Source organism: Halorubrum ruber, assembly GCF_018228765.1.
In the GTDB taxonomy this organism is placed as follows: Archaea; Halobacteriota; Halobacteria; order Halobacteriales; family Haloferacaceae; genus Halorubrum; species Halorubrum ruber.
Window position 1 is genome coordinate 114,329 of record NZ_CP073695.1, and the last position, 113,056, is coordinate 227,384.

General features: G+C 68.8%; 96 protein-coding genes, 5 tRNA genes and 8 pseudogenes (2 of these 109 cut by a window edge). 53 read left to right on the forward strand and 56 right to left on the reverse strand.

Features of this window, described 5'->3' with window-relative positions:
* The 4 genes from J7656_RS00525 to rnz form a co-directional block, all read right to left on the reverse strand.
* Positions 1 to 217, reverse strand: the 5' portion of a protein-coding gene (locus tag J7656_RS00525; RefSeq protein WP_017341905.1) for a DUF8146 domain-containing protein. The gene continues 188 nt to the left of window position 1, outside the view; the window shows 217 of its 405 coding nt (coding positions 1-217); the start codon lies at positions 215 to 217; its stop codon lies off the left edge, out of view.
* Positions 218 to 406: 189 nt separating this feature from the next.
* Positions 407 to 1,066 (reverse strand): RPA family protein, encoded by a 660-nt coding sequence (locus tag J7656_RS00530; RefSeq protein WP_211553768.1) that lies wholly within the window; start codon positions 1,064 to 1,066, stop codon positions 407 to 409.
* A complete protein-coding gene (locus J7656_RS00535; protein ID WP_211553769.1) occupies positions 1,067 to 1,993 on the reverse strand; it encodes a replication factor A in 927 nt (308 codons plus the stop codon).
* Positions 1,994 to 2,629: 636 nt separating this feature from the next.
* Positions 2,630 to 3,559 (reverse strand): ribonuclease Z, encoded by a 930-nt coding sequence (gene rnz / locus J7656_RS00540; RefSeq protein WP_211553770.1) that lies wholly within the window; start codon positions 3,557 to 3,559, stop codon positions 2,630 to 2,632.
* Positions 3,560 to 3,675: 116 nt separating this feature from the next.
* Between rnz and J7656_RS00545 the strand changes: the two genes are divergently transcribed.
* Both J7656_RS00545 and J7656_RS00550 read left to right on the forward strand, forming a co-directional pair.
* Positions 3,676 to 3,954 (forward strand): DUF7538 family protein, encoded by a 279-nt coding sequence (locus tag J7656_RS00545; RefSeq protein ID WP_017341903.1) that lies wholly within the window; start codon positions 3,676 to 3,678, stop codon positions 3,952 to 3,954.
* A 246-nt stretch (positions 3,955 to 4,200) separates the two neighbouring features.
* Positions 4,201 to 6,144 carry an ABC transporter ATP-binding protein gene (locus tag J7656_RS00550; RefSeq protein WP_211553771.1) on the forward strand — a complete coding sequence of 648 codons (1,944 nt, stop codon included), beginning with the start codon at positions 4,201 to 4,203 and terminating at the stop codon, positions 6,142 to 6,144.
* 47 nt (positions 6,145 to 6,191) lie between these two features.
* On the opposite strand, the gene J7656_RS00555 is transcribed toward J7656_RS00550, so the two are convergent.
* Entirely contained in the window at positions 6,192 to 6,503 is a 312-nt protein-coding gene (locus J7656_RS00555) for a DUF5789 family protein (protein ID WP_017341901.1), read from the reverse strand.
* Positions 6,504 to 6,636: 133 nt separating this feature from the next.
* On the opposite strand from J7656_RS00555, the gene J7656_RS00560 reads away from it, so the two are divergent.
* Positions 6,637 to 7,395: a creatininase family protein gene (locus J7656_RS00560; RefSeq protein ID WP_017341900.1), complete on the forward strand. Its 759-nt coding sequence runs from the start codon at positions 6,637 to 6,639 to the stop codon at positions 7,393 to 7,395.
* 20 nt (positions 7,396 to 7,415) lie between these two features.
* Here the strand turns inward: J7656_RS00560 and J7656_RS00565 are convergent, their stop codons facing one another.
* The 5 genes and pseudogenes from J7656_RS00565 to J7656_RS00585 all read right to left on the reverse strand — a co-directional run.
* Positions 7,416 to 7,835, reverse strand: coding sequence for a DUF5790 family protein (locus J7656_RS00565; RefSeq protein ID WP_017341899.1), 420 nt, complete (start codon positions 7,833 to 7,835; stop codon positions 7,416 to 7,418).
* 158 nt (positions 7,836 to 7,993) lie between these two features.
* A complete protein-coding gene (locus J7656_RS00570) occupies positions 7,994 to 8,191 on the reverse strand; it encodes a hypothetical protein (RefSeq protein WP_017341898.1) in 198 nt (65 codons plus the stop codon).
* Between the two features lie 73 nt (positions 8,192 to 8,264).
* Positions 8,265 to 8,797, reverse strand: a pseudogene (locus J7656_RS00575) (aldo/keto reductase); the annotation flags it as partial.
* Positions 8,784 to 10,040 (reverse strand): RNA-guided endonuclease InsQ/TnpB family protein, encoded by a 1,257-nt coding sequence (locus J7656_RS00580; RefSeq protein ID WP_017341896.1) that lies wholly within the window; start codon positions 10,038 to 10,040, stop codon positions 8,784 to 8,786. The pseudogene J7656_RS00575 and the gene J7656_RS00580, both read right to left, overlap by 14 nt.
* A 126-nt stretch (positions 10,041 to 10,166) precedes the next feature.
* Positions 10,167 to 10,478, reverse strand: a pseudogene (locus J7656_RS00585) (aldo/keto reductase); the annotation flags it as partial.
* 207 nt (positions 10,479 to 10,685) lie between these two features.
* On the opposite strand from J7656_RS00585, the gene J7656_RS00590 reads away from it, so the two are divergent.
* Entirely contained in the window at positions 10,686 to 12,380 is a 1,695-nt protein-coding gene (locus tag J7656_RS00590; protein WP_211553772.1) for a methyl-accepting chemotaxis protein, read from the forward strand.
* A gap of 1 nt (position 12,381) precedes the next feature.
* The gene (locus J7656_RS00595) at positions 12,382 to 13,152 is read left to right on the forward strand and encodes a bacteriorhodopsin (protein ID WP_211553773.1); all 771 of its coding nucleotides are present in this window, start codon (positions 12,382 to 12,384) and stop codon (positions 13,150 to 13,152) included.
* A gap of 47 nt (positions 13,153 to 13,199) precedes the next feature.
* Here the strand turns inward: J7656_RS00595 and ahbB are convergent.
* A pseudogene (gene ahbB / locus J7656_RS00600) lies at positions 13,200 to 14,278 on the reverse strand (siroheme decarboxylase subunit beta).
* A gap of 89 nt (positions 14,279 to 14,367) precedes the next feature.
* Positions 14,368 to 14,526, reverse strand: coding sequence for a DUF7317 family protein (locus J7656_RS00605; protein WP_017341892.1), 159 nt, complete (start codon positions 14,524 to 14,526; stop codon positions 14,368 to 14,370).
* A 315-nt stretch (positions 14,527 to 14,841) separates the two neighbouring features.
* On the opposite strand from J7656_RS00605, the gene J7656_RS00610 reads away from it, so the two are divergent.
* Positions 14,842 to 15,963, forward strand: coding sequence for an anthranilate phosphoribosyltransferase (locus tag J7656_RS00610; protein WP_017341891.1), 1,122 nt, complete (start codon positions 14,842 to 14,844; stop codon positions 15,961 to 15,963).
* 476 nt (positions 15,964 to 16,439) lie between these two features.
* On the opposite strand, the gene J7656_RS00615 is transcribed toward J7656_RS00610, so the two are convergent.
* The 3 genes from J7656_RS00615 to J7656_RS00625 form a co-directional block, all read right to left on the reverse strand.
* On the reverse strand, positions 16,440 to 17,279 hold the full coding sequence (locus J7656_RS00615) for an NAD+ synthase (RefSeq protein ID WP_211553774.1): 840 nt from the start codon (positions 17,277 to 17,279) through the stop codon (positions 16,440 to 16,442).
* A 69-nt stretch (positions 17,280 to 17,348) separates the two neighbouring features.
* Complete coding sequence (locus J7656_RS00620) at positions 17,349 to 18,011, reverse strand: NUDIX hydrolase (protein ID WP_211553775.1); 663 nt, start codon at positions 18,009 to 18,011, stop codon at positions 17,349 to 17,351.
* Positions 18,008 to 18,391 carry a hypothetical protein gene (locus J7656_RS00625; RefSeq protein WP_211553776.1) on the reverse strand — a complete coding sequence of 128 codons (384 nt, stop codon included), beginning with the start codon at positions 18,389 to 18,391 and terminating at the stop codon, positions 18,008 to 18,010. The genes J7656_RS00620 and J7656_RS00625 overlap by 4 nt, the downstream gene beginning before the upstream one ends.
* A gap of 123 nt (positions 18,392 to 18,514) precedes the next feature.
* On the opposite strand from J7656_RS00625, the gene J7656_RS00630 reads away from it, so the two are divergent.
* The 3 genes from J7656_RS00630 to J7656_RS00640 all read left to right on the forward strand — a co-directional run bounded on the left by J7656_RS00630 (position 18,515) and on the right by J7656_RS00640 (position 21,401).
* Positions 18,515 to 19,471, forward strand: a complete 957-nt coding sequence (locus J7656_RS00630) for a DUF5787 family protein (RefSeq protein WP_211553777.1) — start codon at positions 18,515 to 18,517, stop codon at positions 19,469 to 19,471.
* Positions 19,472 to 19,506: 35 nt separating this feature from the next.
* Entirely contained in the window at positions 19,507 to 19,914 is a 408-nt protein-coding gene (locus tag J7656_RS00635; protein WP_017341886.1) for a CBS domain-containing protein, read from the forward strand.
* Positions 19,915 to 20,036: 122 nt separating this feature from the next.
* A complete protein-coding gene (locus J7656_RS00640; protein WP_211553778.1) occupies positions 20,037 to 21,401 on the forward strand; it encodes an LLM class flavin-dependent oxidoreductase in 1,365 nt (454 codons plus the stop codon).
* A gap of 371 nt (positions 21,402 to 21,772) precedes the next feature.
* Here J7656_RS00640 and J7656_RS00645 read toward each other — a convergent pair whose 3' ends face one another.
* Positions 21,773 to 22,246: a deoxyuridine 5'-triphosphate nucleotidohydrolase gene (locus tag J7656_RS00645; RefSeq protein ID WP_017341884.1), complete on the reverse strand. Its 474-nt coding sequence runs from the start codon at positions 22,244 to 22,246 to the stop codon at positions 21,773 to 21,775.
* Between the two features lie 275 nt (positions 22,247 to 22,521).
* Here J7656_RS00645 and J7656_RS00650 point away from each other — a divergent pair, with 275 nt between their 5' ends.
* Positions 22,522 to 24,507, forward strand: coding sequence for an aconitate hydratase (locus tag J7656_RS00650; RefSeq protein ID WP_017341883.1), 1,986 nt, complete (start codon positions 22,522 to 22,524; stop codon positions 24,505 to 24,507).
* Between the two features lie 709 nt (positions 24,508 to 25,216).
* Here the strand turns inward: J7656_RS00650 and J7656_RS00655 are convergent.
* The 9 genes and pseudogenes from J7656_RS00655 to J7656_RS00695 all read right to left on the reverse strand — a co-directional run bounded on the left by J7656_RS00655 (position 25,217) and on the right by J7656_RS00695 (position 37,011).
* Positions 25,217 to 25,870 carry a 30S ribosomal protein S7 gene (locus J7656_RS00655; protein ID WP_017341882.1) on the reverse strand — a complete coding sequence of 218 codons (654 nt, stop codon included), beginning with the start codon at positions 25,868 to 25,870 and terminating at the stop codon, positions 25,217 to 25,219.
* On the reverse strand, positions 25,867 to 26,295 hold the full coding sequence (locus J7656_RS00660) for a 30S ribosomal protein S12 (RefSeq protein ID WP_004599087.1): 429 nt from the start codon (positions 26,293 to 26,295) through the stop codon (positions 25,867 to 25,869). Before J7656_RS00660 ends, J7656_RS00655 begins: the two co-directional genes overlap by 4 nt.
* Positions 26,296 to 26,500: 205 nt before the next feature.
* A complete protein-coding gene (locus J7656_RS00665) occupies positions 26,501 to 27,313 on the reverse strand; it encodes a DUF7537 family lipoprotein (RefSeq protein WP_211553779.1) in 813 nt (270 codons plus the stop codon).
* A gap of 45 nt (positions 27,314 to 27,358) precedes the next feature.
* Positions 27,359 to 27,778, reverse strand: coding sequence for a NusA-like transcription termination signal-binding factor (locus J7656_RS00670; RefSeq protein ID WP_211553780.1), 420 nt, complete (start codon positions 27,776 to 27,778; stop codon positions 27,359 to 27,361).
* Positions 27,778 to 30,462, reverse strand: coding sequence for a DNA-directed RNA polymerase subunit A'' (locus tag J7656_RS00675; RefSeq protein ID WP_211553781.1), 2,685 nt, complete (start codon positions 30,460 to 30,462; stop codon positions 27,778 to 27,780). Before J7656_RS00675 ends, J7656_RS00670 begins: the two co-directional genes overlap by 1 nt.
* Positions 30,455 to 33,388 carry a DNA-directed RNA polymerase subunit A' gene (locus J7656_RS00680; protein ID WP_192812418.1) on the reverse strand — a complete coding sequence of 978 codons (2,934 nt, stop codon included), beginning with the start codon at positions 33,386 to 33,388 and terminating at the stop codon, positions 30,455 to 30,457. The genes J7656_RS00675 and J7656_RS00680 overlap by 8 nt, the downstream gene beginning before the upstream one ends.
* A pseudogene (gene rpoB, locus J7656_RS00685) lies at positions 33,389 to 35,217 on the reverse strand (DNA-directed RNA polymerase subunit B). It lies immediately after the preceding gene.
* Positions 35,218 to 35,219: 2 nt separating this feature from the next.
* A pseudogene (locus tag J7656_RS00690) lies at positions 35,220 to 36,784 on the reverse strand (DNA-directed RNA polymerase subunit B'').
* Positions 36,781 to 37,011 (reverse strand): DNA-directed RNA polymerase subunit H, encoded by a 231-nt coding sequence (locus J7656_RS00695; protein WP_004599097.1) that lies wholly within the window; start codon positions 37,009 to 37,011, stop codon positions 36,781 to 36,783. The pseudogene J7656_RS00690 and the gene J7656_RS00695 overlap by 4 nt, the downstream one beginning before the upstream one ends.
* A 276-nt stretch (positions 37,012 to 37,287) precedes the next feature.
* On the opposite strand from J7656_RS00695, the gene J7656_RS00700 reads away from it, so the two are divergent.
* Positions 37,288 to 37,360, forward strand: a tRNA-Asp gene (locus J7656_RS00700).
* Between the two features lie 29 nt (positions 37,361 to 37,389).
* A tRNA-Asp gene (locus J7656_RS00705) sits at positions 37,390 to 37,462 on the forward strand.
* 464 nt (positions 37,463 to 37,926) lie between these two features.
* On the opposite strand, the gene J7656_RS00710 is transcribed toward J7656_RS00705, so the two are convergent.
* The 3 genes from J7656_RS00710 to J7656_RS00720 form a co-directional block, all read right to left on the reverse strand.
* Entirely contained in the window at positions 37,927 to 38,931 is a 1,005-nt protein-coding gene (locus J7656_RS00710) for a histone deacetylase family protein (protein ID WP_017341875.1), read from the reverse strand.
* Complete coding sequence (locus tag J7656_RS00715) at positions 38,932 to 39,363, reverse strand: histone family protein (protein WP_004599099.1); 432 nt, start codon at positions 39,361 to 39,363, stop codon at positions 38,932 to 38,934. It lies immediately after the preceding gene.
* Positions 39,364 to 39,460: 97 nt separating this feature from the next.
* Entirely contained in the window at positions 39,461 to 40,963 is a 1,503-nt protein-coding gene (locus tag J7656_RS00720; RefSeq protein WP_211553782.1) for a single-stranded DNA binding protein, read from the reverse strand.
* A 286-nt stretch (positions 40,964 to 41,249) separates the two neighbouring features.
* Between J7656_RS00720 and J7656_RS00725 the strand changes: the two genes are divergently transcribed.
* Positions 41,250 to 41,322, forward strand: a tRNA-Arg gene (locus J7656_RS00725).
* An 841-nt stretch (positions 41,323 to 42,163) separates the two neighbouring features.
* On the opposite strand, the gene J7656_RS00730 is transcribed toward J7656_RS00725, so the two are convergent.
* Positions 42,164 to 43,999 (reverse strand): cation:proton antiporter domain-containing protein, encoded by a 1,836-nt coding sequence (locus J7656_RS00730; RefSeq protein WP_211554532.1) that lies wholly within the window; start codon positions 43,997 to 43,999, stop codon positions 42,164 to 42,166.
* A 461-nt stretch (positions 44,000 to 44,460) separates the two neighbouring features.
* Here J7656_RS00730 and J7656_RS14880 point away from each other — a divergent pair, with 461 nt between their 5' ends.
* Both J7656_RS14880 and J7656_RS00740 read left to right on the forward strand, forming a co-directional pair.
* Positions 44,461 to 44,748 carry a hypothetical protein gene (locus tag J7656_RS14880; RefSeq protein WP_249191485.1) on the forward strand — a complete coding sequence of 96 codons (288 nt, stop codon included), beginning with the start codon at positions 44,461 to 44,463 and terminating at the stop codon, positions 44,746 to 44,748.
* 144 nt (positions 44,749 to 44,892) lie between these two features.
* Positions 44,893 to 45,588, forward strand: a complete 696-nt coding sequence (locus J7656_RS00740) for a DUF309 domain-containing protein (protein ID WP_211553783.1) — start codon at positions 44,893 to 44,895, stop codon at positions 45,586 to 45,588.
* 41 nt (positions 45,589 to 45,629) lie between these two features.
* On the opposite strand, the gene azf is transcribed toward J7656_RS00740, so the two are convergent.
* From azf to J7656_RS00760, 4 genes and pseudogenes are all read right to left on the reverse strand, one after another.
* Positions 45,630 to 46,532: an NAD-dependent glucose-6-phosphate dehydrogenase Azf gene (gene azf / locus J7656_RS00745; protein ID WP_211553784.1), complete on the reverse strand. Its 903-nt coding sequence runs from the start codon at positions 46,530 to 46,532 to the stop codon at positions 45,630 to 45,632.
* A 121-nt stretch (positions 46,533 to 46,653) separates the two neighbouring features.
* Positions 46,654 to 47,004 carry a cell division protein SepF gene (locus J7656_RS00750; protein WP_017341869.1) on the reverse strand — a complete coding sequence of 117 codons (351 nt, stop codon included), beginning with the start codon at positions 47,002 to 47,004 and terminating at the stop codon, positions 46,654 to 46,656.
* A gap of 75 nt (positions 47,005 to 47,079) precedes the next feature.
* Positions 47,080 to 49,871 (reverse strand): annotated as a pseudogene (gene mutS / locus J7656_RS00755) (DNA mismatch repair protein MutS).
* Between the two features lie 58 nt (positions 49,872 to 49,929).
* On the reverse strand, positions 49,930 to 50,484 hold the full coding sequence (locus tag J7656_RS00760) for a DUF7344 domain-containing protein (RefSeq protein WP_211553785.1): 555 nt from the start codon (positions 50,482 to 50,484) through the stop codon (positions 49,930 to 49,932).
* 313 nt (positions 50,485 to 50,797) lie between these two features.
* On the opposite strand from J7656_RS00760, the gene J7656_RS00765 reads away from it, so the two are divergent.
* Positions 50,798 to 51,694, forward strand: coding sequence for a DUF8054 domain-containing protein (locus tag J7656_RS00765; protein WP_211553786.1), 897 nt, complete (start codon positions 50,798 to 50,800; stop codon positions 51,692 to 51,694).
* 64 nt (positions 51,695 to 51,758) lie between these two features.
* Here the strand turns inward: J7656_RS00765 and J7656_RS00770 are convergent, their stop codons facing one another.
* The gene (locus J7656_RS00770; protein WP_211553787.1) at positions 51,759 to 52,289 is read right to left on the reverse strand and encodes a DUF7344 domain-containing protein; all 531 of its coding nucleotides are present in this window, start codon (positions 52,287 to 52,289) and stop codon (positions 51,759 to 51,761) included.
* A 394-nt stretch (positions 52,290 to 52,683) separates the two neighbouring features.
* Between J7656_RS00770 and J7656_RS00775 the strand changes: the two genes are divergently transcribed.
* From J7656_RS00775 to J7656_RS00815, 9 genes are all read left to right on the forward strand, one after another.
* Complete coding sequence (locus J7656_RS00775; protein ID WP_026046101.1) at positions 52,684 to 54,201, forward strand: vWA domain-containing protein; 1,518 nt, start codon at positions 52,684 to 52,686, stop codon at positions 54,199 to 54,201.
* A 120-nt stretch (positions 54,202 to 54,321) separates the two neighbouring features.
* Positions 54,322 to 55,647 carry a choice-of-anchor W domain-containing protein gene (locus J7656_RS00780; protein WP_211553788.1) on the forward strand — a complete coding sequence of 442 codons (1,326 nt, stop codon included), beginning with the start codon at positions 54,322 to 54,324 and terminating at the stop codon, positions 55,645 to 55,647.
* 148 nt (positions 55,648 to 55,795) lie between these two features.
* On the forward strand, positions 55,796 to 57,499 hold the full coding sequence (locus J7656_RS00785; RefSeq protein ID WP_211553790.1) for a SipW-dependent-type signal peptide-containing protein: 1,704 nt from the start codon (positions 55,796 to 55,798) through the stop codon (positions 57,497 to 57,499).
* Positions 57,500 to 57,715: 216 nt separating this feature from the next.
* Positions 57,716 to 58,504 (forward strand): hypothetical protein, encoded by a 789-nt coding sequence (locus tag J7656_RS00790; protein ID WP_211553792.1) that lies wholly within the window; start codon positions 57,716 to 57,718, stop codon positions 58,502 to 58,504.
* The gene (locus J7656_RS00795) at positions 58,501 to 59,748 is read left to right on the forward strand and encodes a hypothetical protein (protein ID WP_017341860.1); all 1,248 of its coding nucleotides are present in this window, start codon (positions 58,501 to 58,503) and stop codon (positions 59,746 to 59,748) included. Before J7656_RS00790 ends, J7656_RS00795 begins: the two co-directional genes overlap by 4 nt.
* A complete protein-coding gene (locus J7656_RS00800; RefSeq protein WP_211553793.1) occupies positions 59,748 to 60,788 on the forward strand; it encodes a signal peptidase I in 1,041 nt (346 codons plus the stop codon). Before J7656_RS00795 ends, J7656_RS00800 begins: the two co-directional genes overlap by 1 nt.
* Positions 60,788 to 61,606 carry a hypothetical protein gene (locus J7656_RS00805; protein WP_211553794.1) on the forward strand — a complete coding sequence of 273 codons (819 nt, stop codon included), beginning with the start codon at positions 60,788 to 60,790 and terminating at the stop codon, positions 61,604 to 61,606. Before J7656_RS00800 ends, J7656_RS00805 begins: the two co-directional genes overlap by 1 nt.
* Entirely contained in the window at positions 61,603 to 61,761 is a 159-nt protein-coding gene (locus J7656_RS00810; protein WP_211553795.1) for a hypothetical protein, read from the forward strand. Before J7656_RS00805 ends, J7656_RS00810 begins: the two co-directional genes overlap by 4 nt.
* A 91-nt stretch (positions 61,762 to 61,852) precedes the next feature.
* On the forward strand, positions 61,853 to 62,650 hold the full coding sequence (locus J7656_RS00815; protein WP_211553796.1) for a ZIP family metal transporter: 798 nt from the start codon (positions 61,853 to 61,855) through the stop codon (positions 62,648 to 62,650).
* A gap of 438 nt (positions 62,651 to 63,088) precedes the next feature.
* Here J7656_RS00815 and thiD read toward each other — a convergent pair whose 3' ends face one another.
* On the reverse strand, positions 63,089 to 63,937 hold the full coding sequence (thiD, locus tag J7656_RS00820) for a bifunctional hydroxymethylpyrimidine kinase/phosphomethylpyrimidine kinase (RefSeq protein ID WP_211553797.1): 849 nt from the start codon (positions 63,935 to 63,937) through the stop codon (positions 63,089 to 63,091).
* A gap of 123 nt (positions 63,938 to 64,060) precedes the next feature.
* Here thiD and J7656_RS00825 point away from each other — a divergent pair, with 123 nt between their 5' ends.
* Positions 64,061 to 64,720 carry a DsbA family oxidoreductase gene (locus J7656_RS00825; RefSeq protein ID WP_017341854.1) on the forward strand — a complete coding sequence of 220 codons (660 nt, stop codon included), beginning with the start codon at positions 64,061 to 64,063 and terminating at the stop codon, positions 64,718 to 64,720.
* Between the two features lie 24 nt (positions 64,721 to 64,744).
* Here J7656_RS00825 and J7656_RS00830 read toward each other — a convergent pair whose 3' ends face one another.
* From J7656_RS00830 to J7656_RS00845, 4 genes and pseudogenes are all read right to left on the reverse strand, one after another.
* Complete coding sequence (locus tag J7656_RS00830; protein ID WP_017341853.1) at positions 64,745 to 65,611, reverse strand: phosphatase PAP2 family protein; 867 nt, start codon at positions 65,609 to 65,611, stop codon at positions 64,745 to 64,747.
* A pseudogene (locus J7656_RS00835) lies at positions 65,608 to 67,517 on the reverse strand (ABC transporter substrate-binding protein). The gene J7656_RS00830 and the pseudogene J7656_RS00835 overlap by 4 nt, the downstream one beginning before the upstream one ends.
* A 111-nt stretch (positions 67,518 to 67,628) precedes the next feature.
* Positions 67,629 to 68,819: a hypothetical protein gene (locus J7656_RS00840; RefSeq protein ID WP_017341851.1), complete on the reverse strand. Its 1,191-nt coding sequence runs from the start codon at positions 68,817 to 68,819 to the stop codon at positions 67,629 to 67,631.
* Between the two features lie 82 nt (positions 68,820 to 68,901).
* Positions 68,902 to 69,204 carry a DUF7091 family protein gene (locus tag J7656_RS00845; RefSeq protein WP_017341850.1) on the reverse strand — a complete coding sequence of 101 codons (303 nt, stop codon included), beginning with the start codon at positions 69,202 to 69,204 and terminating at the stop codon, positions 68,902 to 68,904.
* 140 nt (positions 69,205 to 69,344) lie between these two features.
* Between J7656_RS00845 and J7656_RS00850 the strand changes: the two genes are divergently transcribed.
* Together J7656_RS00850 and J7656_RS00855 are read left to right on the forward strand one after the other, a co-directional pair.
* A complete protein-coding gene (locus tag J7656_RS00850; RefSeq protein WP_004599124.1) occupies positions 69,345 to 69,776 on the forward strand; it encodes an HIT domain-containing protein in 432 nt (143 codons plus the stop codon).
* A gap of 77 nt (positions 69,777 to 69,853) precedes the next feature.
* Positions 69,854 to 70,689: pseudogene (locus J7656_RS00855) on the forward strand (P-loop NTPase family protein).
* A 23-nt stretch (positions 70,690 to 70,712) separates the two neighbouring features.
* Here J7656_RS00855 and J7656_RS00860 read toward each other — a convergent pair.
* Positions 70,713 to 71,234, reverse strand: a complete 522-nt coding sequence (locus J7656_RS00860; RefSeq protein WP_017341846.1) for a DUF7858 family protein — start codon at positions 71,232 to 71,234, stop codon at positions 70,713 to 70,715.
* A 163-nt stretch (positions 71,235 to 71,397) separates the two neighbouring features.
* On the opposite strand from J7656_RS00860, the gene J7656_RS00865 reads away from it, so the two are divergent.
* Complete coding sequence (locus J7656_RS00865) at positions 71,398 to 72,423, forward strand: transcription initiation factor IIB (protein ID WP_017341845.1); 1,026 nt, start codon at positions 71,398 to 71,400, stop codon at positions 72,421 to 72,423.
* Here the strand turns inward: J7656_RS00865 and J7656_RS00870 are convergent.
* Both J7656_RS00870 and J7656_RS00875 read right to left on the reverse strand, forming a co-directional pair.
* Complete coding sequence (locus J7656_RS00870) at positions 72,406 to 73,710, reverse strand: RNA-guided endonuclease InsQ/TnpB family protein (protein ID WP_017341844.1); 1,305 nt, start codon at positions 73,708 to 73,710, stop codon at positions 72,406 to 72,408. The genes J7656_RS00865 and J7656_RS00870 overlap by 18 nt on opposite strands.
* Positions 73,711 to 74,227: 517 nt before the next feature.
* Positions 74,228 to 75,073: an HFX_2341 family transcriptional regulator domain-containing protein gene (locus J7656_RS00875; RefSeq protein ID WP_017341843.1), complete on the reverse strand. Its 846-nt coding sequence runs from the start codon at positions 75,071 to 75,073 to the stop codon at positions 74,228 to 74,230.
* Positions 75,074 to 75,201: 128 nt separating this feature from the next.
* On the opposite strand from J7656_RS00875, the gene J7656_RS00880 reads away from it, so the two are divergent.
* The 6 genes from J7656_RS00880 (at position 75,202) to J7656_RS00905 (ending at position 83,462) form a co-directional block, all read left to right on the forward strand.
* Positions 75,202 to 76,857, forward strand: a complete 1,656-nt coding sequence (locus tag J7656_RS00880; RefSeq protein ID WP_017341842.1) for a GTPBP1 family GTP-binding protein — start codon at positions 75,202 to 75,204, stop codon at positions 76,855 to 76,857.
* Positions 76,858 to 77,148: 291 nt separating this feature from the next.
* Positions 77,149 to 78,786: an ABC transporter substrate-binding protein gene (locus J7656_RS00885; protein ID WP_211553799.1), complete on the forward strand. Its 1,638-nt coding sequence runs from the start codon at positions 77,149 to 77,151 to the stop codon at positions 78,784 to 78,786.
* 207 nt (positions 78,787 to 78,993) lie between these two features.
* Positions 78,994 to 79,989, forward strand: a complete 996-nt coding sequence (locus tag J7656_RS00890) for an ABC transporter permease (RefSeq protein WP_283091178.1) — start codon at positions 78,994 to 78,996, stop codon at positions 79,987 to 79,989.
* Positions 79,989 to 80,978: an ABC transporter permease gene (locus tag J7656_RS00895; protein WP_211553801.1), complete on the forward strand. Its 990-nt coding sequence runs from the start codon at positions 79,989 to 79,991 to the stop codon at positions 80,976 to 80,978. Before J7656_RS00890 ends, J7656_RS00895 begins: the two co-directional genes overlap by 1 nt.
* Before the next feature lies 1 nt (position 80,979).
* On the forward strand, positions 80,980 to 82,101 hold the full coding sequence (locus J7656_RS00900; RefSeq protein ID WP_211553802.1) for an ABC transporter ATP-binding protein: 1,122 nt from the start codon (positions 80,980 to 80,982) through the stop codon (positions 82,099 to 82,101).
* The gene (locus J7656_RS00905; RefSeq protein ID WP_211553803.1) at positions 82,098 to 83,462 is read left to right on the forward strand and encodes an oligopeptide/dipeptide ABC transporter ATP-binding protein; all 1,365 of its coding nucleotides are present in this window, start codon (positions 82,098 to 82,100) and stop codon (positions 83,460 to 83,462) included. The genes J7656_RS00900 and J7656_RS00905 overlap by 4 nt, the downstream gene beginning before the upstream one ends.
* 62 nt (positions 83,463 to 83,524) lie before the next feature.
* Here J7656_RS00905 and J7656_RS00910 read toward each other — a convergent pair whose 3' ends face one another.
* From J7656_RS00910 to J7656_RS00920, 3 genes are all read right to left on the reverse strand, one after another.
* Positions 83,525 to 84,022, reverse strand: coding sequence for a DUF7974 family protein (locus J7656_RS00910; RefSeq protein WP_017341836.1), 498 nt, complete (start codon positions 84,020 to 84,022; stop codon positions 83,525 to 83,527).
* Positions 84,023 to 84,091: 69 nt separating this feature from the next.
* Positions 84,092 to 84,508 (reverse strand): dihydroneopterin aldolase family protein, encoded by a 417-nt coding sequence (locus J7656_RS00915; RefSeq protein ID WP_211553804.1) that lies wholly within the window; start codon positions 84,506 to 84,508, stop codon positions 84,092 to 84,094.
* Positions 84,509 to 84,587: 79 nt separating this feature from the next.
* Positions 84,588 to 85,805, reverse strand: a complete 1,218-nt coding sequence (locus J7656_RS00920; RefSeq protein ID WP_211553805.1) for an LEA/WHy family protein — start codon at positions 85,803 to 85,805, stop codon at positions 84,588 to 84,590.
* Between the two features lie 178 nt (positions 85,806 to 85,983).
* Between J7656_RS00920 and J7656_RS00925 the strand changes: the two genes are divergently transcribed.
* The 3 genes from J7656_RS00925 to J7656_RS00935 all read left to right on the forward strand — a co-directional run bounded on the left by J7656_RS00925 (position 85,984) and on the right by J7656_RS00935 (position 90,783).
* On the forward strand, positions 85,984 to 87,303 hold the full coding sequence (locus J7656_RS00925) for an amidohydrolase (RefSeq protein WP_211553806.1): 1,320 nt from the start codon (positions 85,984 to 85,986) through the stop codon (positions 87,301 to 87,303).
* Between the two features lie 672 nt (positions 87,304 to 87,975).
* Complete coding sequence (locus J7656_RS00930; RefSeq protein WP_211553807.1) at positions 87,976 to 89,370, forward strand: DNA primase; 1,395 nt, start codon at positions 87,976 to 87,978, stop codon at positions 89,368 to 89,370.
* Positions 89,371 to 89,493: 123 nt separating this feature from the next.
* A complete protein-coding gene (locus J7656_RS00935; RefSeq protein WP_017341831.1) occupies positions 89,494 to 90,783 on the forward strand; it encodes an adenosylhomocysteinase in 1,290 nt (429 codons plus the stop codon).
* A 1-nt stretch (position 90,784) separates the two neighbouring features.
* Here the strand turns inward: J7656_RS00935 and J7656_RS00940 are convergent, their stop codons facing one another.
* Positions 90,785 to 92,047, reverse strand: coding sequence for an RNA-guided endonuclease InsQ/TnpB family protein (locus J7656_RS00940; protein WP_017341830.1), 1,263 nt, complete (start codon positions 92,045 to 92,047; stop codon positions 90,785 to 90,787).
* 3 nt (positions 92,048 to 92,050) lie between these two features.
* Positions 92,051 to 92,191: a DUF2080 family transposase-associated protein gene (locus J7656_RS00945; protein WP_121596018.1), complete on the reverse strand. Its 141-nt coding sequence runs from the start codon at positions 92,189 to 92,191 to the stop codon at positions 92,051 to 92,053.
* A gap of 465 nt (positions 92,192 to 92,656) precedes the next feature.
* Here J7656_RS00945 and J7656_RS00950 point away from each other — a divergent pair, with 465 nt between their 5' ends.
* The 6 genes from J7656_RS00950 (at position 92,657) to J7656_RS00975 (ending at position 96,879) form a co-directional block, all read left to right on the forward strand.
* Positions 92,657 to 92,866 (forward strand): antitoxin VapB family protein, encoded by a 210-nt coding sequence (locus tag J7656_RS00950; protein WP_211553808.1) that lies wholly within the window; start codon positions 92,657 to 92,659, stop codon positions 92,864 to 92,866.
* Positions 92,867 to 92,922: 56 nt separating this feature from the next.
* Positions 92,923 to 93,072, forward strand: coding sequence for a hypothetical protein (locus J7656_RS00955; RefSeq protein ID WP_017341828.1), 150 nt, complete (start codon positions 92,923 to 92,925; stop codon positions 93,070 to 93,072).
* A 54-nt stretch (positions 93,073 to 93,126) separates the two neighbouring features.
* Positions 93,127 to 93,891, forward strand: coding sequence for an endonuclease NucS (gene nucS, locus J7656_RS00960; RefSeq protein ID WP_017341827.1), 765 nt, complete (start codon positions 93,127 to 93,129; stop codon positions 93,889 to 93,891).
* 130 nt (positions 93,892 to 94,021) lie between these two features.
* Positions 94,022 to 94,552, forward strand: a complete 531-nt coding sequence (locus J7656_RS00965) for a 50S ribosomal protein L16 (protein WP_211553809.1) — start codon at positions 94,022 to 94,024, stop codon at positions 94,550 to 94,552.
* A gap of 139 nt (positions 94,553 to 94,691) precedes the next feature.
* Positions 94,692 to 96,746 (forward strand): DEAD/DEAH box helicase, encoded by a 2,055-nt coding sequence (locus J7656_RS00970; protein ID WP_211553810.1) that lies wholly within the window; start codon positions 94,692 to 94,694, stop codon positions 96,744 to 96,746.
* A gap of 62 nt (positions 96,747 to 96,808) precedes the next feature.
* A tRNA-Pro gene (locus J7656_RS00975) sits at positions 96,809 to 96,879 on the forward strand.
* Between the two features lie 533 nt (positions 96,880 to 97,412).
* Here J7656_RS00975 and J7656_RS00980 read toward each other — a convergent pair.
* Together J7656_RS00980 and J7656_RS00985 are read right to left on the reverse strand one after the other, a co-directional pair.
* Positions 97,413 to 98,609 carry a DNA cytosine methyltransferase gene (locus J7656_RS00980; RefSeq protein ID WP_211553811.1) on the reverse strand — a complete coding sequence of 399 codons (1,197 nt, stop codon included), beginning with the start codon at positions 98,607 to 98,609 and terminating at the stop codon, positions 97,413 to 97,415.
* Positions 98,610 to 98,732: 123 nt separating this feature from the next.
* Positions 98,733 to 99,344, reverse strand: a complete 612-nt coding sequence (locus J7656_RS00985; protein WP_211553812.1) for a beta-class carbonic anhydrase — start codon at positions 99,342 to 99,344, stop codon at positions 98,733 to 98,735.
* A gap of 199 nt (positions 99,345 to 99,543) precedes the next feature.
* Here J7656_RS00985 and J7656_RS00990 point away from each other — a divergent pair.
* Positions 99,544 to 99,617: transfer RNA gene (locus tag J7656_RS00990), tRNA-Phe, on the forward strand.
* Between the two features lie 531 nt (positions 99,618 to 100,148).
* On the opposite strand, the gene J7656_RS00995 is transcribed toward J7656_RS00990, so the two are convergent.
* The 5 genes from J7656_RS00995 to J7656_RS01015 all read right to left on the reverse strand — a co-directional run bounded on the left by J7656_RS00995 (position 100,149) and on the right by J7656_RS01015 (position 102,450).
* Positions 100,149 to 100,655: a hypothetical protein gene (locus tag J7656_RS00995; protein WP_211553813.1), complete on the reverse strand. Its 507-nt coding sequence runs from the start codon at positions 100,653 to 100,655 to the stop codon at positions 100,149 to 100,151.
* A complete protein-coding gene (locus tag J7656_RS01000) occupies positions 100,655 to 101,194 on the reverse strand; it encodes a winged helix-turn-helix domain-containing protein (protein ID WP_211553815.1) in 540 nt (179 codons plus the stop codon). Before J7656_RS01000 ends, J7656_RS00995 begins: the two co-directional genes overlap by 1 nt.
* A 95-nt stretch (positions 101,195 to 101,289) precedes the next feature.
* On the reverse strand, positions 101,290 to 101,580 hold the full coding sequence (locus J7656_RS01005) for a zinc ribbon domain-containing protein (protein ID WP_017341820.1): 291 nt from the start codon (positions 101,578 to 101,580) through the stop codon (positions 101,290 to 101,292).
* Positions 101,581 to 101,689: 109 nt separating this feature from the next.
* Positions 101,690 to 101,857, reverse strand: a complete 168-nt coding sequence (locus J7656_RS01010; protein WP_017341819.1) for a hypothetical protein — start codon at positions 101,855 to 101,857, stop codon at positions 101,690 to 101,692.
* Positions 101,854 to 102,450: a hypothetical protein gene (locus J7656_RS01015; RefSeq protein WP_026046096.1), complete on the reverse strand. Its 597-nt coding sequence runs from the start codon at positions 102,448 to 102,450 to the stop codon at positions 101,854 to 101,856. The genes J7656_RS01010 and J7656_RS01015 overlap by 4 nt, the downstream gene beginning before the upstream one ends.
* Positions 102,451 to 102,635: 185 nt before the next feature.
* Here J7656_RS01015 and J7656_RS01020 point away from each other — a divergent pair, with 185 nt between their 5' ends.
* The gene (locus J7656_RS01020) at positions 102,636 to 102,830 is read left to right on the forward strand and encodes a cold-shock protein (RefSeq protein WP_004599158.1); all 195 of its coding nucleotides are present in this window, start codon (positions 102,636 to 102,638) and stop codon (positions 102,828 to 102,830) included.
* A gap of 184 nt (positions 102,831 to 103,014) precedes the next feature.
* On the opposite strand, the gene J7656_RS01025 is transcribed toward J7656_RS01020, so the two are convergent.
* On the reverse strand, positions 103,015 to 103,329 hold the full coding sequence (locus J7656_RS01025) for a 2Fe-2S iron-sulfur cluster-binding protein (protein ID WP_017341817.1): 315 nt from the start codon (positions 103,327 to 103,329) through the stop codon (positions 103,015 to 103,017).
* Positions 103,330 to 103,488: 159 nt separating this feature from the next.
* On the opposite strand from J7656_RS01025, the gene J7656_RS01030 reads away from it, so the two are divergent.
* The 4 genes from J7656_RS01030 to J7656_RS01045 all read left to right on the forward strand — a co-directional run bounded on the left by J7656_RS01030 (position 103,489) and on the right by J7656_RS01045 (position 106,801).
* On the forward strand, positions 103,489 to 104,619 hold the full coding sequence (locus J7656_RS01030) for a DUF7093 family protein (RefSeq protein ID WP_017341816.1): 1,131 nt from the start codon (positions 103,489 to 103,491) through the stop codon (positions 104,617 to 104,619).
* Positions 104,620 to 104,708: 89 nt separating this feature from the next.
* Positions 104,709 to 105,092, forward strand: a complete 384-nt coding sequence (locus J7656_RS01035) for a DUF5611 family protein (protein ID WP_017341815.1) — start codon at positions 104,709 to 104,711, stop codon at positions 105,090 to 105,092.
* Between the two features lie 182 nt (positions 105,093 to 105,274).
* Complete coding sequence (locus tag J7656_RS01040) at positions 105,275 to 105,733, forward strand: universal stress protein (protein ID WP_017341814.1); 459 nt, start codon at positions 105,275 to 105,277, stop codon at positions 105,731 to 105,733.
* 90 nt (positions 105,734 to 105,823) lie between these two features.
* Entirely contained in the window at positions 105,824 to 106,801 is a 978-nt protein-coding gene (locus tag J7656_RS01045) for an ROK family protein (RefSeq protein ID WP_017341813.1), read from the forward strand.
* A gap of 33 nt (positions 106,802 to 106,834) precedes the next feature.
* Here the strand turns inward: J7656_RS01045 and J7656_RS01050 are convergent, their stop codons facing one another.
* Positions 106,835 to 107,845: a PrsW family intramembrane metalloprotease gene (locus J7656_RS01050; protein WP_017341812.1), complete on the reverse strand. Its 1,011-nt coding sequence runs from the start codon at positions 107,843 to 107,845 to the stop codon at positions 106,835 to 106,837.
* A 120-nt stretch (positions 107,846 to 107,965) separates the two neighbouring features.
* Between J7656_RS01050 and J7656_RS01055 the strand changes: the two genes are divergently transcribed.
* The 3 genes from J7656_RS01055 to J7656_RS01065 form a co-directional block, all read left to right on the forward strand.
* Positions 107,966 to 108,358, forward strand: coding sequence for a DUF7532 family protein (locus J7656_RS01055; protein ID WP_017341811.1), 393 nt, complete (start codon positions 107,966 to 107,968; stop codon positions 108,356 to 108,358).
* Between the two features lie 2 nt (positions 108,359 to 108,360).
* Positions 108,361 to 109,815 (forward strand): ribonuclease FAU-1 family protein, encoded by a 1,455-nt coding sequence (locus J7656_RS01060; RefSeq protein WP_211553816.1) that lies wholly within the window; start codon positions 108,361 to 108,363, stop codon positions 109,813 to 109,815.
* Positions 109,816 to 109,998: 183 nt separating this feature from the next.
* A protein-coding gene (locus tag J7656_RS01065; RefSeq protein WP_211554537.1) for a glucodextranase DOMON-like domain-containing protein crosses the window boundary here: on the forward strand, positions 109,999 to 113,056 show its 5' portion. It continues 761 nt past the right edge of the window; 3,058 of the gene's 3,819 nt are visible here — the first part of the coding sequence; the start codon lies at positions 109,999 to 110,001; its stop codon lies beyond the right edge, outside the window.

Below are 113,056 nucleotides of genomic sequence, written 5' to 3' on the forward strand. Positions count from 1 at the left end.
CCTCGATCTTCGGGGGGAACGACTCCCCGCTCTCGCCCATGCTGTCCAGTTCGGCCTCCGGGATGACCCGGACCTGACCGTCGTGGGCAACGAGCGTATCCACGTAGTCCCGGAAGACCGCAGACAGCGAGATGTCTCGCTCCTCGGCGATGTCGCGGAGGGTCTCGAACGCGTCCTCGTTGACGCGGAACGAGATCGTCTTGTTCTTGTTGCCCATTATCGGACCGATCGTTCCGCGGATCACTTAAGCGTTTGTCAGACGATCGTAAGAACGAGAACCGCGTTCGGGGCAGAACCGCGCCGAACGCCGCGAAAATCCGGTGTCGGGGCGTCAGTGTTCCGGCGCGCCGACCGCGTCAGAACGCCGAGATGCCGGCCGCGTCAGAACGCCGAGATGCCGGCCGCGTCAGGGTTCGGGCGTGCCGGCCGGGTCGGTCCCGTCCGGGGCGTCGTCAAGCGCGGCGTCGCCGTCGGCGTCGCCCGCGAGCTCGTCGTCGCTCTCGTCGAGGTCCTCCAGCGCCGACAGCGCGGCGGCCTTGTACGTCTGGGGATCCAGGTCGTACTCCTCGCGGGCCATCCGCGCGTACTCGTTGCCCTCGTCGTCGAACGCGGCGACGCGCTCGACGGTGCGGCGGGCGGTCTCCGCGACCCAGCGGTCGCGGGTGGCGGCGTCGACCTCGGTGATCGACTCGGGGCGGACGGAGACCCGGACCGTGCCGTCGTCGGTCTCGTAGGTCCGGGGCTTCCCCACGACTGCGACGTAGGCCGGGGGCTCTAAGTCCCGGAGTTTGGAAGCGGCTTCCGGCTGGTACTGGCCGGCGTACACGAAGAACGTGCCCGTCGGGTCGACGATGCGGCCGCGCCAGTACTCGCTGTCCTCGCCGACGTCCTCCTTCTCCGTGAGGGTGCCGACGAAGAACACGCGGTTCGATGACTCGCCCGTCGGTAACAGCGCGTAGACGGGGGCGCGCTCGTCGTCGGACTCGGTGAACGTGTAGCCGGCGTCGTTGAACTCGGTGGCGAACACGCGCCGGGCGACCTCTCGGGTGGGGGCTGACTGGCTCATTTAAATCGACCTCGCTTCGATCAGCGCGCTTTCAACGTCGACGGTGCCGGGGTCCTCCATCTCGTCGACCAAGACGTACCGGCCGAAGGTGGGGCCGGTGACGCGGTAGTAGCGCCCGAGCACGTCCTCGCCCATCTCCTCGGCGACGACGGTGGTGTCGAGCGCGTCCATCGCCATGTCCTTGGCCTCTTCGAGAGTCATGCCGGTGAGCTCCTCAGTGGCCTCGCGGTCGAAGATGACCTCGGTGACGGTCTCGCCGTCGTCGAGGACGCCTTTGATCCGCAGGTCGAACTCGCCCTCGACCTGACCGTGCTCCGAGCAGCGCCCGTTCTGGAGGACGCGCGTACAGTCCTCCTCGGGGCAGCGCTTGATCAGCCCGGAGCCGGACTGGATGTCCACGAGGGCGCCCTCGACGGTGTCGGCGTTGTCGCCGACCTCGATCTCCTCGTCGATCTCGGTGATGCCGGTCGTCCGGTTGAGCTTCACCGAGTAGCTCCCCTCGTACTCGTCGGTGACGACGTTCGAGAGCTCGTACGCCTGCCCCTCGGTCAGCTCCGGGAGGTCGGAGGTCTCGAAGGCGACGAACTTGATCGTGCCCGACTCGTCGCCGAGCAGGCCGACCTGTGAGATGGAGTCGCTCCGGGGCTCCCAGAGGTCGACCAACTTCACGCGTAAGTCGACCCACTGCTCGTCCTCGTCGATGTCGTTGACGAGGACCTCTTCGCTGCCGCCGCGGCCGAGCTCGTCGCGCTCCATCCCGGCGTCTTCGAGGTAGCTGTTGGTGACGCTCCGACTCGCCTCGTCGAGCGGCACGCGGTACTCGTCGACGAGCGTCGTCAGCCGCTCCTCGACGTCGTCGGGGTCGACGTCGGTGTGGTCCGAGAACTGTTCCGCTATCGCTTCCGCTTCCTGTCGCAGTTCGCTCATGGGGTGTCTCCGCCTCCGGTCTTGTTTTCAGTGGGAGGCGTACGACGGTTGGTTCCAGATGGTATTAAAATGTACGTGACCGCGGTGAAAGTGGAACGAAACGCCCGCTTGAGGGGCGCTACGCGGGGTTCTTTCGATCCGTGGAGATCGGCCGACGGGAGGACCTCGCTCGCGTCAGACGCCCGTCAGCCGTGCGCGGGCTTCGTTTCAAGTGGAACGATCACACGGATCGCAGCCGTATGGGATGGGGACTCGACGAGGGGGGCGAGACGGGGCGGCGGCGCGTGCCTGCGAGGCCGCTCCGCGGCCGAGCAGCACGCGCGAGGGAGTCAGTCGCCGGAGCGAAGCGACGGCGACTGACGAGGCTGGGGAGGCGTGAGGTGCTGTGCGGAGCGGTGCGGGGTGGGACTCAAAGGGGCAGTCGCGAGGACGGCGCAGACGACGTAAGCACCGCAGCGAGCAGCGCGAGCGAGGAGCGCAACGAGTGTGCGCCGTCCTCGCGACTGGGGCTTTGGCGGTGTCGCCCGTCGATCGGTAGTCGATTATTTATAAGAGAACGGATGAGGATTTAGCGGCGGTCTCCGTGCCGGTCACAAAGTCATCCGATTAGTACTGATCGCTCGAACCGTCAACGTCTCAGTCCGAGTCGGGGAACGGCACCTCGATCAGGTCGCCGTCGTCGGGGAGGAGACACTCGCCGTCGAACGCCTCGCGGGCGTCGCTGCGGATCGGGCGCGCGTCCGCGGCGTAGCGCGAGGAGATATGGACTAAGGCGAGCCGCTTCGCGTCCGCCCGGTCGGCGATCGACCCCGCCTCGCGGCCGGTGGAGTGGGCGGTGTCGCGGGCGCGGTCGGCCATGTCGTCGGCGAAGGTGGCGTCGTGGATGAGCAGGTCGGCGTCCTCGGCCGCCTCGACGGTGGTCTCTCGCGGGCGCGTGTCCGCGGTGTACACCAGCTTGCGGCCCGGGCGGGGCGGGCCGACGACCTGCTCGGGCTCGACGACCGTCCCGTCCTCGGCCTCGACCGACTCGCCCTCGTGGAGGCGGCCGAACTTCGGCCCGACGGGGACACCCAGATCCTCCGCCTTCGGGCGGTCGAACCGGCCGGGGCGGTCGTCCTCCTCCAAGACGTACCCCTGCGATATCGTGCGGTGTTCCGTTTCGAACGCGCGAACCGCGTACTCGTCGGTCTCGTAGGCGACCTCGCCGGGGGCGACCGGCTCGATCCGGACCGGGAACGCCGGGTCGTGGCCGACCGCGTGGACGAGGTCGTGAAGGTGGTCGTCGGTCCCCGGCGGGCAGTGGACCGTCAGCGGGTCGGTGCGGTCGTTGAACCCGAGCGTCTGGACGAGGCCGGGGATGCCGAGGACGTGGTCGCCGTGGAGGTGGGAGACGAACACGCGGTCGACGGCGAACCCGGTGCCGGCGCGCATCATCTCGCGCTGGGTGCCCTCGCCGCAGTCGAAGAGGAAGCGGTCGCCCTCGCGGTTGACGAAGACGGCGCTCGCCGCGCGCTCGACGGTCGGGACGGCGCCGCCCGTCCCGAGGAACGTGACGCGAAGAGACATGCCCGCTCGTCGGAGCGCCGTTTGTAAACCGGTGTCGATGCGGGAGAGCGGCGGTCGTCTCGGCCTCGCGGAGAGTCGGTCGACACCCACATGAGTCCGGCCGCCCGAGGGCGACCATGCGAGATCCGATCGCCGCCTTGGTCAAACAGGAGGGGTGGCGCGCGGAGGGCGCGGCCGCCCGCGTCCACTACGAGGGGGGTAACGACCGATACGCGGTGGAGTTCTACGCCGAAACGGCCCGCGTCCTCTACTGGGCGGTCCCGACCGACGACGACGAGGGCGGAACGGCCGCGCCGGTCCCGCGCGACGGCGTTCCGGATCCGCTCCGGCGGCGCGTCCGGGAGGACCTCGACGAGGCCGGGATCGATACCGACGTGGAACGACGCGAACTCTGAGCCCGTCGCGCGGTCGTCGGGTCCGCGGCCGGCGGGCAGCCGTCGGTGTCGAGGCCGCTACACAGCGACCGTGATCGACGCCGCCGCGCGCGCCGATCCGACCCGGCACGACCGGAGGGTTCTCGACCGTCGACCGCGCTCCGGAAGGCGATATCGCCCGATCGACCGCCCGTTAGCGGCGTTTTCTGCCGATGTATTTCGGTTCGAAGGAAACCTATTTGCCGCCTTACCTGATACGACTTTGTGATGAGTGGTGTCGAATGGGAGGAAGACGATCCCTTCGAGGAGCAGCGGGACAAGATCGAGAATCCGATGAAGCGGCTGTTCGTCGAGTACGGCCGCGACTACGTCCCGCAGGTGACGGTGGGCGTCCTCGCCAGCGTCTTCGCCCGCCTGCTCGATCTGCTTCCCCCGCTAATGTTAGGGATCGCCCTCGACGCGATCTTCCGCGGCGAGGCCGCGTTCGACGAGCAGATCCCGCTCGTGTTGCTCCCGGACGCGTGGCTCCCGACGGAGCAGGCGGCGCAGTTCTGGTTCACGATCGCGGTGCTGGCCGGTGCGTTCGCCTTCGGCGCCGGCTTCCACTGGGTCCGGAACTGGGGGTTCAACGCCTTCGCGCAGAACATCCAGCACGACGTCCGGACCGACACGTACGACCAGATGCAGCGGCTCAACATGGACTTCTTCTCGGACAAGCAGACCGGGGAGATGATGTCCATCCTCTCGAACGACGTGAACCGCTTGGAGCGGTTCCTCAACGACGGGATGAACTCCGTGTTCCGCCTGTCGGTGATGGTAATCGGGATCGGCGTCCTCCTCTTCTGGATCAACTGGCAGCTCGCCTTGGTCGCGCTGCTGCCCGTCCCCGTCATCGCCGGGTTCACCTACCTGTTCATCAAGATCATTCAGCCGAAGTACGCCGAGGTGCGGTCGACGGTCGGCAAGATGAACTCCCGGCTTGAGAACAACCTCGGCGGCATCCAGGTGATCAAGGCGGCCAACACCGAGTCCTACGAGTCCGACCGCGTCGACGACGTCTCCTTCGACTACTTCGACGCGAACTGGGACGCCATCGAGACGCGGATCAAGTTCTTCCCCGCGCTCCGCGTGCTCGCGGGCATCGGCTTCGTGCTCACGTTCATCGTCGGCGGGCTCTGGGTGTTCCAGGGGCCGCCCGGCCCGTTCACCGGCGAGCTCTCCGAGGGGATGTTCGTCGTGTTCATCCTCTACACGCAGCGGTTCATCTGGCCGATGGCGCAGTTCGGGCAGATCATCAACATGTACCAGCGCGCACGCGCCTCCTCCGCGCGGATCTTCGGGCTGATGGACGAGCCCTCGAAGTTAGAGGAGGACCGCGACGCCGAGGAGCTCGTCGTCGAGGACGGCGACGTCGTGTACGACGACGTCTCCTTCGGCTACGACGACGAGACCATCGTCGAGGATATCGACTTCGAGGTCGAGGGCGGCGAGACGCTCGCCTTAGTCGGCCCCACCGGGGCCGGCAAGTCGACCGTGCTCAAGCTCCTCCTCCGAATGTACGACGTCGACGACGGGGAGATCCGGATCGACGACCAGAATGTCGGCGACGTGACGCTGCAGTCGCTGCGCCGGTCGATCGGCTACGTCGGGCAGTCGTCGTACCTGTTCTACGGCACCGTCCGCGAGAACATCACCTACGGCACGTTCGACGCGACGGACGAGGAGGTCCGCGAGGCCGCCGAGGCCGCCGAGGCCCACGACTTCATCCAGAACCTCCCCGACGGCTACGACACGATGGTCGGGGAGCGCGGCGTGAAGCTCTCCGGCGGCCAGCGCCAGCGGATCACCATCGCCCGCGCCGTGCTGACCGACCCGGACATCCTCATCTTAGACGAGGCGACCTCCGACGTCGACACCGAGACGGAGATGCTGATCCAGCGCTCGCTCGACCGTCTCACCGAGGAACGGACGACGTTCGCGATCGCCCACCGGCTCTCGACGATCAAGGACGCGGACACGATCCTCGTGCTGGAGGGCGGGAAGATCGCCGAGCGCGGCACCCACGACGAGCTGCTCGACAACGACGGGCTGTACGCGCACCTCTGGGGCGTTCAGGCCGGCGAGATCGACGAGCTCCCGCAGGAGTTCATCGACCGGGCGCAGGAGCGCACCGCCCGGATCGTCGAGGACGCCGAGAGCGACGACGACTGACCGCGACCGCGGTCGACCGGGCCGGACGATTCAGGAGCGCCCGAGCGTCACCGTGGGAGTTCGGTCCACTCGTCCGCGGACGCCTCCGGAGACGCGTCGGCGTGACCGAGCGCGTCGAGGACCGCCTCCCTGACCTCCGACGGGTCCCGGAACTGCCTCTCCTCGCTCCCTTCGAGCAGGCCGTCGAGCCGCGCCGTCCCCGTCGGAGTCTCCAGTGTCGCGGCGCCGTACTGCTCTATCAGCTCCGCCGCCGTCACCGGGTAGCGGTGTTCGCGGAGCGCCCGCTTCAGCGGGCCGAACGTCACGGCGGGAGCCGAACCGTGCGCCTCCGGGTCGTGTTCCGCGTTGTCACCGCTCATGCGGTCGCGATCCGCGGGGAGGGGTATAATACCTCGGGAGCGTTCGCTCGACGGTGACCGCCGTCCGGGGTCGACCGGCCGCATCGTCGACGGTGACCGCCGCCTATACGACGCCGGCCGCCGAGGTTCCGGTATGCGCCTCAGCGAGGTCACGTGGACCGACGTGCGCGACGCCGACGTCGACGTCGCGTTCCTCCCGGTCGGGAGCACGGAACAGCACGGACCGCACGCCCCGCTCGGCACCGACGCGCTGAACGCCGTCGCGGTCGCGGAGGCGGCCGCCGACGCCTACGAAGAGTCGAGTGGCGGGCCGGGAGCGGACCGCGGGGAAGTCGCCGTCGCGCCGCCGATACCGGTCGGCGTCGCCGAGGAACACCGCGCGTTCGACGGGACGATGTGGGTCTCGCCGGAGACGTTCCGGGCGTACGTCCGGGAGGCCGCCGAGTCGCTGGTCGCGCACGGAATCGACCGCGTCGTGTTCGTCAACGGCCACGGCGGGAACGTCGAGGCGCTCGCGGAGGTCGCCCGGCGGTTCTCGCGCGACCCGGACCACGACGGGTACGGCGTCGCGTTCACCTGGTTCGAAGCGGTCGGCGACCACGCGAGCGACATGGGTCACGCCGGCCCGCTGGAGACGGCGCTGCTTCGCGCGACGAACCCGGAGCTGGTCCGCGAGGAGCGGGTCAACGAAGCGAGCGCGGGCGCCGCCGACCGGTGGGGCGAGTGGGTGTCCGGAGTGAACCTCGCGCACGACTCCGACGAGTTCACCGACAACGGCGTCGTCGGCGACCCGCGGGAGGGCGACGCCGAGCGCGGCGCGGAGCTGCTCGACCGCGCGAGCGCGGCGCTCGCGGAGCTGGCGGTGGCGGTCGTCGACCGCGACGCCGTTTAAAAAGGAGCGCGGCGCGGGAGCTACTCCTCGTCTTCTTCCGCTTCGTCGTCGTCCGCCGCGTCCTGGAGCGCCCCGCGGATCGCGGGGACGGTGCCGGTGAGGGATGCCACCTCCTCGGCGGCGTCCTCGATGTCGCCGACGAGCGACTCCAGCTCCTCGATCTCTTCTTTTAAATCGTCGGCGTCCTCGAAGGCGTCGGCGCGCTCGCCGAGGACGTACGCCTTCTTCGCCGAGCGCACGCTGTCGACTGCGTCGCCCGCGTCGAGAGCGGACTTCAGCCCGTTGAGCGCGCCGAGGACGTTGTCCGCGTCCGTCTCCCACACCGCGTCGGGGTCGGGGAGCTGGTCGCGCGCCGCCGCGAGGTGCTCTTCGACCTCCGCGCGGGTCTCCTCGGCCGCCTCGCCGAACAGGTCGTCGTCGTCGAACGTGGACTGGGCCATGTCCGGACCGTCGTGCCCGCACCTTTTAAAAACGCGCCCGAAAGCGGAAGTGAAACCGACGGCGAGGGCGGATCCGTCGCCGGATCGGGCGGGTTTCGCGTTCAGTTTCGGTTCGGCGGGGCGGCCGGCGGACCGGGGACCCGCGGTCACTCGGCGGCTCAGATCCGGACGAGCAGCTCCACCGCGATCAGCGTCACGAGGAGGGCGAGGAACCCCGCGAGGACGGAGAGCGTCCTGAGCCGGTCGAACACCGTGTCCGCGTCGGGGGTCGCCGCGAGGAGGGCCGGGCGGTCGCGGGGGGCGGACTCGCTCTCGGGATCGGGACGCACGTCTGTCTGAGGGTTCGGGTCCGGCATGGTCAACCTCTCGACCGGAAGTCCCGTTAAATCGACTATGAGGCCCCAATACAGATATTGAGCGCTCCGGATATCACCCTTGGTTCCACGACGCCTCCTCGAAGTCGACGATCCGCTCGTCGCGGTCGAGGGTGTCGATCCGGGCGATCTGGTCGTCGGTCAGGTCGAGTTCGCGGGCGGCCCAGTTCTCCTCGACGTGCCCGAAGTCGGCCGCCTTCGGGATCGGCGCGACGCGCTCCTTCGAGAGCAGCCACGCGAGGCTCACCTGCGCGGGGTGGCGTCGTGGCTCGCCGCGATCTCTCGGAGGACGTCGACGTCGGCGACGCGGTTGCGCGCGATCGGCGAGTAGGCGACGAGCCAGTGGTCGTCCGCGACCGCGTACTCGCGGAGCCGCTCCTGTTGGAGCAGGGGGTGACACTCCACCTGGTGAGCGAACACGTCGTGGTCCAGTCGGTCGATCGCCTCGTCGAGCTGGTCGGGCCGGAAGTTCGAGAGCCCGATCCGGTCTATCACGCCGTCGTCGACGAGGTCGTCGAGCGCGGGCAGCGTCTCCTCCGGGTCGTAGCTAGTCAACAACCCCACCCTACTTCGATCACCCTGACGGGTTCGCTCGTTGAGGGAGGGGCTTGTCCGTGAGCTCAGCCTCGAACCCGTCCGGGTGGGCGGTGAACCCGCCACTTGGCGTCACCGTTCCAGACTTCAGGGCGAGTTGACTGTCGCCCGTCCGCCGAGACGACTGTTGGCCTCGACGGACATACCGCATCCCGATGTTCTTCGCCGCGTTGTAATCCGCGTTCGCTCCCGACTCACACTTCACGCACCGGAACTCCGTGCGAGTTCGGCGGTTCTCGTCTGCCGTGAATCCACACTCGGCGCACCGTTGCGATGTGTACGCCGAACCAACTTGCTTCACGGAGATGCCGACTGCTCCGGCTTTGTACGCCACTTGCTCGTACAGCGTTCGGAACGCCCACTTGTGCCCCCACGACGCACCCGTTCGCTCGCGGATGTCAGTCAAGTCCTCGAACGCGATCACGTCGCACTCGTATCGGAGTGCTTCGTCTACGATGGCGTTCGACGCTTGGTGAACCACGTCACGAACGTATCGTCGTTCGCGTCCACTTGATTGTTCGAGCGTTCTGTGGGCGCTTCGCGTGCCTGTCTGTTGGAGTCCCGCACGGACTTTCTCGAACTCGCGGAGGTTGTGTGAGAGTTCGCGCCCACTGATGAATCGTGCTGTGCTGGTGACGGCGAGGTTTTCAATACCGAGGTCGACCCCGAGAACCGTTCCGTCCTCGGCGGTGTCTCGCTCAATATCGGTCTTGGGTCGGCGGAAGCCGATGTGTAAAAAGTAATCGCCGTCACGAGCGGTGAGTGTGCTTTCCGTGACGCTCCACTCGTCGGCGTCGAGGTACTGCCGTTGGTAGCCATCCTCGGCTTCAGGGAGCGCAAGTTCACATCGGACGCGACTCTCCGTCGTGGAGAGTGACACTGTATCGTCATTGAACAGCGTCATCGTTCGAGTGTCGTATGTTACCGTGGGTGCGGTGAATGTGGGTTTACTGACCTGCCTGCCGTTCGAGCGGCGTTCGAGACAGCCGGTGATGGCTTGGGCGGCTTGGTGGGTGGCGAGGATCGCGTGCTGACTCCCGAGGTCGGTTTCCTCGCGCACGTTGTCGTAGGCGAGGGGTTGGACGTCGCTCTTGGCGTTACACTTCCCCCACGCCATGTCCGTGGCGAGTTGGCACCCACGCTTCCACTCGGAGATGGTTTCCTCAAGCAACTCGCGTTGCTCATCGTCTACCGAGAGACGAGTGATTGCCGTCCGACGCACGTAATCGTCTGCCACAGTTTCAATGTGTGTGAGCGGCTATTTATAAGCTGGTGTTTGTTACAGATACGAACCCGCTCCTCTCCTCCCTACTCACTCCCTTCGGTCGCTCCTTGAGGAGGGGGACTCCGCGCTACCGCTTCAGTTGATCGGCCAGTGGACGTACAGCAGGTCGATCGAGTCGACGCCGAGCCGGTCGCGGCTGGCGCGCGCGGTCTCGACGGCGTCGTCGTACGAGAGGTTGTCCGTCGAGAGCTTCGTCGCGACGAACAGGTCCTCGCGGTCGACGTCGCTGCGGTCGATCCCGTCGCCGACCGAGGCCTCGTTGTCGTACCCCTGCGCGGTGTCGACGTGGCGGTAGCCGGTCTCGATCGCGTGCGCGACGCCGGCCGCGCACTCCTCGCCGTCGGCCAGTTTGTACGTCCCGTACCCGAGTCGGTCGAAGGTGCTCGCCATGTGGTCTCGTGCGGACGGCGACGCCCTCAACGTACCGGTCCCCGAACCGCGAGACCGCGGGGCACCTCCTCGGGTGAGGCGGGGTCGGTCTCCCTGACCGATTCGGCCGCCAACCGCGCTAAACGGACGCCGCGCCGAGTACAGTTATCACTGCTAATATTCGGGGAGCAGTTATTATCCCGATACGATCCCTGTCGATCGGTACACATGCAAGCGGGATCGTCCTCCGGCATCCGGTCGAGTTACGGCGCGAAGCTCGCGCTGTCTTTGATCGGGGTCATGGGGGTTTCAGTTTCATACGGTGTCATCGTCTACCTCCGCGCGGAGGAGGCCGGCGCCGCGGGCGCAGCGGTGCGCTCGGGGCTCGTCGGGATGACGCTGTTGACGGTGATCGGGCTCGCGCTCATCGGCGTCACGGTCGGATCGAACACGGTCATCTCCCTGCGGCAGCTCACGGCCAAGGCCGAGCGGATGGCCGAGGGGGACCTCGACGTGCGACTGGAGACGGGCCGAGCAGACGAGATCGGGCGGCTGTTCCGGGCGTTCGACGAGATGCGCGGCTCGCTGCGCTCGGAGATATCCGACGCGGAAGCGGCTCGCGAGGAGGCGGAGCGGGCGCGACGGGAGGCCGACGCGCGCGCAGAGACGGTCGAGCGGAAGGCGACCGAGTACGAGTCGGCGATGCGGGCGCTCGCCGACGGCGACCTGACCCAGCGGGTCGACTCCGACGTCGACAACGAGGCGATGGCGCGCGTCGGCGTCGCGTTCAACGAGATGGCCGACGAGTTAGAGGAGACCGTCGCGTCCGTCGCGACCGTCGCCGAGGACACCGCCGACGTGGCCGGGACCGTCGACGACCGCACGGAGGACCTGCGGGCGACGACCGGGACCGTGAGCGAGGCGGTCGAAGAGATCGCCGAGGGCGCGCGCACCCAGCGCGACGACCTGCAGGCGGCGACCGACGAAGCCGAGAACCTCGCGTCGTCGGCCGAGGAGGTCGCCTCCACCGTCACCGACGTGGCGGAGACGGCGGAACACGCCGCCGAGGTGGGCGAGGAGGGCCGCGAGGCGGCCGAGGAGGCGCTCGCGGAGATGGACGCGGTCGAGGAGACGACGGCGGAGACGACCGCGGAGGTCGAGGCGCTCGCGGAGGAGGTCGAGGAGATCGGCGAGGTCGTCGACACCATCTCGGAGATCGCGGAGCAGACGAACCTGCTCGCGCTGAACGCCTCCATCGAGGCGGCCCGCTCCGGCGCAGAGGGCGCCGGCTTCGCGGTCGTCGCCGAGGAGGTGAAGGCGCTGGCCGAGGAGACGCAGGAGTCCGCGAGCGAGATCGAAGCCCGGATCCGCTCCGTCCAAGAGCGGGCGGAGACGGGCGCCGACGCGATGGCGCGCACCGAACAGCGGATCTCCGCCGGCGTCGACACGGTCGAGACGTCGATCGACGCCCTCGAACGCCTCGCGGAGGCTTCCGAGCGCACCGACACGAGCATGACCGAGATCACCCGCGCGACCGAGACGCAGGCCGACTCCGTCGACGCGGTCGTCGGCCACGTCGAGGACGTCTCCGCGATCAGCGCGCAGACGGCCAGCGCGGCCGGCGACGTCACCGGCGCGGTCGACGAACAGGAGCAGACCCTCGGGGCGGTCGAAAACGCGGCCGGGTCGCTCTCCGACCGCGCGCTCGCGCTGCGCGACGCGGTCGACGACTTCGAGTTCGCGGCCGAGGACGGCCTCGGCGCCGCGAGCGGCGGAACTGGCCGGGGGACCGCGGGCGACGGCGTCACCGGCGACGGGGCCGCGGTCTCCGACGGAGGGACGACGAGCGGCGAGGAGACCGACTTCGACTTCTCAGGCGGCGGGAGGCGCGACGACGCAGCCGCCGGGGAGGAGGTGAACTGAGATGCTCGTCGACACCGCCGTCTGGGCGTGGATCGGCGCCCTCGCGATGGGCGCCGGGACGATTCCGCCGCTGCGGGCGTGGGTCTCCCGGTCTTCGGAGGCCGACGAGTCGCACGCGGTCTACTACGGCACCCTCGCCGGGGTCACCGGTATCGCGGCGATCGCGTACCTCCTGATGGCGCTCGGCTTCGGCACCGTCTCGCTGTCGGCCGGGGAGCTCGACGTCGCCCGGTACGTCGACTGGCTCCTGACGACGCCGCTGCTGCTCTTCTACCTCGGCCTGCTCGCGCGGCCGTCGCGGCGCGTGCTCGCCGGGCTGATCGGCGTCGACGTGGTGATCATCGCCGGCGGTATCGCGGCCGCCGCGACGACCGGGACGGTCTCGTGGGTCGCCTTCGGCGTCGCCGGGGCCGCGTACGTCGCGCTCGTCTACGGGCTCCTCGTCTCGCTCCCCCGGTCGGCCTCGGCGGAGGGCGACCGGGTCCGCGCCGTCTTCGGCACGCTTCGGAACATCACGGTGGTGCTGTGGACGCTGTACCCGGTCGTGTGGCTGCTCGCGCCGACCGGCTTCGGCCTGCTGACGCCCGCGACGGAGATGCTCGTGTTCGTCTACCTCGACGTCGTCTCGAAGGTCGGCTTCGTCGTCGTCGCGGTCGCGGGCGCCGACGCGCTCGACCGCCTCGGCGCCGACAGCGGACTGGATGGCGGAGACGAGTTCATCGCCGCCGACTCCGGGAGCGAAGAACAGACGACCGTCCTCGGCGACGACTGAGCCGCGGGCCGTTTCTCCCCCTCCGCCTCTTCCTTCCGCCTTTCCTTCTACTCCCCGTCCGCGACGAGGTCCTCGTAGCGCGCGCCGGTCTGTTTCAGCGTCTCGGTCGAGTAGAGCCGTTCGTGGGCGAAGGGGAGGTGCTCGGCCGCCAGCTCGTCGATCTTCTCGTCGACCGCCTCCGCCTCGCGGCCGTGGATCATCGTGAACAGGTTGTACTCCCACTCCTGCTCGGGGCGGCGCGGCCGGTGGTAACAGAGGGTGACGTACGGGAGGCTCCCGACCGCCTCGCCGCGCTCGTCGAGCTCGTCGTCAGGCACGTCCCAGACCACCATACAGTTGTTCGTGAACCCGGTGACGACGTGGTTGACGACGCAGCCGATCCGCTTGATACAGCCGTCCGCGAGCAGGCGCTCGACCGCCGCGAGCACCTCGTCGACGGTCGGGTCGACGCCGGACCCGCTCGCGCCGATCTCGCTCGCCACGTCGGCGTAGGGGGTCGCGGACAGCGGGAAGCCGTCCTGGATCGCCAAGAGGAGGTCGGCCTCCAAGTCGCTCAGGTCCCCGCGGGCGTCCTCGGAGATGCGGGTGGCTGAGACCGCGGTCTCGTCGAGCGATTCTCTCGCAAATCGGTCCGCGTTGACCACGGGAAACTCTAAGTCGATGTAGTAGTCCGTCAGCATCGGGAGCGCGAGCACCTCGCAGCCGGTGCGCGCCTCGATCTCCGCGAGGATCTCGTCGCGCTTCTCGCGGGAGCCGGCGGTGACGACGAACCACTGGTTCCACTCGTGGTCGCGGCGGTAGTTGTGGTTCACCTGCCGGTAGCCGTTGATCACCTCGGCGACCTCATCGAAGCGGTCCTCGGGGGCGCGCACGGCCGCCAGCGTCGAGGAGCCGATGACCGGGGGTTGAGCACCGCGCCGAACCGCCGGAAGACGCCGCGCTCGCGGAGGTCGCGGACGCGGTCGAGGACCGTTTCGGCGTCGACGTCGATTCCCGTCTCGGCGCTGATCTCGCGGGCGACCCGCTCGAAGGGGCGCTCCTCGACGGGGAAGCCGCTCTGGTACTCGTCGATGAGGGCCGCGTCGACCGCGTCGAGGTCGGCCCGCCAGTCGGCGTCCAGACTCATTACGCGAGTTAGGGGGCGCGCGTACGTACCGGTTTCGGAGGGTCGTCGAGCGTCAGCGGGACGCGTGTCGTCGGAGACGAGCGCGCGTCTCAGTCGTCCGCGGGAGCGTCGCCCGGCGTCGGGGCGAACGCCCGGGCGCTCTCTTCCAGCTGCGTCGTCGAGCAGCCGCCGACGGTCGCGGCCTGTTCGAGCGTCAAGGTGCGGGAGCGGTACAGCGTGAGCGCGGTGGCGACGGATTTGGACGTCATCGGGTACAACCAGTTAGTAGATGGACGAACATATAACTCTGACGCTATTTAGACCCCGATACAAACTGTAATTCGGATAGAACCGTTTGAACGTATATATAATCCTCTCTATATCGTACATTCGTCCTGTTATAGTATGCGAACCAGTACCACGGATCCGGCGGGATCGACCTCGCCGTCCCGGCTCGTCGCTCGCGCGCGACGGGTCGGCAGGTCGGTTCGGGTCCAAGTCGGCGGGGCGGAGCCGGTCCGTTCCGTTCCCGGCGCGCGGGAGTCGAACGGGGGACTTTTCGTCGGAGAACCCGAACGGCACGTATGGCTCAGGCGACTCAGGAGTTCGGCGACTGGCCCCTCAAGCGGCTGATGACCGAGGTCTGCGGCTCCGGCCACAAGTCGGCCGACGACCTGACGCGCGCGCAGGCGACCGAGGCGTTCGAGCGGATCCTCGCGGGCGAGCCGGACCCGACGACGCTCGGGGCGTTCTGGCTCTCCAACCGCTGGAAGCGAAACACGCCCGAAGAACTCGGTGCGTACGTCGACGTGATGTGCGACCGCGTCGAGTACGCGGAGCCCGACGTCGACCCCGTCGACTGCGGCGCCAACTACGACGGCAAGGGCCGGACCGCGATCCTCGGCGTCGCCGCGGGCGCGGTCGCGGCCGCGGCCGGGACCCCTGTCGTCGTCCACTCCGGCGACCGCGTGCCGACCCAGAAGCAGGACTCGTACAAGCACGTCCTCGACGAGCTCGGCGTCCACACCGAGCTGACGCCGTCGGACTCCGCCGACATGGTCGACGAGACCGGCTTCGGCTTCTACTACCAGCCCGCGTTCAACCCCGCCATCGACGACCTGTTCGACCGGCGCGACCAGATGGGCGTCCGGACGTTCGTCAACACGGTCGAGACGCTGGCGAACCCCGCGGGCGCCTCGACGCACCTCGGCTCCTTCTACCACCTCGCGTTCGCGAAGAAGGTGGTCGATACGTTCGTGGAAAGCGAGTTCCACGACCTCGACCGCGTCTTGATGTTCCAGGGAATGGAGGGGTACGACGACGTGCGCCCCGGCTACACGAAGGTCGCCGAGTGGGACGCGGCGGGCGACGCGGGCGGCGACGCGAGCGAGGGCAACGCCGAGGCGGCCGGCAGCGAGGGTGCGAGCTTCACCGACTTCGAGATCGAAACCGCCGAGTACGGGATGGACCTCGAAGAGGACGACCTCGCGGTCGACGATGTCGCGGCCGAGTCGGCCGCGATCACCGAGGCGGTGCTGGCCGGCGAGCGTGACGGCGCCTTCGCGGACGCGGTCGCGGTCAACGCCGCGCTCCGGATCTACGCGGGCGAGGACGCGGACTCCATCGAGGAGGGCCTCGACGCGGCTCGCGAAGTCATCGACGACGGCTCCGCGTACGAGGTTCTAGAGGAACTGCGGGAGTTCTGAGAACCGTCGCGTCCTCGGGATTCAGTTTGTGATCGAGCGATATTGCTGTCGGACATTTATAAATAATCGAGGCTCTACGACAAATTCCTCCAAAGCCCCAGCCGCTCGCCTATAAATAGATAATAGCAGATCGGTGGCGAACACCTCCAAAGCCCCAGCCGCGAGGCGGTACGTGATCGATAACTCTCCGGTGGACGCCTCCAAAGCCCCAGCCGCGAGGCTGACGCACGCTCGCTGCGGTCCTCGTCACTCACTTCGTTCGTTCCTGCGGTCCTTACGTCGCCTGCGTCAGCCTCGCGGCTGCCCCTTTGAGTCCCACCCCGCCCCGCACAGCACCTCACGCCTCCCCAGCCTCGTCGGCCTCCCTACGGTCGGCCGACTCCCTCGCGCGTGCTGCTTCGCGGCCAAGGGCCGCTCGCAGGCACGCGCCACCGCGTCAGTTCTTTATAAGTATTCGTCGAGGCGCGGTCAACTACTTATAAGTCGCGATCGGGCGCGGGCGGCATCGCCCGCTTGTGGGCGCTGCGCTCGTAGAGGTCGACCACGCGGTCGACGGCTTCTGCCGGGACGTCGAGTTCGCGGACCGTCGCCGCGCGCGAGAGGCCGCCGTCGACGTGGACCGCGAGGATGGCGTCGACGGTGTCGTAGTCGAGCCCCATCTCCTCGGCGTCAGTCTGGCCCTCCCACATACCCGCCGTCGGCTCCTGCATCACGAGGTCGCGGTCGACGCCGACGTGCGCGGCCAGCTGGCGGACCTGCTGTTTGTAGAGGTTCCCGATGGGGTTACAGTCGACCGCCTGGTCGCCGTATTTCGTGTAGTAGCCGGTCATCGCCTCGGCGCGGTTTCCGGTGCCGAGGACGACCCGATTTTCGGCGTTGGCGACGAAGTAGTTCAGCACGGCGCGGGTGCGGACGTAGACGTTGCCCGCGGCCGTGCGGTCCTCCGCCGCCTCCGGGACGGCGTCGAAGAAGGTCTCCGCGATCGGCTGGATCTCGATCACGTCGTACTCGACCCCGAGGTCGTGAGCGACGCGCTCCGCGTCGCTCATCACGTCCGCGTCGTTCACGGCCGAGGGCATCGTGAGCCCGTGGAGGCCGTCCTCGCCGAGCGCCTCGACCGCGAGGTGCGCGGTGAGCGTCGAGTCGATACCACCCGAGAGGCCGAGGACAGCGCCCTCGGCGCCCGCGTCGTCGACGACGTCGCGGATGAACGAGACGATGCGCTCGCGGGTCGCTTCCAGCTCCTCCTCCGAGAGGCGGAGATCGAGCGGGGGGTCGTCCGACAGCAACACCGACTGCTCCGAGGTCTGACTCATGAGCGAGTAGAGGTGCCGAGGCGACTAATACCTCCCCGTCGGCGCCGGGAACTGGACGCGCGTCGGGTTCTACAGCAGTCCTTCCTCTTCGGCCAACAGCAGCCCCTCCAGCGTCGCGTCGTTCGTCGGCGGCTCCCGGGCGATTTCGAGCGCCTCGTCGACCGGGACCGACCGCGGGGCGAGAAACTCGTTGCTGTCGTGGTCGACGTCGACCGGCTCTAACCCCTCCGCGAACACGTAGCCGCGCGTGTGACGCAACACGCCCGTCGAACACCACACCTCCTGGAGCAGCGACGTCGACGAGGGCTCGAAGCCGGTCTCCTCGGCGAGCTCGCGCGCGCCCGCCTCGGTGTACGACTCGCCGGACTCGACGATTCCGGCGGGGAGTTCCAGTTGGGTGTTCCGCACGGTGGGCCGGTACTGCTCGACGAACAGCACCCGGTCGTCCGCGACCGCGACGATCACCGTCGCGGGCGACAGCTCCGCCCAGTAGTAGTTCTTCTCCGTCCCGTCGGGCTGCTCGACGCGGTCGTAGCCGCCGACGAACCACCCCTCGTCGTACTCGACGACGACCTCCTTCACCGGCCACTCGGGCTCGCCCGGCAGCGAGTGGTTGCGGCCGTCGGCGAACGCGGGGAGGTCGCGGAGGTCGGCCGCCGGGGCGTCGGGGTCGGGGGCGGCGGGGTCGTCGGAGGCGTCGCCCGCGTCGGAGTCAGCGTTCTCGCGCGTCACGGGCGGACCACCTCCGCGTGGTACACCTGGCCGTCGCGGCGCACCCGCACGCCGGTCTCCGTCGAGGCGTTCGGCACCTGCCGGGTGAGCGCGTCCACCTCGTCGAACGGCGTGTGCGTGAACCACTCCTTCATCCCGTACGGACCGGTCTGGTACCCCGCCGACCGACCGTCGTCGCTCTCTATCGCGCCGATCAGGTACGGGTACCGCCTGTCGGAGACGTTGTTCACGTCGGCGGCGGTGCCGTTCGTCTCGATCGGTTCGACCGTGAGGTAGTAGGGATCGCCGCTCCCGAGGTAGCTGGGGAGGGCACCGAGCGCGAGCAGCGCGACGACGACCAGAGCGATGGCGATGAAGACGTTCCGGGTGACCCGGCGCATGGTCGCCGTAGGGGGCGGCGGGGAATACCGGTTTCGACCGACGAGATGCCGGTCGGCGAGGTGAGCGCCGAACCGGGCGCCGCGCGGCGACGCGTTTTATACCGCGGCGCCCCTGCCGACGGTATGGAGTATCGGTTCGAGCTGGCGCTTTGCGCCGCGCTCGAATCCCCGGACCGAGTCGTCGCCCGCCAGCTCGGCGCGGGCGTCGAGACGCCGGGCACGCGGATCGTCGACGTCTGCCTGCTGTCGCCGGGCCCCGACTTCGACGACCGCGCCGCCGTCAGCGCCGAGCGGATCCCGGACCCCGCCATCGAGGCCGCGGTCGGCCCCGGCGAGGCCGTCCCCGTCCGCGACGCGTTCGACCTCCCGCCGGATCGGGCCGCCGCCGTCGTCGAGCGCGCGGTCGAGGTCGGCTACCTCGAACGCGAGCGGCGGAACGGGCGGCCGGTCGTGCGCGCGACCGCGCGCTACCCGGACGACTGGGTCGGGGAGCTCGTCGCCGTCGAGAACAAGCCCGACCTCGGGACGCCCGGCGACCTCGAGGCGCAGCTGCGCTACGACGCCGCGCTCGGCCTGTTCGACGAGGTCGTCCTCGCGACCGCCTCCTACGTCACCCGCGCGCACCTCAACCGGATCCCCGACGCGGTCGGCGTCTGGCGGTTCGATCCGGAGACGGGGGAGCGCGAGGTCGTCCGCGAGCCGACGCCGCTCGACCCAGACGCGCCCGGCGTTGAGATCCGCGCGGAGCGTCCCTCCCGCACGGAGGTCGCCTTAGTCGACCCCGAGGCCAAGGCGCGCAAGCGGCGCCGGATCGCCGAGCGCGCGTACGGGAAGGGGTGGCGCCCCGACCCGCCGGCGTGCGCGCACGGCGAGGCGACCGCTGACGGCCGGCCGCGCTGCGCGCACTTCGACCGCGTGGTCGACCCCGGCCGCGAGTGCGGGAGCGGGTGTCCGGCCTTCGAGCCCGCCGACCCGCCGGCGGCGGACCGAGAGGGGCTTCGAGACGAGCGGACGGCGTGGGTCGCGGACCCCGACGGGGGCGGCCCGCGCCGCCAGTCCGGGCTCTCGCGGTACCTGTGAGAACGCTTATACGGCGAGGGCGGGTGTTTCCGGATATGGACGAGATCGAAGACGTCTTTGTGGCGCGGCTGATGTCGACGGGCCTCCACACGGTGACGCCGGACACGCTTGTCGAGGACGCGGCCGCGGTGCTGCTCGAGAACGACATCAGCTCGGTGCTGGTCGTCGACGACGACGGCGACCTCGTCGGAATCTTAACCTCGACGGACTTCGTCGACATCGTCGCGAAGAGCCAGCCGAAGGCCGAGACGACCGTCGAGCGGTACATGACGCCCGACCCGATCACCGCGGGCGCACAGGACGACGTCGCGGCCGTCGCCGCGACGATGCTCGAACACGGGTTCCACCACGTGCCGGTCGTCGACGGGAAGACCCCCATCGGCATCATCACCACCTCCGACTTCGCGGCGTACGTCTCCTCGCCGGAGTCCGTCTCGGCGTAGCGCCGCCTCGGAGCTGTCGGCCGGCTCGGTGCGTCGAGGCGGTCGCATCCGAGGCGTCCGCGACGGCGACAAGTGCCGCCACTTCCTGTGTCCGTATTACCCCGGAGCGCGTACCGAGGTCCGTGTCCGATCACCTACACCTCAACCTCTTCACCATGTCCTCGGTCGAGCACGTCTCGCCCGGGTCGTGGCGGTACCCCGGCGACCGGTCGGCGGACTACGCCGACCGCGAGTACTGGACCGAGGTCGCGCGCACCGCCGAGCGCGGCGGCTTCGACGCCGTGTTCTTCGCGGACGTGCGCGGGATCTACGACGTGTACGGCGATGATCGAGAGGTCGCCGTCGAGAAGGCGGTTCAGACCCCCGCGAACGACCCGCAGCTCGTCGTGCCCGCGATGGCGGAGGTCACGGACGACCTCGGCTTCGCGGTGACGCGCTCGACGACGTACACCCACCCCTACCAGCTCGCGCGGGAGTTCTCGACGCTCGATCACCTCACCGATGGGCGAATCGCGATCAACGTCGTCACCTCCTACTTAGAGTCGGCCGCCGAGAACCTCGGCCTCTCGGAGCGGATGGACAAGGAGACGCGCTACGACCGCGCCGACGAGTTCCTCGACGTCTGTTACAAGCTGTGGGAGGAGTCGTGGGACGACGACGCCGTCGAGGTCGACCGCGAGGCCGGGCGGTATTCGGACCCCGAGAAGGTCCACGCCATCGACCACGAGGGCGACCACTTCTCGGTGCCGGGCCCGCACGGCTGCGAGCCGTCCCCCCAGCGCACTCCGGTCATTTACCAGGCCGGCTCCTCCGACCACGGCCGGTCGTTCGCCGCGCGCAACGCCGAGGCCGTCTTCGCCAGCCAGCCGACCGAGGAGGGCGTCGTCGAGTACATGGACGACGTGAAATCGCGCGCGGCCGACGCCGGCCGCGACCCCGAGAGCCTCCGCTTCTTCATCGGCGTGGTGCCGGTCGTCGGCGAGACGCAGGCGCTCGCGGAGGCGAAGCACGCGGAGTACAAGCGCCACGTCGACGTCGAGGCGACGCTCGCGCTCCTCTCCGGCTTCCTCGATATGGACCTCTCGGAGCTCGACCCCGACCAGAAGGTCGAGCACATCGAGACGGACGCGATCCAGGGGACGATGAACGCGTTCACGAAGGCCCAGCCCGACCGGGAGTGGACAGTCCGCGAGGTCGCGGAGTTCTGCGGGCTCGGCACCACCTCGCCGACGATCGTCGGGACCCCGGAGGTGATCGCGGACGAGCTCCAGCGCTGGCACGAGGAGGTCGGCGTCCACGGGTTCAACGTCAAGGAGGTCGTCCGTCCGGACTCGCTCGTCGACTTCGTCGACCTGGTCGTCCCGGAGCTGCGCGAGCGCGGACTGGTCCCCCCAGCCGACGCGGAGCCACCGGGCGAGACGCTCCGCGAGCGGCTCCTCGGCGAGGGGCAGACGGAACTCCGCGCGGACCACCCCGCCCGGCAGTAGCGCGCGGAGACCGCTCGGACCTGACTCGACCGAACGCCGTCGCGTGGTTTCGCGGCTCGTATTAGCGAGCTGTTGTGAACGAATTGCCGCTAACTAATACGACAACGCTGCCGCCCCCGGCACGCTTAAGTGTCTACCACCGCTTGTCTCAGGTGACGCTTCGCTTGGAGGGCCGAAGCGTCAGCGGGGACCTACAGAACGACACGCCCGTGCCACCTTTTCCCGGCACGGGCGTGCCGTTCGTTCCTTTACTCACCGAGCGAGCCGCTCGCACAGCCGCGGGCAACGACCGTTCCGCGCCGACTGGGACTCAACGACCGTTCCGCGCCGACCGAGACTGTACGTAGCCGGCCCGCAGAAGACGCCGTTCTTCAGAGGTTCTCCCGCTGGTACGCGCCGTCGTACGTCCCCTCGTGGTCGGCCTCGGCGAGGACGAGCTGCGCGATCCGCGCGCCCGGCTCGATCTCGATCGGGTGGCCGATGTCGAGTCGCCCCTCGCCGACCCCCTCGTAGCCGGCGTCCCACACCGCGGTGTCGAGGGTACAGGCGTTACGCAGCAGCGTCGAGCGCGGGAGGACGAACCCGATCCGCTCTTCCGGGATCCGCACCGGCTCGCCGTAGCGGACGACGTAGCTCCCGCGTTCGAGCCGGTAGCAGTCGCCACGGGGCTCCAGCTCCCGTCGCTCGGCCACGCGCTTTCCGTCGCGCCCGAGCCGGCCCGGTTCGGTCTGTGCGAACACCGCGTCGAGGGTGAGGTCGACGCCGTTCGGCTGTCGCTGCGCGTCGTCGAGGTCGGCGCCGGCCGCCTCCAGCGCCGCCGCGACCGCGGCTCCCGAGTCGAACATGCGCGTCCGGAACCGCGGGCGAGGCAAAACGGTGTCGCCCGCGGCGCGCGACGAGGAGGGACGAATCAGCCGTTTTTGCCGCGACCGTTGAAACCCTCGATTTCGTCCGTTTCAGGCGATTAATGACCTAAAATACACTGGACGGCTACGTATTTCACGGTGCGTGGTATCACGCGGAGATCACAGCGAGAGTTGCCGCATCGAGGGATCTAACACGGTCGATCTTCGGGAAACTCGCGGGTTTTATATCCACGGGACGGCCATCTTGGCGTGATATGGGACAAACGATTACGGAGAAGATCCTCGATGACCATCTCGTCGAGGGCGAGCTGACGCCCGGCGAGGAGATCGGCATCGAGATCGACCAGGTGCTGACGCAGGACACGACGGGGACGATGGTGTGGCTGCAGTTCGAGGCGCTCGACTTAGACGAGGTCCAGACGGAGCTGGCCGCGCAGTACTGCGACCACCAGACGTACCAGTTCGACTTCAAGAACACCGACGACCACCGCTTCCTCCGCTCGGCGGCCGGCACGTACGGCGCGTACTTCTCCCGGCCCGGGAACGGCATCTGCCACCAGGTCCACAAGGAGAACTTCGCGGCGCCCGGCAAGACGCTGCTCGGCTCCGACTCGCACACGCCGACCCCCGGCGGGCTCGGCCAGCTCGCGATCGGCGCCGGCGGGCTCGACATCGCCGTCGCGATGGGCGGCGGCCCCTACTACGTCGAGATGCCCGAGGTCGTCAACGTCCACCTCGAAGGCGAGCTCCCCGAGTGGGCGACCGCGAAGGACATCGCGCTCCACCTGCTCGGCGAGCTGACCGTCAAGGGCGGCGTCGGCAAGATCTTCGAGTACACCGGCCCCGGCGCCGAGCAGCTCACGATCCCCGAGCGCACCACGATCACGAACCTCGGCACCGAGCTCGGCGCCACCTCCTCGATCTTCGCGACCGACGAGAAGACGAAAGACTGGCTCGCGCGCCAGGACCGCGAGGAGGAGTACGTCGACCTCCAGCCCGACGACGACGCCGAGTACGCGGAGACGATCGAGGTCGACTTAAACGAGCTCGAGCCGCTCGTGGCCGCGCCGTCGATGCCCGACAACGTCGCCCCCGTCAGCGAGTACGAGGGCACCGACGTCGAGCAGGTCATCGTCGGCTCCTGTACCAACGGCGCCTACGAGGACATCCTCCCCAGCGCGAAGATGCTGGAGGACCGCGAGGTCGCCAAGCAGACCGAGATGATCGTCGCGCCCGGCTCGAAGCAGGCCTCCGAGATGCTGGCCCGCGAGGGCTGGACCGCGGAGATGATGGCGGCCGGCGTCAACTTCTCCGAGGCGACCTGCGGCGCGTGCATCGGCATCGGCCACGTGCCCGCCTCCGACTCCGTCTCGCTGCGCACCTTCAACCGCAACTTCGAGGGTCGCTCCGGCATCGAGGACGACTCCGTCTTCCTCTGCTCGCCCGAGGTCGCCACCGCGGCGGCCATCACCGGCGAGATCGTCGACCCGCGCGACCTCGCGGACGAGCTCGGCGACCTCGAGGCGCCCGGCCTCGAGATGGGGACGAAGTACGGCCCCGGCATGGGAGAGTCCGACTCGGATATCATCTCGCCCGACGAGGCGATCGACGACGGGCTCGTTAAGGGCCCGAACATCGGCGACGTGCCGCTGAAGGACGACATCGACGTGGACGGCGGTGAGGCCCTCCTCAAGATGGAGGACAACATCACCACCGACCACATCATCCCGGCGACCGCGGACATCCTCAAGTTCCGCTCGAACATCGAGAAGCTCTCCGAGTTCACGCTCTCGCGCGTGGACGACACGTTCGCCGACCGCGCGCTCGCCGCCGACGGCGGCGTTCTCGTGGCCGGCGAGAACTACGGCCAGGGCTCCTCGCGCGAACACGCCGCGCTCTGTCCGATGTATCTCGGCATCGAGGCCGTCTTCGCCCAGAGCTTCGCCCGCATCCACAAGGCGAACCTCTTCAACTTCGGGATCGTCCCGCTGGCGATCGACGAGGAGACGTACGAGAAGATCGAGCAGGGAGACGACCTCGCGATCGTCGACGACGTGCCCGCGGGCGTCCGCTCCGGGCAGGAGGAGTTCACCGTGAGCGTCAACGGCGAGTGGGAGTTCACCGCCGACCTCGACGCCTCCGAGCGCGAGCGCGATATCCTCGCGGCCGGCGGCAAGCTCTCGTGGGTCAAACAGCAGCACGCCGACGGCGGCTCCGGCGCGGCGCCGGCCGACGACTGAGCGCGCTGTCCACCGAGCGAAGCCAGTTCAGACCTCCGAATTCGCTTTTTTTCGCCGGACCCACCTCGTAGCGGCGGCTACCGACTTGCGAATTGGCGACGCTTTCGGCTGTGATCGATTCCGGGAGTGAGTATCGCAGATCGGTAGCGGCGATTCAGTATTTAAATAATCGCCAGCGGCGCCAACGGTCGTTTATAAATGCCGGTGCGGTGGCGCGCGCCTCCGAGTGGCCGCCGAAGGCGGCCGCGAGGAGCGCGTGCGAGGGAGTCGGGCGCAACGAGGGCGACCGAAGGGAGCCCGAAGGCGCGCCCGACGAGGCTGGGGAGGCGTGAGGTGCGGGTGCTGTGCGGTGCGGGGCGGGACTCAAAGGGGCAGTCGCGAGGGCGAAGCACGCCGTAGCAAGCACCGCAGCGAGGGAGCGAAAGCGACCGAGTGAGGAGCGCAGCAAGGCGCGCGAGCCGTCGCGACTGGGGCTTTAGAGGTCGTCAGCGCAACGCGGTTGACTGTTTATAAACGGCCGATAGCAACACCGCGCTCCGCTTTATAAACGACCACACTCACGACGTACTACACCCACTCCAGCTGTCGATTACAGTTCTTCCGATCACGACACGCGTCTCGTCGCCGACGTAGCGCCGCCGCTCTATACGTGGGATCGAAACGAAAAACCGCGAGACGCGTCCCGTCGGTCCGAACGCTGAAACCGGCGTTAGCGGGCCGCGGCGGCGACGCGCTCGCGCTCTTCCTTCTGCGAGATGGAGTAGGAGCCCTCGACGTCGTAGTCGGCGGCGGCGACGAGCTCGTTGGCGAGCGCCTCGGCAGCCGCGGTCGTCGACTTGTACGTCGCGCTGGCGACGGCGTCGGAGATGAACAGCAGCGCCTGATCGACGCGGCGCTGGGGCGCGACGTCGACCGCCTTCGGGACGGAGATGCCGCCGTACTTCAGGCGGACGGTCTCCTCGCGAGGCGCGGCGTTCTCGACGGCCCGGACGAGCACCTGGACCGGGTTCTCCTCGGTCCGCTCGTGGACGATGTCGAAGGCGTCGCGGACGATCCGCGTCGCCTGCTGCTTCTTGCCCGTGTTCTCGTCGGTCTGCATCAGGCGGTTGATCAGCCGCTCGACGAGAGAGATCTCGGACTTCTTGAACTGTTTCGACGCGTGGCGACCCATCGTGTGCGCGATGGGCGTCACGGTCATGTAGCGCTTCGTCGAGGGGTCCTCGTAGGCGATCTCGGTGACGTCCCAGACGCCGAACAGCTTGGCGTTCTCGTTGGCGGCCTCGCTGGAGGCGGGCGCGTCCGGGTCCGGCTCGTCGGCGGCGACGTCCTCCTCGGACGGCGCCTCGGTCTCCTCGCCGCTCATCTGACCGGCTTCTCCGCGTTGCCGCGAACCAGTTCGATCATCGACACGCCGTTGACCTTCTCGACCTTGTAGTTGACGCCGGAGAGGTCGCCCATCGCGCGGCCCTTCGCGCCGCCGATGCCGGCGATGGTGACCTCGTCGTGCTCGTCGATGAAGGAGATCGCGCCGTCACCGGGACAGAACGCGGTGACCTGCTTCCCGTTTTTGATGAGCTGAACCCGGACGCACTTTCGGATCGCCGAGTTCGGCTGCTTTGCCTCGATGCCGACCTTCTCGAGGACGATGCCGCGCGCCTGCGGGGCACCTTCCAGCGGGTCGGACTTCTTTTTGAGCCCGCGCTCGCGCCGAGCGTACTCGGAGTCGGACCAGCGGCGCTTCTGCCGGTCCTTTTTGAGCTTACGGGCCGCGTACTTGCCGTTCGCCATCGTACGCCTACTTCCGAACGGAGCTACTTAAGCGTCGTCTTTCTCCGTCGCGAAACGGCCTCAGATCCCCCGAGCGGTACCTCTCGACGGATCTGAGAGTGTTTCACGCAGATCCGTGATCGAAAACGACGGACGCTCGCTCCCGCTGAGCCGATAAGCCGGCGAGAGCGCCTGTCGTTCGATCGCGATCGAGCGCGTCCGAGCGTCAGCCGCTCGTCTCCTCGCGCGCCGTCTCGACCCACCCCGGCTCCGACACCGTCGCGCCGAGGTCCCGGTAGTCGATGTCGACGTCGACGGTCGCCTCCTGCCCGTCGTGCTCGCCCGCCCACGACTGGACGAGCCGCGGCACCACGCCGGACTCGTACACGTGAACGGTCGCTGACGCCGTCTCGACGGTCTCGGGGATGTTCCGGTCGCCCTCGAAGGCGTCGGCCGCGAACCGCGCGGTCGGCTCGCCGCGCACCTCGCCGCCGCCGTCGCTCGTCGGGTTCCACAGGTTCAGCCCCTCGTACTCCGTCTCGCCGCCCTCGGTCTGCCCCTCGACGCGGATTCCTGTCACCACCTCGGAGCGCATCGCCGACTCGAACTCCGCCGCCGACCGGTCCGTCGACTGGCGGGCGTACCGCGTCCCGTCGGCGGTCCGCCGGCGGATGAACGCCGTCCCGTCGGCGACGTACAGCTCCGAGACGTCCGGCTCGTCGGTCTCGGTCACCTCCTGTCGCACGTACTGGCGCCCGTTTTCGAGGTCGTACCGCGACTCGTACTCCTGTGAGGGGAGCCACGGGCTCGGCTCCGCGTCGCCCTCGTGGCTCGTCGCCGCCGTCGACGAGAGTGTGGCGCCCCCGGCGTCGACGAGCGCGTCGGCGTGTCGCTCCGCGAGCGTCGCGACGTCGAGGCCGTCCTCCGCCCGCCAGTCGGCGTCGGGGAAGGGTCGCTCCGCCGAGTCGCCGCCGAGACAACCGGCGGCGCCGACCGCGGCTCCGGCGCCGACCCCGGCGAGGAAGCGTCTCCGGTTCATACGACGAGAAACGGGCGGGGCGGCAAAAGGGCGCGGGTTCCCGGCTCAGGTCAGCTGGACGTCGTCGATGTCGTAGTGCCGCTCCGCGAGCTGGCGGGCAGTCTCGATGTTCGCGCCCTCCGCGCCGATGGCGACGCCCCGGTCCGCTTCGTCGACCTCGACGTACGCCACGCGGTCGTTCTGCTCGGAGATGGTGACGGCGTTGACGGCCGCCGGCGCGAGCGCGCTCGCGACGAACGCCTCGGCGGTGTCGGCGTCCTCGACCAGTTCGATCGACTTGTCGAGCCGCCGCTCGGCCTCCGCGACGGTCTCGCCGCCCTGGCCGATCGCGCTCGCCATCTCGCCGGCCGGGACCACGAACACGAGCCGGTCGCCCTCCACGAGGCAGTCCGTCGGCGTGACCCCGGTCAGCTCGTCGAACCGACCGATGTACTGCCGCGCCTCGTCGGAGAGCTCGACGTACATTAGTCGTCGCTCACGACGCGCGACCCCATCCGGAGGTCGACGTCGCCGGTCCCCATCGAGATGGGCTTGCCGGCGATGACGTTCTCGATGACGCCGTCGAGGTCGTCGTACTCGCCGTGGATCGCGGCGTCGAGCAGGTGGTTGACCGTCACCTCGAACGCCGCGCGCGCGAGCACCGAGTCCTTGTTGCCGGAGATGCCGTGCCGGCCGATCGATTCGATCTCGCCGTTGTTCGTCATGATGTCGGCGACGAGCATGAGGTGGCGGACGTTCACGTCGTCGAGCCCCTGCTCTTCGAGCGTGTTCTTCGTCTCGTCGATGATCGTCTCGCGGGCGGCCTCGACCCCGAGGTTGCGGTAGATCTCGTGGATGTTGTTACACGTCGTCCGCGAGGCGTCGACGCCCTCGATGTCGAGGGTGTCGCCGAACGCCGACCCCTCGGTGTAGAGGACGAACTCCTCGTCGCCGTCGATCTCCTCTTTGCGGATGACGACGCGCTCGATCTCCTCGATCCCCTTGAACACGATCTCCCGGAGCTTCTCGACGAGCTGGAGCAGCTCGCGGTAGCTCGGCTCGTTGGGACCGAACTCGATGACCGTGCCGGCCTGCCGGGCGTCGACGCCCAGCGAGTCCTCGATCGTCTCGGCGATGATCTCCGCGACCTCCGTCGCGTCGGAGTGGGTTGGCCACCGCTCCAAGAGCGTGTCGTCGTTTAAGTCGATCCGGACCAGCATGTCTGCGACGTTCGTCGACACGTCGCCGAGCGCGAGGATGCGCGTGGCCTCGATCGACCAGACGACCTCGTGAGCCTTCTCGCGGTCGGTCGCGTACTCGCCGTCGAGGTGGACCGTCATCATCGGCGTGTCCGGCGTCTTCCGGGCGTCCACCAGCTCGATGAGCCGGGGGAGCCCCTGCGTGACGTCGATTTCTGCGACGCCAGCGTAGTGGAACGTGTTCATCGTGTTGTGCGTCACGACGCCTTCTGCCGTGGTGAACGTCTCCAGTCCCTCGACGGAGAAGTCGTACACGTGGTCGTGTTCCGTCGGTACGGCTTCGATCGACTCGATGCGGTCCCACACAACGTCGCCATCGACCGCCTGACGGAGTTCGTCGAGCGCCTCCGAGTCGACGCCGGCCTCCTCCGCTTCGTCAACGAGCCGTCGGAGCCGGGAGCGGCCGATCCGCTGGCGGTTCGACGCCGCGTTTACCTGTCGGCTCGGAATGCCGGCGTCGGACGCGACCTCGCGGAGCGCGTCACCGAAGTTCGGAACCTGATCGGTGGCGTCCGGCCCCGTCTCATCGATTTCGGCGGCCGCGGCGTCGAGTTCGTCCCCCCGCTCGCCGACCATCCCGATCCGGTCGGCGAAGCGCTGGACGTGTTTCTTCGGCACGCGGAGCGTCCGCGACGCGTCCTGTTCGCCGAGTGTCGCGTACACGTCGAAGCGAGCGAGCAGCAGCGCGATTCCCGCGGTGAGCCGGTCGCTCGTCGAACTGGAACGGACCGCGCTTTCCGCGACGTTGCCGTCGCCGCTGAAGTACCCACGGAGCAGCCCCCGGACGAACTCGTCGTTCGCGCCGAACGCGAAGCCCGGAACGATCTTCCGCTCGTCTTCCGTACACGCAGCGCGCAGGAAGTCGGCGAGGATCGTCCCGTTCACGCGAACGTCGTAACCGCGGGCGAACCCGCTGTCGTTCTCGTACTCGTTCACCGAGAGGTCGAACCGGTCGGCGAACGTTCGAATCCCGTCTTGGAACGTCTCGTCGACGTTCGAGACGGAGACGTAGTGGTCCGTCAGCGACCCTTCCGCGAGCCACGCGCCGACGAAGAACCCGGTATCCGCGTCGAGCGGGAAGCGTTCCGGGAGACCGACCGTCCCGCCGGTCGGATAGACGGTCTCTTCGTCGAGGTCTCCCGCGTCGAGCGCGTCGCGCTTGTTGCGGAGCTGATCCGCTCCGACCGGAGCGGTGTCGACGCCGCCGTCAGCGAGCGTCGAGGTGTACCAGTAATCGGTTGCTGGGAGGTACTCCCGGAGGTCGACCTCGTCGTCGCCGTCGCTCTCGTACGATCCGACGACCGGGAGCCAGTCGCCCGTTTCGAGCTCGTTGCCGGTGACCGGGACGACCTCGTTGTCGCGTCGGGTGACGAACGAGTGGGCCTTCGTCGCCCGGATCGTCCGACCGGACTCGAGTTCGAACCGAAGCAGCTCGTCCGGCGCGTCGTGGCGACTGACCTCTTCGACGGGCTTCCAGCGCACACCCTCGTCGCCGTCGAGGCTGAGCGTCTCCAGCCCGTCGGGCGCGAGCCCGACCTCGTGGTCGTCTACTGACCGGGACTCGCGGGACGTGAGTACCTCGTCGACGAGCGGACCGATCTCGACGATGTCGGTCGTTCCGTTCCGCCGAACCACGACGCGCTCGTCGTGCGGGACGCTCATCTGCGTCCCGGGCTCGCCGATCGACTGCGCCGAGACCGTCCCGACCGGGTCGAGCGGGTCGACCCGCGTCTGCTCGTAGCGGTTCACGACGCCCTCGACGATATCGGTCGCCTGTTCGATGGTAACTTCGCCGGCCTCCTCGGCCTTCCGGTCGATGGCGTCGTACACCTTCGTCTTGAGTCGGCGGGGGAGCTCGGTCGCCTCCACGACCGCCTCCATGTCGTCGGTGACGCCGTCGTACTCAGTCATCGGACTCCACCCCCGGCCCGCCGGCCTTGTTGAGCCCTGGCCCGGCGTGCTCCGAGAGGTTCGTCGGCGGCTCGCGCTCGCCGAGGAACCGCTCCTTCTCCTCGTCGGAGGCGAACTCGGCGTCGACGACGCGGTCGACGATGCCGTCGACGTCGATGCCGTCCTCCTCGCCGGAGGAGACCTTCACCGGCGAGGTGCCGTCCTCGCCGAACTCGAACTGGACGATCCGGCCCGAGGTGTCCCGAACCGTGCCGTCGTACTGCGCCTCCAACTCGGAGAGCGCGTTGATGAGCCGCCGCTGGAGGTAGCCGGACTTGGAAGTCCGGACCGCCGTGTCGACGAGCCCCTCGCGGCCGCCCATCGCGTGGAAGAAGAACTCCTGGGGCGTGAGCCCGCCGCGGTAGGAGTTCTCCACGAAGCCGTGCGCCTCCGAGGAGAGGTCGTTCGGCCGGTAATGCGAGAGCGTCCGGTCCTCGTAGCCGCGGTTGATCCGCTCGCCGCGGACCGCCTGCTGGCCGACCGAGCCGGCCATCTGCGTCAGGTTCAGCATCGAGCCGCGGGCGCCCGAGCGGGCCATCACGACCGCCGGGTTGTCGTCGCCGAAGTGCTGGTCGGCGATCTCCCCGGCCGAGTCGCGGGCCTTCCCGAGCGTCTGCATGATCTTCATCTCGAGCGTCTCGTCGACGCCGCGGCCCGGGAGCGACTCAAGCTCGCCGGCCTCGTACGTCTCGATGAGCTCCTGAACGCGGTCGTAGGCGCTCTCGATCGCCTCGTCGACCTGCTCTTCGGCCTCCGGCGGGATCGACTCGTCGTCGATCCCGATCGAGAACCCGAAGTTCATGATCGCGCGCATCGCCAGCGACGCGATCTCGTTGATGAACACGCGGGCGCGGGTCTCCCCGTACTCCTTGGTGAGCGTGTCGACGACCTCGCCGCCGAACGCGCCGACCGCGTCCTCGTCGATGGTCCCCTCGATCAGCTGGCCGTCCTCGATGACGACGCTGTCGCCGGCCGAGGAGGTAAAGGAGAGATCCAGATCGTCTGGGAGCAGCTCCGAGAACAGCGTCCGGCCGGTCCAGAACTCGCGGCCGTCGTCGTCGACGCCGTCCGCCTCGGGCAGCTCGTCCACGCGCGTGGCGCGCAGCAGGTCCAGCGCCTGCGTCTCCGTGAACTCGGGGTTCGAGTGGGTGAGGAGGTAGGTGCCGGAGATGTGGTCCTGGATCGCGCCGATGATGTTCCCGCCGAAGCGGGGCGAGAGGATCTGCTCTTGGACGCGCATAAGGACGCGGGCCTCGGCGCGGGCCTCCTCGTTCTGGAGCGCGTGCATGTTCATCTCGTCGCCGTCGAAGTCGGCGTTGTACGGCGGACAGACGACGGTGTTGAGCCGGAACGTCTTGTACGGCATCACCACGACCTCGTGGGCCATGATGGACATCCGGTGCAGCGAGGGCTGGCGGTTGAAGATCACGATGTCGCCGTCGACGAGGTGGCGGTTTACCTCCCAGTCGGCCTCGACTTTTTCGGCCAGCTCCTCGCAGTTCTTCTCGGTCACCTTCAGCCGGCGACCGTCGGGGCGGCGCACGTAGTTGGCGCCGGGGTGGGCCTCGGGGCCGTTCCGGACGTACTGGCGCGCCTCCTCGACGTTGCGCTCGGTGACGTTGAGCGTCTGGGTCATCTCCTTCGCCACGCGGTCGGGCACGCCGACCTCGTTCAGCGAGAGCGTCGGGTCCGGCGAGATAACGGTACGAGCGGAGAAGTTGACGCGCTTCCCGGAGAGCGATCCGCGGAAGCGGCCCTCCTTCCCCTTCAGCCGCTGGCTGAGGGTCTTGAGGGGGCGGCCGGAGCGGTGTCGCGCCGGCGGCGTCCCGCTGATCTCGTTGTCGACGAACGTGGTGACGTGGTACTGTAAGAGCTCCCAGAGGTCCTCGATGATCAGCTGCGGGGCGCCCGCCTCGCGGTTCTCCATGAACCGCTGGTTGATCCGGATGATGTCGACCAGCTTGTGCGTGAGGTCGTCCTCGGAGCGCTGGCCGTTGTCCAGCGTGATGGAGGGACGGGTGGTCACCGGCGGCACCGGCAGCACCGTCAGGATCATCCACTCCGGGCGGGAGTGCTCGGAGTCGATGCCGAGGACCTCGAGGTCCTCGTCCGGAATGTCCTCGAACCAGTCGCGGATGTCCGAGGGCATCAGCTTGTTCATGTCCTCCTCGGTGAGGTCGACGTCTAACGCCTTCTCGATGGCGCGGCGGTCCTCCTTGCGCGGGCGGAACTCGCCGGCCATGATCTCGTTGATCCGGTCGACGGCGATGTCGGTCTCGTCGGCGAGCTCCTGCGGCGAGGTGCCCGGGTCGTCCGCCTCCTCGTCGGGCTGCATCGCGGCCGCGATGCGCTCGGAGTAGTCGCCCGAGAGCACGTCCTGGACCTCGTAGTACGTGGTCGGCTTCTCGTGTTTGATGTCCGCCTGCGGCTCGCCGCAGAACGGACAGGTGGACGCCTTCCGGGCCTGCCGGACGGCGGCCTTCAGCACGTCGTGCTCGTCGTCGCCCAGCTCCTTCGCCCGCTCGTAGCGGTCGCGGAACTCGTCGCGCTGCGCCTCGTCCAAGGCGAGCTTCCCGCACTCGCGGCACGTCGAGCGGAGCAGCCGCCGGATGAGCTTGGTGAAGCCCACGTGGATGACCGGGGCGGCCAGCTCGATGTGGCCGAAGTGGCCGTTACAGGAGCCGGAGTGGGAGCCGCAGGTTCGACACTCTAAGCCGGGGTCGATGACGCCCAGTCGCGGGTCCATCAGCCCCATGTCGATCGGATAGCCGTCGTCGTCGTACGTGTCGGCCGTGATCACCTTCGTCGCGGACATGTCCCGGTACGTCTCCGGGTCCATGAGGCCGAAGTCGATCCCGCCGAGCACTTTCGGTGTTTGCGTTGACATCTAAATCGCGTCCTCCAGTTCGAGTTTCGGTCGGATGCCGAGGGCGATCATCTCGTCGAGCAGGAGCTTGAACGCGTAGCTAACCTCCAGCTCGTGGATGTCGTCCTCGTCGCCCGTCACCGGGTCGTACACGCGGCGCTGCTCGCGGTCCTCGACGGCGACGAGCCCGGTTTCCGCGGAGACGTGGACCGTCTCGGCGTCCGAGGACTCTAACAGTCGCTCGTTGAGCACCATCGACGCGCCGTGGCCGATGATCGTGTCGCGCTCCATCTCCCCGACGCGCAGCCCGCCCTCGCGGGCCCGCCCCTCGGTCGGCTGGCGCGTGAGCACCTGGACCGGCCCGCGCGAGCGGGCGTGGAGCTTGTTCGACACCATGTGGTACAGCTTGTGGTAGAAGATCGTCCCGACGAAGATCTCGGCGTCGATCTTCTCGCCGGTGACGCCGGAGTACATGACCTCCTTGCCGGAGGATTCGAAGCCGTGTTCCTCTAACTGGTCACGGAGCTCCTCCTCGTCTTCGCCCTGGAACGGCGTGCCGTCGACCCGCGAGCCGCGCAGCGAGCCGACCTTGCCGCCGAGCATCTCCAGCACGTGGCCGACCGTCATCCGCGACGGCAGCGCGTGCGGGTTCATCACGAGGTCGGGGACGACCCCTCTTCGGTAAACGGCATGTCCTCCTGGGGCGCGAGGTGGCCCACGACGCCCTTCTGGCCGTGTCGGGACGCGAACTTGTCGCCCAGCTCGGGGACGCGCTGGTCGCGCACCTTCACCTTCGAGAGCTTGGAGCCGTCCTCGCCCTCCATCAGCGTCACGGTGTCGACGACGCCCGACTCGCCCGAGCGCATCGTCACCGAGGTCTCGCGGCGCTTCTGCGGGGAGAGCCCGCCCATGTCGTCGGGCTCCTCAAGGAAGCGCGGCGGGCTGGTCTTGCCGAGCAGCACCGAGGACTCGTCGACCTTCGTCTCGGGGTTGACGAGGCCGTCCTCGTCGAGGTGCGTGTAGGCGTCCTCGCCGCGGGCGCCGCGCACGTCCTGTTCGGGGATCTCGAAGCGGTCCTCCTGACCGCCGGGGTAGCGGCGCTCCTCGCCCTCGTAGGTCCGGAAGAAGTGCGAGCGGGTGAGCGCGCGGTCGACGGAGCCCTGATTCATCACGAGGGCGTCCTCGATGTTGAAGCCCTCGTAGGACATCACGGCGACGACGAAGTTCTGCGCCGCCGGCCGCTTGTCGAAGCTGATCTGGTCGGACGTCTGCGTCTTCACCATCGCCAGCTGCGGGTAGTGGAGGAGGTGCTGACGCGTGTCGGGCCGGATCCGGTAGTTCGCGGAGGGGAGCCCGAGCGACTGCTTCATCATCCCCGCGCCCATCGTAATCCGGGGCGAGGCGTTGTGCTCGGGGTACGGGATCATCCCCGCGCCGATGCCGAAGACGAGCTGCGGGTCGATCTCGAGGTGCGTGTGGTCCTCGGTCACGTCCTCCTCGTCGACGGCGACGAGGATGTCCTCCTCCTCCTCGGCGTCGATGAACTCGACGTAGCCGCGCTCGACGAGGTCCTCGAACTCCACGTCGCCGCGTTCGAGCGCCTCGATCTCCTCGTCGCCGAGGAGCGGCTCGCCGTTCTCGACGACGATGAGCGGGCGCCGCGCCCGCCCCGCGTCGGCGTTGACGATGACCTCGCGGGTCCGGTCTTTCACCGAGACGTTCACCATCTCCGAGACGTCGCCGCGGCGGCGCGCCTCGCGGATCTGTTCGGCGAGCTCGTCCGGGTTCTCGTGGGTGCCCACGAGGCTCCCGTTGACGTACACCTTCGCTTCGCGTTCTGCTTGTGCCATGATCAGTCGTCCGCCGTCTGTCGTTCGACGCCCTCGATGCCGGGGATCCCCTCGACACCCATCGACGCCAGTTCTCGTTTCAGCCCCTGTTCGTCCTCGACCGTCTGTGACAGCTCCATCGCCTGCGCGAAATTCTTCACGAGCCCGCAGTTCGGTCCCTCCGGCGTCTCGGAGGGACAGATGCGACCCCACTGGGTCGCGTGGAGGTCCCGCGCCTCGAAGTGCGGCTGCGACCGCGACAGCGGCGAGCGCAGGCGCCGGAGGTGCGAGAGCACGCCCATGTAGTCCGTCCGGTCGACGAGCTGGGAGACGCCCGAGCGGCCGCCGACCCAGTTCCCGGTCGCGATCGGGTGTTCGAGCCGCTCGGTCAACACGTCGGAGCGCACGACGGTGTTGACGGTGAGCTGCCGGTTCCGCATGTTGGCGCGTTCGAGCTGGTACTTCACGTCGCGCGCCAGCTTGTTCAGGGCGGTGCGGAACAGGTCGCGCATCAGGTCACCGGAGACCTTCAGGCGCTTGTTCGCGTAGTGGTCCTTATCGTCGGCCTCCCGGCGGTCGAGGGCGAGCTCGAAGCACGCCTCGGCCATCCGGCAGAGGTAGTACGCCTTGTTGATCCGCACGTCCTCCTCGTCGACGCCCTCCTCGTGGAGGTGCGGCAGGAGGTAGCGGTCGATGACGTAGTTCGCCCGCTTGAGCTGGTAGTTCTTCCCCTGACCGGAGGCGACGCGCTCGCCGAGGGTCTCGATCGCCCCTCGGTCGTCTGGACGTCGGCCTCCTCTAAGTTCTCCAGCATGAACTTCACGATCTCGGGGTCGTCAGAGACGCGGTGGACAATCTCCTCGTCGGACTCGAGTCCGAGCGCCCGGACGAGGGTCACGAAGTCGATGGAGCCGGAGACGGAGGGGAACGACACTTCGAGCAGCCCCTCGCGGTTGCGCTCACAGAGTACCAAGGCGCGGTACCCGCGGCGCTGGGAGAACGTCTTCGCGACCTGAATCTCGTCGCCGTACTTCGAGTCGTACTCCGCGAGGATCTTGTTCGGCGCCAGGTCCTCCGAGGTCATCAGCACGCGCTCGGAGCCGTTGACGATGAAGTAGCCGCCGGGGTCGACGGGGTCCTCGCCGATGTCGATGAGCTCCTCGTCGGAGAAGCCCGCCATGTTACACTTGTTCGAGCCGACCATGATCGGCATCCGGCCGACCTTGGTCTCGGTCGTGTCGACGACCTCCTCGGGCTCGTCCTCGCCGCCGCGCACGATGGACATCTCCATGAACACGGGCGCCGAGTAGGTGATGTTTCGGAGCCGCGCCTCCTGTGGGTACAGCAGCTCCTCGGAGCCGTCGGCCTCGCGGACGCGCGGGGTGACCATCCGCACGTCGCCGAGCTCGACGTACACCGGCTCCTGACCCTCCTTGTCGCCGATGTCCGTCTCGATGGTCTCCTTCTCGTCGACGACTTCCTGCATGCCGCGGTCCAGGAAGTTGTTGAACGAGCGGAAGTGGTGTTCGGCGAGCCGTTCGTCCGAGAAGTACTCGCGTGAAACCACGCGTCGGTCTTGCCTGTTCATGAGACGACTAATCGGTACACGACCGCCTCGTCGGTCGTTCGGGAGTCGCGAACGATCTTCACCACGTCGCCGACCTCGGCCTCGTCGGGGAGCGCGGGATCCGTGCGTTTGATCTTCGGTAAGTTCGTTTTCTTCACGTCGTACTCCGCCAGGACCTCCTCGACCTCTTCGGGGTCGTCGAGGAGAACGTGGTCCGGGACGAGTTCGTGTTGGCTTACGTCTACCATGGGTGCTGGTGGTGGGGAGAAGCTATCACGAGATACTACAGATACGTATATACGCCAGCGGCATAAGAGTTACCAAGCGCTGCCGCGCGCGGCTCACGGGCCGGGGCGTTCGACACTCCCACACACGCGAGGTCGACACAAAAGCATACCGGCCGCGACCGCGATTGCCCCCTCGGCGTCGCGGCTCGGACGCCCCAATTCCCTGTCACCGACCCGCACTCCCGTCAGGGATGACAAGCCTTATTTGCCAGACAGGGGTACGAACTGATGCGACAAGCCCGGATGGTGTAGTGGCCCATCATACGACCCTGTCACGGTCGTGACGCGGGTTCAAATCCCGCTCCGGGCGTCCCCCGTTTCGGGGCGCTGTCGCTGTTTGCCCGGATGGTGTAGTGGCCCATCATACGACCCTGTCACGGTCGTGACGCGGGTTCAAATCCCGCTCCGGGCGTTTTCGACGAACAACACGGCGAGCGTAGCGAGCCGTTCGTCGAAAACGGTCGCAAAAGGGATTTGAATCTGAGGACGAGCGAACGCAGTGAGCGAAGTCCTCCGGGTTCAAATCCCGCTCCGGGCGTCTTTCGCTGCCGCAAAACGAACGAGGAGCGGCAGCGACGAGTGAGTACTGCGGCAGCGAAGCGTCGAGGGATTTGAACCCTATCAGTCGCGCGCAGCGAACGGAGTGAGCGAGCACGTCTGATTTCGGTTCAAATCCCGCTCCGGGCGTTCTGTCGACGCCGACTACGAGCGAGGAGCGGTAGCGACGAGCGAGTCCGGCGTCGACGAATACAGACGAAGGGATTTGAACCAGAGAGTGAAGCGAGCGAAGCGAGCGGAACGACCGAGGTTCAAATCCCGCTCCGGGCGTCTTTCGCTGCCGCAAAACGAACGAGGAGCGGTAGCGACGAGCGCGCCCTACAGGTCCAGTTCAGCCAGCAGGTCGTCGACGAGCGACTCCGTTTTCGCGTCCGGGTCCTCGTCGGTGGCGACGGGCGTCCGGCCGTCGTACGTCTCGTGGACCATGGAGACGCCCTCGGCGAGCGTGTCGAGGCCGTAGCCGCCCTCCAGCACGTACGCGTCGGCGGCGCCGACGTCGTCGGCGAGCGTCCGGATCCGATCGGTCAACAGCGCGTACCCCTCGGAGGAGACGCGCATCCGCGAGATGGGGTCGTGGCGGTGCGCGTCGAACCCCGCCGAGACGATCAGCAGGTCGGGGTCGAACCGGTCGACCGCGGGCGCGATCCCCTCGTCGACGGCGTACAGGTAGTCGGCGTCTCCGGCGCCGGCCGCCAGCGGGAGGTTCGCGGTGGTCCCCTCGCCGTCCCCCTCGCCGGTCTCGTCGAGGTCGCCCGTGTCCGGGTACAGCCCATCCTCGTGGATCGACGCGTAGAACACGTCGCCACGGTCGTAGAAGATGTCCTGCGTGCCGTTCCCGTGGTGGACGTCCCAGTCGAAGATCGCGACGCGGTCGGCGAGGTCCTCGTCGAGCGCGGTCTGGGCCGCGACGGCGGCGTTGTTGAAAAAGCAGAACCCCATCGCGTCGTCGGTGACGGCGTGGTGGCCCGGCGGGCGGCCGATGGCGAACGGCGTCCGTCGACCGGTCGAGCCGTCGAGCGCCTCGCGGGCGGCCCACTGGGCGAGCCCGGCGGAGGTGAGCGCAGCGTCCCACGTCCCGTCGCTGGCGACGGTGTCGGGGTCCCAGCTCCCGCCGCCGTCCGCCACGAACGACTCCAGCTCGTCGACGTAGTCGGCGTCGTGGACCGCCGTGACCGCCGCCTTCTCCGCGGGGTCCGCCTCGACGTACTCGACGCCGTGTCGCTTCGTGAGGCCGCGGCGGATCGCGCGGAGCCGGTCCGGGTTCTCCGGGTGTCGCTCGCCGGTGTCGTGGTCGAGACACCGCTCGCTGTAGCCGAACCGCATCTACTCGAAGAGGGCGAAGTACGTCTCGATGTCCTCGGCCTGTACCGTTCGTCGGTCCGCGTGGCGGGCCAGCGTCGCGGCCGCGCTCGCGACGTTGTCGGCGTAGTCCTCTAAGATGTCGGCCAGCGCGACCCGCGCGTCGACGCCGACCCGGTACCGGTCGTCGATCCGGAGCCGAGCGATCCGGTCGATGGGCGCGACCGGCAGCGTGAGGTCTTCCCGGCTGACGACCTGCTCGACGCCGAAATCCGCGGCCATCAGCGTCTTTCGACCGTCGGCGGTCGCCCGCTCGGCCGCGTCGACGGCCAGCTCCGCGCCGTGCGACTGGATCCGTCGCGCGAGCTCCTCGGCGGCGTCCGCGCTGACGCGGAGTTCCCCCGCGTTCCGCCGGATGATCCCGTCGACCGGCGCGAACGGCAACTCGACACTCATACACACAGACGCGTCCGTGTATCGTATAACGCTTTCCGTTAGCCGCATCCCCGCCGGATCCGGACGGGGACCGCCGGGGCCAGAAGACGCGTCCGCCTCAGAACACGTCGTCCGCGTCGATGGTGCCGTCTCGCTCCGGCCCGCGGACCGTTACCTCCTCGCCGAGCCGGAGGCTCGCGTCGGTGTCGACCGTCCTCGTCCGCTGGCCGTCGTCGAGGACGACCGGGTCGCCGGTCTGGACGACCGTCCCGGTGAACTCGACGTCCTCGCCCGACGCCTCCGCCGTCGCGGCCGCGGCGCCGCCGCTCGCGCTCCCCGCTTCGCCCTCGCCGCTCTCGCCGGCGACGGCCTCGGCGGCCGCCTTCCGTCCGTCCTCGGCGAAGGCGCCGAGACCGGTCTCGTCCGCGTCGCGGTCGTCGCTCCCGCCGGCCTCGTTGCCTCCAGCGGCGCTCGCGGCCGACGCCCCGTCCGCGACGCCGGCCGCCGCGTCGCTCCCCTCGTCGAGGACGGTGACGGTCGAGCGCCAGTTCGCGGACGCCTCGAGGTCGTCCTGCCAGCCGTCCTGGATCTCGACGTCGGTGAAGACGACGCGGTCGGCGAGGTCGATCTCGCGGTCGGCCTTGTCGCCCCACAGCGCGACGCGGATCTCGCCCGTCTCGTCTTTGATCCGGACGTTGCGCACCTGCCCCTCGCTGCCGTCGTCGCGGTCGAAGGTGCGCACCGGGTCCGTCTCGATGACGCCGCCGCCGACGTCGACGGTTTCGCCGATCTCCAGGTCGGCGATGTCCGTCGTCTCCGGGACGTACTCGACGTCCTCGTCGACGCGCTCGACGGTGCCGCGGTCGCCGACGTGGAGCTCCAAGTCCCCGTCGCGCTCGCGGACGTAGCCGTCGCCGACCTCGACGACCTCGCCGGCCTCGAACTCCTCGGCGAGGTCGGCCTTGCCGTCCCACAGCGTTACGCGCACGCGCCCCGTCTCGTCGCCGACGGTGAGGTTCGCTACGCGCCCCTCGCTGCCGTCGTCGCGGTCGAACGTCCGGATCGAGTCAGTGTCGAGCACCTGTCCGACGAGGTTGACGTCGGAGGCGCCGAGCGTGAGGTCCTCGACGCGGTAGGTGTCGAGTACCTGCACGTCGACCTCGGCGTCCTCGTCGGGTTCGACCTTGTCCGCGCTCACTTCGAGCCCGCTGTACCCCTCCTTCGGGCGGCCCATGACGCGGAGCACCTGTCCGACCTCCAACTGCTCCTCGGCGGCGGCAGCCATCTCGTCCCACAGCGCGACCCGGACAGAGCCCGAGGCGTCCGCGACGTCGATGTTACACACGCGGCCCTCCTCGGCCTCCTCGTCGTCGCGCTCGAAGGTTTTGACCTCGCCGATGGCGGTCACCTTGCCGAGGAACTTCACGTCGTTCATCCCCGGCTCGATGTCGGCGATGGTGTCGGCCTCCTCGTCGCGCAGCTCGTGCGCGATGAGCATCGCGGCGGTCTCCTCGTCGGCGAGCCCGCCCATCTGCTCGACTTTGTCCTCGACAGCGGCCTCGAACTCCTCGAACTCGACATCCGTGTCGAGGTCCTCGTACACCTCCTCTATGGCTCCCATACGCGTACCTCCGTACTCTGTGAGTTCGTAGATAAGCGTTGCCGTCGGTCCGGGCTCGCGCCGGAGTCCGCCCGACCTGCGGAGCGACCGGTTCGGGTCGCGGTCGCGGCTCGAAGGCGTCTCATAGAGGCGCATGGGGCCCGTTGGTACAAAAGGTGTTCATCCCGCGCCGCGAGTGCGCGTTCGTCTACTCCACCCTTCGTCCCGCGCCGCGTGCGTGCGGACCGCAGGCACGCGGCCGCCGGACCGTAACCGTCTTAAGTTCTACCGCGGTACGTGGAGATGAGTCCTGGTAGGGTAGTGGACTATCCTCTTGGCTTGCGGAGCCAGGGACCGGAGTTCAAATCTCCGTCAGGACGCTCACTTTGCGGCTGCCTCGCTTCGCTCGGCAGCCGCTGCGTTCGGTCCTGACTTGCCTCACGCTCGCTTCGCTCGCGTGAGACTCCGTCAGGACGTTTCTTTTAACACAACGCTGCGAGCGTAGCGAGCAGCACGTGCTGAAAGAAACTCCGCGGAGATTTGAGCAGGAAAGTCGCAGCGGCCGAGCGAAGCGAGGCCGACCGTCTTTCCGAGTTCAAATCTCCGTCAGGACGTTCTTTAGTCATAATCTCACGACGATTGCGAGCAGTGTGTCGGTCCTACGCGACACGTTAGGTGATGTTGGTTGTGCGGTGGCGCGCGCCTCCGAGCGGCCGTTTTTAAACGGCCGCGAGGAGCGCGTGCGAGGGAGTCGGTGGTTCGGAGCAACGCGGAGGACCACCGACGAGGCTGGGGAGGTGTGAGGTGCTGTGCGGAGCGGTGCGGGGTGGGACTCAAAGGGGCAGCCGGGAGGTGGGCGCAGGCGACGTAAGCACTGGCGGGAGTGAGCGAAGCGAACGACCGAAGCGCGCAACGAGCGTGCGCCCACCTCCCGGCTGGGGCTTTGGCGGTGTCCGCCGCCGATCCGTAGTTGATTATTTATACGCGAGTGACTGATGATTTGGCTGTGTAGGCCGTCGATTTGTGGTCAACTATTTATAAGTGTCCGGCTGGAGGTTAGGCGGCCGTCATCGCCGCTCCTCGGTCCGTTATTTATAAGCGAGGTGTCGGAGATTGAGCGGAAGTCACCGAACCGATATCAACTATTTATAAATGACCGACCGCCAGTGCGACGCACCGTACCCTCGCTTAGTAGCCGACCCGAACCACCCACTCTACGTCTTAATCGTGCGGGTGGAAGCGGTCCATCGCTTGGCGGACCGCGTCGGTGTCGCCGATGAACGTCACGTGGTCGCCGATTTCGAGGACGGTGTCCGCGGAGGGGACGTGGTTCTCGCCGTCGCGGCTGACGACGGCGACGAAGGTGCCGTCGGGGATCTGCGCGTTGAGGTCGCGGATCGTCTTGCCCGCGAACTCCTTCGAGGTCACCTCGACCTCTTGGACGTCGTGGCTGTCGCCGAGCTCATTCATCCAGTGGGTGAGCGCGGGTCGCTCGATCTCGTCGTCGATGGCGACCGCGGTCGCCGTCGAGGCGTCGATGCCGGTGACGCCGATGCTGTCGAAGGCGTCGACGTTGTCCGGGTCGTTCACCCGCGAGTACACCGAGGCGACGTCGAACTTGGTGATCGCGAGCTGGCACGCGAGGAGGTTGATGTCGTCGTCGCTCGTCGTCGTGATGAACCGCTTGGCGTCCTCGATGTGGGCGCCGCGCAGCGTCTCCGTGTCACTGCCGTCCCCCTCGTAGACGGTGTACCCCTCCGAGCGCGCGCGCTCGGCGACGTCCGGGTCCGACTCGACGACCACGACGTACTCGCCCCTGTTCTCCAGTCGCGTGGCGAGCGCCTGACCGACCCGACCCCCGCCGATGATTATCGTACGCATTGGTGACACTCCGAGGAACTCTCCGATCTGCCGCGCGAGCCCCGCCTCGACGAGGACCGTCGCGAAGATGACCGCGAACACCGTGCCGACGAGCAGTTCGCCGGCGGCGATACTGCCCGCGAGCTCCAACTCGATGGCGAACAGCGTCGCCACGCTCGCCGGGATGATCCCCCGCGGTCCGACGCTCGCGATGAACAGCCGCTCCGGCCGGGTGAACCGCTCGACGCCAACGGTCGCGAGGAACGCCCCCAGCGGCCGGAGAACGAGCATGATGACGGCGACGAGCGCGACCACGCCGAGGCCGAGCCCCGCGATCGCCTCGACGTCGATCAGCGCCGCGAGCGAGATGAACACGAACGAGAGGACGATCGAAGTGGTGTTCTCCGCGAACTTCTCTATCTCCTCGCGGTTGTCGATCCCGAGGTTCCCGAGGAGGATCCCGCTCGTCGCCGCCGCCGCGATGCCAGCCTCCGCGGCGACGGCCTCCGCGGCCGCGAACGACCCGATCGCGGCCGACAACACGAGGAACTGCGACGCCTGCACGTCGCGTTCGGGGACGAGGTCGCTCTCCAGCAACACGTAGATGATGACGGTGGCGAGCAGCCCCGCGGCGACGCCGACGCCGAACCGCTGGAGGAAGGATAGCACCGTCGCGGGGACGCCGAGGTCGTCGAGCAGCAGCGTCTCGAAGATGACGACCGCGACGATCGCGGCCGTCACGTCGTTGACGATCCCCTCCGTCTCCAGCGCGGTCGCGACGTGGTCCCGGACCCGGACCACGTTGAGGATCGGCGTGATGACGGTCGGCCCGGTCGCCACCAGCAGCGCGCCGATCAGCAGTGCGATTTCCCACGTGCCGTCGGTGAACGCGCGGACCGCCGCCGCGGTGCCGAGGAACATCACGACCGCGCTGATCGTCACCAGCCGGAGCGACACCGTCGACGCGCGCCGGATCCGGTCGAACTGAAGCGCGAACGCCCCCTCGAAGACGATGATCGCGACGCTGAGCCCGACGATGATCTCCAGTCCGTCGCCGAACGTCTCCAGCGTGACCAGCCCCAGCAGCTCGGGTCCCAACACCACCCCGATCGCGAGGTAGAAGATGACGCTCGGCACCCGGAGCCGGTGAGCGAGGAGCTGGACCGCGAGCCCCGACACGAGTACCACCGCGATCACCGGCAGCAGGCTACTGGACACGTCTACCGGATATACGCGCCCCGTCTCCCTTAGTGTACTGGTGGGCGTGCCGGTCGGCCGGACCGGGGCGACAGGGAAAGCACGGTATTGTATCACACACACAAACAACTATTAATTCGGTTCCGTTACTCGGTGGTACCACGCCCGGCTGGTCCCCCACCGCCGGGTCGAACCCATGACCGTCCGCGACCCCATCCCCACGTTCGCCCCCCGCCGGAGCGTCCGGAAACGGGCCCGCGGACCGGTCGCCGCTCTCCTCGGCGCCGTCGCCGCGTGACCCCCGACGCGGGGACGGCCGACTCGTCCGCCGTGACGAGCGCCGTCTTCTCCCGACGCCCCGAGACCCCGCTCCGCCGTCAGTGTCCCGCTGCGCGCGGGCAGAGGCGGCCGAACCGACACCCTGCGAGGCGTCCGCCTCGCACCGCACCCACGATCCGACGATGAACGCAGACCGATCCCCCTCCAGACGCACCGACCACCCCGACTACCCCGACCCGAACGCGGGCCCGCACCCGGCCGAACCGCTCCCGTCGCGCGGCGCGATGATCGCCTTCGCGGCGCTGCCGGTAATGACGATCGCGGTCCTCTCGTTCCCGGTCGCCGCCGCGGTCGCGCTGGCGGCCCTCTGCGGCGCCGTCGCCGGCGCGGCGCTTCACCGACGGCACCCGAGCGCGGTCGACCGGACGTTCCGCCTGCCGGACGACGACGGCACCGTCCGAGAGGCCTGACGTATCCGGCGCGGGCGAGTGCCTCCGCCTCCTCTCCGCTGACCTTCCCCTCCACTTCCCCGCTGACCTTCCCCTCCACTTCCCCCACCGCTTTCCCGACCCCAGAACTCGCCATTTATCACTCGCCGCCGCCGACCGCGAGGCGTGACCGACCGCGACTCCGCTCCGGACCGAGGCGCGCGCGACGCCCTCTCCGCGTCAGTCGCGATCACCGCCGGCGCCGCGCTGTTCAACGAGGGGCAGTTCCTCGCGGCCCGCGACGTCTGGGAAGGTGAACGACAGCCATCGGACGGCGACGATAGCGACGCCGACAGTGACACTCCCGACGACGTCGAGCGACTGCTCCGGGGGCTGGCCGCGACCGCGGCGGCGACGCACCGCGCGAGCGACGGCGACCGCTCCGGGGCGGCGGAGCGCGCGGACAACGCCGTCGCGGCGCTGGCGAATATCTCCGATCCGCGCGGAGTCGAGCTGGGGCCCGTCCGGGAGTGGGCGGAGCGGCTCGCTGCGACCCCGGGAGACACGGGAGACACGGACGCGGCGACCGCGCCGCGGATCCGGATCGACGACGAGACGCCGACGTTCGACGACCTGTCGCTCGCCGCGGCCGGGGTCGCGGCGCCGGCGCTGGCGAGGGGGGGCGAGCCGGGCGACGCAGCGGTACTCGCGACCGCGGCGGAGTTCGCTCGCGAGGAGCGGGGGACTGGACGGACCGAGTTCGCGGAACTGCTGTTCGCGTACCTCCGGGCGCCGGATGCGCGGCCGCAGGTGGCCGCGCGGCTGGGCGATCACGTCGAGCGCGAGGCGCGGAAGCGGCGCGACGTCGACGGCCTGTTTTAGCCGATTCGGCCCGAGAAGCGGGCAACGGCCCGTCGAGCCGGTCAGGCGTCGTCCGGGTCGGCGGGGAAGTTGGGTTCGGCGGGCGACTCGGGTGCGGGCCGATCGGCGTCCGACGCGAACGAGTCGTCGTCGTAGCGATCGCCGTTCGTCTCGGTGTCGCTGTCGGACTTGGGTTTGCCCTCGAAGGTGTAATCGGCGGAGTTGTCGGCGGGGTCGTAGCCGAGCGCCTCGCGGGCGCGCTCGATGGAGTAGTAGCGACGGTCGTTGTTCGAGATGCCGTACACGATCTCGTAGCCGTACTCGGCTCGGAGACAGCGGTCGAACAGGTGCGCGCAGTCGCGGTGCGAGAGCCACATCGCCTGCCCCCGCTCGTACTCTCGGGGCGGGTGGTCCTTGGTGAGGTTGCCGATGCGGACGCAGACGACGCTCATGTCGAACTCGTCGTGGTAGAAGCGCCCGAGCGACTCGCCGGCCGCCTTCGAGACGCCGTAGAGGTTGCCGGGGCGGGGGAGCTCGCTGCCGTCGAGCCGGTAGTCGTCCTCGGGGCGGTAGAGGTCGGGGGTCCGCTCGTCCGTCTCGTAGCCGCCGACGGCGTGGTTCGAGGAGGCGAACGCGAACCGCTCGACGCCCGCCTCGGCGGCCGCGCGCATCACGACCTGCGTCCCGTCGATGTTGTTCCGGAGGACAGAGTCCCACGGCGCGGTCTTCCGTGGGTCGCCGGCGAGGTGGATCACCGCGCCGACGTCGGCGACCGCCTCGCGGACGGCGCGCTCGTCGGTGATGTCGGCGACGTACCGGTCGGCGTCGGTGACCCCGTCGGGCACCTTCGCGGCCGGGAGCGGCTCGCGGTCGAGGAGCCGCCAGTCGTACTCGTCGCCGAGACCGCGGAGGATGGCCTGTCCCACCCGTCCGCCGGCGCCCGTCAGCAGGACCGGCTCGTCCATTCGACTCTACGTGGGCGGGAGAACGGCATATATGACACGGTTCGACCGGTGGGACCGAATCGGGTGCGGAAAAGCGGGACGGCAGACAGAGGAGCGGTGCGAGACCGCCGGAACGCGGCGGTTACAGCTTCTGCCGTGAGACCTTGACGCCGGTCGGAGTGACGATGATCTGGTCGTCGCCCTTCTGGACGATGTCGCCGTCGACCTCCTCGACCACCTGACGGAGCTCGTCGTAGACGTGTTCTATCGTCCGGTCCGACGTGGAGTGGCGGGTGATGTCAGCGATGACGAAGTCGCCGTCGTACACCGCGTCCTTGATCGGGATGACGTCGCTCTGGTCGCCGATCTCGGCGAAGTGTACCTGCGTGCCCGTCTCCGCGTGCGCGTCGGCGAAGTCGTCCGCGTCGAGCTCGACGTAATCGTCGACGGAGCGGCTCCCACCCCCGCCGAGGATCTTGCTCATGATGCCCATACACACCACACGACGAGGTTAGACATTAGTTCTTACGTCAGACGCACCCGAATCGGGCGCTCGGATCCCGGGGGGTCAGTCCAGCCGGTCCTGCCACTCCTGGACCCGCGAGAGCAGCTCCACCGGGGGGGTCTCCGCGACGTCGACGTCGCTCAGCTCCTCGATCACGGCGCGGGTCTCGGGGTCGAGTCGGTCGGCGGCCGCGGGCGCCGCAGACTCTGCGGTCTCCGCGCGCTCGCCGGAACCGGCCGCCATCGACCCGCTGTCCGCTCCGTTTCGGCTCCCGCCGGAGTCCGAGGCGTCGGCCGTTGTCGCCCCGTCCGCCGCCGCCCCCTCATCGCCCCCGAGAACGACCCCGACGAGAGATCGAAGACGACCTGCTGCGTGTCCCCTGTGCCGTCGGCGCCCGAGCCCGCACCGTCGCCGGTCCCCCCGCTCCGCGAGCCGCGGGCCTCGATCGCCTTCTCCTCCCGGAGCCGGTCGAGGACCTCGTCCGCGCGCGAGACGACGGGGTCGGGGACGCCCGCGAGGTCGGCGACGTGGACCCCGTACGAGCGGTTCGTCGGGCCGTCGCGGACGGTGCGGAGGAAGGTCACTTCGCCGTCACGCTCGTCGACGGCGACGTGGACGTTCGCGACGCGCGGGAGGTGGTCGGCCAGCGTCGTCAACTCGTGATAGTGGGTGGCGAAGAGGGTCCGCGCCCGGACCTCGTTGTGGAGGTACTCGGTCGCGGCCCACGCGATGGAGATGCCGTCGTAGGTGGCCGTGCCGCGGCCGACCTCGTCCAAGATCACGAGGGAGTCCTCGGTCGCCGAGTGGAGGATGTTCGACAGCTCCTGCATCTCGACCATGAACGTCGAGCGGCCCTGCGCCAGCTCGTCGAGCGCGCCCACGCGGGTGTAGATGCCGTCGACGAGCCCCACCTCGGCGGCGCGGGCGGGGACGAACGACCCGGCCTGCGCGAGCAGCTGGATCAGCGCGGCCTGGCGCATGTACGTCGACTTCCCGCTCATGTTCGGGCCGGTGACGATCAGGAAGCCGCGCTCGGCGTCGAGCCGGAGGTCGTTCGGGACGAAGTCGGTCGTCCCCTCGACGACGGGGTGGCGCCCGGCCTCGACGTCGAGCCGGCGCTCGTCGGTGAGCTCCGGGCGCGTCCAATCCCGCTTGGCGGCGTGGGTCGCGAGCGAGGCGAGCGCGTCGAGCTCCGCGATCGCCCGCCCGGCGTCCTGGAGCAGCTCGGCGCGCTCGGCGACGCGCTCGCGCAGCGCCTCGAACAGTTCGTACTCCAGCTCGCCGCGGGCCTCCTCCAGGCGGAGGACCTCCCGCTCCTTCTCGTCGAGCTCGTCGGTGACGAACCGCTTCGAGTTCTTCAGCGTCTTGATCTCCCGGTAGTGTTCCGGGACCTGATCCGCGACCGACTTCCCGACCTGAATGTAGTAGCCGTCCGTCTTGTTGCGGTCGACGGTGACGTGGCTGAGCCCGTGCTCTCGCTTCTCGCGCTCCGCGAGCCCGTCGAGCCACGACTTCGCGGACTCGTGGCGCTCGATCAGCTCGTCGAGCTCCTCGTCGTACCCCTCCTTCAGCAGTCCGCCGCCCGTCTTCGCCTTCGGCGGGTCCTCCGCGAGCGCCTCGGCGAGCTCATCGCGCAGGTCGGCCGCGGCGTCGCGGTCGACGCGGTCGAGGACGGCGGCCGCGGGCGAGTCGGCGAGCGCGGTCCCCCCTATCGCGTCGGCGAGGTCCGGGAGCAGCGCGAGCGTGTCGCGGACCGAGAGCAGTTCGCGCGCGCCCGCGCTCCCGCTCGTCGTGCGCGCCGCGAGCCGTTCGAGGTCGTACGCGTCGCCGAGCACCTCGCGGAGCCGGTCGCGGGCGAGCGCCGCAGACGCCAGCGCCTCGACCGCGTCGAGGCGGTCGGCGAGCGTCTCGCGGTCGCGCCGCGGGCGGGTGAGCCACTCGCGGAGCAGGCGCCCGCCGGCGGCCGTGACGGTGTGGTCGACGGTGTCGAACAGCGATCCGTCGGCGTCGCCCCGCATCGTCTCCGTGATTTCGAGGTTGCGCTGCGTGGTCGCGTCGACGTCAACGCGGTCGTCGGCGCCGTAGGCGGTGAGGCGCGTCATCGAGGCCAGCACGCCTGCACCCGTCTCCTCGACGTACGAGAGGACCGCGCCCGCGGCCCGGACCGCGAGCTCGGAGTCGAGCCCGACGCTGTCGGTCGTCTCGCGGCCGAACTGCTCGCGCACGGCGTGCTGCGCGCGGCCGGTCGCGAACGCCTCGCCGTCGAAGGCGGTCACGCGCCCCGAGAGGTCCTCGCGGACCGCCCCGAGGAGGTCGTCGTCGTTGCGGACCTGCGGCCCGGGAAGCACCTCCGCAGGGTCGAACCGGTACAGCTCGGCGCGCAGGTCGCCGCCGTCGTCGACCGTCGTCGCGAGGAACCGCCCCGTGGTCACGTCCGCGAACGCGAGCCCGTAGGGGCCGTCGGCGTCGGAATCGGTCCCCTCGTACCGCACCACCGCCGCGAGGTAGCGCGCGTCGTCGTCGCTCGTCTCGAGGACGGTGCCGGGCGTGACGACCCGGACGATTTCGCGGGCGTGGTCGCCGCCGTCGGTCTCGTACTGGTCGGCGACCGCGACGCGGTAGCCGCGCTCGACGAGGGCGTTCACGTACGGCGTCAGCTCCGACAGCGGCACGCCCGCCATCGGGTACGACGAGCCGTGGGAGGACTTCTGCGAGATGCTCAGGTCGAGCTCGTCCGCGACGAGCTCCGCGTCGTCCGCGAAGAACTCGTAGAAGTCGCCGCACTGCATCGCGAGGACGTCCGCGTCCGTCTCCGCCTTGAGATCGAGGAACTCCCCGACGATCCCCGTTGCCATATGTCCGTACTCCCGCCGTGTGAGCGTAAAACCCTGCGGGTGTCGGGCCGAGCTGGAACTATCCGATCCGGTTGCGGCGCGTCACCGTTCGGTGGACCAGACCGGAGACGCCGAACACGAGCGCGAAAAGCGTCGCGTACGCGTACCCCGAGACCGCGCCGAACGGGACGGTACCGACCCACGCCGCCGTCGCCAGCAGCCCGCACACGACCGCGAGCCCGACGTAGTACTCGCTCCAGAGGATCTCGTTGTCCGAGACGATCTCCAGGTACACCTCCAGCTGGCGGCTCTCCTCGGTGAGCGACACCAACCCCCGGTCGGACTCGTAGTCGATGAAGCCGCTGGCGGCCAGCTTCGGGAGGTGCGACTGGTGAAGCGCCGTGTACACTCGCTTGCGCTGCTTGTACGTCACTTCGGGGATCTCGAGGTCGTTCTCCCACGCCGCCAGCTGCTCGGCGATGTCGCGGACGCGCGCCTCGGCGCCGTTAGTTTTCAGATACTTGATCACGTTCCGACGCCGCGCGTTGCTCAGCGCCGTGAACACCTCGTCGCGCGACGGACCGTCCGCGTCAGCGAGCGAGCGCTCTTCCGACCCAATGAGTTGCGGTGTCATGGCTCACCCATTTGTATTGTAAGTAGATTAAGCCGACATTACATATCACTTTCTGTTAGTGTGGCAGCGAGTGCGATCGCAATAAATCCGGTTCGAAGAAGACTCAGAAAACAGTTTGAAAGCCGATATAATGGTGATTTTGAAATAAAGGCGCTATTTAGCGAGCTGATTTTGCCCGATATCATAATTATTCTGTAACGATCGGATCGGGGATGAGGCCCGCGGCGGCAGTAGCGGCGTACGCGGCGGCAGTAGGCGGCGCACGCGGTGGTAGGCGGCGCATACATAGGCGGGTAGGCGCCGTTCGAGCGGTATGAACGCGTCACGAGACACGGCCGCAGGTCGCCTTCGAGAGCCCGCGCGCGTCGCCGTCGATCGACTCCGACAGCCCGAGTACACCGGGGAGAACCGCTGTCTCCCCTGTACGATCGTCAACGTCGGGATCGCGGCGGTCGGGGCGACCGCGGTGGCCGCGGTCGGTGCCCCGCTCCTCGGCACGGCCGGGTTCGGCGCCGCGCTCGCGGCGATCTGGCTGCGCGGCTACCTCGTGCCGGGTACGCCCGAACTCACGAAGCGGTACCTCCCCGAGCGCGTCCTCGCGCTGTTCGGGAAAACGCCCGGTTCGAGGGGGATAACCGCCCGTCCGTCGGGCGAGGTCGATCCGGAGACGTACCTGCTCGACGCCGACATCCTCGTCGAGACGCCCGCCGGCGACGACTTCGCGTTCGCGCCCGAGTTCGCGTCGGCGTGGCGGGCGGCGGCGACGGGCGAGCCGAGGGACACTGGCGTCGACGGGGACCGAAGCGACCGCGATGACGTGGCGGCGCTCGCGACGCTTACCGGGATCGACGCCGACGAGCTGGCGATCGACTGGTACGAGGGCGTCGGGTTCGCGTACGCGGGCGACGAGAAGATCGGTCACTGGGAGTCGCGCGCGGCGTTCCGGGCGGACGTCGCGGCCGACCGAGTGCTGACGGCGACCCGCGGCGACTGGACGACGCTGGCGCTCGCGGACCGCAGCGCGGTGCTCGGCGCGCTCAGGCTGTTCGTCGATGAGTGTCCGAGCTGCGCCGGCGAAGTCGGGCTCGAAGAGCGCGTCGTCGAGTCCTGCTGTTCGAGCTACGACGTGGTCGCCGGACGATGCGCCGGCTGCGACGCGCGGCTGTTCGAACTACGCCTCCCCGAGTCGGTCGCGGCCGCCGCCGAGTAGGGGAGACCGACGGTTCGGATACGAGAGCGGAGTACGACGGAGAAGGAGTCCTTTTTCGAGCCCGTCACCGGAGCCGAAGCTGCCGGAGCACCGAGAAGCGGTTGACCCACAGCTGGACCGCGCTGGCGGCGGCGAAGGCGCCGAGTCCGAGGCTGGTCCAGAGGATCGGGTCGACGGCCGACACGAGCGGGACGTCGAGGAGCGCCGCGAGCACGACGAGCAGCGAGCCCACGGCGAGCGCGCGGTAGAGTTCCGACCACGTCGCGCCGCCGGGCGCGAGGATCTCCGTGTAGAGCCGCACGTCGCGCGCGCGTCGCGAGAGCTCGATGGTCTGCGTCTCGCGGTCGTACGTTATCACGCCCGCGGCCGCCAGCTTCGGGAGATGCGTCTGGACCAGCGACGTGTACACGCTCTCGCGAGCGCGCTTCGGCGGCGGGCTCTCGCCGGTCTCGCGGCCCGCGACGAGCGTCGACAGCTCGTTGACCGAGACGGGCCCGCCGACGGAGCTGAGCTGTTCGATCGCGCGCCGTCGGCGCTCGTTCGCGAGGATGGAATACACTTGTTCGGCCGGTAACACGTCGTTTCGGAGTTTCATGAGGTAGGGGTCCGAAGGCCGCGCTCGGCGGCGTCCGGGTTCTGTCACTCAGTGCGACTGATGAGGGTATATGTATGCGCTCGATACCCGTGGGAGCCGCCGATCGAGGGGGGAAAGTACGGCGTCCCTGTCGGATCCGACCCAACAAGTACGGTCTCCGTGCCGCGTTCGGCGGCAGCGGTACGGCGCACCTACCGGCAATAACCACCGGAGTAGGGACGCCGGACCGTCGGTCGAACGGACTCTTTGACCTGCGGCGTGAGACGTTCTATCGGTTGGAATCGGGCGTTCGACGGTGACGTGGATGTTCGTAACTACGTGGGTACCCCCCGGAGGAGAGAGTAACCGATTCGGTCAGCCCAGCGCGGACGGGGGGCGAGTCGGGAGAGAAACCATGAGCCAAGACACAAACGACACAATCGGACTCTCGCGGCGCAAGGTGCTCGCGGGCCTCGGCGCCGTCGGCGTCGCGTCCGCGGGCGCGGGACTCGGTACTACGGCGTACTTCAACGACACCGAGTCGTTCACTAACAACACGCTCACCGCGGGCGAGCTCGACCTGAAGCTGGATTACAAGTCGACGTACCTCGGCGGTCCCGGCCGTTTGGACGACATTCGGGCGATGGGGTACGCCGGCGGCGACGAAGAGTTCTTAGCGCAGGATCTCGGCGACGGACAGTACCTGATCGGCCAAGCGCCCAGCCCCGGGGACATGCAAGAATGGGAAAACTACGTGCAGGACGACGAGATGTTCGACTTCTGTTCGCCCGAGGCGGACGAGTTCCTCGTCAACGGCGACGGGATCCCGATCTTCACGCTCGACGACGTGAAGCCCGGCGACTCCGGCGAGGTCACGATCAGCATTCACATCTGTGACAACCCCGCGTACCTCTACCTCGCGGGCGAGCTGACCGAGAACGCGGAGAACGGTCAGTCCGAGCCCGAACTGGAAGACGAGGGCGAAGACACCGACGGAGTCGGCGAACTCGCCGACGCCATCGAGGTCTGCGTCTGGTACGACGAGGACTGCGACAACGTGTACGAGCCCACCGGCACGGGCCAGCAGCAGGAGCTGGAGGTCGCCTTAGTCAGCGACGTTTCCGGCTCGATGGGCGGATCCGCGCTCTCCTCGCTGAAGACGGCCGCGACCAGCTTCGTCGGGAACCTCTCGTCGCCCGACGAGGCCGCGGCGATCTCGTTCAATTCCGGCGCGTTGACCGACCAGGAGCTGACGACCAACTACCAGGCTGTTCAGAACGCGATCAACAACTACACCGCGGGCGGCGGCACCTCGATCGCCGCCGGTATCATCGAGGGCGAAGACGAGCTCCTCAACGGCACCATCGCCACGCCGGGCGCGTCGAAGGTGATGATCCTGCTGAGCGACGGGCAGTCTAACGAGACCGCCGCGACCGACGCCGCGACCGACGCCAAAAACAACGGGATCCGCATCTTCACCATCGCGCTCGGGAACGCCGACACCGGTCTGTTGGAGAGCGTCGCCAGCTCTTCCGACGACGCCTTCGTCGCGCCCGACCCGTCCGACCTCGACACCGTCTACGCCGAGATCGCGCAGATCGTCCTCGCGGGCGAACAGAAGATCCTCTCCGGCACGATGAGCGAGGTCTTCGCGGAACTGGCCGACGGCGAGGCGCTCGACGGCAACCGCCAGGAGGAGGGTCGGCAGCCGTACCCCGGCGCGACCACGCAGTGCATCGGCTTCGAGTGGACGCTCCCGGCGGAGGTCGGCAACGAGATCCAGACCGACTCCGTGAGCTTCGATCTGGCCGTCTACGCCGAGCAGTCGCGGCACAACGACAACCCGCAGGTGGCGTTCAACGGGACCGACGTGAACAGCACCAGCCCCGGTCCCGCCCCCAACGGCACCGGCAACGTGAGCGATCCGAACTAGCTCCTCGGAGCGACGCGGCCCCGGACGACACCTTCGTCCGGTTCCCGGCTCGGCGCCTTCGGGCGGCCGACGCGGCGGTTCGCGACCGCCGCCGGGAGTTCCCTTCGGGGATGATACACAATGAACGACGACAAAATCGGACTATCGCGGCGCAAGATGCTGGTCGGACTCGGTGCGGTCGGCGTGGCCTCCGCGGGCGCGGGCCTCGGCACCACGGCGTACTTCAACGACACGGAGACGTTCGAGAACAACACCCTGACTGCGGGCTCGCTCGACTTGTTCGTCAACTACGACGCCTCGTACGACAGCGACGGGACGGTAGTGAACCAGGCCGAAACGGCGGCCGGTGAGCAGGACGGCACCCCCGCGGGAATGTTCTACGACCTTGAAGACGTGAAGCCCGGCGACTCCGGCGAGGTGAAGTTCTGCTTCGAGATCGTCGACAACCCCTCGTACATGTGGGCGTGCGGTGACCTCTCGCAGGCGGAGAACGGCATCAACGAACCCGAGTCGGCCGTCGACGACACGCCCGACCTCGGCGAGCTCGGCGACTCGATCGTTGCGAGTCTCGCCTACTGTGACGAGGACGGCGAACCGCTCGCAGACGGAGAGATCGTCTCCGGCTCGCTCGTCGACGTCATCGCGGCGATCTCCAGCGGCGCGGCCCTCGACGGCGACGGGATGGCCGGCCTCGTTCCCGGCGAGCAGGCGGAGTACGCCGACGTGGTCGAGCCCGACGAGGGCGAGGCGTTCATCACCGGCCCGTGCGTGTGCCTCTCGTGGGAGATCCCGACGACGGTCGGCAACGAGATCCAGTCGGACTCGCTGACGATGAACTTCGAGTTCCACGCGGTCCAGTCGCGCCACAACGACGGCACGGCGAACCCGTGTGAACCCTCTATCACGACTACGACCGGCGAGGGCTTCGCCAAGCAGGAGGAGTTCGACACCGAACAGGAGACCTCCTTCGCCCGCGGCCGCTTCGGTGGTCAGAACACGTGGGAGGTCGCGGTCGGCCCCGACGTCGGCAGCGCCGACACGGCCAACTACGTCTGGACGCCCGGGAACCCCGTCCCGTTCAGCTACACCTACGACGGCAGCGGTAACGCCTCGTTCACCCTTGACGGCGTGAACGTGGCTAGCACGATTCCCGCCCCCAGCGGGAAGCTCGGCATCACGACGAAGGCCGACGAGGCGACCGTCTCCGTGACGGACCTCGCACTGGACCTGGACGGCACCCCCGTGTCGCTCAGCGGTCCCGACGCGATCTCCGCGTCGAATGACGACGACGGTTCCGACCGCGATGTCACCTACCTCGTGTTCGACACCGACGCCGCGGACGTCGCGAACGCGTTCACCATCAGCGGCAACGTGGAGGTCAACCTTCAGGGAGACTACGACATGACCGCAGAGGAGGGCGTCGCCTTCGACATCAGCGTCGAATAAGCGTCGCCGAACGCGCAACGTCCGCCCGATCGCGGGCGGGACTGCGCGCTCGCGACGAATTCCGACCACCACCCATTCCGGACCCGCGCGGGCGGCCGGGACGACGGTTCGACTCCGTCGGTGGGACTCCCCTCGGGGATTCACAATCATGACAGACAACAAGAAATTCGACACGATCGGACTGTCGCGGCGCAAGATGCTGGCGGGCCTCGGCGCGGTCGGCGTGGCCTCCGCGGGCGCCGGCCTCGGCACCACGGCGTACTTCAACGACACCGAGTCGTTCGACGGGAACACCCTCACCGCGGGCCAGCTCGACCTGCTCGTCGACTGGCAGCAGACGTACGACTTCGGCGAGGGGCACCAGTTCGTCAGCGCGCACCCGGACCACGACGGCGACGGCGAGCAGTCCGTCGAGATCGACGGCGAGGTGTTCAGCTACAGCGACTTCCCGGACGAGGACGACACGGACAGCAACGGGGCGAACCTCCCGGTGCTGACCTGCGACAACATCCCGCCGCTCTCGGAGGCGGACTTCGGCACGGACCCCGTCACGGGCGAGGAGATGGAGACGCTGGTCCAGCTCACCGACGTGAAGCCCGGCGACTCCGGCGAGATCACCTTCTCGCTCCACCTCTGTGACAACCCCGGTTACATCTGGATGCAGGCGGGCAACGTCAGCGAGGACGGCGGCGCCGGCACCGAACCGGAAATGCTCGTCGACCCCGATAACCTCGGCGACCTCGGCGACGCGATCCAGGCGACGCTCTGGTACGATGAGGACTGCGACAACGTGTACGACGGCGCGGAGCCGGTCGACATCATGCTGACGCTCGACTTCTCGGGCTCGATGCTGTACGACGGGTTCGGGGGTTTGGTCAACACGGACGACATCGCGATCAACGGGACCACCTACAATGAGACGACGAAGATCGACCTCGTCGAGCTCGGCACCCGGCAGTTCATCGACTTCCTCCAGAACGCGAACGCTGACGTTGAGGTCGGCGTCGCGTACTTCGACGGCGAGAAGTCCGGCGACAACGAACCCCGGACCGGGATCTTACAGCCCCTGACCGACGATCTGTCCGTGGTCGACGGCGCGCTGTCGGGCCTGCGGCAGAAGCTCGCGAACGTCGTGAGCGGCGGCGCCGGCTCGACCCCGTTCGACGGCGACGGTGACCCGAACCCGTTCGCGGGCGGCGGTATCGCGACGGGCACGTACATCGGCGAGGGCGTCGACGACGCGCAGAGCGAGCTCGCGAACGGGCGCCCCGGCGTGGCGAAGCAGAATATCGTCCTCTCGGACGGCGAGTCGTTCAACGGGACGGGCTCGACGACGTTCTCTTCGCCCACCGCGGCGGCCGACGACGCCCGCGCGGCGTCGCCCAGCCCCGCGACCGACGTCTACACGATCAACGTCAACGGCAGCGCCAGCACCCTGCTGGCGATGGCCGGCCCCGCCGGCGGGGCGGGCGGCGATCCGCTGTTCTTCAACGACCTCGACGACCCGCTGAACATCCCGACGGTGTTCGGTAACCTCGCGGCGCAGGCCACGCAGGAGAAGGTCATCATGGAGGACACGCTCGCGAGCGTCCTCGCCGAGCTCGCCGACGGGGACGGGATCCCGCTCGACGGCAACCGTGCGACGCTGTACGACGAGCTCACGGACCCGGCCGACGACCCGGACCGCGACGCGTTCCGCGGCGACGGCGTGATGCACTGCGTCGCGCTCGAGTGGGAGCTGCCCCTCGAAGTGGGCAACGAGATCCAGGGCGACACGCTCGCCTTCGATCTGGGCTTCTACACCGAGCAGGCGCGTCACAACGACGGCGCCGGGCCGTCGCAGGCGGCCTGATCGGGGGTTTCGGACCCATCGCGACGTGACGGTCGAAGCCGATCGACGGTGGATCCGATCGGGCGACCGCGGTGGGGTACGACGCCCGTACCGCCGGGTACGGTCACCGGACCGGTCGGGTATGACGCGTATACATACGACTACGGCGACGGTAGAGAGGGCAGAGACGGGGTATCACATCGACGACACGGCCGTTCGGAGCCGCAACGACACACAATGACACAGAAGGAATCAGGACTTACGCGGCGGGAGGCACTCGCGGGCGTCGGAGCCGTCGGCTTCGCGGCCCTCGGGGCCGCCTCCGGACGGCCGACGGGAACGGACAGGTGGGGTGAGTACACGGACTACACCTACGCGCAGACCGACCGGCCGTGGGACCTGCTCGTCGGCTGGCGGCAGACCGAGAACGGGACGGTCGTCGATTCGAGCCCGACGGACGCCGAAGACGACGTTGAGGCGGCCGGAATCCGTCTCGTCGACGTCGACAACGCCCTGCCCCACGACACCGGGACCGCGAGCGTGGGCCTCCGCTTGGAGGACCCCGCGGGCGTAGCGCCCGACGGCGTCCGGGTGTGGCTGAAGATCGGCCCGGCCCTCGACGGCCCCGACGTGAGCGCGGTCGACCGCGCGCTCGCCGACCGCATCCGGCTGGAGGTCCGGTACGACACCGGCCTCCTCGGGGTCGGCGCGTGCGCGGGCGCCGAGAGCGACTTCGCCGGCTACGGCGAGCTGATCGCCGCCGGCACGCTCGCGGAACTCAACGCCGACCCGGTGGCGACGGGGATCGAACTCGATCCCACGCTGCTCGGGAACGGCTGTCTCACGACCGAGGAGCGCCGCTGTCTGACCTTCACCTGGGAGTTCGACGGGGAGGGCGGTAACGCCGGACAGGGCGGCGCCGTCGACTTCGACGTGCGGTTCGCCGCGGACGACTGCTCGGCCGAGGGGAACCCCTTCGCGATGAGCGCCTCGACCGGCGGCGACACCACCGAGGTGGGACAATGACCCCCGGAGACGATTCGGGACGGCGCCCGAGCGGGCTGAGCCGCCGCCGGCTGCTCGCCGGGATCGGCGGCGTCGGCGCGGTCGGGATGGCGAGCGGCATCGGCACGGGCGCGTACCTCGCGGACCGGGAGACGTTCGCGAACAACGTCTTCGGCGCCGGCGAGGTCGGGCTGACGGTGGACGGCGAACCCACGGACGGGACCGTCACCGTCGGTCCGTTCGCGGTCGACCGGACGACGTTCGACGGGCGCCCAGACCCTGAGGGGTTCGAAATCGGTGCGTCGGCGAACCCGGTCCGGGTGTGGCTCGCGACGGAGTGCCCGGACGGCGACCGGCTCGGGAACGCCCTCGAAGTCGAGGTCGTCGTCGACGGCGAGTCGCTGACGGGCGGCTACCGGCCGCTCGTCGAGGTCGAGCGCCTCCTCGCGACCGGGGTGCGGATCGACGACGGGTGCCTCGCGGCCGGCCCCGACGGCGGTTCGATCGCCGTCGAGGTCGCCCCGTACCTCCCGGCGGGCTCGCCCGACGTGGGCGGGGAGACGACCGAGCTGACGGTCCGGCTGTACGCCGAGCAGTGTCGCCACGTCACGGAGGAGCAGGCGAACGCGCCGGGAGCGAACCCCTTCGCGGATGTCGTCTGCGACGAGACGGAGACGGAGTGCCCCGAGTGCGTCCCGTTCGGCAAGGCCGACTTCGGCGGGTCGACCGCGCCGGGCGACGTCCTGTCGCTGGAGATGATCCTCGACGGCGCGGGGCCACACGAGATCGAGATCACCGAGGTCGAGACGAAGGACGACGGCGAGGTCGTCGGCGTCGCGTTCCGGGTTCAGGACGCCGACGGGAACCCGGGGCCGGACATGTGCTCCGTGGCGGTCAAGGGCGGACCGGACCGCGACCCCGAGGGCGTCGATATCGATCCGGTGGCTCCGGAGACGGGGGCAGTCGTGTTCGCGCCGCAAAAACCCGGAGAGGATAAGCGGTACGGGGTCAGCAACGTCACGATCAGCGTCTGCGCCAGCGACGGTAACGGTGAAGAGGAGCACGGCGACGACCGCACCGATGACGGCGGCAGTAGCGGGACCGGTAACAGCGGCGAAAACGGCAACAGCGGCAAAAACGGCAACAGCGGCAAAAACGGCCGAAAAGACAGCGGAACGTCCGGGAACCCCGACGGCAAATCCGCGAACGCCGGCGGCGACGGTCGAAGCGACGGCGGCGGAATCGACGGCACGGAGGCGAACTGATGACAACTATACTCACATCACCACGGACGAAGCGCGCGGCGAACGTACTCGGGATCGTCCTGCTGATCGCGCTCGTCGCGCCGTTCGCGGCCTACGCGGCCCCCGAGGTCGTCGGCGCCGACGAGAGCTTCGTCGTGCTCACGGCGAGCATGACGCCCGCCATCGCGCCGGGCGACGTGGTTATCGTCGCCGACCGCGACCCGGCCGCGATCGCCGAGGGGGACGTGATCACGTTCATGCGGGGCACCAGCGAGGTGCCGGTGACGCACCGCGTGATCGACGTTGTCGACGAGGGCGGGGCGCTCGCCTTCGAGACGATGGGCGACGCCAACGAGGGGCCGGACCCCGGGCTCGTCTCGGCCGGGAGCCTCGTCGGTGTCGTGACGTTGACGATCCCGTACATCGGGTACGTGATCCAGTTCGCGGGCACCCGGGTCGGGTTCGTGGCGCTGGTGCTGCTCCCGTTCGGCCTGCTCGCGGTCACCGAGGTCTGGTCGATCGTCCGTGGCCGCGACGGCGCGGAGTCGCCGGCCACCGCGACCGCCGATCCGGACGGAGAGCCGGTCGGCGGAGGGGACGCCGAGACGGCGGCGTTCGAGTTCGCAGCCGAGCCCGATCCCACCCCGACGGCCGCAGCGACCGCCGCGAGCGGTTCCGGTGGCGTCTCGGTCGACGCGGTCGGCGGCGCGGCGGCGGTACTCGCCGTCTTCGCTCCGTACGCGGCGTACGTCGCGTTCGAGCTCCGGAGCGCCGCCGCGATCGCGGTTGCTGTGGCGACCGCGACGCTCCTGTTCGGCGCGCTCGCGATGTGGGTGCCGGCGAGCGGCGTGCTCGACCGGAGCGTTCAGAGCGCCGCGTCGGAGTCGGACGGCGACGCGTCGGAAACGGCCGCCGACGGCGGGGTCTCCGAGAGCGACGCGGATTCCGACGAGACGGACTCGGCGGCGGTCGCGACTGGCGAAGAGCGCGTGGAACCGGACGAGTCGGCACCGGCACGGACGCCGACAGCACGCCCCGACGCCGCCGGAGAGGTGGACTGATGCCCGCGAACCGCGGGCTCGTCGCGCTCGTCGCGCTGGCCGTGTTGGTGTGGAGCGTCGCGTTCGCCGGCGGGGCCACGGTGGCGGTCCTCTCGGCGAGCGTCGACGTGACGACGACGTTCGAGACGCCGGAGGAACTGAGCGAGGTCAACGAGTCGAGCGGAAGCGGATTCACCGTGGCGACCGTGCCGGTCGAGAACGGGACGACCGCCGTGGGAGGGAACGGGACGTCGGCGGCGGCGAACGGCACGGAGACCGCCGGGAACACCACGGTCCCGACCACTGAACAGAACACCACGGTCCCGCCCACTGAACAGAACGCCACGGCCCCACCCACTGAACAGAACACCACGGTCCCGCCGACGGACCAAAACGACTCGGCGACGACGGCGAACGAAACTAAACCGGACGAAAACGACTCGGCGACGACAACGAACGAAACCGAGACGGACGAAAACGACTCGGCGACGACAACGAACGAAACCGAGACGGACGAAAACAACTCGGCGCCAAAGACGAACGAAACCGAGACGGACCAAAACGACTCGGCGCCAAAGACGAACGAAACCGAGACGGACCAAAACGACTCGGCGCCAAAGACGAACGAAACCGAGACGGACCAAAACGACTCGGCGCCGGCCGATCCGACGGGAGACCAGTCGAGCCGGCCGAGTGAGGAGACGGTGACGAACGAGTCGGCTCCGGCGGGGAACGCGACCGTCGAGGGGTCGACCACGCCCGACGCGAACGACGTCGATGCGGTCGCGGTTCGTCACCCCACGGATCCGTCGCGGTCCGGCCAGGGAGCGCGAACGTGACCGTACCGAGCCGGCAGCGGGAGCGTCTCGGGAAGGGCGACGCACGGTCCGACGGGCGCTGCTCCGGCCCCGGGGCGAAACTCACCGCGCTGTTGCTGCTCGTCGCGTTGCTTCTCCTCGTGTTCCTCGCCAGCGTCGTTCGGATGTTCGGGTGAACTCGCAAACGGCGCGGCCGGGAGGCGGTTCTCAGCCGGTGGCCGCGCCCGCCGGAGTTATGGGCGGTACCGGCGTACGATCAGCCGACGAATGATTGCCCTCGACGCCTACGCGTTCGTCTTCGTCGCCGGGCTGATCACGGCGCTGGCGACCGGGATCGGTGCGCTCCCCTTCTTTTTCTTCGAGACGATCAGCGACCGCGGGAACGTGGCGCTGTGGGGGTTCGCGTCGGGGATCATGCTCTCCGCGTCGCTGTTCGGACTGGTCCAAGAGGGGCTCGCGGAGGGGACGCCAGTCGAGATCGGGGTCGGGATGCTCGCGGGCGTCGCGCTCGTCGTCCTCGCGCACGAGGTGCTGATGGACGCCGAGATCGATCCCAGAGAGTACGAGGAGGCCGACTTCAAGAAGCTGATTCTGATCCTCGGCGTGCTGACGGTCCACAGCTTCCCGGAGGGGATCGCGGTCGGCGTCTCCTTCGCGGACCTCGGGCTGTCGGGCGGCACCGCGCTGTTCGGCTTCACGGTCCCGCTGCTCGCCGTGTTCATGACGGTCGCCATCTCGATCCACAACGTCCCCGAGGGGACGGCCATCTCGATCCCGCTGCGGGCGATGGGCGTCTCGAAGTGGAAGATGGTGTGGTGGTCGATCTTCTCCAGCCTCCCGCAGCCGATCGGCGCCGTGATCGCCTTCGCGTTCGTGCGGTACGCCCGCGATTTCCTCCCGTACGGCTTCGGCTTCGCGGCGGGCGCGATGATCTACCTCGTCCTCTCGGAGTTCATCCCCGAGGCGCTCGAAACGGGCGCCGACCTCCCGCACGGCGGCAAGCGGGTCCTCGTCGGCGGGATCGCGCTTGGCGTCGCGCTGATGATCCCGCTCGCGTATTTATAAGCGGCCGAGGGGGCGACGACGCGGTAGTTTAAATGAGCGTCACCGGCTGCGACGATCATTTATAAATGAACGGTGCGGTGGCGCGTGCCGACGAGCGCCCGGTAGGGCGCGAGTCGCACGCGCGAGGGAGTCAGTCGCCGGAGCGAAGCGGAGGCGACTGACGAGGCTGGGGAGGCGTGAGGCGCTGTGCGGTTGCGGGCGGGTGGGACTCAAAGGGGCAGCCGTGAGGCGGGCGCAGGCGACGTAAGCACCGCAAGGAGCGAGCAGCGCGAGCGACTGAGGCGCGCAGCAAGCGTGCGCCCGCCTCACGGCTGGGGCTTTGGAGGTGTTCTCCGTCGATCCGCAATCAATTATTTATAAACAAGAGACTGGGGCTTTAGCGGTGTCATCCACCGATTCGCAGGCGATTATTTATAAACAATCACCCGATTCGACGGCTCACTCCTCGCCCAGCACGGTCGGGTTGACCGCGCCCGGGCCCTCGCCCACGTCGTAGCCGCGCCGGACCGCCTCGGTCATCTCCTCGACCGCGGCACCGACCGCTCCACGAACCGACTCCCCACGCGCCAGCCGCGCCGCGATCGCGCTCGATAACGCGCAGCCGGAGCCGTGCGTCGCGTCGGTGTCGATCCGGGGCGTCTCGAAGCGGTCGACGGTCGGCTCGCTCTCACCCCCACCCGCACCCGCTGCGCGAACGAGCGTGTCGACGACGACGCCCTCCTCGACCGCCTCGCCGTCGAGGTGCCCGCCCTTCACCAATGCCGCGTCCGCGCCGAGCCCGACGAGCTCCCGCCCGGCCGCCTCGGCATCGACCGAGGTCTCGACCGGCTCGCCGGTCAGCACCGCGGCCTCATCGGCGTTCGGCGTGACGAGCGTCGCGGCCGCGATCAGGTCCTCGTAGGCGTCCTCCGCGGCGGGCGAGAGCAGTCGGTCGCCGGTCGCAGCGACCATCACGGGGTCGACGACGAGGGGCGCATCGGCGTCCGCGACTGCCTCGGTCACCGTCTCGACGATTTCGGCGGTCGCCAGCATCCCCGTCTTGATCGCGCCGACGTCGAAGTCGTCGGCGACCGCCGCGTACTGGCTCGCGACGTGGTCGGCCGGGAGCGGGTGAACGTCCTCGACGCCGCGCGTGTGCTGGGCAGTCGTCGCCGTCACGACCGACGCGCCGAAGACGTCGTGCGCGCGCATCGCCGTCAGGTCCGCCTGAATCCCCGCCCCGCCGCCGCTGTCGCTGCCGGCGACCGTCAGCGCGACCGGCGGGTCGACCGGATCGTACTCGGGCATACGCGGTGATACAACCTAATAATATTAATTGGTGGTGGCCCGGCGATTCGGCCGCGCGGATCGTCCCGCCAACCGCCTGCCGTCGCCGAACAACCTTTTCGGCTCCGCGGCGTAGCGGGCGGCATGGCAACCGACTCCGACGCCGCGTCCGGCGCCGACGAGCCCGAGGCGATCACCGTCTACTCCGACTACGTCTGTCCGTTCTGCTTCCTCGGACGGCGGTCGCTCGCGAACTACCAAGAGACGCGCGAGGAACCGCTCGACATCGACTGGCACCCGTTCGACCTCCGCGCCGGCCAGCGCGGTCCCGACGGGGAGATAGATCACGACGCCGACACCGGGAAAGACGAGGAGTACTACGAGCAGGCGCGCGAGAACGTCCGCCGGCTTCAGGAGGAGTACGGCGCCGACGAGATGCAGCTCGAGCTCGCGACCGACGTCGACTCGCTGCCCGCGCAGGTCGTCTCGGTCCGCGTGCGCGAGACCGCGCCGGACGCGTGGCTCGCGTTCGACGAGGGCGTCTTCGACGCGCTGTGGCTGGAGGGGCGCGACATCGGCGACCGCGACGTGTTGGCCGACATCGCGGCCGACATCGACGGACTCGACGCCGCCGTGGTCGACGAGGCGCTCGGCGACGACGACCTCCGCGAGCGCGTGACCGACATGTTCGACGCAGCGCGGCGACAGGGCGTCACGGGCGTCCCGACGTTCGCGTACGACGGCCACGCCGCCCGAGGCGCGGTCCCGCCGGAGCAGCTCGAACGCCTCGTCGAAGGGGTCTGAGGTCGGGGAAAACGGGCGCACCGCTCAGTCGTCCGCGCCGGTCCCCGACCCGGGACGCTCTCCCCCCGCGTCGTCGCTCACTTCTGCGGCGTCGCCCCGCGGGTCCACGACGCGGTACGCGAGCGCGACGCAGCCGAACGCGAGCGCGAAGCCGGCGACGACGTCGGTGAGCCAGTGGATGCCGAGGTACATCGTCGCGATCACGACCGACAGCGAGAGCGGGACCGCGACCGCCGTCCACCGCGGGTACTCCTCGCGAGTCAGCACCGCGAACGTCCCCACGGTGACCGAAAGCGAGGTGTGGAGCGACGGGAAGACGTTCGAGTTCTCGTTCACCTCGCTCGCGAGCAGTATCACGTCCGGCTGGTTGGTGAACAGCAGCGGCGTCACCATGTCGGGCATCACGTTCCGCGGGCCGTGCGCGAACACCAGCGTGTAGAGGACCAGTCCGATCCCGTAGTTGAGCGCGTACGCGACGAGCAGCCGCCTGAGATCCGCGGTTCGAGGCAGCGCGAGGTACGCGATCGCCGGGAACGCGACGAGGAACGCGTACCCGTACACGTACACCCGCGAGAAGTACGCGGTCAGCGCGGGCGACGCGAACGTCGCCTGGATCCACGCGACGAACCCGCCCTCCAGCCCGTAGATGAACGCCGTCGCCTGAATGCCGAACAGCCTGGAGACGTTCAAAAGCGCCGGGCGGCCGACCGCGCTGGCGAGAAGCACCACGCAGACGAGCGCGACGGCCCGACGCGCGTCCCAGAGCCGGTCGCGGAGCCCGCTCCACGTCTCGCGGAGCCGGGCGGGCCCGACAATCGCGACCGACGCGACGGCGAGCATCACCGCGACCCACCCCACGACCGACGAGAGGACGGAGAGGAACGGACTCATTGCCCCCGCGAGAGCAGCCGCCCTTCGCTGTCGAAGCGATACCCGATGTCCCGCAGCGCCGCCCGAGCGGCCTCGACGTCCAGCGACCCCTCGTCGTCGAAGAACGGGTGAACGGGGTCGGTTCCGTCAGTCCACGCCAGCGAGTCGGGGACCGCGTCCGGCGACGCCGCGAGCGGAGAGGCCGCCGCCCGCGCGTACCCGTCGAACGCCTCGTCGACGACCGCGGACTTGTCGATCAGCCGCGCGATGACCGCCCGGAATCGCGGGTTCGACAGCGGGCTCCGCCGCGCGTTGTAGCCGACGTGGTAGAACGCCGCCGACCGGCCGCTCACGAGCCGCGCGTCGTCCGAGCGGCCGATCCGCGGGACCGACTGGGGGCCGAGGTTCGAGACGGTCGCGTCCGCGAGCCCCTGGGCGACCGCCTCCACGGCAGAGATGTCCGACGGGGACACCTCGATTCGGAGCCGGTCGAACGCCGGCTTGCCGTGGTACCGGGGTGGAATCCCCGCTCGCGGGTCCGTCGTCTCCTCCGAGGCCTCCGCGTCGGCGTCGGCCGCCGAGCGGACGAGGAAGTGGTCGGGGTTGCGCTCGAAGACGACCGACTCCCCGGCGGTCGCCTCAACGAACCGCAGCGGGCCGCTCCCGACCGGGTCGGGGTTGTTCGTGACGACCGCCTCCGTCGTCTCGAAGTCGAACTCGAACCCCCGATCGTCGCCGCGTCGGTCCGCTCGGACCAGACGTGTTCCGGGAGGATCGGCACCCGGAGCGCCCGCGCGGCGACCGTCTCGTTGACGTCGGAGACGGTGAGTCGGACCGTCGCGTCGTCGAGGACCCGCTCGTCCTCGACGAGGGAGCTCCGCCCGCGGAACCGCGGCGTCGGCACCGACGTCTCGACGCTCCCCAGCGAGGTGTCTCGGAGGAACCGGTAGGTGAACGCGACGTCGCTCGCCGTCACGGGCTCGCCGTCGTGCCACCGGGCGTCGCGGAGCGCGACGTCGACGGTGTTCGCCCCGGGACGCTCCCAGTCGGCCGCCAGCCACGGGACGGTCGACTCGCCGTCCGTGCGGACGAGCGGGTCGTACAACAGGCCGGTGAACGTGCCGTACTTCCGGTACTCGGCGGCGATCGGGTTCCAGTTCTCCGTGATTCGGTCGTCGGTCGTCACCAGTCGGAGGGTGGCCCCGCCCTCGGCGTCCGCGCCGTCCGCCGTCGCCGACGAGGTCGTGTTGCCGCCGTCCGCCGTCGCGTTGCCGCCGTCCGACCCCCCGTCTCCCGCCGAGTCGGCGTCGGGGACGGCGTCGAGGCCGAGGAGCCCGGTGACCGACACCGGCTGCCGGTCCTGGGTCCACCCCTCGAACCGGGCCCCCTGGACGGCGGTGAGCGCGTCGGGGAACGCGACGACGGAGAAGGGCTGGAGGTCACACACCGTCTCCTGAAGCGCGTCGACGGCGTCGGACCGGTCGCTCCCGGCCGCCCGGCGCTGTTCCTCCAGCAGGTCGTCGACCGCGATCTCCGTGAGCCCGAAGGGGTTCTGCCACCCCGGCTCCGCGACGAACTGCGAGTGCGTCAGCCCGTACAGCGCGTCCGAATCGAACGGCTCCGTCTCCACGAACTGGCCGACGTAGAGGTCGAAGTTCTGGTTCACGAGCACCTTCCGCCACAGGTCGGTCTGTCCGACCGTGTTGAGTCGGACGTCGATGCCGACCGCGGTCAGGTGCTCTTCGAGCTGTCTCGCGATCCGGATCCCGTTGGGGTCGCCGTCGGCCGGCGTGGTGTTGATCTCCAGGGTCAGCTGCGAGTGCGGGTTCCGTCCGGCGATGTTCTCCGTACGACCGAGGCAGCCGGCGCTGGCGGCCGCGAGGCCGAGCCCTGCGAGCGCCGCTCGTCGACTGATCGGTCGCGTCATTCTTCGTTTCTCCCTGTTTTCCGTCACCGTGTATATCTCTTCTGTGCTGTCGCCGCGCCGAGAGGTCGCGTCGGCGCGTCGGATCCCCCGCATGCGGCCGCCTCGGCCCCGTCAGATCACGTCCGCCAGCGGGAGCGCGAGCCCGATCGCCCACGCCAGCAGTCCGACGACGGTGACCGGCCGGTCCGCGGCCGCCCGCCCGATCGCGACGACGCCGAGCGCGGCGAGCAGCGCGAACCGGTGGACGATGAGGTCGGCGGGAACCGCCACCCCGAGCGCCGCGAAGTCGGCGACGAAGCCGCCGCCGAGCCCGACGACGACGGCCAACGCGGCCGCCTCGGGAGTAGATCGCGGCGCGCGCCAGACGACCAGCGCGGGCAGCCCGACCGCGAGGACGAGGTACAGCGGCGCCGCGATCGCCTTCGGCGACACGCCGGGGAGCGCCGTCTCCAGGGTCACGCCCGCGAAGCGGACGCCGACGAGGACGACGCCGAGTGCGAGCCCCAGCGTCGCGGCCGCGGCGTGTCGCTCCGCGTCGGCGCGGAGCCGGCGGAAGAGGTCGACGGCCGCCTCGCGGGTCCGCCGCCCGAGGAGCGCCCCGGCGAGCGCCGCCGTCGCCGCCAGTTCGATCACGGAGAGCCAGCCGTCGCTGTGGCCGCCGTCGATGCCGCGGTACTCGCGTCGCACGTCGTTCGCGCGGTCCGACTCGATGAACTCGTCCTCCAGCCGCGTCGCGGGCGCGTCTATCTCCGGAACGGTGTGGCGGAGCCGGAACCAGTCGTAGTACTCCTCGTGGGCCTGTATCGCGGTGTAGGCGCCGTCGGGCGACTCGTACGCCCGGAGGTGGTCGCGGACCCCGAGGTACGCCCCGTCGTGGAGCTCGAACGTCTCTGTGAGCCACACGCCGCCGCTCGGCCCCTCGACGTAGGAGTAGCGGAGCGAACTATGGGCGTCCCGCCAGTCGCGGCCGACGAACTCCCGGACCTGGTCGTCGCCGGCGGTCGCCGCGGCCTCCTCGGGTTCGGTCTCCTGCCAGTCCGCGGCCGCGTCGCCCTCGATCGCGGCCCGGGTCGCCGCCGCGTCGGCGTGGAACACCACGTTGATCGCGAGCGTCCGGCCCTCGACGGTCCGGGTCCGGCTGGTGTACGGCCAGAGCCGGTAGTCGCCGTCGACCGCGATGAGGCGGTCGTCGGCCACGTCGTCGACCGCCGGCTCCTCGGCGACCCCGGCGAAGAACCCGGAGAGCACGAGTCCGACCCCGACCACGAGGAGGAGGGCGACAACGACGGCGGCCCGCTTCATGCGCCTCATCAGAACCCCGGGACAGAAACGTATTCGGGTGGGATCGCAGCGCTACCGCTGGAATCCCGCACGAACTCGGCGGTCACCACGTCTCGACGACGCCGTCGCGGACGTCCTCGGCGCACCCCTCGCAGTCGGGGTGACCCGACTCGAAGCAGGCCGGTCGCCCCTCGGCGTCGACCGGGACTGTCCGGCGCTCCGCGTGGCGGCGGCAGACGATGCGGGCGCGCCCGGAGTCGTCCGTCGGGAGGTCGAACCGCGCCGCCGCGGCCGCGTCGCCCTCCGGATCGTCGCGCCCCTCGGCGTAGGCGCGTCTGGCCTCCTCGAACTGCTTGCCCGCCTTCCGGAGCTGCTGGCGGATGACGCGTTCGAGCCGGTCGTCCATACCGCCCGTTTCGGCGCGGCGGATATAGGTCCGTTGGCGGAGCGGGCAGCTGTCGCTCCTCGGCGGGGGTACGGGGCGGCGAGCACCGACGAACCGCGGCCCGGGAAACCTTGATGAGACGCCCGAGCGATCGCTCGGGTATGTCCGACGACTGTATCTTCTGTTCGATCGTCGCCGGGGACATCCCGGCGCGCACCGTCTACGAAACCGACGCCGTGCTCGCGTTCTTGGACGCGAACCCGCTCGCGCGCGGGCACACCCTCGTGATTCCGAAGTCGCACGCGCAGCACGTCGGCGACCTCGACGCCGACCTCGCGAGCGACCTGTTCGACGCGGTCGCGTCGCTCACGCCGCGGATCCAGGACGCGGTCGACGCCGACGGCGCCAACGTTGGCGTCAACGACGGCGAGGCCGCCGGCCAGGAGGTTCCACACGTCCACGTCCACGTCGTCCCGCGGTTCGAGGGCGACGGCGGCGCGCCGATCCACGCGGTGGCGGGGGAGCGACCCGACCTCTCGGACGACGAGCTCGACGCCGTCGCCGACGAGGTCGCGGCCGCGATAGACGGGTAGGAGGCGCGACGGACCCGCGGCCCGCGCCGCCGCTCGCCTTCGCGGTTTTTACAAACGGCCTCCGGCGAGAGCGGCACATGCAGGCGACGACGCTCGCGCTGGTCGGGGCGACCGGCGGCGCGGGGACGACGCGGACCGCTGTCGAGCTGGCGGCGATGGGCGCGCGCGACGGCGACGACGTCGCGGTCGTCGACGCCGCGTTCACGACGCAGGGACTCTCCGAGTACGTTTCCGGACGGATCGACCCCGACCTCACCGCGCTCCTCACCGAGGATCCGGACGCGGCGCTGTCGGCGGCGGCGTACCCCCTCGCCGGGACCGGTGCGAGCGCCGACCGGCCCGAACGCGGTAACGGGGGATCGGTGACGGCGCGGACGACGCGCCGAACCTCCCGGGACGGGTCGACGCGATACCCGCGAGGGCGCCGTTCGAACGCGTCGCGCGGGCGAAGACCGCGGAGGCCGCCCGGAAGCTGGAGCGCCGGATCGACGAGGCGGCGACGACGTACGACGCGGTGGTCGTCGACGCCGCGCCGGTCGGGTCGAACGAGGCGGTCGCGGCCGCCACGACCGTCGACCGCGCGGTCGCCGTCAGGCCGGCGACGGCCCACGGGCGCGACGCGGTCCAGCGGCTCCGCGGGCGGATCGCCGACGTGGGCGGAAGCCTCGACGCGACGCTCGCGGTCGAGCGAGCGGGGGTCGACGGCGAGAGTGACGAGGACGAGCGCGACGACGGCGCCGGCGGCGTCGTCCGCGTGCCGACGACCGATCCCGCGGTGGCTGCCGCGCCGACCGCGGCGACGGGAGACGACGCGTACGCGCGGGCGATCGCGGCCGCCTACGAGACCGCGTTCGACGCGTCGCTCGGCGTGGAGTTCCCAGAGCCGGGGCTCGTCGAACGGTTCACGCCCTGAGATAACTCGAGGAGAGTCCGAACTCAGCGGAGCCCGTCGCCGGCGCCGAGCGCGTCGCCGAGGGGGTCGTCGGCGCCGAGCCCCTCGCCGAGCGGCGCGGAGCCGGCGACCTGCGCGTCGACCGCCTCCGCGACGGGCTCGACCGGGTCGTGCGTCTCGACGTACGTCGCCAGCGCGAAGTCGGCCTCGTCGCCGCCGGTGAGCTCGACGGCCTCGCTGCGGGCGGTCCGGCCCGCCAGCCAGTCGCGGACGACGTCGCGGCCGGTCGGCGACAGCGGGCAGACGCCTGCGACGCCGCACCGGTGGAGCGCCTTCGCGGCCGTCATCGGGGAGACGCCCGCCTCGCGGGCCGCGTCGCCGACACTCCGCCCGGCGGTGTAGGCGTCGACGAGCGTGGCGGTCGCCTCGGGCGTACACGGGAGCGACTCGGCGTGATCCGACAGGCGGTCGACGAGCGGCGTGTCCGTGTCGTCCGCGAGCGCGACCCCCTGATCGCGCTGGCGCGAGGTCACCTCGACCCCCGCCGCGATCTCCGACAGCGTCATGCGAGCAGATGGCCCGGCCGGAGGGTTAAAACCACCGTACTGCGGCGCCCTCGACCGCCCGATCACCGACCGATAACCGGTCGGTTCGCGCGCCGCGATCCGGCCGATCGACCGCCGATTCGCCCGGGTTTAAGTAAGGCATCGGGCCGGAGTTCGACGTGTGATGAGTGACGCACCCTCGACCCGCGTTCGTTCGCCCCGGACCGAGACCGACGATACCGCGACCGCCGACCGCGCTGCGACCGCTGACCGCGCGGCGACCACGGAGCAGGTCTCGGCGGGCGAGGAGTCCGAGACGCCGGCCGCCGAGGAGAGCGGCGACCGCGAGACGTGTCCCGAGTGCGGCGGCCGCACGCGCGTCGACGGCGCGGAGCGCGTCTGCGCCGACTGCGGGCTCGTCGTCGAGGCCGACCGGATCGACCACGGCCCCGAGTGGCGGTCGTTCGACGACGACGATACGAACCCCAAGCGCACCGGCGCCCCCCTGACGCGCTCCCGCCACGACCGCGGGCTCTCGACTGAGATCGGCCGCTCGACGAAGGTGAAGGGGCGCAAGCGCCGCCGGCTCGCCCGGATGCGGACCCAGCACAACCGCGCGCAGATCTCGACGAAGCGCGACCGGAACAAGGTGTACGCCTACACCGAGATCCGGCGGCTCACCGGGGTCATGGGGTTACCCGACAGCGTCCGCGACGCCGCCTGCGCGCTGTTCGACTCGGCGCAAGAGGAGAGCCTGCTCCGCGGGCGCTCGCTCGAAGGGTTCGCCGCGGCCTGCGTCTACGTCGCCTGCCGCACCGCCGACGTGGCCCGTACCGTCGGCGAGGTGTGCGCCGAGGCGAAGGCGACGGAGGCCGAGCACCGGGCCGCCTTCGACGCCATGAACCGCGAGCTCGGCCTGCCGATCGCCCCGAGCGGTCCCGCGGAGTACCTCCCGCGGTTCGCCAGCGACCTCGGCTGCGACCCGGCCGTCGAGCGCCGCGCAGGCGAACTGGCCGAGCGCGCCGTCGAGGAGGGGATCGCGAACGGCCGCAACCCCGTCGGCGTCGCCGCCGCCTGCCTCTACACCGCGGCCCGCGAGCTCGACGAAGAGTGTACCCAGCAGGAGGCCGCCGACGTCGCCGACGTGACGCCCGTGACGGTCCGACGGACGTACGTGGACCTAACCGAGGAGTCAGTGACCCACGACTGAAGTCGTGGGCTTGTCAGTGGACTCCCCTTCTGTCGTCGAATCGACGCTGGCGGTGAATCCGCCCTTCAGGTTCAGCGTCCCTGACTTTAGCGCACACTGACAGCGTGCGCCTCCATCCGAAGACGTCTGCCCCGAATGGAGTCGTTTCAACAGTTTCCGAGCGATGTTCTTGCTCGCGTTGTAATCCGCGTTCAGTTCGTACTCGCACTTCTGACACGCGAACTGGTGTTTCGACCCCCGATTTCTCTCGTGTGTGAAGCCGCACTTCGAACACCGCTGAGACGTATATGCGGGACTCACCTGCTCGACTTCAATCTCGAGCATCTCTGCTTTGTACTCGACGTACTCGTACAAGCGTCGGAACGCCCACGCGTGGAATCGCTTCGCACCAGTCATCCGATCCCGGATATCGGTCAAGTTCTCGAACGCGACGTGCGTACATCCGTGATCGCGAGCTTCGTCGAGAATCTGGTTCGAAGCACGATGGAGTTCGTTCTGTATCCAGCGGTGTTCGCGGTCGTCCATCGACTGGATCGACAGGTGTGCCGACCGCGTGCCCGTCTGTTGCATCGACCCGCGGGTCTTCTCGAACTCGCGGCGTCGATGGTTCATCTCGTCGGCGTTCCCGATGAACGCGCCCGTCGAAGTCACGGCGAGCGAGCCGTCCACGTTCAAATCGACGCCAAGGACTGTTCTGTGCTCGGCGTCAGAAGCAGCAGCCGTGGACTGCTCGTGTTCCTCGCGTTCAGTACGGCGCATCCGCGCGTGGAGGTAGAATGAGTCGGTCGAGCGGTCGTACTGGAGCGTGGACATCCGAAACTCGTAGTCCTCGTTCAGCAAGTACTCGCCGATCGGTGTTCCCATGGGATCGTCAGGGATCACGTACTCACACTCGACGCGCCCGTTCACTGTTGAAAGAGAGACGTGGTCGCGGTGGAACGTCGCGGAGCGCTTGTCGTAGACCACGCTCCACGCGTCGAACTGTGGTTGGCTGGTGTTTTCGCCCTTTTTGAGTCGGGCGACACCGCTTTTTGTGGCTTCGATAGCGCGTCGAATCCCTTTCTGGACGAGGTTCGCAGTCAACTCCGTTTCGTCGCGAAGTTGGTCGTAGAGCGCGTTCTCGGCTTGTTGTTTCGAGGTGACGCAATGTCCATCTCGATGTCTCCACGCCCACGCTGCGGTCGTGTTCGCACAGTGGAGGAACTGCTCTTTGGTCTGATGGAGGTCGTCGCACCGCTCGTTGGGCACGTCGAGTTTGACTTTGACGGTGCGAATCACATCCCCCATCTACATTTCACATGTTGATCTATTTATTCATAAATTCTGCGGCTGGTAGTGGGGGGTCAGGTTGCTATCGCTCAAGGTATGTTGCGGGGAGTGTCGGATTCCTCCCACGTCATCAGAACTCTATGAGTTCTGATTGGCTAACGAGACGCTTTGCGTCTCGTGAACGGCTGAAGCCGTGGGCTTCCTGCTCGTTCCTCTGTGAACGAAAGAGCGGAGGAACGGCGACGGCGGGGCCGTCGCTTCGTGACGGTCCGCCGGGCGGGCGCGGCGGCGTCAGCGGGGGCCGGTCGCCGCGAGAGGGAGCGGCGGCGACCGGCGACCGATAGCGGACAGGCGGGGTGGAGGGCGGGGAGGGCGCCCCGACCGTCCGGCGGGCGTCACGCATCTAAATCGAAGCGCGGGGGATAATTCTACGTTAGCCGTCGATAGTACGGACAGACCGAACAGCGCGTTCGAATCGGATGAGTCGCGTCGTACGTGTCGACCGGTCGACGCTCGTGGGACGAGCGAAGCCCCGCTACTCCTCTATCTTGTGCTTGAACGCGAAGAAGACGCGACGACCGGTCTCCGTGAGCCGGACCGTGTCGGAGCGGCCGACGTCCTCTAATTCGACGTAGCCGCGGTCGCGCAGCGGCGAGAGCACGTGCGTCTCTAAGGCGCGGTACTTCGCCGTCCGGCTCTCGCCCGCCTCGCGCAGGAACGCGAGGTCGCGCTCGCGCGCCCACTCGATGAGGTTCCACTTGTCGGTGGTGACGTTCTCCTCGGCGCGCTCGTGGAGGCGACCGAGGACGGCGACCTGATCGGTCGTGGGCGCGTCCATCGGGTAGATCGGGAGGTCGACGGTGCGGGCGACGCCCTCGGTGAGCGGCTCCTCGCGCCGGTCGTGGCGGTGGCGCTCGGGCTCGACGCTGTAGGGGCGCGCGCCGACGATCATACACGCCAGCGCGACGCCGACGGCGGCGATCCGCGGCCCGGTCGAGACGTTCCCGAAGAGGCGGTCGCCGTCCGCCGCGCTCGCCTGATGGCGGGCGGCGACCGTCGTCGTCACGCCGAGCACGTCGTACACGTCCGCGAGCGCGACGGGGATCGGTCGGACCGCGGCGAACTCGGCGGCGGCCGTCCACGCGTCGCGCTGGTAGTCCGTGAGCCCGTCGGGGTCGACGCGGGTGTCCGCGGGGTCGGCGGCGCTGGCGGCCTCGAAGTCCACGTCGCCGCGGGCCCCCTCGCGGTCGGGGGCGTCGACGAGGAGGTAGGCGACGTCGGCGCCGTGGCGGCGGAGGGGTTCGACGATCCGGTCGCGCTCGTAGCCGAGCGGGACGACGTGGACGCGGCGTTCGGCGACGCTGGGGACCGAGGTGTCCATACCCTCCTTGTCCGCGGGGATCGGATAAATAGCCCGCCGGAGCGCTCCCGGAGAGGGACGGCCGATCACGAGTCGTGGGGTCACGTACCACGAAAACCGTTAAGCCGAGTCCTCGCCTACGAGGGGACATGAGCGCTGACCGGTCCGCCCTCAGGCGGGCCATCGAGCGCGGCGAACGGGACGGCGGTGCCATCGAGTTCAAGGAGCGGCTGACCCGGGAGGTCCACCTCGCCGACGGGCGCATGGAGTCGCTCGTGGCCCAGCTCCGCCACCGCGTCCTCTCCGGGGACGGCGAGGCGACCTACGTCCTCGGCGTCACCGACGACGGCGGGCTTGCCGGAATCTCCCCCGAGGCCTTCTCGGAGACGATGGACGTGCTGTCGCTGCTCGCGGACGAGGCGGACGCCCACATCGCCGACGTCGAGACGTGGAGCGCCGGCTCCGGCGGCGACGGCGACGAGGCTGGGCTGGTCGGGCTCGCCACGCTCCGCGACGGCGGCGTGTTCGAGGCCGACGAAGACCACCTCGTGGTCGGCACCGCGGGCCACGTCGACCACGGGAAGTCGACGCTCGTCGGCACGCTCGTCACCGGCAGGGCCGACGACGGGCAGGGCGGCACGCGCGGCTTCCTCGACGTCCAGCCCCACGAGGTCGAGCGCGGCCTCTCCGCGGACCTCTCGTACGCGGTGTACGGGTTCGCCGACGGCGCCGACGAGCCGGTCCGGATGGATAACCCCCACCGCAAGGCCGACCGCGCGGGCGTCGTCGAGGCGGCGGACCGGCTCGTCTCCTTCGTCGACACCGTCGGCCACGAGCCGTGGCTCCGGACGACGATCCGCGGGCTCGTGGGCCAGAAGCTCGACTACGGGCTGCTCGTCGTCGCCGCCGACGACGGCCCGACGAAGACCACCCGCGAACACCTCGGGATCCTCCTCGCGACCGAGCTGCCGACGATCGTCGCGATCACGAAGGCGGACGCCGTGAGCGACGAGCGGCTCGCCGAGGTCGAGCGCGAGACGGAGTCGATGCTGCGCGACGCGGGACAGACCCCCCTCCTCGTCGACCGCCACGGGGTCGACACCGCGGTCGCTGAGGTCGGCGACGGCGTCGTCCCCCTGCTGCGGACCAGCGCGGTGACGAAGGACGGGGTCGAGACGCTCGATCAGCTGTTCGAGCGCCTTCCCAAGCGCGCGACGCCCGACCGCGAGACCTTCCGGATGTACGTCGACCGCAGCTACAAGGTGACGGGCGTGGGCGCGGTGGCATCCGGCACGGTGAACTCGGGGACCGTCGAGACGGGCGACGAGCTCCTGCTCGGTCCCATGCCCGACGGGTCCTTCCGCGAGGTGGAGGCGCGGTCGATCGAGATGCACTACCATCGGGTCGACAAGGCGACCGCGGGGCGGATCGTCGGCATCGCGCTGAAGGGCGTCGACGAGGCGGAGATCGAACGCGGGATGGCCTTAGTGCCCCGCGGGAGCGACCCCGAGCCGGTCCGCGAGTTCGACGCCGAGGTGATGGTCCTGAACCACCCGACCCGGATCCAGGAGGGGTACGAGCCGGTGGTCCACCTCGAAACCGTCTCCGAGGCGGCCGCGTTCTACCCCGAGGAGGGACGGTTGCTCCCGGGCGACACGGGGGAGGCCCGCGTCCGCTTCAAGTTCCGGCCGTACCTGATCGAGGAGGGGCAGCGGTTCGTCTTCCGCGAGGGGTCGAGCAAGGGAGTCGGAACCGTGACGGGCACCGGAGACGCGGCCGAGGACCCGCCGCCGCGCGGTCGCTGACTCGCGACTCGCCGGTGACTCGCGGCCCGGCGATAATTCGCGACTCGGCGATAATTCGCGACTCGCGGCCGGCGTTCCGGCCGCTCGGCGCGCGAGAGCATCAGATATTTTATTTTATGCTTTCGACTGCGGATCGATCGGTGGATTTCGGATCGCGGCAGTCGTTTCTTCCTCATTCGGACGACGTTTGGGGGTGAGGGTGCGCAAAAAAGGACAACGAAGCGACCAGAGGTGACCGTACGGACACGGTGACCCAAAATACTTATTAGAGTGAAACAAGAGGTCGGCTGTATGCGTCGACAACACACACAACGCATTTCGCGACGGAAGCTCCTCGCCAGCGGGGCGGCCGGTACCTCCTTCATGCTCGCCGGGTGTACCGGCGGGGGAGACGGCGGTGACGGTTCCGACGGCTCCGACGGCGGCGACGGCTCCGACGGCGGCGACGGCTCCGACGGCGGGAGCGCCCCGACGCTGTACTTCTCGCAGGTGAAGGGCCCGCTCGACCTCGATCCGGTCGTCCTGAACGACGTGCCGTCCGCACAGATCGCCGGGCGGATATTCGACGGGATCTACGAGTACGACGACGCCCTCGGGATCGAACCGAAGATCGCGGCCGATCAGCCCACCATCGAGCGCGACGGCACGCGCTACATCGTCCCGATCCGCGAGGACGCCGAGTTCCAGAACGGCGACCCCGTCACCGCGGAGGACGTCATCCACACGATGCGGGCCCCCGTCGAAGAGGAGACGGGGAACGCCGCCGAGGTCGACATGGTCGACACGGCGGAGGCGATCGACGAACACACCGCGCAGTTCGACCTGTCGTACCCCTACGGCGCGTTCCCGATCGCGATGATCCGGAGCGTCGTCAACGCCGAGGTCCGGCAGGAGGACACGGAGGCGTACAACCAGGACCCGGTCACCTCGGGCCCGTTCCAGCTCATCGAGTGGGAGCCGGAGGACTACGCCACCGTCGAGCGGTGGGACGACTACTGGGACAGCGACAATCTCCCGGAGATCGGCGGGATCGAGTTCGAGCCGATCGAGGAGCAGACCACCCGCGTGACCGAGCTCGAAACGGGGAACGTCGACATCATCGAGACGATCCCGCCGCAGCTGTACGAGACGGTCGAGTCGAACCAGAACGCCAGCGTCACCGAGGTCCCGGGGATCGGGTACTTCTACCTGGCGTTCAACTGCGGCTCCGGTCCGACGAGCGACCCGCTCGTCCGAGAGGCGGTCGACTACTGCGTCTCGCTGGACCAGGCGGTCGAGAACTTCGTCGAACCGGCCGGCGTGCGGCAGTACACTCCGTACCCGGCCTCGATCTCCGAGGAGTGGGACTTCCCCGTCGACGAGTGGTCCGACATCCAGCACAGCCAAGACCTCGAAGAGGCGCAGGCGTTGTTCGACGAGGCCGGCGTGCCGATGGACTACAACTGGCGGATCATCGTCCCGCCGGACGACAAGCGCGAACAGATCGGCATCTCCATCGGTGACGGCCTCCAGAACGCCGGGTTCGAGAACGTGGAGGTCCAGCGGCTCGACTGGGGGACGTTCCTCGACGCGTACCTCACCGGCGAGGAGGACGACTACAACATGTACACGCTCGGCTGGTCGGGCGCTCCGGACCCGGACACGTTCGCGTACAACCTGCTCAGCCAGGAGACGGAGGGCGTCACCAACGGGACGTTCCACGAGTACGACGAGGCCTCCGAGATGCTGACGCAGGCCCGCGAGTCCGCCGACCGCGAGGAGCGCCGCCAGCTGTACATCGACGCGACGACGACGCTGCTCGAAGGGCGCGTCCACCTGCCCGCGTACAACCTGAACAACTCCTACGGCGTCCGCAACGTCGTGGAGGGCTTCAGCGCGCACCCGATCTCGTCTGAGATCCAGATGGACGACGTCACGGTCAGCCGGTAACCCGGCCAACAGGCGGGACGCGGTCCCCGCGTCTCGTCCGTGACGACGAACGCAGGGAGTTTTCGGCGCGGCGATGGACGCGGACTCTCCCGGACGGTCGCGCCGCGTTCGACCGTCCGTCCACGGCCGCCAGACCGACGCGTCGGCGGGAGCGAAACGGATAAGCGACAGCAAAAACCGAATCGAAGCAACGAGGAATCCACGACAGTGAGTCTACTTCGGTACACACTCCGGCGGTTCGCACAGGCGATACCCGTACTGATAGGTATCGTGACGATAACGTTCTTCCTGGCAAACCAGATCCCGGGCGACCCGGTCGAGATCATGCTCGGGCCGACGCCGGCCCAGGAGCAGGTGGAGGCGATCCGCGCCCAGTACGGCCTCGACCGCCCGATCTACGAGCGGTACCTCACCTACCTCGCCGGCGTCGCGACCGGCGATCTCGGACTGAGCATCTACTACGACCGGCCGGTGATGGAGATGATCCTGCTCCGCCTGCCGGTGACGCTGCTGCTCATGCTGTCGGCGTTCGCGTTTGCGATCGTCACCGCGATCCCGCTGGGCGTCATCTCGGCGAAGCGGCGGAACGAGCCGGCCGACCACGTCTCTCGGATCGTCTCGCTCATCGGCGTCTCGACGCCGTCGTTCTGGATCGGGCTGGTGTTGATCATCGTCTTCGCGTTCCACCTCGGGTGGTTCCCCGCGCGGGGGCTCATCCTCCCGTGGGAGAACCCGGCTGACGTCCGGGGGGCGGCGACGCGGTTCGAGGTGATACGCCAGTCGATCCATCACCTGTTCCTGCCGATGATCGGCCTCGGGACGCTTCAGATGGCTCAGATCACCCGGATCGAGCGCTCGTCGATGGTCGATTCCCTCCAAGGCGAGTACGTGAAGCTCGCCCGGGCGTACGGCGTGCCAGAGTCAACCATCGTCCGCAAACACGCGTTCCAGGTCGCGCAGCTCCCGGTCATCACCATCATCGGACTCGGGCTGTCGACCGCGCTCGGCGGCGCCGTCCTCACGGAGACCGTCTTCGAGATTCAGGGGATGGGCCGGCTGATCATTACGGCGATCAACAACCAAGACTACCAGCTGATCATGGGAACGACGCTCGTGTTCGGGTTCGTCTACGTGATCGGCGTGATCGTCACGGACATCACGTACAGCTACCTCGACCCGCGGGTCACCTACGGTGACGAATAATGTCGGTAAACAGCGCAACTTCGGACGACGACACACCGGACAGCGGCGACGAGAGCGGCAGCGGGCCCGACGAAATCGAGGCCCGCGTCGGCCTGCGGTACACGCTGAAGCAGGTCAGACAGGACACGACGGCGCGGATCGGGACCTACATCGTCGGCTTCATCACCTTCGTCGCGGTGTTCGCCGCGGTCGACTACTACGTCCTCGATTACGCGATCGCGGAGGCGGTGCTGTACAACCCCGAGACCGATCCGGAGCGGGTCAGGCGCCTCCTCCCGCCGGTCGGCATGGAGAACCAGTTCGGGACGGGGACGATCGAGCATCCGCTCGGCACCGACCACCGGGGTCGCGACCTGCTCTCCCGGACCATCTACGGGACGCGGATCGCAATGACGGTCGGGTTCCTCGCGACCGCCATCGGCCTCGGCGGCGGCACCGTCATCGGCGCGGTCTCCGGCTACTACGGCGGCTGGATCGACGACGTGCTCCAGCGGGTCACCGAGACCATCTACGCGATCCCGTTCCTCGTCCTGGTCATCGCGTTCATGACCGCGTTCGGACGCGACCTCACGTTCGCGATGATCGGCGTCGGGATCACGGCGATTCCCGTGTTCAACCGCCTCATCCGGTCGCGGGTGGTCTCCATCCGCGAGGAGGACTACATCGAGGCCGCGCGGGCGGCCGGGGTGAAAGACCGAAACATCATCTTCCGGCACATCATCCCGAACAGCTTCGCGCCGGTGCTGGTCCAGGCGACGCTCCAGGTCGGCGTGAGCATCCTCATCGTCGCCGGCCTCTCGTTCCTCGGCTTCGGCGCGCAGCCGCCGACGCCGTCGTGGGGGCAGATGTTGTCCGCCTCGCGCGGGTACATGCTCCCCGCGCCGACGTTCAGCATCTTCCCCGGTATCGCTATTCTGATCACCGTCATCGGCTTCAACATCCTCGGCGACGGTCTACAGGACGCCCTCGATCCGCGGATCAACAACTGATATGAGCGAACCACTACTCAGCGTACGCGATCTCAAGACACAGTTCTTCACCGAGGACGGCACGGTCCGCGCCGTCGACGGCATCTCCTTCGACGTCAACGAGGGGGAGATCGTCGGGCTCGTCGGCGAGTCGGGCGCCGGAAAGTCCGTCGCGACCTCCAGTATCCTCCGACTCGTCGACAGTCCCGGCGAGATCGTCGGCGGCGAGATTGAGTTCAAAGGCAAGACGATCTTCGGGCTCGAAGAGGGCGACGACGGCGAGCTGCGCCCCCGCGACGAGATGCTCACCGAAGAGGAGATGCGGAAGCGGATCCGCGGCCGCGAGATCGCGATCATCTTCCAGGACCCGATGGAGTCGCTGAACCCCGTGTTCACCGTCGGGGGACAGCTCCGGGAGTTCATCGAGATCAACCGCGACTTAGGGGCCAAGGAGGCGAAAGAAGAGGCGATCGACATGCTCAGAGAGGTGGGGATCCCGGCGCCGGAGTCCCGGTACGACGAGTACCCGCACCAGTTCTCCGGCGGGATGCGACAGCGCGTGCTGATCGCGATGGCGCTCGCCTGCCAGCCCGACCTGATCATCGCCGACGAGCCGACGACCGCGCTCGACGTCACCGTCGAGGGCGAGATCCTCGAGATGGTGACCGATCTCCAGGACAAGTACGACACCTCGTTCATCTGGGTCACCCACGACATGAGCGTCGTCGCGGAGATCTGCGACCGCGTCAACGTGATGTACCTCGGCGAGATCATCGAACAGGCCGAGGTGGACGACCTGTTCTACGACACGAAACACCCGTACACGTCGGCGCTGCTCGACTCGATGCCCCGTCCCGACGAGACCGTCGGCGAGCTCAACCCGATCAAGGGGGTGATGCCGGAGGCGATCGACCCGCCCGCCGGCTGTCGGTTCCACTCGCGGTGTCCCGAGGCGCGCGAGGTGTGCCGCGAGGTCCACCCCGAGCCGCGGGACCTGAGCGAGGACGGCGAGGCGCCGCACACGGCCGCGTGCGTGAAACACGACGCGTTCGACGTGGGGTACGACGGGAGCCCACCCATCGAGACGGAGGCCACCGGCGGGTTCTCCGCCGGCTTCACCGAGACCGGGGGTGAGGCGGAATGACGGAAGTCGGCCCGCCGGAGTCGGACCCCGAGGCGCTGTTGCAGGTCCGGGACCTCTGCAAGTACTTCGACAACGAGAGCGGGCTGTTCGCCGGCGTCCAGTTCGACGACGAGTTCCCGTACGTCTCCCGGTCGACCTCCGACGTCCGCGCCGTCGACGGCGTGAGCTTCGACATCAAGGAGGGGGAGACGCTCGGGCTCGTCGGCGAGTCCGGCTGCGGGAAGTCGACGCTCGCGCGCACCGTCCTCCGGCTGCTCGAACCGACCAGCGGGAGCGTCTACTTCCAGGGCGAGGACCTCGCCGAGCTGTCCGGCGAGCCGCTGCGGCGGATGCGGAAAGACATGCAGATGATCTTCCAGGACCCGCAGTCGTCGCTCGACCCGCGGATGAAGGTCGGGCCCATCGTCGAGGAGCCGATGAAGGCCCACGACATGCTCGACGAGGAGGGGCGGGAGGCCCGCGCGAAGGAGCTGTTGGAGAAGGTCGGGCTCGACCCGCAACACTACAACCGGTACCCGCACGCGTTCTCCGGCGGGCAGCGCCAGCGCGTGAACCTCGCGCGGGCGCTGTCGGTGAACCCCGACTTCATCGTCTGCGACGAGCCGGTGTCGGCGCTCGACGTGTCGATCCAAGCGCAGGTGCTCAACACGATGGAGGAGCTCCAAGAGGAGTTCGACCTCACGTACCTGTTCATCGCGCACGACCTGAGCGTCATCCGCCACATCTCCGACCGCGTGGCGGTGATGTACCTCGGGAACATCGTCGAGCTGGCCGACAAAGAGGAGCTGTTCGAGAACCCGAAACACCCGTACACCCGGGCGCTGCTCGACGCGATTCCCGTCCCGGACCCGCGGAACGGCGGGCGGAAGGCGCTCCTGTCCGGCGACGTCCCCTCGCCGATCGACCCGCCCTCCGGCTGCCGGTTCCGGACGCGGTGCCCGGAGGTGATCCAGCCGGACGAGTACGACATGACGGAGGACGCCTGGCGGAACGTCGTGGAGTTCCAGCGCGCGGTCGAGCGCCGGGCGTTCGAGGAGACCGACCCCGACACCCTCCGGTCGCGGTACTTCGGAAACGCGGTGCCGAGCGGCGACGCCGGCACCCTGCTCGACGAGGCGCTCGGGCACATCGAGCGCGATGAATGGGACGACGCCGAACAGATCCTCAGCGAGCGGTTCGCGGACCAGAGCGTCTGCGCGACGACGACGCCCGCCTACGAGGTGCCGTCCGACCTCACCGACGGCCGTCACTACTCGGCGTGTCACCTGCGTCGCGACGAGGCGCTCGCGAGCGCCGTCGACGAGCCCGCGGTCGACGACGCGGCCCGCTCCGGCGCGGGAGCGACCGAAGCGGACGACTGACCGCCCTCCTTTTTCGCCGCTCGGGTCGGCAGAGAAGCTGACAGCCGACCGGCGACCGCCGGCTATCGGATCCGGATCTGCGTGGCGTCCTCGTGGCGCTCGTCGGCGTCGGGGACCGGGACGAACACGGAGACCGTGTGGTCGCCGCGCTCGGCCCGGACGGACCGATCGAGGCCGTCGTCGTCGGAGCGGCGGAACCGCCCGTTCCACGTGACCGTCGCGCGCTTCGTCTCGCCGGCCCGGAGCGACAGCGAGGACTCCTCGGCGGAGACGTAGCGCCGCTCGTCGGTGGCCTCTAAGACGCCGTCGACAGCCCACCCCCACAGGCGGCGGGTCGTCGTGGGGACCTCGACCGGGACCGGCAGGCGGTTTCGGATCGCGACGGTGATCGCGACCGGCTCGTCGGGGGCGTACTCGGCGGCGTCGGTGCTGACGGTCACCTCGATCGCTCGCCGCGCCACCGAACGGGGCACGACGCGGCCGAGGGCCTCGGAGAGGTAGTTCTTCGTCTCGTCGAAGCCGGTTCGGTCCGTCCGACCGTCGTGTCGTCTGTCGACCATGTGGGTCTCTGAAAGCGGGAGATCGGGAGCGTCGACCGCCGTTCGGCTCGCCGTAGGCAGTTCGCGGTACTAAGCGTTCGGGTCGGCGCCGGGCGACGAGTCCGCGTCGAGCGAGGTGTCGGCGTCGCCGGAGCCCGACCGGCCGCCGTCGACCACCTCAACGAGCTTCATCAGGGGATAGCCGTCCTCCATCTCCATCCGCGTGCGGACGGTGACGCCCTCGTAGGCGATCCGCATCCGGACGTCCATCAGCGAGCCGGTGAGCTCGGTGTAGCCGTTCTCGTGGTCGATTGCGTCCGCGACGCGGTCGTCGTGGACCGTCACGTCGACCGCCTCGCAGTGCGGCTGGTTCTCGATCGCCTCCGCCATCGCGGCCTCTAGGCTCCGCGCGCTCGACGGGCTGACGGGCGTGCCGGCGAACTGGTGGTACAGCGAGCCGAACTTGATCCCCGCCTCGAAACACGCCTGCTGGGCGTCGGTTGCCATGCCGGAACGCGGCCGCGGGCGGGCAAGAAGGTTCGGACGGCGAGCGGAGGTGCGCGCCGAGGTGCGGGACGGACCGCGGTCAGCGGCCGACGATCAGCGGAAGCAGCCCGCCGTCGTCGTCGCCAGAGTCGTCGTCGCTCGTGTTGTCGTCCCCGGAGCCGCCGTCGCTCGTGTTGTCGTCCCCGGAGCCGCCGTCGCTCGTGTTGTCGCCGCCACCGTCACTGGTGTTTTCGCCGTCGTCGGTCGTGTTTTCACCGTCGCTCGTTCCGTCGTCGGAGCCGTCGGAGTCGGTCGAGTTCCCGGCGTCGCTCCCCTCGCCTCGGTCGAGCCCCTCGTCGAAGATGTCCGTCTCGATCGTCTCCTCGTATGTCAGCGCGTCCAGCGGGACGGTGAGCTCCTCGCCGGAGGGGAGCTCGACCACCGCGTAGAACTCGATCCGGAGGTCGCTCACCTGGTGGCCGTTGTCCGACTCGTTCAGGTGGGTCACCCACCACTCGTCGAGGCGCTCGTTGCGGAGCGCGGCGGACAGCTCGACCGTCTCGGAGCCGTACGAGGGGATGACGTACTCCGAGTCGGTCGAGCCGGAGCCCATCTCGACGTCGTTCATCGTCACGTCGTAGCCGATCTCGGAGACCACGTACGGTTCGAGGTTGGGATTGTACACGTCGAACTCCATCTCGATCGGCGTCTCTGCCTCGCTCACCGTTCCCCACCGCCCGCGCGTCTCGTTGACGTAGAGGACCGGGTCGTCGACGAGCGGCGCGTCGGCGTTCACGGGTCGCGTCTCCTCGGAAGCGAACGCGCCGATGAGGTCCGTCTCGACCTGCCGGGTGCGGGTGAGGTTCGTGCCCCGACCGAGGAGGTCGGAGGTGATCCGCGCGTCGATCGCGACCGTCGTCCGCTCGTCGTTCCGGACGTGGCTGGTCCACCACGGCGGGATCGCGTCGTTGTCCAAGTCGGTCTCGAACGCGATCGAGGAGTTCCCGGAGGCGACGCTGACCCCCTCGCGGCCGCCGCTCGCCATCTCGACGTCGTTCATCGAGACGGTGTAATCGATCGAGACGCCGTCGAGGCCGACCCCGATCGGGTTCGGGTTCGAGACGACTAAGTCGGTCTCGACGACCGTCGTCTCGTTGGTCACGTCGCCGAAGGAGTTGTTCACGGCGGCGACGCTCGGGACGCCGAGGACGCCGAGGGCGAACGCCCCGCCGACCGCGGCGGCGACGACCGCCAGCGCGACGACGGCGATCCGGAGCTTCCCCGCGGTGAGTGCCGAAACGATGCGGTCGAGAGCCATGTCCGTTCGTTTCGAGCGGCAGATAAAACCGTATCGTTCGCGAAAAACGGGCTCGGCGAGCGGATCGGTCGTCAGCCGGGGTCGACGGACGCGGTCGACGCGCGCGGTCGTCGGGCGCAGTCGACGCGCGGGGACGAGGAACCGAAGGCGTTTGGTGCGGCGGGCGGAACGGGCGGACATGAACCAGCTCCGCGTGAGCAGCGGACGAGTGCTCCGGCCCGACGGCCGGGTCGAGCGGGCGGACGTCGCGGTCGACCGCGACGAGGGAACGATCCGGGCCGTGGGGTCGCCGGACGAGGTCGACGACACGCTCGACGGGGCGGCCGCCGAGGCGCTCGACGCGTCGGGGTCGCTCGTGATCCCGGGGCTCGTCAACGCGCACACGCACGTCGCGATGACGCTGCTCCGCGGGTACGCCGACGACAAGCCGCTCGACCCGTGGCTCCGCGAGGACATCTGGCCGGCGGAGGCCGAACTGACGCCCGACGACGTCGAGGCGGGGGCCGAGCTCGGCGCCGTAGAGATGATCCGGTCGGGGACGACCGCGTTCGCGGACATGTACTTCGCGATGGACCGGGTCGCCGACGCCGTCGACCGCGCCGGGCTGCGCGCGCGGCTCGGCCACGGCGTCGTCACGGTCGGGAAGGACGACGCGGACGCCCGCGCGGACGTCGAGGAGAGCCTCGCGGTCGCCCGCGAGCTCGACGGCGCCGCGGACGGCCGGATCCGGACCGCGTTCATGCCGCACTCGCTGACGACGGTCGGCGAGGAGTTCCTGCGCGAGGGCGTCGCCGAGGCGCGCGAGGCGGGCGTCCCGGTCCACCTCCACGCCAACGAGACGACCGACGAGGTGGAGCCGATCGTCGAGGAGCGCGGGGAGCGACCGATCGCGTACGCCGACGACCTCGACGCGCTCGGCCCGGACGACTTCTTCGCGCACGGCGTCCACGTCGACGACTCCGAAATCGACCGGCTCGCCGCGGCGGGGACTGCGGTCGTCCACTGCCCGGCCTCGAACATGAAGCTCGCCAGCGGGATGGCCCCGGTCCAGCGCCTGCGAGAGGGGGGCGTGACGGTCGCGCTCGGCACCGACGGGGCGGCCTCGAACAACGACCTCGACCTCTTCGACGAGATGCGCGACGCCGCAATGTTAGGGAAGCTGGCCGCGGACGACGCGAGCGCGGTGCCCGCCGAGGCCGTCGTGGAGATGGCGACGCAGGGCGGCGCGGACGCTCTGAACCTCCCCGGCGGCCGGATCGAGGAAGGCGCGGCCGCCGACCTCGCGGTCGTCGACCTCGACGCGCCGCACCTGACGCCGGTCCACGACCCCGTCTCGCACCTCGCGTACGCGGCGCGCGGGAGCGACGTTCGCCACACGGTCTGCGACGGCCAGGTCCTCATGCGCGACCGCGAGGTCCTGACGCTCAACGCCGAAGCGGTCCAGAAGCGCGCCGCGGCCGCCGCGAGCGACCTCGTCGACCGCGTCGAATCGGCGTAGCGAGCAGTGCGACCGCGACCGAACGCGACACGCAAAGCCGACCCACGTCGGCAGTATTTAAATGTCGAACCGGGGTTCGCGTCCTATTTATAAATGAACGTGCGGTGGCGCGTGCCTGCGAGCGGCCGCCTCCAGCGGCCGCGAGCAGCACGCGCGAGGGACGCGGTGAGCGCTCGAAGAGCGCGAACCGCGAGGTTGGGGAGGTGTGAGGCGCTGTGCTGTGCGGGGCGGGACTCAAAGGGGCAGCCGCGAGGGCGGCGCAGGTGACGCAAGGACCGCAAGGAGGGAGCGGTAGCGACCGACTGAGGACCGCAGCGAGCGTGCGCCGCCCTCGCGGCTGGGGCTTTGGAGGTGTTCGCTGTCGATCCGCTATCAACCGTTTATAAGCGAACAGCTGAGGCTTTGGAGGTCATCGCCGCGAGATGGTCGCCTGCTTATAAACGAGGGAACACAACTCGGTCGAGCGCGGCAGTCCCGGAGACGTATCGCGCGCGAGCGGCGACAGACCCGAAGTTGGGAACGAACCCGGCACCGGTCACCGTCGAAACCACCGGCGAGCCCCGATCTACCAAAACAAACGCATCAGCGCCGTTAACCCGGATACAAACCGAATTAAACCGCGTTAAGCGAGTTCGCTTTTTATGTGTGAACAGGGGCTGGACCCGAGTGGACATGAGCGAACGCACGACAGCCATCCTACTGATCGCGGTCGTCGCGCTCGGCGCGATGACCGGCGTCGCGGCCGCCGACGGACAGTTCGACGTGGCCGTCGACACGGACGCGGACGGGACGTCGACGGTCACGGTGATCGAGAACGACACCGCCGTCGAGAACGCCACGGTCGTCGTGAGCGTCGTCGACGCGGAGAACGAGTCGTACGCGGGAGCGGGCGAGTACGAGACGGACGCGAACGGCACCGTCGACCTCGAAGCGCCCGAGGAGGACGTGACGGTCGAGGTCACGGCCGCCGCGGGTAACGACACCGCCGCGACGACGGTCGAGCTCGAAGCCCCTGACGGCCTCGAACTCGACGTGGCGGACACCGACGGCGAGCCGGTCGTCACCGTGACGGACAACGACACCGCGGTCGAGAACGCGACGGTGAACGTCACCGTTGCCGACCCCGCGAACGAGTCGTACGCCGGCACGGGCGACTACGAGACCGACGAGAACGGCACCGTCGGACTCCCCGCCGCCGAGGAGGACGTCACGGTTGACGTGACCGCGACGTACGAGAACGAGAGCGTCTCCGAGACGGTCGAGATCGAGGCGCCCGACGGCCTCGAACTCGACGTGGAGAACACCGACGGCGAGCCGATCGTCACGGTGACGAACGACGACGAGGCGGCCGAGAACGCCTCGGTCACCGTCGAACTCGCCGACGATGCGGGCGAGAACGCCTCCTACGCCGGCACGGGCGACTACGAGACCGACGAGAACGGCACCGTCGATCTCCCCGCCGCCGAGGAGGACGTCACGGTCGAGATCACCGCTGAGTACGAGAACGAGAGCGTCTCGACGACCGCCGACCTCACCGTCGGCGACGAGGGCGACGAGGCCGACGAGCAGGCGTTCGGCCAGCTCGTTCAGGAGTTCATCGACGGGCTCGAGAACCGCGACGGCGGCATCGGCAGCGCGGTCTCGGACTTCGTGACGGAGAACAACCCCGGTAACGCCCCGGACCACGCGGGCGGCCCCGGCGGCCCGGACGAGGCCGACGATGACGACGATGAAAACGAGAGCGACGCGCCGGGCAACGCGCCCGACCACGCGGGCGGCCCCGACGGCGAGGACGACGGCGAGCGCGGCCCGCCGGCCCACGCCGGTCCGGGCGGTGACGACGCGGATGACGACGATGCGGACGACGAGGAGGACGACGCCGACGAGGACGAGACGGAGAACGATGCGGACGATGAGGACGAGACGGAGGACGACGAGGCCGAAGAAGACGAAGCCGAAGCGGAAGACGGCGACGATGACGATGACGACGAAGACGAGACGGAAGATGACGACGACGACGGCGAGAGCGGCCCGCCGGACCACGCCGGCGGCCCCGGCGGTAACTGACGGCTCGAATCGATCGCCGAACTGACGGCTCGAACCGGCCGTCCCTCGAACGACGCGGATTTCTTTTCGCGGTCTCGGTCCGGTGTCGGCAGGGTTTAGTGCGCCGTGAGCGAAGCGAGAGGTATGAGCGAAACCGCGTATCCGCCGGTGTCACAGCACCTCTCGGACGTCGAAGCCGCCCGGGAGGAGGGGCGCCGGAAGATGGACTGGGCGCTCCAGCACATGCCGATCCTCAACGCGCTCCGCGACGAGTTCGTCGACGAGCAGCCGCTCGACGGCGAGACGATCGCGATGGCGATGCACGTGGAGGCGAAGACCGCGAACCTCGTCGAGCTGCTCGCCGAGGGGGGCGCCGAGGTGGCGATCACCGGCTGTAACCCCCTCTCGACGCACGACGACGTGTCGGCGGCGCTCGACGCCCACGAGTCGATCACCTCCTACGCGGTCCGCGGCGTCGACGACGAGGAGTACTACGACGCGATGCACGCCTGCATCGCCCACGGGCCCACCATCACCGTCGACGACGGGATGGACATGGTGAAGCTCGTCCACGAGGAGTACCCCGACCTCATCGACTCCATCGTCGGCGGCGCCGAGGAGACGACCACCGGCGTCGACCGCCTGCGCGCGATGGACGCCGACGGCGAGCTTCACTACCCCGTCTTCGCGGTCAACGACACGCCGATGAAGCAGCTGTTCGACAACGTCCACGGCACGGGCGAGTCGTCGCTCGCGACGATCGCGATGACGACGAACCTCTCGTGGGCCGGGAAAAACGTCGTCGTCGGCGGCTACGGCCAGTGCGGGAAAGGCGTCGCGAAGAAGGCCTCCGGCCAGAACGCGAACGTCATCGTCTGCGAGGTCGACCCCCGGAAGGCCTTAGAGGCCCACATGGAGGGGTACGAGGTGCTCCCGATGACGGAGGCCGCGAAGAAGGGCGACGTGTTCATCACGACGACGGGCAACCGCGACGTGATCACCCGCGAGCACTTCGAGGAGATGGACGACGGCGTCCTCCTCGCGAACGCCGGCCACTTCGACGTGGAAGTCAACCTCGACGACCTCGACGACCTCGCGGTCGACCGCTACGAGGTCCGCGACGGCGTCGAGGGGTTCGAGATGGAAGACGGCCGCGTCCTGAACGTCATCGCCGAGGGGCGGCTCGTCAACCTCGCGGCGCCCATCGCCCTCGGCCACCCGGTCGAGGTGATGGACCAGAGCTTCGGCGTCCAGGCGGTCGTCGTCCGCGAGCTCGCGGCGAACGGCGACGCGTACGACGCCGGCGTCCACGACGTGCCCGACGAGCTCGACCGCGAGGTCGCGGACATCAAGCTCGCCGCCGAGGGCGTCGAATACGACGAGCTCAGCGACGAGCAGCGCGAGTACATGGGGAGCTGGGAGCACGGGACGTGAACTACCCCTGCCTACTCGCCGCCTTCGGCGGCTCCTTGAGACAGGGGCTTCCTGCTTCCACGACACGCTTTGCAGGAACCGGGGTAGTTCCCGCAGGGAGCGCAGTCTCCACAGGCGTTTCTTCGGAGTGACCCACTCCTAGTTCGGTGAGTCCGCGAGAGAGAATGTTCCACGCTGCGTTTGCGTCTCTGTCTGCCTCGAAGCCACAGGCAGGACAGGAATGTTCTCGAACCCACAGCGGTTTGTCGGTTTCGACGCCACACTGAGCGCACTCTTTGGTGGTGCCATCTGGATCGACTTCCACGAAGTGCGTGCCTTCCCGTTCACACTTCGTTTCGAGCATGTCGGTGAAGGTAGTCCACGCAGCTGACGCCGTGTTGCGGCTGTTTCGCGGCGATTCGAGCATCCCTTTGACCTCAAGGTCTTCGACGGCAACCAGTTCGTACTCCCGAGCGTAGTAGTTCGAGAGTTTGTGTAGGAAATCATTCCGCTTGCGCTTGATGGCGAGATGGCACTCAGCGACACGCCGACGTTGGTTCTCCCAATTGTTCGACCCACGCTCTTTCCGGGAGAGTTTCCGTTGCTCCCATTCGAGCCTGTCACGTTCTTCAGAGAGGTCGAGTGATTCGACCGCTGTGCCGTCTGTATCGTGGGCATACTTCAGAATACCCACGTCAATCCCGACCATCTCGTCAGTGTCAATATCCTCCAGCGGTGGCTTGGCTGGCGGTTCTGTGTCCATCTCGATGCCGAAGATGGCGAACCACTCGCCAGTTTTCTCCTTTTTGAGCGTGACTTCCTTGACCGTAGCGTCGTCAGGCAGCGGTCGGTGGAACTCGATGGGGATGGCTGCGAGTTTCGACAGTGACAACACAGTCTGCCCACTCTTCTTGTCGAGTTCGAAGCCAGACTGGTTGTACGTAAAACTGCGAAACTCCCGAGGTGACTTCCACCGAAGTTCACCGACTTTGTAGCCCTGCTCTTTGAGGTTTCCGAGAGCTTTGACGTTCTTGGCGACCCGCATGACGGTGGGCTGGAGTACCTTCGAGTAGACATCAGTGAGTGCATCCCACCAGTCTTTGAGATCGGGAAGCTCGTCACGGATTTTGCGGACACGCTGTTTGACGGTACCCTCGTCTTCGGGGATTTGGTTGAAGCGGTACAGGGCGTGGTTATAGAGTTGTCTACAGGTATCGCGGTGGTAGTCCAGCGTCTCGCGCTGGTCTTCTGTCGGCTTGAGGCGATACCTGTAGTTGTAGTTCATCGGTTACTCGTCAGGCTCAGAGGTTCTGACGATTTTTACGTCTGCGCCACGCCACCGTTTTGGGACGAGGACGTGTGCGCCGTTGCCAGTGGCTTTCACCTCGCCGTCGATGACTTCGTGGCCTTCGATTTCGTGTCTATCCATCACCTGTGTTTAAACTTTGTTTCAACATAACTGTGTCGGTGCGTTGGCCTGTGGGTTGGGAATAGAAGAGTGTATTGACGATGATGACGGCGGTGTATCCCCTCCCTACTGCGCTACTCGGCCTTCGGCCTGCGTTGCTCCTTGAGGAAGGGAGCTTACCGCCTACATTCAGCTAATTCGAGCGCCGGCATCCGAGAAAGGATTTTGTGAGTCTGTATACAACCGCATACCATTCGTCTTTAGTTAAGCTTGATAGTAATACAATTCCGAAAAGTATGCTTGTCAGTATTAGATGTAGGAGAAGCCACAGATGAGACACCAGTACCGGCGAGATCGAGCGATAAGCAACCATCACAAACGGCGTTTTCTTGCCGTATCTGGTGTGGCTGGGCCGTATTTGAGCAAAAACCACAGCTATCGAGTATTACTGAAGATATTAACTAAAGACGAATGAACCGCATACTCATGGCGAAGAGCATCCGCCTCTCCGAGGAGGCCTACGATCGGCTCGCCGCCCACAAGCGGGAGGACGAGACGTTCTCCGACGTCGTTCTCCGGCTCGCCGGCGAGCGATCACTGCTCGAACTCGCCGGCATTCTGAGCGACGACGAGGCCGACGCGCTCCGTGAAGCCGTCGAAGAGCGGCGCGATCGGCGCGCGGCCGAGATAGATTAAACCGACCACACCGCCGCCTTCGACCCGTTTTTGTGCCGCGCGACCGTACCGATCCCATGAACCTGACCGCGGTGTTACACGCCGGGTTCGGCGTATCGGTTCTGGCCGGGATCCTCGTGTCGGACACGACGCTCCGAATTGCCGCCTTCGCGCTCGGCGTCGTCCTCTTCGTCGCCGGCATCGTCGTCTCGCGACGCGGCGACTGAGCGCAACCGAGACGGCGCGCGCCCTTTTTCACTCGCAACCGCCTACGAACCTCAGTGACAGTCACGAGCGTCCACGACCCGAGCCACCGTGAGGCCCTCTGGGAGCTTGAGGACGCCTTCGAGCGCGGCGACCTCGTCAGCGCCTTCGGCACCTGTACAGTCTCGTACGAGGGCCGCGCCGCCTCGGACCTCGGCCCCGGCGACCGGCTGCTCGTGTTGAAGCCCGACGGCGCCGCCCTCGTCCACACCGACGAGGGGCGCAAACCGGTCAACTGGCAGCCCCCGGGGTCGGAACACCACGCCGCGGTGCGCGAGGGGCGACTCCGCGTGCGCTCGACCCGAAGCAACCCCGACGAGAGCCTGACGGTCCGCTTCTCGGACGTCCACCAGCTCTCCGCGATGTCCGTGACGGGCGGCCGCGACCTCACCCTCCACGGCAGCGAGGAGGACCTCCGGACCCGAATCTTAGAGCGCCCCGAACTCGTCGAGCCGGGGTTCGAACCCCGCGAGACCGAACGCCCCTCCAGCGCCGGCCCGATGGACGTTTTCGGCGTCGACGCCGACGGCACGCCGATCGTCGTCGAGCTGAAGCGTCGCCGTGTCGGGCCGGACGCCGTGGGGCAACTGGCGCGCTACGTCCGGGCGCTCCGCGAGGAACTCGGGGTCGATGACACCGCGGGAGGCGACGATGCCGACGGCGACGACGCCCCCGCAGTCCGCGGCGTCCTCGTCGCGCCGTCGGTCACCGACCGGGCCGCGGAGCGGCTCGCGGATCGCGGGTTCGACCACGTCGCGCTCGATCCGACGCCGGAGGAGTGAGCCGGGCGGCGTGTCAACGCGGACCGCGATTCGAGGCGGAACGCCGCCGCTGCCCGCCGAGGAGCCGACGACGCCGCCTCGCTATCGAAGGGTTTATCGCCGCAGCGGGGGCTACATCGGACAAGTAGCCATGTCTGACAAACCCGCCTCTATGTATCGGACGATCGACAAGCCGTCGTACACCCGCCGCGAGTACATCACGGGCATCCCCGGCTCGAAGATCGCTCAGCACAACATGGGCGACCTCTCCGCGGAGCCGGACGACTACCCCGTCCAGATCAGCCTCCGCGTCGAGGAAGAGCTCCAGGTCCGACACGGCTCCTTAGAGAGCGCGCGCCTCTCGGCGAACCGCCACCTGATCAAGGAGCTCGGCGAGGGCAACTACAAGATGACCCTCCGCAAGTTCCCGCATCAGGTCATCCGAGAGAACAAGCAGGCGACCGGCGCCGGCGCGGACCGCGTCTCCGACGGGATGCGCCAGGCGTTCGGCAAGCCGGTCGGCACCGCCGCGCGGCTCGACAAGAACGACGTCGTCTTCACCGCGTACTGCGACGTCGAGCAGGCGTCCGTCGTGAAGGAAGCGTTCCGCCGCGCGTACAACAAGCTCTCGCCGCCATGCCGGATCACGGTCGACCGCGGCGAGAAGATGCTCGTCTCGTAACGGCACCGACTCCCCCCGTCCGTGAGGCGGGTTCTTCTCCGCGCGTTCGCGTGACGTAGCCGCGGCGCCGCGCGTCTCCGAACCGGTTCCGATCCCCGAGCCGAACACCTGAAATACCTCGCTCGCGTACCGCACGCCAGTGTCACAGCAGTTGGCCGAGGTCGAGACGCTGTTCCTCCACGAGGCGCGGAGCGACTACACCGTCGTCGCGAACCGCGACGGCAAGCGCGTGCTCCGCGGGCGGCTCGAACTCAAGGAGACCTCCGCGGGCCCGCGCCCGGGGAAGTTCCGCGTGATCCGCGACGGCGAGGACCACCCCCGCCAGCCGGACGAGTTCGTCGACCTCGCGCGCGCGGCCGGCCGGATCCGCATCTCCGAGCAGACCTCCCCCGAGAACCGAGCGCGGCTGAAGGAGATGCTCGACGGCTACCAGCTGGAGGCGACGGCGGTCCGGACCTGCCGTCGCTGCGCGAGCGACGGGCGATACGGCCCGATCACGAGCGAGGACGCGATCGAACACAACGACGAGCTGATCTGCCGGGACTGCGCCCGCCGGGAGCTAGAGCGGGAGCTGTCGTACAAAGGCGAGTTCACGGGCGCGGCCGAGGAGCGCTTGGAGGAGCTGCTGTACGAGTCGGGCGACTTAGACCGGATCGTGAGCCTTCTCCAAGGCGGGCTCGACCCCGATCTCACGAAGTACGACGAGGTGTCCGCGAACGTCGACGACGTCTCGCCCGTCCGGACCGAGGACCTCGACCTCCACCCGGACCTCTCTTCGCACCTCCAGGGACGGTTCGAGGAGCTGCTCCCGGTCCAGAGCCTCTCCGTGCGGAACGGCCTGCTCGACGGCGACGACCAACTGGTCGTGAGCGCGACCGCGACGGGGAAGACGCTCGTCGGCGAGCTGACCGGGATCGACCGCGCGTTGAAGGGCGACGGGAAGCTCCTGTTTCTGGTCCCCCTCGTCGCGCTCGCCAACCAGAAGCACGAGGACTTCGAGGACCGCTACGGCGACCTGCTGGACGTCTCCATCCGCGTCGGCTCCTCGCGGGTGAACGACGACGGGAACCGCTTCGACCCGGGCGCCGACGTGATCGTCGGCACCTACGAGGGGATCGACCACGCGCTCCGGACCGGCAAGGACCTCGGCGACGTGGGGACGGTCGTCATCGACGAGGTCCACACCCTGAAGGAGGGCGAGCGCGGCCACCGCCTCGACGGGCTCATCTCGCGGCTGAAATACTACAGCGAGAACCGGATGGAGACGCACTCGGGCTACGACGGCACCCAGTTCGTCTACCTCTCGGCGACCGTCGGCAACCCCGAGTGGCTCGCGGAGAAGCTGCGCGCGACGCTCATCGAGTACGAGGAGCGCCCCGTCCCCATCGAGCGGCACGTCACGTTCGCGGACAGCCGGGAGAAGGCGCAGATCGCCGACAAGCTCGTCAAGCGGGAGTTCGACACGAAGTCGTCGAAGGGGTACCGCGGGCAGACGATCATCTTCACCAACTCGCGGCGGCGCTGCCACGAGATCAGCCGCAAGCTGCGGTACGACTCCGCGCCGTACCACGCCGGGCTCGACTACGGGCGCCGGAAGAAGGTCGAGCGCATGTTCGGCAATCAGGACCTCTCGGCGGTCGTCACCACCGCGGCGCTGGCCGCCGGCGTCGACTTCCCCGCCTCGCAGGTGATCTTCGACTCGCTGGCGATGGGGATCGAGTGGCTCTCGGTCCAGGAGTTCTCGCAGATGCTCGGGCGCGCGGGCCGACCGGACTACCACGACCGCGGCCGCGTCTACCTCCTCGTCGAGCCCGACGGCGTCTACCACGGCTCGATGGACCGCACGGAGGACGAGGTGGCGTTCACCCTCCTGAAAGGCGAGATGGAGGACGTGGCGACCCACTACGACGAGACCGCGGCCGCCGAGGAGACGCTCGCGAACGTCGTCGTGGCCGGCAAGAAGGCCAAGCGCCTCAACGACCGCATGATCGGCGAGGTCCCCACGAAGCACGCGCTCGGGAAGCTGTTAGAGTGGAACTTCATCGACGGCTTCGAGCCGACGCCGCTCGGCCGGGGCGTCACCAGACACTTCCTCGCGCCCGACGAGGCGTTCTTCATCCTCGACTCGGTCCGGAAGGGGACCGACCCGTACGACATCGTCGCCGACCTCGAACTGCGCGACGACGAGGAGTGAGGCGAGCGCGGCGCGGAGCGCAACGAAACCCTTTAGCGGCTCTTCGGGGTACGTAGGAGTACGGGACCGTGGGTTAGTGGTATACTCCGAGCCTTGGGTGCTCGTGACCCCGGTTCGAATCCGGGCGGTCCCACTTTTGCGGCGCGAGCAAGTCCGCGAGCGCCGCAGCCGTGGAGCGGATTCGAACCCTACCGGGCGCGCGCAGTGAGCGTAGCGAACGAGCACGTCCGGGTCCGGTTCGAATCCGGGCGGTCCCACTCTGCTCCTGCGAATAGCCTATGAGCAGCGGTGACGGTTTATAAGTAAAGAGGCGGTGGCGCGTGCCTCCGAGTGGCCGCCGGAGGCGGCCGCGAGGAGCACGCGCGAGGGAGTCAGTCGCCGGAGCGAAGCGGAGGCGACTGACGAGGCTGGGGAGGTGTGAGGCGCGGTCGCGGTGCGGGGTGGGACTCAAAGGGGCAGCCGGGAGGCGGGCGCAGGCGACGTAAGCACCGCAACGAGGGAGCGAACGAAGTGAGCGACCGAGTGAGGCGCACAGCGAGCGTGCGCCCGCCTCCCGGCTGGGGCTTTGGCGGTGTCCACCGCCGATCCACCAGCGACTATTTATAAGCAAGCTGCTGGGACTTTGGGATCGGTCAACATACCGGCGGTCACCACCTAAAAAAGATCTCAGGCCAAGTCAGTCAGCGACTGCTGTTCGTACACGTCGGGGTCAGCGGGTGGCGCGTCGCGGACCTCGGGGTAGTACTCCCGGATCTGATTCGCCAATTCTTCGCCCAACCGGACCGGAACCGCGTTGCCGATCTGTTTCATCACATCGGTCTTCGTCCCCTCGAAGACGAACTCGTCCGGGAACGTCTGGAGCCGCGCCATCTCGCGGGGGGTGAGGTAGCGGTCCTCGGTCGGGTGGATGAAGACGTTCGTGCTCACCGTCAGCGAGGGCTCGTCGGGGTCGAGCCGGCGGAGGTACGTCCCGTACCGCTTGACGATCTCCGGCTCGTGGGGACAGGTGTCGGTGTCCTCGCAGTCGCACTGGTACTTCTTCGTCTTCAGGCGGTCGGGGAGATCGCGGTAGTAGCCGCCCGGCGGGACGTGGCGGATGCGTTCAAGCGTCTTCTCGCCGGTGTCCGCGTACGTCATGTTCGGGAGGTCGTCGGTCGCGTCCGCGAGCGCCTCGCCGGCGGTGCGCCAGTTCCCCTCGGGCGTCGTCGGCTCCGGGAACCGGATCGGCACGTCGCGGTCGGTCCCCATGAAGAAGATCCGGCGGCGCTTCTGGGGGACGCCGTACTGCTCGGCCTCAAGCACGCGGTACTCGCACTTGTAGCCGTGCGCCGCGAACTCGTCGACGATGAGGTCCTTCACGTACCGGTCGTCGCTGGTCTGCCGGTTGATAAGGTCGCGGACGTTCTCCATCAACACCAGCTGCGGTTCGAGGACGGAGACGACCCGGAGGAACTCCTCGAAGAGGGTGTTCCGGCGGTCCTTCTCCATCTCGTCGAGCTCGATCTGCTCGTTGTTGAGCCGGCTGAACCCCTGACAGGGCGGCCCGCCGATCACCACGTCGATCCCGTCGGGGTCGTAGCCAGCGCCTGCGACCGCCTCGCGGATCGCCGGAGCGTCGAGCTCGCGGACGTCCTCCTCGACGAACTCGGTGTCGGGGAAGTTGCGTCGGTACGTCTGCGCGGCCGGCTCCCACTGGTCGCTGCCGAGGGCGACGTCGAAGCCGGCGCGCTCGAAGCCTAAATCGAGGCCGCCGCAGCCGGAGAAGAAGCCGGCGACGACCGGCGCGTCGGCGTCGTCGCTCGCGGCGCGCGCGCCGTCCGCGTCGCTCGCGCCGTCCGACCCGGCGTCGCCGTCAGCGCCCACCGACACCACCTCGCCCGACCGCGGGCGCGCGTGCTCGGTCCATTCGTGACCGGATTCGCCACGGGCGTATAAAAACGTCACACCTCGGGCAGCAGAGGGGGAAGCCGCTCGACGCCGCCCGGATCAGGCGCGGCGCTCGCTGATCTCCTCGGCGATGCGCTCGTCGGGGCGGCGGAGCTCGCCGGACTCGACCTCGTAGACGTAGCCGGAGACGGTCGTGTCGTCCGGGATGAACTCCGATTCACGGAGGTACTCGACCTGCGCCGCGCAGGCCGCGTCGATGTCGTCGGTCATTTTCACCCAGTCGAGCAGGTCGGCGTCGCCGATGTTCAGCTCGGGGAGCGAGGGGTCGAGGTCGGCGTTGTCGAGGTCACCGGTCTGCGCTTCGAGCCCCTCGCGGACCGCCTCGTCGGGCGCGCTCATCATGCCGCAGTCGGTGTGGTTGATCACGACGATCTCGTCGGTGTCGAAGAAGTTCGTCGTGAGCGCGGCCGACCGGATCACGTCGTCGGTCACATTGCCGCCCGCGTTGCGGAACACCTGCGCGTCGCCGAGGTCGATGCCGAGCGCCTCCTCAATCGGGATTCGCTCGTCCATACAGGCGACGACGAGGAGGTTCTCGTCGGTCGGGATCCCCTTGCGGCGGCGGCGCGCCCAGTCGTCGCGCGCGTCGACCGCGGCGTCGAGCGTCTCGTGGTGCGTGTCGTGGGCGTCGTGGTCGTCGTGAGATGCCATCAAGAGACCGGAAGGGCCCGAGAAAGGGGGCGGTTGCGGAAACCACGATCCGCGCCGTCGACCCGGATCGACGGCGATATCGTCCGATACCGAGGAACCGAACTGGTGTGTGGGCCCGCAGATCCGAACGACGCGAGCGGGAGCCGCCCGCAGCCTTTCGAAATCCTTTTGTCTCGAATCGGCGTTGGTCCGAGTGCGAGCCGCCTTAGCTCAGACTGGGAGAGCACTCGACTGAAGATCGAGCTGTCCCCCGTTCAAATCGGGGAGGCGGCATTTTCCTGCGAACCTACGAGGGAGCGCAGCGACCGAGTCGTGAGCAGCGAAAATGCTCCCGACCCGATTTGAGCAGACGAGTCGCGAGCCCGAGCGGAGCGAGGGCGAGCGTCTCGGCGAGTTCAAATCGGGGAGGCGGCATGGCTTTTCAGCGCGATCTACATTCGTTAGCCTTGACTGAAGATCGAGCTGTCCCCCGTCCCCGCGAGCGGAGCGAGCGGGGAACAGTGAGACGACCGGAGGGAGTCTCACGCGTTTCAAATCGGGGAGGCGGCATTTTCCTGCGAACCTACGAGGGAGCGCAGCGACCGAGTCGTGAGCAGCGAAAATGCTCCCGACCCGATTTGAGCAGACGAGTCGCGAGCCCGAGCGGAGCGAGGGCGAGCGTCTCGGCGAGTTCAAATCGGGGAGGCGGCATAGCTTTTCAGCGCGATCCGCATTCGTTAGCCTTGACTGAAGATCGAGCTGTCCCCCGTCCCCGCGAGCGGAGCGAGCGGGTGAAGAAACGACGCCGTGCGGCCCCCACCGGACCTACTCGCTCGGGGGCGCAGCGAGATCGAGGCCGACGGGATGTCCCCGGTCCCACTCGACCGCGAGGACGACGTCTCGGAGCGAGTCGAGGCGTCGCTCGACGACGTCCAGCGGATGTGAGTCGATGAACTGCGCCGGCTCGTGCGCGGCGGGCGTCGCGCCGTCGTTGACTTGTAGATGAACCGGACCGAGGTCATCGTGCGTGTCGTCCTGATGCCAACCCACCAGCAGCCTTCGGTCTGGCTCGATCCAGTTGAACCAGTAGTACTCGTGCGGCTCACCAGTCTGTAGTTGAAACCCGATCTCGATCCGCGCAGCCGTCACCGGGTACTCGTCGTCCAGGAACTGCCGCGGGTTCACGTCGGCGACGACACGGTACGGGCCCGCTTCGCGCGGCTCGGCACGTCTCCGTCTGACGGTGTCGAACTCGCCGCCGAGCCGGTTCCCGATGCGGTCGTGGAGCCGCTTGCTCTGAAGGTTCGTCCGGTCAGCGAGGAAAACGACCATTAGGCGAACGTCGAGGGAGAGTCAGTCCGCGGCGAGGAGAGTTCGAGGACGTCATCGTACAGCCGGAGGGCGTGCTTCACGAGCCCGAGTTCCGTGTTGATCGCCTCCCACGTGGCGATCACGTTGCGACGCTCGCGGAGTTCCGCGGCCGAGAACTCCTCGTCAGCGAGGCGGTCCCGGAGCTCGTCGAGCGAACCGGCGTCGTACTCCGCCGCCAGCTCTTCCTGGTCCTCCTTCAGCCCCGTGAGTCGACGCTCCAGTTCCTCACGCGAGTGGGCGTCAATCAGGTCCGTCACCTCGTCGAAGAGCATCCGCACGGGATTCAGGTCGTAGGCTTTCGTCCCGTCGACGGTCGTCTCAGTAACCCAGTCGTCGCTCTCCAGTCGACGAAGTTCATCGTCGGCCGTCGCGCGCGAGACGTCCGCCCGGTCTGCGATTTCCTGTACCGGCGTCGGCCCGTCCAGCAGCTCCGCGACGTGCCGGACGCGCTCACGCCCGCTCATGGTCTCTCTCCACGGTTCGGACTCCGAGTCGGCCATTCGACCGGACGTTGTACCGCTCGGCTCAAATAATTTTGTATGGTTCAGATATTCAGACGGGACCGGTTCCGCGAACGCAGACACCGGAGCGGGCGCTAATTCGGCCCTAACGGCGCCGCACACTCGCGACAGTAAACGAATTCGGCCGCGTTTTCGGCGCCGCACTGCGGACACGTCGAGGGCGTCGCTCCGTCGGTCTCCGGGTCCGCCGGGTCGCGGTCGTAGACGGGATCCTCGGTGTACCGCTCGATCTCGCCCTCGCGCCGCTTGCGGCTCCGCTCGCGGCCCTCGCGGAAGATCGCGATGAGGGCCCGAGCCCCGACTCCCAGCGCGACGAGCAGCAGCGCGCCGGTCGCGACGAGGTAGGCCGTACCGACATCGAGCATGAGGGCTACTACGCGCCGGAGACGTAGATACTGTGGGGTGCCAACACGGAACACGAGCAGACAGGGGCTCCCAGCGGACGAGCCTCGACCCCGGGCGACCGACCGCGGCTCACTCGTCGCCGACGAAGACGGTCGCGAGCCGGTCGCCGCAGTGCGGGCAGTTCAGTGTCTGCCACGTGTCGGGGTCGAGGTCGCCGAACGGCTCGGAGCGGCGGGCGTCCGCGACGGCGACGCTCGCGCCGCACGTCTCGCAGTCGTAGGTGTCGGCGTCGGTCATTCTCCGAGCGAGTACAGCGCGGTCGCCGCGAGGATGCCCGCGGTCTGCCCGGCGCCGACGAGCGCGATTCCCGCGACGGTGCCGCTCTGAGTACCCGCGAGCGCGGCGACGGCCGCGCCCGCGACTGAACACGCGGCCGCGACGTGATGAACGATCGAGCGCGGGACCGTCGGGTCGCGCAGGCCCGTGTAGACGAACGCGGGCGCGGGCAGCAGCATCCAGCCGTAGAAGGCGACGGCGAGGAGCGCGTCGGCCGGGACCGCGCTCGCGAGCGCGGTCCCGTCGCGCGCGAGGAATCCGGCGACGCCCGCGAGCGTCACCGGCGTGCCCGCGAGGATGACCAGCTTCCACGCGCGGAGGACGCCCGTCGCCATGTCGCGCCACGAGGCGGCGACGAAGGCGACGAGCAGGACGCTCATGACGACGTGGGCGACGAACAGCGCGTGCGAAGAGACGACGCCGAGGACCGCCCCGGCGGCGACGCCCCACGCTGCCGGGACCAACAGCGCGGGACTGTTCTCGCGGAGCGTTAAGCCGGGGCCGCCCGCTCGGTGCGCGTGAGACACACGCGTCGCTTTCGCGGCCGGAAGTATAAACGTCGGCGTCGGACGGGACGAGAGAGAACCCGACGGAGCGAACAAGATGTCGTCTCGAATCCACCGCACAGTCAGTTGTCGTCCATGAAACTGGAGCTTTTCGAAGACAAACGTTCGTCGAGCGTCGTGGTAACTGTACACTCGCAATTCTTATCCCCGGTCGGGGACTCTCTATGAACGCAATGGCGACCGGAAAGGTTGATTTCTTCAACGACACTGGCGGCTACGGATTTATTGAGACTGACGACGCGGACGACGACGTGTTCTTCCACATGGAAGACGTCGGCGGCCCGGACCTCGAAGAGGGCCAGGAGCTCGAGTTCGACATCGAGTCCTCCGAGAAGGGCCCCCGCGCGACCAACGTCGTTCGGCAGTAAGCCGATCCGAGAAGGTGGGTCGGTCCGGCTGACGCCGAACGCGACTCTGACACACGGTACCAAACGTTTTCGTCCGCGTCGCGGGCTCACGTCCGCCGCGGCCGTATTTTATTCCTGACGAGCGCGTCGCTCGTCGCGTGCGCCGCGGTCCGTAAAAGGATCGACGAGAGCGTCGCGGCCGCGCTCAGATGTGTTGGCCGAAGAGCCCGCGGCCCTTCGTCACCTCGACGTCTCCCTCGACTTTCGTCTGACACGCGAGGCGGACGTCGTGGCTCGGGTGGTGGGGCGGGAACCAGAGGCGGGCGCGCTCCTTCTTGCTCGGCTCACTGACCTCGCCGTCGACCTGGACCGCACAGGAGCCGCACGATCCGGCGCCGCGGCAGTTGAGCTGCTCCATCTTGCCGTTGTAGACGGAGAGACCGGCCTCCTTGAGCACGTCGCGCAGGTTGGCGCCCTTCTCGCACTCGATTTCCTCGCCCTTGTAGGATACGGTAGGCATGTGAGTACACGGTACGCGAGCGATCCACAAAGAGTCTGTGTCCGCGGCGCGCGGCGCGAAACCGAGCACGGCGACCGCGTCGTCCCGCGATACCGGTCGTGTGCCGAGCGTCGGACGCCGACGGGGCGTTTTTTACCCTCGGCACCGCAGGGTGGCACAATGGGACTCAGGTGTCTGCTCGGACACGACTTCGGCGAACCCGAACTCCAGCGAGAGCGCGAGGAGGAGGGCGACGAGGTCGTCACGACCGTCAAGGAGGTGAAGACCTGCGCTCGCTGCGGCGAGACGCAGATCGTCAGCGAAAACACCGAGGTGACGACGATGGAGCAGCTCGCGGACGAGGTCGCCGCGAACGCGGCCGGCGGGAGCGACGCGGGCGCGGCCGCAACGCCGGAAGGCGGCAGCGGGCCGGCCCCCACCGAAGGCTCGACGCCGGGGACGGCGTCGGGGGCCGACGGCGCGGACGACGCCGCGACCGGCACGGGAGGGCTGACGCTCGACGAGGAGCCCGAAGCCGGGAGCGACGACGCGGTGATCCTCGATGACGACGCCGACGACGCGGGCGACGAGGCCCCCGAAACGGCCGCGGGAGCGTCCCCGGAAGGGAGCGACGCACCGGCGAGCGCGTCGGAGCGCTCCGACGCCGCGGGGGCGCCTGACGCTTCGGGCGGTCCGGACCCGGCGGACGAGGACGCGGAGCTGTTGGACGCGGGCGAGGAGTCGGCGTCGGCCTCGTCCGCCTCCGCCGCGTCGTCCTCAACGGACGCCGCATCGGAATCTGAGTCGAGCGACGAGACAGACGCGGAGAGCGACGACGGCGTGATACTCGACGAGGGCGGAGAGGACGCCGACGACAGGGAGCGCGGCGCGTGGCCCGAGGTCGACGAGGACGAAGCCGACGGCGATGGGTCGGCCGCCTGGCCCGACCACGGCGGCGAGGACGAGGGGTTCAGCGCGGAGGTCGGCGAGGGCGGCGACGCTGGCGTCGAGTTCGGCGGCGGGCTCACCCCGGAGGCCGCGGACCGGCAGGAGGAGGAAGACGGGGGAGAGACGGAGTACGTCGAGGCCCCCGACGACACGGAGAGCGTCGCGTTCGACGCCGGCGACGAGGGCGAGACGGGCATCACCCGCGGCGAGAGCCCCGAGCTGGAGACGATAGGCGACGACGGGCCGACGGAGTACTACTGTCCCGAGTGCGGGATGGTCCGGGCCGCGGACGGGAGCTCGATGCGCGCGGGCGACATCTGTCCGGAGTGCAAGCGCGGGTACGTCGACGAGCGGCCGCAGTAGTCGACGTTAAAAAGCGCCGCGTCGGCGGTCGAAGCCGCCGAGCGGCCGTGACGAAACTGGTTTACGCCGGCCTGTCGAACGGTCGCGGCATGAAAGAGTACAAGATGCGCCGCGGCGAGCATCTGGACGACCGCATGCCGGACCTGAAGGGTTCCATCGAGGAGTACTTCGGCGAGGTCACGGGCACCGAGGAGTGGCAGGGCCACGAACTGTACGTCGTCGCGGACCCCGAGAACCCGGTGTTCGACCGGATCGTCGCGGGCGCCGCCGAGTACGGGAGCAAGAAGGACAAGCTGGCGGTCCACTTCGAGGAGCGCCCCGCCGAGGACGTCATCGCCGAAGGCAACGCCGACGCCGCCGCTGACGCCGTCGACGCGAAAAACGAGTTCCTCTTAGAAGCGACCGGCCGCGACGCGAAGTCCCGACGCGACTCGTTGAAGCGCGAAGTCGAGGACGACGCGCCCGACTACTGATCGGATCCGCCACCGTTTTGCCGTCGTGAGCCGCTCTCGGAGCCGATAGTCTCTCGGTCGACCGAACGCCGAGGAGCGACTGCTCGCGCCCGCGAGAGTGTCAGGATCGATCGGTAAAATATTTATTCAGATTTGAGTTAATACTCCGTCAGAGTTAAATTGGTCGGAGGCGAAAGGCGTGTATGAGCATCGAAACAGTTGTGTTAGCGGTCGGCAGCGAAGACGAAAAACGGACCGAGCGGCTCGCGGAGGAGATCATCGCGCTCGCTGGGCCGTCGGACGCCGAGGTCGTGTTGACCCACGTGTTCGGCGAGGAGGAGTTTGACGAGACCCGCGCGAAGTTAGGCTTCGACCCGGACAGCGAGAACGCGACGCCCGACGAGGTCGCGGAGCGACACCGGACCACCCGAGACCTCTCGAAGGCGCTGTCGGCGGCCGGCGTGCGGCACTCCGTCCGCGGCGCGGTCGGCGACCTCGCGGACGAGGTCGTCGAGACCGCCGAGGGACTTCAGGCCGACCGCGTCGTCGTCGGCGGCCGGCGGCGCTCGCCGACCGGGAAGGCTGTCTTCGGCAGCGCGGCGCAGGAGGTCATGCTCTCGTCGCCGTGTCCGGTAACGTTCGTCCGCGAGACCGCCTCGTAACGCGGTTTCGCGGAAACGGCTCGGTTCTTTTCCCTCGCTCGACCGCCCGAAGCGTCCCGCTTAAGTGAGACGGGTCCGCGCTTACACCCGATGTACTACGTGGGCGTCGATCTCGGGGCGACGAACGTCCGGGCGGTCGTCGGCGACGAGACCGCGGCGGTCCTCGGCTCCGCGTCGCGAGGCACCCCGCGGGGACCGAACGGCATCGCCGTCACGGAGGCCGTCCTGGAAGTGGTTCGTGGGGCCTGTACCGACGCGGGAATCGCGCCGAGCGAGGCGGTCGCGGCCGGGATCGGCTCGATCGGCCCGCTCGACCTCGCGGAGGGAGTGGTCCAGGGGCCAGCGAACCTCCCGGACACCGTCGAGCGCATCCCGCTCGTCGGGCCGGTCGGGCGACTGCTCGACACCGACGAGGTGTACCTCCACAACGACACGATCGCGGGCGTCATCGGCGAGCGGTTCCACTCCGAACGCAACCCCGACGACATGGTGTACCTCACCATCTCCTCGGGGATCGGCGCGGGCGTCGCCGTCGACGGCAACGTGCTCTCGGGGTGGGACGGCAACGCCGGCGAGGTCGGCCACATGACCGTCGACCCGCACGGGTTCATGACCTGCGGCTGCGGGCTCGACGGCCACTGGGAGGGGTACTGCTCCGGCAACAACATCCCGAAGTACGCCCGCGAGCTGTACGAGGAGGACCCGATCGAGACGAGCCTCCCGATCGAGGACCCCGACTTCTCCGCGGTCGACGTGTTCGAGGCCGCGGGCGAGGACACTTTCGCCGACCACGTGATCGATCAGGTCGCCCACTGGAACGCCATGGGGATCGCTAACGTCATTCACGCGTACGCGCCGCTCGTCGTGAGCGTCGGCGGCGCGGTCGCGCTCAACAACCCCGACCGGATACTCGATCCCATCCGCGAGAAGCTCCCGGAGATGGTGTTCATCAACGTCCCGGAGGTGCGGCTCACCGACCTCGGCGACGACGTCGTGGTGAAAGGCGCCCTCGCGAGCGCGCTGACTGGCGGCACCGGCGACCGCTCGCGGGTCGAAAAGGCGCCCTGACGGCGGAAGGCGGAAACGAGGCCGGTTTCGCCCTTACTGTTCGAACTCGTCGAGCTCCGGTTCGACGTCCTCGCCCACCTCGTCGCGCGTGTCGAGGTACGCGTCGCGGTACCGCCAGATCTTCCGGAGGAGGACGTACCCGAACGCGCCCTGGAAGACCACGACGAAGCCGAACAGCGCGACGACCTGCGGGAGGCCGAGCAGCTGCGAGGCGACGCCCGTCACCGGGCCGACGAGCGTGTTGTACAGCGCGTGGATCGCCGCCGCGAGGACGAGCCCCTTGACGATGATGGGGCCGCGGTTCCCGGGGTTGAACTTCGCGAGCCCGAGGTAGTAGCCCGCGAACGCCGAGTAGACGACGTGGCCGGGGCCCGCGAGCGCCCGGAGCGCGGCGATGCCGTCGCCGGCGCCGAGCGCCGCGATCCCGACCGTCAGCTCCGCCATGTCGACGTTCTGGGCGATGTACACGAAGTTCTCGATGACGACGAATCCGAGCCCCGCGATGGCGCCGTAGACGGCGCCGTCGATGACGGCGTCGAACCGGGCGTCGGTGTACGCGTACAGCCGCACCGCGAGCAGCTTCACCGACTCCTCTATCGGGCCGACGACGACGAAGAAGAACACGACGAGCCCGAGGAAGCCGAACGGCCGGAAGTACGGCTGGAGCACGCTGTTCAGGACCGCCGCGAACGTCGCGGTGAGGATCGAAAGCAGGAACGTCGCCACGAGGAGCGACAGCGGCTCGGCGGTCGTGACGTCCGAGACGTACACGTAGGCGGCGAGGCCGAGCGCGGGGACGGCGGAGAGCCCGAGGAGGATCGCGATGGCCGGGTCGAAGACGAGCCCCAGCCCGAACGAGCCGACGATCGCGAGGAGTCCGACGAAGGCGACGAAGACGACCAGCGCCTTCGCCGAGCGAGTAATGAACCAGTGTAACGCGACCGACAGCCCGTCGAGGGAGGTCCGTTCCTCCCAGGTCGCGACGTCGTAGAGGTCGCGGTCGTCGTCGGCCCGGGACGCGATCGGGTCCTCGTCGGATGGCATGGCTCCCGTTTGCCACCCGGGTGACTTAATTACTGGGCGGCACCCGAGCGGCGTCCGGCGATGAGCGGGCGGAAGCGGCGCAGCCGACAGCGTTGAAACGGCGGCGCCCGAAGGCGGGGTATGCACTTCGATCCACGGGTCCAGCGCGCCCTCCGAGAGGCCGGGCTGGACGCGGACGCCGTCGCCGACGCCTCGGACCGCGTCGCCGAGCTCGTCGCCCGCGACGCCGACCGGCTCCGAGCGTTCTTCGACGCGGACGCACCCTACTACTCCGACATGGAGATGGCGCACAGCGCGTCGGAGACGCAGGAACACGCGACCGCCGACGTCGACCTGTTCACCCACGGGAGCGACCTCCGCGGCTACCTCTCGCTCGACGGGTGGGGCGTCCCGGTCGAGGGCGGACGGATCCTCCGCGAGGACGACGGCGGCGACCCGGTCGTCGTCGAGCTCTCGCTCGGCGACACGGTGAACGACCGGGTCCGGTTCGCACACGAGCGCGAGGACCTCTGAGGATGGCCCGAGCCCGCGTTCGCGGCATCTACGCGACGGCGCTCACCGCGCGCCTGCTCGACGACGGCCACGAGGTCGTCGACGCCTCGCCGCCGATCCGGCGGCGCTTCGACGCCGCGTTCGGAACCGACCCGCCGGAGGTCCGGATCGAGACGAGCGGCGACCGGCAGGGCGTCGGCGCGCACGGCGACCCCGACGCGCTCGACGCGCTCCGCGGACTCCTGACCGACGCGGGCCGCGACGCGCTCGCGTGGCCCGACCCGACACCGCCCGGCGCGGTCCTCGACGGGGAGGTGACGGAGACGCTCGGCGGCGGCGCCGTCGTCGATCTCCGCGTCGGCGACGATACCGCCGAGGGGTACCTCCCGTACGGGAGCGTCGACGCCCGGGTGGAGACGGGGGACCCGGTCCGGGTTCAGGTGCGCGAGTCGGCGGCGCCGTGGACGGACCGGCGTCCGGAACTCGCGGGGCATCTCCGCGTCGGCGGCGACCTCGTCGCGCTTGAGCCGGGCTCCGGGACGCGGGTCGATGTCCGGGACGACGAGGCCGCCCGCGAGCTGTCGGGGATGCTCGACCTGCTCGACCTCGACCCGCCGGACGGGTGGCGCGCGGTGTGGCAGCCGCCGGCCGTGGACGCCGACACGGAGGCGCTGACCGCGGGGCTAGACGCCGCGGTCGACGCCGCCGAGGAGCTGCGCGCGGCGATCGCTCCGAAGGGCGGGACGGAATCGGAGCTCGGCGTCCTCGACGACCCGAGCCGGCTCCGCGACGCGCCGGTCGCCGCGCCGAACGCCGGCGTCTGGGTCTGGTTCGGCCGCGAGAGCCGGTTCGGGCTCGATGACGCGCGCCGGACCGCGACCGCGACGATACCGGGTCACCACCGCGTGAAGGCGGGCTCGGCGGACGCCTCGGCCGGCGTCGACCTCGCGGAGGCGCTCTGCGAGCCCGCCCCCGACGCCGAGTTCCCGTTCGCGGTCGTGACCGACGCGTTCGGCCCGAGCGAGGGCGACGCGCTCCGGATCGACCACGGGAAGCCGGACGGGCGGCTGATCACCCTCGGCGAGGGGACCGTGACGGGAATCGACTCCGACGGGACCGTGGCCGTCGAGCGCGAGATGACCGGCGGCGGGACCTACGACGGGCTGGGCGTCGACCGCGTGGCGGGCGACATCGCCGAGACGAGCCTGAAGGAGGGCCGGTGGTGGTACCCGACGACGTACCGCGGCCGCGACGGGACCGTCCGCGGGACGTACGTCAACGTCTGTACGCCCGTGGAGGTGTTCCCCGACGCCGCCCGGTACGTCGACCTCCACGTCGACGTGGTGAAGCGGCCGGACGGAGGGGTCGAACGCGTCGACGACGACGAGCTCGACGCGGCGGTCGCGGCCGGAACGGTCCCCGAACCGCTGGCGGAGAAGGCGCGGAGCGTCGCGTCGGCGCTGAAAAACGCGCTGTGAGGCGCCCAACGCCGCGGACAGTCCTCCCGGAGTAACTTATCGACTCGGTCATTTCGTAATTCAATCACTTCTCTAGGTTACAATAACATTATTATTCGTCGTATACACGGTGCGGACGGAATGAGTGAAAAACGATCACAGCAATCGTTCGACGGATCGACGCGGCGGGGGTTCCTCGGGAGCGTGGGGGCGCTGGTGGCGGCGGCCGCCTACTCGCGGGACGTGTCGGCCGACGACGCCGCACCAGTGGCGAACGGCGAGGACGACCCGGTCCAGCGGATCGAGTCGCCGGACGGATCGATCGCGGTCACCCTCGACGTCTCGGACGGCGTCCCGACCTACGAGGTCGCCCGGAACGGGACGACGTACGTCGGCTCGTCGGAGCTCGGGTTCGACTTCCGGAACCAGCCGGCGTTCGGCGCGAGCGCCGGGAGCGAGGACGGCCCGGTGGCCGTCACCGGGACCGAGCGCGAGTCGGCGACCGAGGCGTGGGAACCGGTGTGGGGCGCCTACGACGAGGTCTCGGCCGAGTACAACGCCCTCAGCGTCGGGCTCGCGGACGCCGACTCGGAGGGCGGCGACGGCCCCGGCAGCGACGCGGTGGACGGTCGGACCGCGACCCTCCAGATCCGCGTGTTCGACGACGGGGTCGGGCTCCGGACGGTGCTGGGCGAGGGGTTCGCGAGCAACTCGGAGAAGGCGGTGATCGACTCGGAGAACACCGGCGTCGACTTCGCGGACGACTACGACGCCTGGTGGATCGCGAACGCGGTGACGAACCCGCGGTTCGAACAGGAGTACGCCGAGACGCCCCTGTCGGAGATTCCCGGCGGGAGCGATCCGCGGCGGCCGAACGACACGCCGATGCGCGACGGGGCGCACACGCCGCTCACCGTCGACGCGGGCGACGCGTACCTCAGCGTCCACGAGGCGAACCTCGACGACTACGCGGCCGCGACGCTCGCGCCCCGCAGCGACGACGGCGGGACGACGTTCGCAACGGAACTCACGCCGCTGCCCGACGGGTCGCGGGCCTCGCTCGACCTCCCGGCGGCGACGCCGTGGCGGACGATTCAGGTCGTCGACCGGCCGGGCGAGCTGATCGAGTCGCAGCTGGTCCCGCTGCTCTCCGACCCGCTCGACGAGGCGGCGCTCCCGACCGCCGGCGGCGCGCCCGACACTGACTGGATCGAGCCCCGGAAGTACGTCGGCATCTGGTGGACGATGATCGCGGGGTCGGCGAACTGGGAGTACCGGGCCGACGAGTCGTTCGACAGTCCGACGGACGCGGCCGGCTACGTCCACGGCGCCCGGACCGAGCGGATGAAGCGGTATATGCGGTTCGCGAGCGAGAACGGCATCGACAGCGTGCTCGTCGAGGGGTGGAACGAGGGGTGGGACACGTATCCCGGGGACGGCTCCGGGCTGGAGTTCGGCGTCGATGACTCCTACCCCGACTTCGACGTGCGGGAAGTGACCGACTTCGGCGCCTCGCTGCCGGAGCCCGTCGAGATGACGGCCCACAACGAGACCGCCGGCAACATCCCGAACTACGAGGACGCGGTCCTCGACGGCGACGCCTTCGCGGGCTACGACGACGTCGGCATCAACTCGATCAAGAACGGCTACGTCGCCGACAGAGGGCTCGGCATCGAGGGCGACGGCACCGTGGCGACCCACAATCACCACAACCAGCTCGCGGTGAACCACCACCGGCGCGTGATCCGCGAGGCGGCCGCGAACCGCCAGCAGCTGGAGATCCACGAGGGGATCAAGCCGACCGGCGAGATCCGAACTTACCCGAACGTAGCGAACCGGGAGGTCGTGAAGGCGCAGGAGTACGACGGGTTCGGGCAGCTCGGATCGAACGTCGGCCGCGACCACCACGTCACGCTGCCGTTCACCCGGAACCTCGCCGGCCCGGTGAGCTACCAGCCAGGGATCTTCGACATCACGTTCAACGACGAGCGCGGCGACCAGATCCAGACGACCCGCGCCAAGCAGCTCGCGATGTACCCGACGTACCTCAGCGGCCTCCAGATGGCGGCCGACCGGATCGAGGGGTACATCGACGAGACGTTCGCGGTCGGCGAGGCGCTCCAGGCCGCTGCCGGCGAGCTCGACGGGCTCGTCACTGACGACTCCTACCGGGACGCGTTCGGCACCAACTTCGTCGCCGTCGACCCCAACCGCGCGCCCAGCGGCTCGTCGGTGTCGTTCACGGTTGAGGACGTGCCGAGCGCCGGGACGTACGACCTCCACCTGCGCTACGCGAGCGACGCGGAGGAGAACACGGGCCGCGTGATCGACGCCGGCACCCCGCGGGCGACGCTCCGCGTCAACGACGAGCGCCGAACCATCGAGCCTGACTTCACCGACTACTGGGACGACTGGCAGGTGTTCACGACCGAGGTCGAGTTCGACGCGGGCGACAACGAGGTCGCGATCGAGCTCGACTACGCGCAGGGCGACGACGGATTCAGCGGCGACGTCGGCGGCTTCAATCTCAACACCGTCGCCGTCACCGAGTCGGGCGAGCCGTCGCCGGTCCCGGCCGAGTACGAGGGGTACACGCCGGAAAAGGAGAACTTCGACGCCGAGCCGGAGTTCGGCTTCATCGAGTCGGTCCCGGCCGCCGGCTGGGACGAGACGCGCGTCGTCGGCGCCGCGATCGGCGACTACCTCGCGATCGCCCGCCGGCACGGCGACGAGTGGTACGTCGGCGTCATGACCGACGACGACGGCCGCGCGGTCGACGTGCCGCTCGACTTCCTCGCGCCCGGTAATTCGGGCGGGAAGGGGAACGGCAACGGAAACGGCAGAGGCAACTCCGGAAACGGCCGAAACGGCCCGAAGTACGTCGCGGAGATCTACTCGGACGCGGTCGGGGCCGGCGTCGACCTCGACCCGACCGGCGTCCGCATCGACGAGGCGGTGGTCGACCCGTCGACCACGCTGCTCGCGTCGCTCGCGCCGAGCGGCGGGACGGCAGTGAAACTGCGTCCGGCGCGGGGCCGCGAGATCAACCGTCTCCCCGAGTACGAGCGCCCGGAGCAGACGATCTCGGTGTCGATTGCCGACGAGGCCGACCTCGGCGAGTCGTTCATCACCGCGACCGGCTCGAACGACGCCGCCTTCGTCGGCGCGACGACGGTCGAGGTCGTCTTGGACGGCGAGGTCGTCTCGCGCGACACCGTCCGACTCCCGCCGAACGCGACGGACGAGACGGTGGAACTCGGCT

What these genes read in the sequence shown, in the direction of transcription:
- J7656_RS00530 (WP_211553768.1), bottom strand. Translation starts at nt 1,066, where the DNA reads ATGAGCCAGTCAGCCCCCACCCGAGAGGTCGCCCGGCGCGTGTTCGCC.
- J7656_RS00535 (WP_211553769.1), bottom strand. Translation starts at nt 1,993, where the DNA reads ATGAGCGAACTGCGACAGGAAGCGGAAGCGATAGCGGAACAGTTCTCG.
- rnz (WP_211553770.1), bottom strand. Translation starts at nt 3,559, where the DNA reads ATGTCTCTTCGCGTCACGTTCCTCGGGACGGGCGGCGCCGTCCCGACC.
- J7656_RS00545 (WP_017341903.1), top strand. Translation starts at nt 3,676, where the DNA reads ATGCGAGATCCGATCGCCGCCTTGGTCAAACAGGAGGGGTGGCGCGCG.
- J7656_RS00550 (WP_211553771.1), top strand. Translation starts at nt 4,201, where the DNA reads ATGAGTGGTGTCGAATGGGAGGAAGACGATCCCTTCGAGGAGCAGCGG.
- J7656_RS00555 (WP_017341901.1), bottom strand. Translation starts at nt 6,503, where the DNA reads ATGAGCGGTGACAACGCGGAACACGACCCGGAGGCGCACGGTTCGGCT.
- J7656_RS00560 (WP_017341900.1), top strand. Translation starts at nt 6,637, where the DNA reads ATGCGCCTCAGCGAGGTCACGTGGACCGACGTGCGCGACGCCGACGTC.
- J7656_RS00565 (WP_017341899.1), bottom strand. Translation starts at nt 7,835, where the DNA reads ATGGCCCAGTCCACGTTCGACGACGACGACCTGTTCGGCGAGGCGGCC.
- J7656_RS00570 (WP_017341898.1), bottom strand. Translation starts at nt 8,191, where the DNA reads ATGCCGGACCCGAACCCTCAGACAGACGTGCGTCCCGATCCCGAGAGC.
- J7656_RS00590 (WP_211553772.1), top strand. Translation starts at nt 10,686, where the DNA reads ATGCAAGCGGGATCGTCCTCCGGCATCCGGTCGAGTTACGGCGCGAAG.
- J7656_RS00595 (WP_211553773.1), top strand. Translation starts at nt 12,382, where the DNA reads ATGCTCGTCGACACCGCCGTCTGGGCGTGGATCGGCGCCCTCGCGATG.
- J7656_RS00605 (WP_017341892.1), bottom strand. Translation starts at nt 14,526, where the DNA reads ATGACGTCCAAATCCGTCGCCACCGCGCTCACGCTGTACCGCTCCCGC.
- J7656_RS00610 (WP_017341891.1), top strand. Translation starts at nt 14,842, where the DNA reads ATGGCTCAGGCGACTCAGGAGTTCGGCGACTGGCCCCTCAAGCGGCTG.
- J7656_RS00615 (WP_211553774.1), bottom strand. Translation starts at nt 17,279, where the DNA reads ATGAGTCAGACCTCGGAGCAGTCGGTGTTGCTGTCGGACGACCCCCCG.
- J7656_RS00625 (WP_211553776.1), bottom strand. Translation starts at nt 18,391, where the DNA reads ATGCGCCGGGTCACCCGGAACGTCTTCATCGCCATCGCTCTGGTCGTC.
- J7656_RS00630 (WP_211553777.1), top strand. Translation starts at nt 18,515, where the DNA reads ATGGAGTATCGGTTCGAGCTGGCGCTTTGCGCCGCGCTCGAATCCCCG.
- J7656_RS00635 (WP_017341886.1), top strand. Translation starts at nt 19,507, where the DNA reads ATGGACGAGATCGAAGACGTCTTTGTGGCGCGGCTGATGTCGACGGGC.
- J7656_RS00645 (WP_017341884.1), bottom strand. Translation starts at nt 22,246, where the DNA reads ATGTTCGACTCGGGAGCCGCGGTCGCGGCGGCGCTGGAGGCGGCCGGC.
- J7656_RS00650 (WP_017341883.1), top strand. Translation starts at nt 22,522, where the DNA reads ATGGGACAAACGATTACGGAGAAGATCCTCGATGACCATCTCGTCGAG.
- J7656_RS00655 (WP_017341882.1), bottom strand. Translation starts at nt 25,870, where the DNA reads ATGAGCGGCGAGGAGACCGAGGCGCCGTCCGAGGAGGACGTCGCCGCC.
- J7656_RS00660 (WP_004599087.1), bottom strand. Translation starts at nt 26,295, where the DNA reads ATGGCGAACGGCAAGTACGCGGCCCGTAAGCTCAAAAAGGACCGGCAG.
- J7656_RS00665 (WP_211553779.1), bottom strand. Translation starts at nt 27,313, where the DNA reads ATGAACCGGAGACGCTTCCTCGCCGGGGTCGGCGCCGGAGCCGCGGTC.
- J7656_RS00670 (WP_211553780.1), bottom strand. Translation starts at nt 27,778, where the DNA reads ATGTACGTCGAGCTCTCCGACGAGGCGCGGCAGTACATCGGTCGGTTC.
- J7656_RS00675 (WP_211553781.1), bottom strand. Translation starts at nt 30,462, where the DNA reads ATGACTGAGTACGACGGCGTCACCGACGACATGGAGGCGGTCGTGGAG.
- J7656_RS00680 (WP_192812418.1), bottom strand. Translation starts at nt 33,388, where the DNA reads ATGTCAACGCAAACACCGAAAGTGCTCGGCGGGATCGACTTCGGCCTC.
- J7656_RS00695 (WP_004599097.1), bottom strand. Translation starts at nt 37,011, where the DNA reads ATGGTAGACGTAAGCCAACACGAACTCGTCCCGGACCACGTTCTCCTC.
- J7656_RS00710 (WP_017341875.1), bottom strand. Translation starts at nt 38,931, where the DNA reads ATGCGGTTCGGCTACAGCGAGCGGTGTCTCGACCACGACACCGGCGAG.
- J7656_RS00715 (WP_004599099.1), bottom strand. Translation starts at nt 39,363, where the DNA reads ATGAGTGTCGAGTTGCCGTTCGCGCCGGTCGACGGGATCATCCGGCGG.
- J7656_RS00720 (WP_211553782.1), bottom strand. Translation starts at nt 40,963, where the DNA reads ATGGGAGCCATAGAGGAGGTGTACGAGGACCTCGACACGGATGTCGAG.
- J7656_RS14880 (WP_249191485.1), top strand. Translation starts at nt 44,461, where the DNA reads ATGAACGCAGACCGATCCCCCTCCAGACGCACCGACCACCCCGACTAC.
- azf (WP_211553784.1), bottom strand. Translation starts at nt 46,532, where the DNA reads ATGGACGAGCCGGTCCTGCTGACGGGCGCCGGCGGACGGGTGGGACAG.
- J7656_RS00750 (WP_017341869.1), bottom strand. Translation starts at nt 47,004, where the DNA reads ATGGGCATCATGAGCAAGATCCTCGGCGGGGGTGGGAGCCGCTCCGTC.
- J7656_RS00760 (WP_211553785.1), bottom strand. Translation starts at nt 50,484, where the DNA reads ATGACACCGCAACTCATTGGGTCGGAAGAGCGCTCGCTCGCTGACGCG.
- J7656_RS00765 (WP_211553786.1), top strand. Translation starts at nt 50,798, where the DNA reads ATGAACGCGTCACGAGACACGGCCGCAGGTCGCCTTCGAGAGCCCGCG.
- J7656_RS00770 (WP_211553787.1), bottom strand. Translation starts at nt 52,289, where the DNA reads ATGAAACTCCGAAACGACGTGTTACCGGCCGAACAAGTGTATTCCATC.
- J7656_RS00775 (WP_026046101.1), top strand. Translation starts at nt 52,684, where the DNA reads ATGAGCCAAGACACAAACGACACAATCGGACTCTCGCGGCGCAAGGTG.
- J7656_RS00780 (WP_211553788.1), top strand. Translation starts at nt 54,322, where the DNA reads ATGAACGACGACAAAATCGGACTATCGCGGCGCAAGATGCTGGTCGGA.
- J7656_RS00785 (WP_211553790.1), top strand. Translation starts at nt 55,796, where the DNA reads ATGACAGACAACAAGAAATTCGACACGATCGGACTGTCGCGGCGCAAG.
- J7656_RS00790 (WP_211553792.1), top strand. Translation starts at nt 57,716, where the DNA reads ATGACACAGAAGGAATCAGGACTTACGCGGCGGGAGGCACTCGCGGGC.
- J7656_RS00795 (WP_017341860.1), top strand. Translation starts at nt 58,501, where the DNA reads ATGACCCCCGGAGACGATTCGGGACGGCGCCCGAGCGGGCTGAGCCGC.
- J7656_RS00800 (WP_211553793.1), top strand. Translation starts at nt 59,748, where the DNA reads ATGACAACTATACTCACATCACCACGGACGAAGCGCGCGGCGAACGTA.
- J7656_RS00805 (WP_211553794.1), top strand. Translation starts at nt 60,788, where the DNA reads ATGCCCGCGAACCGCGGGCTCGTCGCGCTCGTCGCGCTGGCCGTGTTG.
- J7656_RS00815 (WP_211553796.1), top strand. Translation starts at nt 61,853, where the DNA reads ATGATTGCCCTCGACGCCTACGCGTTCGTCTTCGTCGCCGGGCTGATC.
- thiD (WP_211553797.1), bottom strand. Translation starts at nt 63,937, where the DNA reads ATGCCCGAGTACGATCCGGTCGACCCGCCGGTCGCGCTGACGGTCGCC.
- J7656_RS00825 (WP_017341854.1), top strand. Translation starts at nt 64,061, where the DNA reads ATGGCAACCGACTCCGACGCCGCGTCCGGCGCCGACGAGCCCGAGGCG.
- J7656_RS00830 (WP_017341853.1), bottom strand. Translation starts at nt 65,611, where the DNA reads ATGAGTCCGTTCCTCTCCGTCCTCTCGTCGGTCGTGGGGTGGGTCGCG.
- J7656_RS00840 (WP_017341851.1), bottom strand. Translation starts at nt 68,819, where the DNA reads ATGAAGCGGGCCGCCGTCGTTGTCGCCCTCCTCCTCGTGGTCGGGGTC.
- J7656_RS00845 (WP_017341850.1), bottom strand. Translation starts at nt 69,204, where the DNA reads ATGGACGACCGGCTCGAACGCGTCATCCGCCAGCAGCTCCGGAAGGCG.
- J7656_RS00850 (WP_004599124.1), top strand. Translation starts at nt 69,345, where the DNA reads ATGTCCGACGACTGTATCTTCTGTTCGATCGTCGCCGGGGACATCCCG.
- J7656_RS00860 (WP_017341846.1), bottom strand. Translation starts at nt 71,234, where the DNA reads ATGACGCTGTCGGAGATCGCGGCGGGGGTCGAGGTGACCTCGCGCCAG.
- J7656_RS00865 (WP_017341845.1), top strand. Translation starts at nt 71,398, where the DNA reads ATGAGTGACGCACCCTCGACCCGCGTTCGTTCGCCCCGGACCGAGACC.
- J7656_RS00870 (WP_017341844.1), bottom strand. Translation starts at nt 73,710, where the DNA reads ATGGGGGATGTGATTCGCACCGTCAAAGTCAAACTCGACGTGCCCAAC.
- J7656_RS00875 (WP_017341843.1), bottom strand. Translation starts at nt 75,073, where the DNA reads ATGGACACCTCGGTCCCCAGCGTCGCCGAACGCCGCGTCCACGTCGTC.
- J7656_RS00880 (WP_017341842.1), top strand. Translation starts at nt 75,202, where the DNA reads ATGAGCGCTGACCGGTCCGCCCTCAGGCGGGCCATCGAGCGCGGCGAA.
- J7656_RS00885 (WP_211553799.1), top strand. Translation starts at nt 77,149, where the DNA reads ATGCGTCGACAACACACACAACGCATTTCGCGACGGAAGCTCCTCGCC.
- J7656_RS00895 (WP_211553801.1), top strand. Translation starts at nt 79,989, where the DNA reads ATGTCGGTAAACAGCGCAACTTCGGACGACGACACACCGGACAGCGGC.
- J7656_RS00900 (WP_211553802.1), top strand. Translation starts at nt 80,980, where the DNA reads ATGAGCGAACCACTACTCAGCGTACGCGATCTCAAGACACAGTTCTTC.
- J7656_RS00905 (WP_211553803.1), top strand. Translation starts at nt 82,098, where the DNA reads ATGACGGAAGTCGGCCCGCCGGAGTCGGACCCCGAGGCGCTGTTGCAG.
- J7656_RS00910 (WP_017341836.1), bottom strand. Translation starts at nt 84,022, where the DNA reads ATGGTCGACAGACGACACGACGGTCGGACGGACCGAACCGGCTTCGAC.
- J7656_RS00915 (WP_211553804.1), bottom strand. Translation starts at nt 84,508, where the DNA reads ATGGCAACCGACGCCCAGCAGGCGTGTTTCGAGGCGGGGATCAAGTTC.
- J7656_RS00920 (WP_211553805.1), bottom strand. Translation starts at nt 85,805, where the DNA reads ATGGCTCTCGACCGCATCGTTTCGGCACTCACCGCGGGGAAGCTCCGG.
- J7656_RS00925 (WP_211553806.1), top strand. Translation starts at nt 85,984, where the DNA reads ATGAACCAGCTCCGCGTGAGCAGCGGACGAGTGCTCCGGCCCGACGGC.
- J7656_RS00930 (WP_211553807.1), top strand. Translation starts at nt 87,976, where the DNA reads ATGAGCGAACGCACGACAGCCATCCTACTGATCGCGGTCGTCGCGCTC.
- J7656_RS00935 (WP_017341831.1), top strand. Translation starts at nt 89,494, where the DNA reads ATGAGCGAAACCGCGTATCCGCCGGTGTCACAGCACCTCTCGGACGTC.
- J7656_RS00940 (WP_017341830.1), bottom strand. Translation starts at nt 92,047, where the DNA reads ATGAACTACAACTACAGGTATCGCCTCAAGCCGACAGAAGACCAGCGC.
- J7656_RS00945 (WP_121596018.1), bottom strand. Translation starts at nt 92,191, where the DNA reads ATGGATAGACACGAAATCGAAGGCCACGAAGTCATCGACGGCGAGGTG.
- J7656_RS00950 (WP_211553808.1), top strand. Translation starts at nt 92,657, where the DNA reads ATGGCGAAGAGCATCCGCCTCTCCGAGGAGGCCTACGATCGGCTCGCC.
- J7656_RS00955 (WP_017341828.1), top strand. Translation starts at nt 92,923, where the DNA reads ATGAACCTGACCGCGGTGTTACACGCCGGGTTCGGCGTATCGGTTCTG.
- J7656_RS00965 (WP_211553809.1), top strand. Translation starts at nt 94,022, where the DNA reads ATGTCTGACAAACCCGCCTCTATGTATCGGACGATCGACAAGCCGTCG.
- J7656_RS00985 (WP_211553812.1), bottom strand. Translation starts at nt 99,344, where the DNA reads ATGGCATCTCACGACGACCACGACGCCCACGACACGCACCACGAGACG.
- J7656_RS00995 (WP_211553813.1), bottom strand. Translation starts at nt 100,655, where the DNA reads ATGGTCGTTTTCCTCGCTGACCGGACGAACCTTCAGAGCAAGCGGCTC.
- J7656_RS01000 (WP_211553815.1), bottom strand. Translation starts at nt 101,194, where the DNA reads ATGGCCGACTCGGAGTCCGAACCGTGGAGAGAGACCATGAGCGGGCGT.
- J7656_RS01005 (WP_017341820.1), bottom strand. Translation starts at nt 101,580, where the DNA reads ATGCTCGATGTCGGTACGGCCTACCTCGTCGCGACCGGCGCGCTGCTG.
- J7656_RS01010 (WP_017341819.1), bottom strand. Translation starts at nt 101,857, where the DNA reads ATGACCGACGCCGACACCTACGACTGCGAGACGTGCGGCGCGAGCGTC.
- J7656_RS01020 (WP_004599158.1), top strand. Translation starts at nt 102,636, where the DNA reads ATGGCGACCGGAAAGGTTGATTTCTTCAACGACACTGGCGGCTACGGA.
- J7656_RS01025 (WP_017341817.1), bottom strand. Translation starts at nt 103,329, where the DNA reads ATGCCTACCGTATCCTACAAGGGCGAGGAAATCGAGTGCGAGAAGGGC.
- J7656_RS01030 (WP_017341816.1), top strand. Translation starts at nt 103,489, where the DNA reads ATGGGACTCAGGTGTCTGCTCGGACACGACTTCGGCGAACCCGAACTC.
- J7656_RS01035 (WP_017341815.1), top strand. Translation starts at nt 104,709, where the DNA reads ATGAAAGAGTACAAGATGCGCCGCGGCGAGCATCTGGACGACCGCATG.
- J7656_RS01040 (WP_017341814.1), top strand. Translation starts at nt 105,275, where the DNA reads ATGAGCATCGAAACAGTTGTGTTAGCGGTCGGCAGCGAAGACGAAAAA.
- J7656_RS01045 (WP_017341813.1), top strand. Translation starts at nt 105,824, where the DNA reads ATGTACTACGTGGGCGTCGATCTCGGGGCGACGAACGTCCGGGCGGTC.
- J7656_RS01050 (WP_017341812.1), bottom strand. Translation starts at nt 107,845, where the DNA reads ATGCCATCCGACGAGGACCCGATCGCGTCCCGGGCCGACGACGACCGC.
- J7656_RS01055 (WP_017341811.1), top strand. Translation starts at nt 107,966, where the DNA reads ATGCACTTCGATCCACGGGTCCAGCGCGCCCTCCGAGAGGCCGGGCTG.
- J7656_RS01060 (WP_211553816.1), top strand. Translation starts at nt 108,361, where the DNA reads ATGGCCCGAGCCCGCGTTCGCGGCATCTACGCGACGGCGCTCACCGCG.